At 39.1% G+C, this 115,343-nt stretch carries 78 protein-coding genes and 3 tRNA genes (1 of these 81 running past the window's edge); 32 read left to right on the plus strand and 49 right to left on the minus strand.

Translation table 11 applies throughout. The features are described 5' to 3' along the window. Positions 1–890: 890 nt before the first annotated feature. Together F580_RS0102500 and F580_RS26255 are read right to left on the minus strand one after the other, a co-directional pair. Positions 891–2,555 carry an alpha-L-fucosidase gene (locus F580_RS0102500; protein WP_019026119.1) on the minus strand — a complete coding sequence of 555 codons (1,665 nt, stop codon included), beginning with the start codon at positions 2,553–2,555 and terminating at the stop codon, positions 891–893. Positions 2,556–3,226: 671 nt separating this feature from the next. Continuing rightward, positions 3,227–3,364, minus strand: coding sequence for a hypothetical protein (locus tag F580_RS26255; protein WP_019026120.1), 138 nt, complete (start codon positions 3,362–3,364; stop codon positions 3,227–3,229). 617 nt (positions 3,365–3,981) lie between these two features. Here F580_RS26255 and F580_RS0102510 point away from each other — a divergent pair. From F580_RS0102510 to F580_RS0102525, 4 genes are all read left to right on the plus strand, one after another. Then, positions 3,982–5,577, plus strand: coding sequence for a sulfatase family protein (locus F580_RS0102510; protein WP_019026121.1), 1,596 nt, complete (start codon positions 3,982–3,984; stop codon positions 5,575–5,577). Positions 5,578–5,737: 160 nt separating this feature from the next. Beyond that, the gene (locus tag F580_RS0102515; RefSeq protein WP_019026122.1) at positions 5,738–6,076 is read left to right on the plus strand and encodes a hypothetical protein; all 339 of its coding nucleotides are present in this window, start codon (positions 5,738–5,740) and stop codon (positions 6,074–6,076) included. 337 nt (positions 6,077–6,413) lie between these two features. Further along, the gene (locus F580_RS0102520) at positions 6,414–7,319 is read left to right on the plus strand and encodes a GntR family transcriptional regulator (protein WP_019026123.1); all 906 of its coding nucleotides are present in this window, start codon (positions 6,414–6,416) and stop codon (positions 7,317–7,319) included. Positions 7,320–7,566: 247 nt separating this feature from the next. Beyond that, positions 7,567–9,768: a multiheme c-type cytochrome gene (locus tag F580_RS0102525; RefSeq protein WP_026301203.1), complete on the plus strand. Its 2,202-nt coding sequence runs from the start codon at positions 7,567–7,569 to the stop codon at positions 9,766–9,768. 214 nt (positions 9,769–9,982) lie between these two features. Here the strand turns inward: F580_RS0102525 and F580_RS27265 are convergent, their stop codons facing one another. Beyond that, complete coding sequence (locus F580_RS27265) at positions 9,983–10,123, minus strand: hypothetical protein (RefSeq protein ID WP_425393307.1); 141 nt, start codon at positions 10,121–10,123, stop codon at positions 9,983–9,985. A 335-nt stretch (positions 10,124–10,458) separates the two neighbouring features. Between F580_RS27265 and F580_RS0102535 the strand changes: the two genes are divergently transcribed. Both F580_RS0102535 and fbaA read left to right on the plus strand, forming a co-directional pair. Continuing rightward, entirely contained in the window at positions 10,459–11,478 is a 1,020-nt protein-coding gene (locus F580_RS0102535) for an aldo/keto reductase (protein WP_019026126.1), read from the plus strand. A gap of 276 nt (positions 11,479–11,754) precedes the next feature. Further along, positions 11,755–12,828: a class II fructose-bisphosphate aldolase gene (fbaA, locus tag F580_RS0102540; protein WP_019026127.1), complete on the plus strand. Its 1,074-nt coding sequence runs from the start codon at positions 11,755–11,757 to the stop codon at positions 12,826–12,828. A gap of 267 nt (positions 12,829–13,095) precedes the next feature. Here fbaA and F580_RS0102545 read toward each other — a convergent pair whose 3' ends face one another. From F580_RS0102545 to F580_RS0102575, 7 genes are all read right to left on the minus strand, one after another. After that, on the minus strand, positions 13,096–14,097 hold the full coding sequence (locus F580_RS0102545; RefSeq protein WP_019026128.1) for a glucokinase: 1,002 nt from the start codon (positions 14,095–14,097) through the stop codon (positions 13,096–13,098). A 53-nt stretch (positions 14,098–14,150) separates the two neighbouring features. Further along, a complete protein-coding gene (locus F580_RS0102550) occupies positions 14,151–15,152 on the minus strand; it encodes a LacI family DNA-binding transcriptional regulator (protein WP_019026129.1) in 1,002 nt (333 codons plus the stop codon). A gap of 78 nt (positions 15,153–15,230) precedes the next feature. After that, the gene (locus tag F580_RS0102555) at positions 15,231–16,559 is read right to left on the minus strand and encodes a glycoside-pentoside-hexuronide (GPH):cation symporter (protein ID WP_019026130.1); all 1,329 of its coding nucleotides are present in this window, start codon (positions 16,557–16,559) and stop codon (positions 15,231–15,233) included. An 89-nt stretch (positions 16,560–16,648) separates the two neighbouring features. Next, entirely contained in the window at positions 16,649–18,184 is a 1,536-nt protein-coding gene (locus tag F580_RS0102560; protein ID WP_019026131.1) for an MFS transporter, read from the minus strand. A gap of 81 nt (positions 18,185–18,265) precedes the next feature. Further along, the gene (locus F580_RS0102565; RefSeq protein ID WP_019026132.1) at positions 18,266–19,597 is read right to left on the minus strand and encodes a GH1 family beta-glucosidase; all 1,332 of its coding nucleotides are present in this window, start codon (positions 19,595–19,597) and stop codon (positions 18,266–18,268) included. A 392-nt stretch (positions 19,598–19,989) separates the two neighbouring features. Further along, the gene (locus F580_RS0102570) at positions 19,990–22,068 is read right to left on the minus strand and encodes a methyl-accepting chemotaxis protein (protein WP_083926931.1); all 2,079 of its coding nucleotides are present in this window, start codon (positions 22,066–22,068) and stop codon (positions 19,990–19,992) included. Positions 22,069–22,100: 32 nt separating this feature from the next. Continuing rightward, positions 22,101–23,354: a substrate-binding protein gene (locus F580_RS0102575; RefSeq protein WP_019026134.1), complete on the minus strand. Its 1,254-nt coding sequence runs from the start codon at positions 23,352–23,354 to the stop codon at positions 22,101–22,103. Positions 23,355–23,738: 384 nt separating this feature from the next. Between F580_RS0102575 and F580_RS0102580 the strand changes: the two genes are divergently transcribed. The 4 genes from F580_RS0102580 to F580_RS25325 are packed head-to-tail and all read left to right on the plus strand — an operon-like array spanning position 23,739 to position 28,653. Further along, positions 23,739–25,001 carry a sugar MFS transporter gene (locus F580_RS0102580; protein WP_019026135.1) on the plus strand — a complete coding sequence of 421 codons (1,263 nt, stop codon included), beginning with the start codon at positions 23,739–23,741 and terminating at the stop codon, positions 24,999–25,001. A 52-nt stretch (positions 25,002–25,053) separates the two neighbouring features. Further along, positions 25,054–27,687 (plus strand): glycoside hydrolase family 3 protein, encoded by a 2,634-nt coding sequence (locus F580_RS0102585; protein ID WP_019026136.1) that lies wholly within the window; start codon positions 25,054–25,056, stop codon positions 27,685–27,687. A gap of 21 nt (positions 27,688–27,708) precedes the next feature. After that, the gene (locus tag F580_RS23820) at positions 27,709–28,284 is read left to right on the plus strand and encodes a hypothetical protein (RefSeq protein ID WP_019026137.1); all 576 of its coding nucleotides are present in this window, start codon (positions 27,709–27,711) and stop codon (positions 28,282–28,284) included. Positions 28,285–28,296: 12 nt separating this feature from the next. After that, entirely contained in the window at positions 28,297–28,653 is a 357-nt protein-coding gene (locus F580_RS25325; protein ID WP_019026138.1) for a hypothetical protein, read from the plus strand. Positions 28,654–28,828: 175 nt separating this feature from the next. Here F580_RS25325 and F580_RS0102595 read toward each other — a convergent pair whose 3' ends face one another. The 3 genes from F580_RS0102595 to F580_RS0102605 all read right to left on the minus strand — a co-directional run bounded on the left by F580_RS0102595 (position 28,829) and on the right by F580_RS0102605 (position 31,315). Then, a complete protein-coding gene (locus F580_RS0102595; protein ID WP_019026139.1) occupies positions 28,829–29,125 on the minus strand; it encodes a type 1 periplasmic-binding domain-containing protein in 297 nt (98 codons plus the stop codon). A gap of 233 nt (positions 29,126–29,358) precedes the next feature. After that, positions 29,359–30,369, minus strand: a complete 1,011-nt coding sequence (locus tag F580_RS0102600; protein ID WP_019026140.1) for a LacI family DNA-binding transcriptional regulator — start codon at positions 30,367–30,369, stop codon at positions 29,359–29,361. 70 nt (positions 30,370–30,439) lie between these two features. Continuing rightward, on the minus strand, positions 30,440–31,315 hold the full coding sequence (locus F580_RS0102605) for an AraC family transcriptional regulator (protein WP_019026141.1): 876 nt from the start codon (positions 31,313–31,315) through the stop codon (positions 30,440–30,442). A gap of 112 nt (positions 31,316–31,427) precedes the next feature. Between F580_RS0102605 and F580_RS0102610 the strand changes: the two genes are divergently transcribed. Further along, entirely contained in the window at positions 31,428–32,795 is a 1,368-nt protein-coding gene (locus F580_RS0102610; RefSeq protein ID WP_019026142.1) for an MATE family efflux transporter, read from the plus strand. A 19-nt stretch (positions 32,796–32,814) separates the two neighbouring features. Here the strand turns inward: F580_RS0102610 and F580_RS0102615 are convergent, their stop codons facing one another. From F580_RS0102615 to F580_RS0102655, 8 genes are all read right to left on the minus strand, one after another. After that, positions 32,815–33,318, minus strand: coding sequence for a phosphatase domain-containing putative toxin (locus F580_RS0102615; RefSeq protein WP_026301204.1), 504 nt, complete (start codon positions 33,316–33,318; stop codon positions 32,815–32,817). A gap of 14 nt (positions 33,319–33,332) precedes the next feature. Next, positions 33,333–35,048, minus strand: coding sequence for a glycoside hydrolase family 30 protein (locus F580_RS0102620; protein ID WP_245560577.1), 1,716 nt, complete (start codon positions 35,046–35,048; stop codon positions 33,333–33,335). 309 nt (positions 35,049–35,357) lie between these two features. Then, positions 35,358–36,197, minus strand: coding sequence for a LytR/AlgR family response regulator transcription factor (locus F580_RS0102625; protein WP_019026145.1), 840 nt, complete (start codon positions 36,195–36,197; stop codon positions 35,358–35,360). Between the two features lie 27 nt (positions 36,198–36,224). Next, on the minus strand, positions 36,225–37,373 hold the full coding sequence (locus tag F580_RS23825) for a sensor histidine kinase (protein ID WP_019026146.1): 1,149 nt from the start codon (positions 37,371–37,373) through the stop codon (positions 36,225–36,227). 43 nt (positions 37,374–37,416) lie between these two features. Then, on the minus strand, positions 37,417–38,370 hold the full coding sequence (locus tag F580_RS0102635; protein ID WP_019026147.1) for a glycoside hydrolase family 17 protein: 954 nt from the start codon (positions 38,368–38,370) through the stop codon (positions 37,417–37,419). Then, positions 38,367–39,305, minus strand: a complete 939-nt coding sequence (locus F580_RS0102640; RefSeq protein ID WP_019026148.1) for a glycoside hydrolase family 17 protein — start codon at positions 39,303–39,305, stop codon at positions 38,367–38,369. The genes F580_RS0102635 and F580_RS0102640 overlap by 4 nt, the downstream gene beginning before the upstream one ends. 9 nt (positions 39,306–39,314) lie before the next feature. After that, on the minus strand, positions 39,315–42,773 hold the full coding sequence (locus F580_RS0102645) for a hypothetical protein (protein WP_019026149.1): 3,459 nt from the start codon (positions 42,771–42,773) through the stop codon (positions 39,315–39,317). Between the two features lie 237 nt (positions 42,774–43,010). Beyond that, a complete protein-coding gene (locus tag F580_RS0102655; protein WP_019026151.1) occupies positions 43,011–44,510 on the minus strand; it encodes an MFS transporter in 1,500 nt (499 codons plus the stop codon). Positions 44,511–45,135: 625 nt separating this feature from the next. Between F580_RS0102655 and F580_RS0102660 the strand changes: the two genes are divergently transcribed. Next, entirely contained in the window at positions 45,136–47,598 is a 2,463-nt protein-coding gene (locus tag F580_RS0102660) for a putative Ig domain-containing protein (protein WP_019026152.1), read from the plus strand. Between the two features lie 323 nt (positions 47,599–47,921). Continuing rightward, the gene (locus F580_RS0102665; protein WP_019026153.1) at positions 47,922–49,478 is read left to right on the plus strand and encodes a glycoside hydrolase family 16 protein; all 1,557 of its coding nucleotides are present in this window, start codon (positions 47,922–47,924) and stop codon (positions 49,476–49,478) included. Between the two features lie 91 nt (positions 49,479–49,569). Here the strand turns inward: F580_RS0102665 and F580_RS0102670 are convergent, their stop codons facing one another. The 5 genes from F580_RS0102670 to F580_RS0102690 form a co-directional block, all read right to left on the minus strand. Beyond that, positions 49,570–49,911 carry a hypothetical protein gene (locus tag F580_RS0102670; RefSeq protein WP_019026154.1) on the minus strand — a complete coding sequence of 114 codons (342 nt, stop codon included), beginning with the start codon at positions 49,909–49,911 and terminating at the stop codon, positions 49,570–49,572. Next, positions 49,892–51,640, minus strand: coding sequence for a glycoside hydrolase family 16 protein (locus F580_RS26795; protein WP_019026155.1), 1,749 nt, complete (start codon positions 51,638–51,640; stop codon positions 49,892–49,894). Before F580_RS26795 ends, F580_RS0102670 begins: the two co-directional genes overlap by 20 nt. 95 nt (positions 51,641–51,735) lie before the next feature. After that, entirely contained in the window at positions 51,736–55,032 is a 3,297-nt protein-coding gene (locus tag F580_RS25335; RefSeq protein WP_019026156.1) for a di-heme oxidoredictase family protein, read from the minus strand. Between the two features lie 155 nt (positions 55,033–55,187). Beyond that, on the minus strand, positions 55,188–56,738 hold the full coding sequence (locus tag F580_RS0102685; RefSeq protein WP_019026157.1) for a tryptophan halogenase family protein: 1,551 nt from the start codon (positions 56,736–56,738) through the stop codon (positions 55,188–55,190). A 231-nt stretch (positions 56,739–56,969) separates the two neighbouring features. Continuing rightward, positions 56,970–59,726 (minus strand): glycoside hydrolase family 16 protein, encoded by a 2,757-nt coding sequence (locus F580_RS0102690; RefSeq protein WP_019026158.1) that lies wholly within the window; start codon positions 59,724–59,726, stop codon positions 56,970–56,972. 556 nt (positions 59,727–60,282) lie between these two features. On the opposite strand from F580_RS0102690, the gene F580_RS0102695 reads away from it, so the two are divergent. Further along, on the plus strand, positions 60,283–63,321 hold the full coding sequence (locus F580_RS0102695) for a TonB-dependent receptor (protein ID WP_019026159.1): 3,039 nt from the start codon (positions 60,283–60,285) through the stop codon (positions 63,319–63,321). 49 nt (positions 63,322–63,370) lie between these two features. Here the strand turns inward: F580_RS0102695 and F580_RS0102700 are convergent, their stop codons facing one another. The 9 genes from F580_RS0102700 to F580_RS0102740 form a co-directional block, all read right to left on the minus strand. Then, entirely contained in the window at positions 63,371–63,586 is a 216-nt protein-coding gene (locus tag F580_RS0102700; protein WP_157442965.1) for a hypothetical protein, read from the minus strand. Between the two features lie 273 nt (positions 63,587–63,859). Beyond that, positions 63,860–65,056 (minus strand): sensor histidine kinase, encoded by a 1,197-nt coding sequence (locus F580_RS23840; protein ID WP_019026161.1) that lies wholly within the window; start codon positions 65,054–65,056, stop codon positions 63,860–63,862. Between the two features lie 231 nt (positions 65,057–65,287). Further along, the gene (locus tag F580_RS25340) at positions 65,288–65,842 is read right to left on the minus strand and encodes a hypothetical protein (protein ID WP_019026162.1); all 555 of its coding nucleotides are present in this window, start codon (positions 65,840–65,842) and stop codon (positions 65,288–65,290) included. Between the two features lie 123 nt (positions 65,843–65,965). Beyond that, positions 65,966–66,763, minus strand: coding sequence for a polysaccharide deacetylase family protein (locus tag F580_RS0102715; protein WP_019026163.1), 798 nt, complete (start codon positions 66,761–66,763; stop codon positions 65,966–65,968). 2 nt (positions 66,764–66,765) lie between these two features. Beyond that, entirely contained in the window at positions 66,766–68,244 is a 1,479-nt protein-coding gene (locus tag F580_RS0102720; RefSeq protein WP_019026164.1) for a tryptophan halogenase family protein, read from the minus strand. Positions 68,245–68,296: 52 nt separating this feature from the next. After that, complete coding sequence (locus tag F580_RS0102725; RefSeq protein ID WP_019026165.1) at positions 68,297–69,301, minus strand: cupin-like domain-containing protein; 1,005 nt, start codon at positions 69,299–69,301, stop codon at positions 68,297–68,299. 63 nt (positions 69,302–69,364) lie between these two features. Continuing rightward, a complete protein-coding gene (locus F580_RS0102730; protein ID WP_019026166.1) occupies positions 69,365–70,114 on the minus strand; it encodes a SapC family protein in 750 nt (249 codons plus the stop codon). Positions 70,115–70,195: 81 nt separating this feature from the next. Then, positions 70,196–71,752, minus strand: coding sequence for a tryptophan halogenase family protein (locus F580_RS0102735; RefSeq protein ID WP_019026167.1), 1,557 nt, complete (start codon positions 71,750–71,752; stop codon positions 70,196–70,198). A gap of 244 nt (positions 71,753–71,996) precedes the next feature. Next, complete coding sequence (locus F580_RS0102740; protein WP_019026168.1) at positions 71,997–75,023, minus strand: TonB-dependent receptor; 3,027 nt, start codon at positions 75,021–75,023, stop codon at positions 71,997–71,999. Positions 75,024–75,470: 447 nt separating this feature from the next. Here F580_RS0102740 and F580_RS23850 point away from each other — a divergent pair, with 447 nt between their 5' ends. The 9 genes from F580_RS23850 to F580_RS0102785 all read left to right on the plus strand — a co-directional run bounded on the left by F580_RS23850 (position 75,471) and on the right by F580_RS0102785 (position 88,293). Next, on the plus strand, positions 75,471–76,952 hold the full coding sequence (locus F580_RS23850) for an MFS transporter (RefSeq protein ID WP_019026169.1): 1,482 nt from the start codon (positions 75,471–75,473) through the stop codon (positions 76,950–76,952). Further along, positions 76,945–79,434, plus strand: a complete 2,490-nt coding sequence (locus F580_RS0102750; protein WP_019026170.1) for a GH36-type glycosyl hydrolase domain-containing protein — start codon at positions 76,945–76,947, stop codon at positions 79,432–79,434. Before F580_RS23850 ends, F580_RS0102750 begins: the two co-directional genes overlap by 8 nt. Continuing rightward, complete coding sequence (locus F580_RS0102755) at positions 79,427–80,008, plus strand: gluconokinase (protein ID WP_019026171.1); 582 nt, start codon at positions 79,427–79,429, stop codon at positions 80,006–80,008. The genes F580_RS0102750 and F580_RS0102755 overlap by 8 nt, the downstream gene beginning before the upstream one ends. A gap of 33 nt (positions 80,009–80,041) precedes the next feature. Continuing rightward, positions 80,042–80,842 carry a sugar-binding protein gene (locus F580_RS0102760; protein WP_019026172.1) on the plus strand — a complete coding sequence of 267 codons (801 nt, stop codon included), beginning with the start codon at positions 80,042–80,044 and terminating at the stop codon, positions 80,840–80,842. A 268-nt stretch (positions 80,843–81,110) separates the two neighbouring features. After that, positions 81,111–83,744, plus strand: a complete 2,634-nt coding sequence (locus tag F580_RS0102765; RefSeq protein ID WP_019026173.1) for a glycoside hydrolase family 3 C-terminal domain-containing protein — start codon at positions 81,111–81,113, stop codon at positions 83,742–83,744. A 10-nt stretch (positions 83,745–83,754) separates the two neighbouring features. After that, on the plus strand, positions 83,755–84,870 hold the full coding sequence (locus F580_RS0102770) for a glycoside hydrolase family 5 protein (protein ID WP_019026174.1): 1,116 nt from the start codon (positions 83,755–83,757) through the stop codon (positions 84,868–84,870). 280 nt (positions 84,871–85,150) lie between these two features. Then, positions 85,151–86,518 (plus strand): ADP-ribosylglycohydrolase family protein, encoded by a 1,368-nt coding sequence (locus F580_RS0102775; protein ID WP_019026175.1) that lies wholly within the window; start codon positions 85,151–85,153, stop codon positions 86,516–86,518. Between the two features lie 55 nt (positions 86,519–86,573). Then, on the plus strand, positions 86,574–87,542 hold the full coding sequence (locus F580_RS0102780; RefSeq protein ID WP_019026176.1) for a carboxylesterase family protein: 969 nt from the start codon (positions 86,574–86,576) through the stop codon (positions 87,540–87,542). Positions 87,543–87,558: 16 nt separating this feature from the next. Next, a complete protein-coding gene (locus tag F580_RS0102785; RefSeq protein WP_169338291.1) occupies positions 87,559–88,293 on the plus strand; it encodes an endonuclease/exonuclease/phosphatase family protein in 735 nt (244 codons plus the stop codon). Between the two features lie 154 nt (positions 88,294–88,447). On the opposite strand, the gene F580_RS0102790 is transcribed toward F580_RS0102785, so the two are convergent. Further along, positions 88,448–88,846, minus strand: coding sequence for a hypothetical protein (locus F580_RS0102790; RefSeq protein ID WP_019026178.1), 399 nt, complete (start codon positions 88,844–88,846; stop codon positions 88,448–88,450). 885 nt (positions 88,847–89,731) lie between these two features. Further along, complete coding sequence (locus tag F580_RS0102795; RefSeq protein ID WP_019026179.1) at positions 89,732–90,688, minus strand: alpha/beta hydrolase; 957 nt, start codon at positions 90,686–90,688, stop codon at positions 89,732–89,734. 313 nt (positions 90,689–91,001) lie between these two features. Between F580_RS0102795 and F580_RS0102800 the strand changes: the two genes are divergently transcribed. Next, a complete protein-coding gene (locus F580_RS0102800; protein WP_019026180.1) occupies positions 91,002–91,829 on the plus strand; it encodes a phytanoyl-CoA dioxygenase family protein in 828 nt (275 codons plus the stop codon). Between the two features lie 208 nt (positions 91,830–92,037). On the opposite strand, the gene F580_RS0102805 is transcribed toward F580_RS0102800, so the two are convergent. Then, the gene (locus F580_RS0102805; RefSeq protein WP_019026181.1) at positions 92,038–93,450 is read right to left on the minus strand and encodes an alanine/glycine:cation symporter family protein; all 1,413 of its coding nucleotides are present in this window, start codon (positions 93,448–93,450) and stop codon (positions 92,038–92,040) included. A gap of 779 nt (positions 93,451–94,229) precedes the next feature. Continuing rightward, positions 94,230–97,439 (minus strand): DUF3427 domain-containing protein, encoded by a 3,210-nt coding sequence (locus F580_RS0102810; protein ID WP_019026182.1) that lies wholly within the window; start codon positions 97,437–97,439, stop codon positions 94,230–94,232. 246 nt (positions 97,440–97,685) lie between these two features. Between F580_RS0102810 and F580_RS0102815 the strand changes: the two genes are divergently transcribed. The 3 genes from F580_RS0102815 (at position 97,686) to F580_RS0102825 (ending at position 101,853) form a co-directional block, all read left to right on the plus strand. Beyond that, a complete protein-coding gene (locus F580_RS0102815; RefSeq protein ID WP_019026183.1) occupies positions 97,686–99,107 on the plus strand; it encodes a DUF1800 domain-containing protein in 1,422 nt (473 codons plus the stop codon). Positions 99,108–99,109: 2 nt separating this feature from the next. Continuing rightward, positions 99,110–100,312, plus strand: coding sequence for a DUF1501 domain-containing protein (locus tag F580_RS0102820; RefSeq protein WP_019026184.1), 1,203 nt, complete (start codon positions 99,110–99,112; stop codon positions 100,310–100,312). Between the two features lie 188 nt (positions 100,313–100,500). Continuing rightward, on the plus strand, positions 100,501–101,853 hold the full coding sequence (locus tag F580_RS0102825; protein WP_019026185.1) for a DEAD/DEAH box helicase: 1,353 nt from the start codon (positions 100,501–100,503) through the stop codon (positions 101,851–101,853). A gap of 574 nt (positions 101,854–102,427) precedes the next feature. On the opposite strand, the gene F580_RS27080 is transcribed toward F580_RS0102825, so the two are convergent. The 4 genes from F580_RS27080 to F580_RS0102840 all read right to left on the minus strand — a co-directional run bounded on the left by F580_RS27080 (position 102,428) and on the right by F580_RS0102840 (position 107,967). Continuing rightward, positions 102,428–102,547: a putative transporter small subunit gene (locus F580_RS27080; RefSeq protein ID WP_281167204.1), complete on the minus strand. Its 120-nt coding sequence runs from the start codon at positions 102,545–102,547 to the stop codon at positions 102,428–102,430. A gap of 33 nt (positions 102,548–102,580) precedes the next feature. After that, positions 102,581–104,209: a sodium:solute symporter family protein gene (locus tag F580_RS0102830; protein WP_019026186.1), complete on the minus strand. Its 1,629-nt coding sequence runs from the start codon at positions 104,207–104,209 to the stop codon at positions 102,581–102,583. A 568-nt stretch (positions 104,210–104,777) separates the two neighbouring features. Next, positions 104,778–107,096 carry a methyl-accepting chemotaxis protein gene (locus tag F580_RS0102835; protein WP_019026187.1) on the minus strand — a complete coding sequence of 773 codons (2,319 nt, stop codon included), beginning with the start codon at positions 107,094–107,096 and terminating at the stop codon, positions 104,778–104,780. 172 nt (positions 107,097–107,268) lie between these two features. Beyond that, positions 107,269–107,967: a DUF3108 domain-containing protein gene (locus F580_RS0102840; protein ID WP_157442966.1), complete on the minus strand. Its 699-nt coding sequence runs from the start codon at positions 107,965–107,967 to the stop codon at positions 107,269–107,271. A gap of 744 nt (positions 107,968–108,711) precedes the next feature. Between F580_RS0102840 and F580_RS0102845 the strand changes: the two genes are divergently transcribed. After that, a complete protein-coding gene (locus F580_RS0102845; protein WP_019026189.1) occupies positions 108,712–109,635 on the plus strand; it encodes a universal stress protein in 924 nt (307 codons plus the stop codon). Positions 109,636–110,009: 374 nt separating this feature from the next. Continuing rightward, complete coding sequence (locus F580_RS26550; RefSeq protein ID WP_019026190.1) at positions 110,010–110,177, plus strand: hypothetical protein; 168 nt, start codon at positions 110,010–110,012, stop codon at positions 110,175–110,177. A gap of 112 nt (positions 110,178–110,289) precedes the next feature. Here the strand turns inward: F580_RS26550 and F580_RS26555 are convergent, their stop codons facing one another. Together F580_RS26555 and F580_RS0102860 are read right to left on the minus strand one after the other, a co-directional pair. After that, complete coding sequence (locus F580_RS26555) at positions 110,290–110,460, minus strand: hypothetical protein (RefSeq protein ID WP_019026191.1); 171 nt, start codon at positions 110,458–110,460, stop codon at positions 110,290–110,292. Between the two features lie 99 nt (positions 110,461–110,559). After that, positions 110,560–111,099, minus strand: coding sequence for a M48 metallopeptidase family protein (locus F580_RS0102860; protein WP_019026192.1), 540 nt, complete (start codon positions 111,097–111,099; stop codon positions 110,560–110,562). Between the two features lie 264 nt (positions 111,100–111,363). Here F580_RS0102860 and F580_RS0102865 point away from each other — a divergent pair, with 264 nt between their 5' ends. Then, entirely contained in the window at positions 111,364–111,624 is a 261-nt protein-coding gene (locus F580_RS0102865; RefSeq protein ID WP_019026193.1) for a DUF2999 family protein, read from the plus strand. Continuing rightward, complete coding sequence (locus F580_RS0102870) at positions 111,624–111,992, plus strand: HopJ type III effector protein (protein WP_019026194.1); 369 nt, start codon at positions 111,624–111,626, stop codon at positions 111,990–111,992. Before F580_RS0102865 ends, F580_RS0102870 begins: the two co-directional genes overlap by 1 nt. A gap of 126 nt (positions 111,993–112,118) precedes the next feature. Here F580_RS0102870 and F580_RS0102875 read toward each other — a convergent pair whose 3' ends face one another. The 4 genes from F580_RS0102875 to F580_RS0102890 form a co-directional block, all read right to left on the minus strand. Next, a complete protein-coding gene (locus tag F580_RS0102875) occupies positions 112,119–113,069 on the minus strand; it encodes a DUF808 domain-containing protein (RefSeq protein ID WP_019026195.1) in 951 nt (316 codons plus the stop codon). Between the two features lie 535 nt (positions 113,070–113,604). Next, positions 113,605–113,681 (minus strand) — tRNA-Met (locus F580_RS0102880). Between the two features lie 315 nt (positions 113,682–113,996). Then, a tRNA-Met gene (locus tag F580_RS0102885) sits at positions 113,997–114,073 on the minus strand. A gap of 85 nt (positions 114,074–114,158) precedes the next feature. Continuing rightward, positions 114,159–114,235, minus strand: a tRNA-Met gene (locus F580_RS0102890). Positions 114,236–114,536: 301 nt separating this feature from the next. Here F580_RS0102890 and rlmKL point away from each other — a divergent pair. Further along, on the plus strand, positions 114,537–115,343 hold the 5' end (the start) of the coding sequence (rlmKL, locus tag F580_RS0102895; protein WP_019026196.1) for a bifunctional 23S rRNA (guanine(2069)-N(7))-methyltransferase RlmK/23S rRNA (guanine(2445)-N(2))-methyltransferase RlmL. It continues 1,344 nt past the right edge of the window; only the first 807 of its 2,151 coding nucleotides appear in the window; its start codon is at positions 114,537–114,539; the stop codon falls past the right edge of the window.

Consider the following 115,343-nt stretch of genomic DNA (forward strand, 5'->3'; position numbering starts at 1 on the left):
AGTCAAACCAGCAGCCACAGCAGTCAAACCAGCAGCCGCAGCAGTCAAACCAGCAGCAATAACAAAAAACAGTAACACTAGCACTCGCTAGCGTAACGTGAAGCCCTCACTATGAGGGCTTTTTTTTATCCTGTTCCTTGCCAGCGACTGCGCAGACAATAAGTTGATATATAGCAAGACGACATCAATATGGGCTACTTAACTCTAAGGCCGATATCCCAGGCGATATAATCAGCGAAAGCCTGCGTTTTCACTGTAGCGGTAAAGGAGTTAAATGCGTGAAAGCCTATAGCTGGCACAGCAACAAGGTAACTTGGGGCAATAAACCAAAAAGTGACGGCTCATTGATCGATAGCAGGATATTATAGATTGCCATTGGACAGATTTCGATGTCTCAGACTTTGTCAAAAATTCTCCCTATGCTAGCTTTGCCCCTGAGAAAAAGTAATACAGCTGCCGAATCGTGACCGAATGTTTAGAGCAAGAAGCTAAGTCATTAATGATTAACTGGAATGCAGGTCATCGTTAATGGTCTAGTAACGTAGATTTATAGGTAGTTGTAGACGCTAGTCTACGCTTATATCACCGTCGATGACGGTTCTGCAGGAACTCATCATACTGATACTTGTCGGTTATTGATGGTTGGGACTGCAAAAAAGGTAAATCTGTGCAGCAGGGTGGCAAGGTGAATTTATATACCCAAACAACTTGAAGATACTGGATTTAGCAAGCTGCTTGGGTATATATAGATAAAATGTTTTATGCTGAATCTATGCTTTTATTGTGTTTTTATAAAACGATAGGTTGGTTGTCGCTTTTTCTAATCTATAGTAAAACGCCAAGATAGGGCTTGCTATCTTGGCGTTAAAAAGTACAACCATTCGAAATAATTAGTGAATTTTAAATGACATGCCGTGGCTAAATATCTTAGAGGGTTTTTGCTTAGGCAGCTTAATTTTTAAACCTGCCTTAGTGCGAGTGAATTCTACGTCACCGTAGCCCAGCATAGATACCTTATTAATGCCTTGTGGATAATATTCAGAATTAGCTTTTAGGCTTTCAATCAACAACTCCCCCGATTTAGGCCAAGTTAATGACATGGCATATAATTGTCCGTCTTTTTGGGTAAAACGAATTTCACCATCTTTAACGTTGTTATAAGTCCAAATCATCCGCATAACTTGCTTTTTCTTGCCACTCTCTTTTATTTTCCAAGTAGAGATAGGGCCTTCAGCGGGAATTGTCCAACGTCTAGTATCGTAAATAGCCTCACCATTAATATTTAACCATTGACCAATTTCACGGAAAATAGCTTCTTCTTTAGGATCTATTGCGCCAGAGGCCATCGGTGTTAATGATAACAAGTAAATACCGCCACGGGCTACCATGTCCATAAGTGCGTCGATATGGTAGTTGGCCTTAAGGTTGTAGTCTTTGTTGTTAACATAAGTCCATGGGTAACTAATCGCGCGATCAACTAAGAAGTAACCACCCACATCAGCTGGCATATCTCGGCCACCTTCATAAGTGGGAATACCGACATGTTCAGGGAAATTAAAGTTAGCACCGCCAGGTAATTTATTAGCAACGACAACTTCTTTACCTTCTGCTTTTGCATGCTCGTAATAGTAATCTAACGCATCAACCACTAAGTTTTCTGGCGAGTTGGCGTTGGTACGTCTGATACCGTCAAAAAAGAAAAAATCAGGGGAATATTTATCAACGACTTCAATGATTTTGTCGTGCCACTGCTGAGCAAAAACATCAATGGTGGTTGTTTTACTATGACGACCTGGGAAAAAATCTTCGTAAGCGGGATCGTAAATATCTAGTTTGCTTTTCTCTGTTGCGTTGAAGCTAGATTCATCCAGATCTTTGTAGACCATATCCCAGGTTCTGGCATGATGGAAACTTGCCGCTACTTTAAAATCCCTTTTACGTGCTTCGGTAACAAACTCACCATATAAATCACGCTTAGGCCCCATATTGCCGGCATTCCAACGACTGATTTTACTGTCCCACATTAAAAAACCATCGTGATGAACTAGACCTAAACCACCAAATTTTGCGCCAGAGTCAATCATCAAATCTAGCATATTTTTAGCGTTATAATCTTCTGCTTTAAACATATCAACAAATTTGCTGTAACCAAAATCTTCAGGCTTACCAAAATTGTCCAAATGATATTGATAGATGCCACGAGGATTACTCTTATCATACATATAACGATGATAAACGTTGGTGGCAAAGGCCGGCACTGAATAAACTCCCCAGTGTGTATAAATACCAAATTTGGCATCGATGATCCATTCAGGAATTTTATTGGAGCCAATTTTATTCCAAGCATCACGATATTCTACTACCGCTGTTTGGTAGGTAGGGCGAGTAAATTCACCTTGGTGTTTTTTTAGTAAGGCAGCTTCATTCTTACTCAATTGAGCAACATTAGTATCGGTATAAATATCCGAGGCACTATTTTTTGCATAAATGGCTTTTGTATAAATAGAGCCTGATAGGACTGCTAAGGATAATAGGCTTAAGGTAAACTTTTTCATGGTAGTATTCTCTGTTGCGTTTACTTGTGTTTATTGTTGTTGTGTTAGCAATAGTTGAGTTATAAAAGGATTGTACAATTTTAATCTCAACATCAATTCGATGGTCTTTATAGTTAATGTACATTAAGTGATTTAGTAAAACAAACTTTGAAGTGTAAAGCTTGATACGCAAAGGTAATGCTATTTGAGAATGTTCACTTAGTTAGTGCAATTGGTATAGGTACTTAATTTATTTGATGGCGTGGTTATTTAGTTACAGTGATTCGTGCAATGATCATTTCAGCAACGGAAATAAAAAGTCCTAAAAATAAAACTCGTAGGGTTTTTAATATGTTAGGTGAGCGTGATTTTATGATGATTTACTCAATTATTTACGGTAATAAAGTACGCCGGTGCTACTCTGTCTTTTCCTTCCTACTTACCGAAAATCCGGCTTTGCATGTCCGTTTCACATTTAAACAGAGCGTACAATACTTTCGCTAGTGTCACTTCTTTGGTGCGCATAGTAGAGCGACCTTTACTGGTGGGCCATACGCCTATTTTAAAAGAGTCTCTTGACGTCATCAAAGATGCGCGAGTGGTTGTGCATTTATTTTCAGTATGACTATTGGTCAGACCAATAGATTTACTCGCTAACTTGTGAATATTCTCCGTTTTTAAATGTGGATTGCCTAAAATCCATAGTTGTTACCTTGTTCATCTGTCATGATCACAATGACAGATGACCGTTGCTGCGCATTAACTTGGCCAATTAATAAGAGCATAAATACTATGTTCATCAGTAAAAAGGTTAGTGTACTTTTTCTCATATTACCGCCGGAAGTGAATGATATTTTTGATGGGGGAAACACGGATATGATGGTTGTTATTTAACAGACATGTTAAATGACTTAGCAAATTTCTAGGGTTGTGTTCCGAGAGCACATAGGGAATGGGTTTACGGTTATGTGGGTACCTCGCAACTATATAAGGTTATATGTCTGCAATGGTGAAGTGAGTCATGGGTATGCTAAACGATCGTTTTTATGTTACGGGTGATAATAGCTATATACTGATAACTGGTGGGTTTTATCGACAAACACCTTTAATAACCATAATGTAGTGTTCAACAAATTTTGTGAAAGCTATTATAGATATCGAATGATACAAATAGAGTTAAAGATACTAGGTGATTATTGACAAATTATTGTTGATACCAAACGGGGCACTTAAGCATTTAGTTTAATTAGATAGATAAATAAAATTTTATCAATACGGTTAACCCTAGGATTTTACCCAATGGCTAAGTTAAACCAAGCCTATCGAAATAGGTAAAGTAGTGTAAAGGTTATTGTTAAAATATATATACTATGTTTATTATAGTTAATACACATAGCGATAAGGGTGCAAAAGCACACTTCTCACAAATTTTGCTAGAGACACCAATATGCGCAGTACTTTTTCTAAATTAACCATGTTATTAGCCGTTTCATTAACATCTTCAACACTTTATGCCCAAAACTATGAACAGCCTAATATCATTCTGGTTGTTACGGATGACCAACACCGTATTGATTTTAACTACTTAAAAGAAGGGCGTGATGCAAGCGGTAAAGCATTAAACTTTACCCCAAATATCGATCGCTTATCTAGCGAAGGTATTATTTTCGATCAAATGTATGCAACAAGCACTGTATGTACACCAAGTCGCTTTTCAGTGTTAACCGGTAACTTAGCGAGTCGTGCAACTAACAGCAGATTTACTAAAGACCTTAAAAAATATCAACAAGCCAATGTTGCTTTTAATACTCATATAGAACCAAAAAATGACAATATTGCCAAAACATTAAGTCAAAATGGTTATTTTACCGGTGGTGTCGGAAAGAATCATGTGATTGAAAGCCACATCATTCACAGAATTAGCCGTCAAGCCGATGTCACAAAAGCTGAAGTTATCAAAAAGTTAATGGAAAATCAGCAGGCGCAAATAAAAGCCTATAAAGACATTGGTTTTGATTTTGCTGACAGAATTTATACCGGTAATGTGCCAGGTCAATATCCTAAAGCGTTAGAGGCACATAACCAAGACTGGATTACCGAAGGAGCAATGAACTTCCTAGATATTGCTAACACCAAAGATCAGCCGTTTTTTCTTTATTTCGCTACAACCCTAGAGCACGGTCCTCATAAACAAGGCAGTAAATATAAAGGTGATCCGCGCATGACCCCCGTTGGCTTGTTAGCTGATAAAGATATTCCAAAGGTACAACCATCGCGTGACAGTATCACCAAGAGAATTAAAGCACATGGTTTGGAAAAGCGTGCCACTGATGTTTTATGGTTAGACGATGCTGTTGGTGCACTAATTTCTAAGCTTGAAAAAACAAACAAGCTTGATAATACCATTATTTTTTACTTTAACGATCATGGCGTTGAAGGTGGTAAAGGAAGTATGTATCAAGGCGGTACATTAACGCCATCTTTTGTCTGGTTTGGCGACAAGTTTAAAGGCGGACGTCGTATCAGTGATATTGTCGCTAATATTGATATTGCACCGACTATTTATGATTTAGCAAAAGTAAAGAAAGCCCCTAAAACTGACGGGCAGACCATGGTGCCGCTTTATCAAGGTAATAACAGTCAGTGGCGTGACAGCTTAATTTCAGAAATAGGTGTTACTCGCTCTATTATTAAAGATGGTTGGAAGTATATTGCCTACAGAGTACCACAAGAAAAACTAGCTATGCCGATGTCTGAGCGTAAAAAATTAAAGCAATCTAAAGGTAAAAGTGCAAAAGATTTACCTTGGATGCACATGGGAGGAACACCAGGTGGCAGAGGACTAGAAGCACTCGTTGTCAAAACCTATGGGGCAGAAAATTACTTTGCAACGGACCAACTTTATCGTTATTTGGACGACCCAAAAGAAAAAAACAATGTCATTGATAACCCTGAAAATAAAAAGATAGTTGAGCAATTAAAGCTTCAACTTGCCCAAGAACTAAAAAATCGTCCCGGCAATTTTGCCGAATTTACAGAGTAACAAACGGATAATTTAATTTTATAGCAATGGACAGTTTGCAACTTGTATGCGAAGTGTCCATTCAAAATTAAATTTTCACAGTTATACCAAACGGATTAATTAGTCCGATTGGTATTAAACGTACTCAATTTAACTTTTAAACTTAAAATAGTAGGTAAAAATGAAAAACATAACAACGATATTTACAGCTTTATTATTGCTCACCCTAATGTTTACATCTTCGGTTTATGCGGCAGATAAAGCAGAAAAAAAAGCCAAGAAAAAAATGGCTAGTTACGCACAAGTTATTAAACTCAATGATGCAGAACACGAACAAGTTTACCAATTACTTTTAAATGAACAAACACTGTTAAAAGCAGCTAAAAAAGAGCACAAAGGTGATAAAAAATCATTTAAAGCTGCGATTAAGCCGGTGAAGGCTGAGACTGCAAGTGAAATTGAAGCGATCATTGGCAGTGAAAAAATGGAAGTCTATTTAGCAAGTCGAGTCAAAAAGTAAAACAGCTTTGATTCAGTCGCTCAGTTTAAATAACATTTGAGTCAACCTTTAAGGCTGTTATACCCATTCCAATAAGTTTTTTTCCACTTTGCGGGAGTTAAGAGCCCTAGAGGTCGGCATTGCTTGTAGATAAAGCTAAGTTTCATGGTTAAGTAATAAAATTAAACTAATGCATGAATATGTCTTGGACCAGAGTGTATTAATTACTATTAAGCTTTAGGCTTGTTTATTTACAAATAAAAACATCCATATTTGTAATAAAACAACTTAAATGATGTTAGTATTTATAAACGACAGTAATAAATGCTACTCAATCGTTTTATAATAAGGATATATAATGCAAAGTCACCTGATTCAAACAACAGCTAATAGCATATTGAAATCATTTTCTGAAGTTGAAAGTGTAAGTAATATAATATTAAAAGATAACACCTTAGCTAAAAAATTAAATGTTAGCCGTACTACTATTAGAACGGCTTTAAAAGAGCTGCAAACTAAAGGTGTTATTGCAATCAGTGACAATCATAAAACGGTATTACGCTCACCGGTTGACTCTGATTATTTTGATACCAGCAATAGTGTATCTTCCAAAGAAGAAATTATTGAAACATACTTTTTAGATTTAATTAATCACGGAAAATTATTACCAGGTGACAAGTTCTCTGAGCTAGAATTGGCTAAGTCATCGGGATGTAATACCATTACGGTGAGAGAGTTTCTCATTAAGTTTTCTCGTTTTGGTTTGATCGAGAAAAAGCCCAGAGCTAAATGGAAAATGATCAAGTTTGATGAACAATTCGCTTTAGAATTAGTACAATTTCGACGTATTCTAGAAATGAATTCCATTACGCAATTAATGGCGACACCTGCAGATGATGGGGTATGGGAAGAGTTATCGATATTACTAGATAAACATGTTGAAGTATTGTCTGACGTGGACAATCGATATACTGAACTGAGTGAGTTGGATCGTAAATTCCACTATATTATACAGCGCGCTTCAGGAAATCGATTTTTCATGCAATTTTTCGATGTAGTGTCTTTAATTTGTCATTACCATTATCAATGGAATAAAGGTGATGAGCTAGAACGAAATAAAGTGGCGATCGAAGAGCATATTGAAATAATTACTCAGTTACTCGCCCATAACACATCGGGTGTTTTGGCTGCGATGGAAACCCATCTAAATACTTCTAAGAGAACATTGCTACGTTCAGCACATGGCCTTGAAGAGACGGCTTAAACTTTTTCTCATAGCGCCTTTTTATAGTGGTTGGCTGTTTAATTAACAGTGGAATTGACCCTGTTTAAGGCGTTGTATTTAGTTTGAATCATGTTATTTAACGCCAACGCCCAATAATGTTTTCTTGGTTTTGTTAATTATTCTTCCTGCATTGGCGACACACCAATAATTGAAAAAATTCTTCTCCAGGTGTTATTGCACATGCTTTATTATTACAAAATCAACTAGTTTAAGGTAAGTATCAGTTTTGAAGTTTTTTTATTTATGTTGTCTTACTTTAGCTACTTTTCTAAGTCATTTTTCAGTGCAGAGTGCTGAAATTTCTGAACATTATTTTAAAAAGAGTCCATCTATATCCAACCAGCAATGTATTTCCTGTCATCAACAATCACATGAAACATGGCAAAAATCAGATCATGCTAAAGCAATGGCTATTGCCGACAAAAATTCGGTATTAGCCAACTTTAATAATGTAGATGTTGAACACTACGGCCAAAAAGCTCACTTTTTCATTAAAGATAATTTATACCAAGTCACCATCAATTATGATGAAAAACTAGATACCTACCCGATAAAATATACCTTTGGTCATTTTCCTCTACAGCAATACCTAGTAGAAACTGAAAAGGGCAGACTGCAAGTATTGCCCTTTGCTTGGGATAGTCGAACGAAAGCTGATGGTGGTCAGCGTTGGTATCATAACTATAGCCATGAAGAAATTCGTCCTGAAGATAGATTACATTGGCGTCAGCCACTGCAAAATTGGAATGGCATGTGTGCGGATTGTCATTCTGATGGCTTAGTTAGAAATTATAATAAAGAGACAAATACTTTTACCAGTCAATTCGATAACATCAATGTTGGCTGTTTATCTTGCCATGGTGATATGTCGGCACATGCCAAGACCAGTAAGCCTAATAAACGCAACATTGCTAACGACATTACCTCTCAAAAACACCCTACAGGGCAGTGGCTAAGAACAGTTACAGATAAAACGGCTAAATGGCAGGGCACAAAACGCGATAACAGCTTCATGGATGGCTGTTTTGCCTGTCACTCTTTACGTGCACCACTTACTGATGGAATTTCCGCAAACAAGCCGTTTTTAGATCAATTCACCCCACAATTACCTGCTGCTCCTAACTACCATGTAGACGGACAAATTAATGAAGAAGTATATGTTTATGGCTCTTTTTTACAGAGCAAAATGTATGGTAAAGGCGTTAACTGTTTAGATTGCCATGACAAACACACCATGAAATTAAAGGCAGAGGGCAATGGCTTATGTCTACAATGTCATGGTGGTGAAGTGTACAACCGAAAATCTCATCATCAACATCAAGAAACATCTACTGGCGCTCAGTGTGTTAATTGTCATATGCCAACCAACCGCTATATGGGAGTGGATGACAGGCGAGATCACAGTTTTAAAATCCCACGGCCTGACTTATCAGCTCAGTTTAATACTCCTAATGCTTGTACTCAGTGCCATGACGATAAAAGTAACCAATGGGCGAGTGACAATCTAGAAAAATGGCATGGTAAGCCAAAAGCGTTATTAAAGAGTAAGCAGTTTTTAATGACTTTAAACAGCGGCCAAGCCATTAATCTGGAAGATCACTTAAGTATTATTGCAGATACTAAGCTGGATGTAATTAGCCGAGCTAGTGCACTACAAATGCTTAATTTGACCACCCAAATGATCACGATTGAAATACTGAAGCCTTACTTAATTCACCAAGAAGATTTAATTCGACTTAGTGCTGCCAGTGCGGCGCTGTTATTAACACCAGAAGTAAGGATATTACACCTTAGCCCATTATTAACCGATAAATTAAAGGCCATTAGAGTCGTTGCCGCGAGAAGTTTAGTTACCAGTAAAGTTGCGGCAAAACATCAACAAGTATTTAATAATGCTTTTAGAGAGCTAATTATCAGCAATGAGTTAACGAGTTGGCGTGGAGAAGGAAGAGCTAATCAAGCGATATTGGCCTTAGAAAATGGTGAAGCCAAAAAAGCAGAAAAAGCGTTAAAAGCAGTGATAGACATTGAACCTTATTTTGATGTTGGTTACATAAACTTAGCCGATTTATATCGAACTCAGCAACGTCCAGCTCAAGTTGCCAGTGTCTTAGCAAAGGGTATGAAAAATTTGCCCAAAACAGGTGGGCTGAAATATGCTTATGCATTACATTTGGTTAGAACACAACAGCATGATAAAGCGCTCGGATTTTTTGAAAAGGCCACCTTACTTGAGCCAAGTTCAGAGCAGTATCTCTATGCTTATATTTTATCCCTTGATGGACAGGGTGAAACAGTTAATGCACTCAATAAATTACAGCAACTTATAACAAACTATTCAAATAATCAGCAGCTCAAAGAGTTGGGCTTGTATTTGGCACAAAAGACTCAAAATAGGCAAATGTACGATTGGTTTACCGGCTTATAAGGCGAGGTTTTAGCACGTGTATAGACACGGAAACAAAATCGGTGTCACTGCATATTATTAATACTCATATTGGGTTTAGGGTAGGTAAACAATGAATAAGACAAAACGAAAAGTCTTTAGCCACTTAGGAGTTGGTATTGAGATTTTAACCGCTATCAAAGTGACTATTTCAAATAACTTTAACATTGTTCAATTTCATTTATAGGGCCTAAGATCACCTCAATATCTTAACGGATATCATTGGGTTTACTTCATACATCAAACGTAACTTATTAGGCTTGGATTCAGTTTTGCTATCACTAATATAAGCAAAAATGTCAACAGGTGTTAGTACCCTGTGCACATCAACTACCATAGCGCGTAACTAACGCATATTAAAAGGTTTGGCTCTCGGGCTATACTTGCCAGCAATTTAATCATCAATAGAGTGCTGAATCGGCGCTTGCCAATCGCTTTAATTCGCCATATTAATAGCTAACTCATTACTGTTTCGTTTAATCGACAGCTTGTTAGTCGTGAATAATTTTCAATAGAAAATTATTTTGGTGGTTATTATAGATAAAGTACAAAACTGGTTGCTTGTTAATTTAAATGTATTTATGATATGAATATTGATGGGTTTTAGCAAAGCCAGTATTCATTGGTTTGCTAAAAGGCCAACTAAACAGGGCTTTATATAAGAGTGAAAATATGAGTAAGTTGACATCGGCATCAAAAACTATGCCTAAAATAATCTTCGGCACCAGTAGTTTAGGTAACCTTTTTGTTGAGTTAGACAGTGAAGTTAAACGACAATTAGTTCAAGCTGCTGTTGAGGCTAGCCCCGAAATTCCTTTATTCGACAGTGCAGGTAAATACGGAGCGGGTTTGGCATTGGAGTCGTTGGCTGCAGGGTTAAAAGCACTTAATGTTTCCCCTGATGCCGTTAGAATTAGTAATAAACTGGGTTGGAAACGCGTACCGCTGACAAGCGACGAACCAACTTTTGAACCTGGTGCTTGGATAAATCTCAAGCATGATGCAATCCAAGATATTTCTTATCAGGGCATTCTTGATTGTTATCAACAGGGTAATGACTTGCTTGGTGATTATGAAGCTAAAATAGTTTCAATTCATGACCCAGATGAATACCTTGCTGGTGCGAAAGATGAAATCGATTTGACAAAACGTAAACAAGATATCCTTGATGCATATAAAGCACTAATGGAATTGCGTGATGCTGGAAAGGTTGAATCTGTTGGTGTTGGCGCGAAGGATGTTAGCGTTATTGACTTTATTAGCGATCACATTCAATTAGATTGGGCTATGTTTGCTTGTTCAATAACGCCTTATACCCATAATGCATCAACATTAGCTTTATTGAAAAAACTAGGTAAGCAAGGTGTTAGCGTGATCAACTCTGCGGTATTCAACGCAGGTTTTTTGATTGGTAGTGATAATTTTGACTATAAAACTATTACCCGTGACAGTCATGAAGCCGAATTTGTTTGGCGTGATCAGTTCAATATCTTATGTGCTGAATTTAATGTTAAGCCTGCTGAAGTCTGTGTACAGTTTTCCTTCCTGTTTGATGAAATAGTCTCAGTAGCTTTAAACTCTAGCTCGCCAAAACGAGTAAAGGGAAATGTCTCTTTAGTTGAAGCAAAAATCCCCTACGCTTTCTGGCAAGCAATGAAAGATGCAGGTCTTATCTCAATTGAGCTTAGCTAATATAAGCTAAGTACAGCCAATCTTAATTGATAGCTTGGCTATGTTTTTTCATAGCCCAAGTTATGTGATAGGCACCGCCAATATATCTTCATGTCTCAACTAGCAGTTAAATAATTCAATCGTGTTTAAATAGATAAACACGCCAAGTAGTAGCTATAGTTAATTAGCATCTTTATAAAAATCACTTTTAAGTAATGTTTGTTGATTTTACGGTGTGTCTTCTATAGTCAATAACTATGGTGTTGTTAGGTCGTGATTTAAAAGGTCAGTATAACTATGTCAAAAGCTAATTTATTCAAATCAATCGCCAAGGGAGTCGTTACCGGTGGTGATATCCATCGCTTATATGCTATTGCTAAAGCCAACAAATGTGCATTCCCTGCAGTTAATGTTAGCAGTAGCTCCACATTAAATGCTGCATTATCGGCAGCTAAATCAGCTGGAATGCCAATTATTATTCAGTTCTCTAGCGGTGGTTCAGCTTCCTTTATTGGCAAAAGCTCAGGTTTATCTTCAATAGAAGCATCGATAGCGGGGGCCGTTGCTGGCGCTAAATATGTTCATCAAGTCGCTAAAATTTATGATGTGCAGGTAATACTTCATACCGATCATGCAAATAGAAAGCTGCTTCCTTGGATTGATGGCTTATTAGCAGAGGGTGAGAAGTTTTTTGCACAAACAGGGCAGCCTTTATTTAGCTCACACATGATAGATTTATCTGAAGAGTCAATTGAAGAGAATATAACTACCTGTAGTGAGTATCTAAAGCGCTTAAAAGTACTTGATATGTCATTGGAAATTGAACTAGGTTGTACAGGGGGTGAAGAAGATGGTGTTGATAACTCTCATCTTGATAACAGCGCATTATATACTCAACCTGAAGATGTTGCTTATGCTTATGAAACACTAAATCGAATCAGTCCGTATTTCACTATTGCCGCATCATTTGGCAACGTTCATGGTGTTTATCAACCGGGTAATGTTCATTTAACACCGATAATTTTGCAGCAGTCGCAGCAATTTGTTAGTGAAAAATATCAGCTAGCGGCCAATAGTCTTGATTTTGTTTTTCATGGGGGCTCTGGCTCTAGTGCTGAAGACATCAGTGAAGCTATCAGTTATGGTGTGGTAAAAATGAACATAGATACCGATACCCAATGGGCGTATTGGCAAGGTGTCAGTCGTTTTAATAAAAAATTTATTGGCTATCTACAAAGCCAAGTTGGTAACCCTGAGGGACAGGATAAACCCAATAAAAAATACTACGACCCTAGAAACTGGACCCAGGCTGCAGAAGCTTCTATGACTAATAGACTTCTTCAGGCTTACCAAGAGTTGCAGTGCATCTAAACTACGTAAAAGCAGAATACTTTTGTGAATAAAACTGTCCTGTTGGTCTCATGGGTATTTGTTTTAGAAAAATATGGCTTATTGTTCTAACGAATAGCTTAGTTATTCGATTAGTCAGCTCAAAGGTCATAACTTTTTTGTAAAATTAATGCAGTTATACTTCAGCATAAAAAAAGCTCAAGGATCTCTTGAGCTTTTTTGTTTCTTTATATAATTTACAAATCTATTTTTCAACAAATCTTTATTAATGAAGTGTTTATTAAAGCATTAACTCATCTGGTTAAGGTAAGCCGCAGCGCCGAGCAATCCAGGCTGGCTTTCGGTAATGATATAGGTCGGTGTGTTTTCATTTAAATGAGACATTCGACCTTTAGTTTCAAAGCGTGCTCTAAAGTCACTATTGTTCAGGTAATCGACAAACCTAGGCACGATACCGCCAGCGATATAAACGCCGCCAATTGAGCCTGTGGTCAATGCTAAATTACCGGCGAAACTCCCTAATATTTTACAAAACTGTGATAAAGCTTGTTGGCATACTTCGCAACTGCCAGCTAATGCTTGAGTGCTGATACCTTTAGCTGATAACTCAATTGATGGTTTAGCGAGTTCATCATTGGTAGCTTCTTGATTATTGATGGCCAACAAGGCTTGGTATATTTGCACTAAGCCATAGCCAGAAAGAAGCTGTTCATAAGAAATTCGTTTTTTAGTTTTTTTCAACTGCTGAAATATTTGTATATCAAGTTCATCTACCGGGGCAAAATCGATATGGCCACCTTCGCCACCAAGGCAGTGCCAGTGACCATTGATATTTTCTAAATTCGCCACACCAAGACCTGTTCCTGGTCCACATACAGCAATAGGTTTATTGGCTAATGCGGTCCCACCACCAATTTTTACTTTTTGCTGATCAGTTAATAAAGGGATTGCCATTGCTATGGCAGTGTAGTCATTTATCAGCGTTAAGCTGTTTAACTTCAGCTCTTCTTTAAGCTGTTTTTGCGAGAACTGCCAAGGTAAATTTGTCATTGATATTTCATCAGTATCAACGGGGCAGGCGATGGCTAAACACGCATTGACTTGAGCATTGAGTAATTTTTTTTCGGTTAGATATTGAGAAATAACATTACTTAAGTGAGGAAACTCTTGGCACTGATAGGTTTCAATTTCATAGAGTTTATTATGCTTATCCGTTATTGCTAACCGGATATTGGTGCCGCCAATATCCGCAACTAAATTGATTACTTGTCTATCTTGTGAGTCATTCATCTTTTTTGTTACTTCTCGTTCAATGGTGTTTTTCTACCGCATTAGCAACGGCACTACGTTTTGCAAATAACCGAATCTCTGGTAATTAGCGTCGGCTCAAATGAGTGGGTAATTGACATATTCTTTTGTTTATAAATGTTTTTCAATACTAACTTTGCCGCCATATGGCCCATTAAATTTACCGGGTTGTCTATGGTGGTCAATTTAGGATAGGTATGTCGTGCAAAAATAATATTATCAAAGCCTATTATTGATAGATCTTTAGGTAAGGAGAGCCCTTGCTCTCTGGCATAAGTTATTGCACCAGAAGCCATCTCATCATTGGCACAAATTAAAGCGCTAAAGTTCTGTTTACTTTCAAGGAAGTATTTCAAGCCGTCACTACCACCGGTTTCTTTAAAGTCACCTTCAAAATATAGCGTGTCATTAAAAGCTAGATTATGATCGGCAAGTGCTCGTTTATGACCCGTTAATCTGTCTTTTGAATCGGCTTTAAATTGAGGCCCAGCGAGATAGGCAATAGCTGAGTGGCCCTGTTCTAATACTGACTGGGTTGCTAAGTAACCACCTAATTCATTATCTAAGCTAATACAGTTGCCATTTAAACCTTCAACTAATCGACTCATGAAATAAACAGGCGTTTTTCCTTTACATAAATCAATAAGGTAAGCATCACTGACTGCCTCGACGTGTAAGATAATCGCATCACAATTTCTGCTGATCAGAAACTCAATGCCGTCCTTTTCTTTATCTTCTTCACTGTGGCCAGTAGTAATAATAACATGTTTTCCTGCTGCTCTTAATTCGGCTTCTATACCTGCCATCATCTGCCCAAAGAAAGCACCGTGCAGCTCAGACACTAAAATACCAACACTGTTGCTTCTATTAGACGCTAACGATTGCGCAATAGAATTAGGGCGATAGCCTAGCTCTGCCATTGCATCCAAAACTTTTTGGCGGGTTTTATCGCTAACTCGTGAGTTTTTATTTATCACCCGAGAAACGGTTGCTAAAGAGACACTCGCCAGTTTTGAAACTTCGTATATAGTCGCCATGTTATTCCTAAGTTGCGCAATTTTAGTGATAAATACTTTAAATTTTAACGGTTGAATTCTAACATATTTGTCAAGTCGTTAACTAGTCTCAGTTTTTAATTGTGCTTGAATTTTAACTACTTGCTGCTCTGTTAAGGTATATTTTCGCATTACCCAGGCAACAGCAAATGAGCCTAATGCCGGTAACACGGTAAAAGATAATAATATCCCCTGTTTAGTGGCTTCTGTTTGCACAACATCTGCCTGGTAGTTATAAAATGCTAATAACCAACCAGCGAGTGCACCGCCAATTGCTACGCCCATTTTAATGAAAAATATTACACCAGAGTAAACCATGCCAGTAATACGAAGACCGGTTTTTTTATGACCATAATCTATGGTGTCAGCCATTTTTGCCCATAACAAGGGGGTCGCCATATCTAAAAAGAATTTCCATGCGATAAAGGCAATATAGGCTAAAACAATTTGCTCTTCGCCAATGAAGAAACTAAATAAACAGATGGTTGCGGAGATGAGTTGTAGAGCGATATAAGCTTTGATTTTACAGACCCGTTTAGCCAGCGGTTGAGCAACGGCGCAACCAATCATACTGGCAATAACACCTAATGTTAGGAAGGAAGTAATCAAGTCTTCACGACCAAGAAAGTATTTCACATAATAAACGGCTAGGGTAAAGCGTAAAACTTGTCCGGTTAGCAAAAATAACGCGGCCATACATAAAATACGCCATTGATCATTCTTCCATAAAGATTGCATATTTTCTTTAAATGATGACGATTGATTTTCAGGTAAACTGACTCGCTCTTTAGTGCCTAAAAAGCATAACAAAAACAATATTAAGCCCAATGAACTCATTACTATCATGGTCATTTGATAGCCTTTGGCGCTATCACCATTGCCGAAAAACTCCACCATCGGCAACGTTAGCCCAGCAACAATAACGCCGCCTAACATACCAAAAACAAAGCGGTAAGATTGTACGGTAACTCGCTCTTTTGCATCGGCAGTTATGACAGCGCCTAGTGCACAATAAGGTATGTTAATGGCGGTATAGGCAATCATTAATAAGGTATAAGTGACAAAAGCATAAATTATTTTAGTATCGTCGGGTAAATCCGGCGTGGTAAAAGCCAATATGCTGATAATGGCAAAGGGAAAAGCAAGCCATAGTAGGTAGGGTCTAAACTGGCCCCATTTGGTTTTAGTATTGTCAGCAATGTTACCCATGATCGGATCTGTTATCGCGTCTATTAGCCGAACTACAAGAAACATGGTACCAACGGCTGCCGGTGATAGCCCCATAACATCAGTATAAAAAAGTAATAAAAACATCATTACCGTTTGAAAAATAATGTTACTGGCGGTATCGCCTAAACCATAGGCTATTTTTTCTTTTACACTAATCATTGATACAATACTCTCTTGTCTTTCGCTGTAACTATAAAGTTATTTATATAGTTAGCTATATTATTGGTAAATAAACAAATTAAACATTATTAAGCCGTTACTAAATCTGCTCGACGTTGTATTAATTCATTACCTATTTGTTGATTTTGTTGACAGCTTAATGGGTAAAATATCATTAATGCCGCACCAGCAAAAGCAAAGGCAGCGGGTATCCAACTCATCAGTAATTGCATGCCGGGTAAAGAAGCTTCAATAGTGGCCTTGTCCATACCGTCATAACCATAACTAGCAAGAACGACTAATACCAGTGCGCCAGCAAAACCACCGCCGGTTTTTTGTACAAAAGTTCCAGCCGAATAGATCAAACCCGTTGCCCGTCGACCATTTTTCCACTCAGAGTAATCCGCAGAGTCCCCTAACATGGTAAAGAATAACGTTGGCATCATGGCAGCAAAGAATTCAGCACTACAACCTAAGATGAAAATAGCAGTGATATTACCCTGAGGTACCCAATAGAAAGCGGCGGTTAACAAACCACTAAGCATGAGTGCGACAATAAACAACTTCCGCTTACCCAATTTTTTGGATAAATAACCAGTACATAAGGCGCCTAAAATAGACACCAGTAATAGTGCGATGAAGTACTTACCAATCATCAGTGTATCGCCCACTTGATATTTGAAATAATAAGCAATTGTGCCGTATTTGATGCCGTTAAACATCATGGTTAAAAAGCCAATACCTAAGAGTATCAACCAAGGTTTATTGGTCAGTAGGTCAACCATATCTCTTTGGCTGCCACTCATATCCTCAGGAGTATTGTTGATCAAACGTTTGATCAGTAGCCACATAGAAGTCATGATGATGACAAAGAATAAACCACTATATATATCGCGATAATAGAAAAATAAGCTCATGGCTAATAAAGGCAAAATGATAAAAGGTAAGTTCTTACTTAAATCAAATAGTTCTGTTTTCAAATTGCTCGATTCATCAACGACCGTTATTACCCGCTCTTTGGTGGTGGCAAAAGTTATCACCATTAGGGCAATTAAAATACCAGCAAACATATACATACTATATTGATAGCCTAAGGCATCATTGCCGTCACCAAAGTAGGCAACCAAGTCAGGTAAAAAGCCCATCACCAGTAAACCACCAGCAAAAGCCCCAGCAAAACGAAAGCCCGATAAACTAGTACGCTCTGTGTCACTAGCGGTCATTACACCCATTAAAGCGGAGTAGGGTACATTATTGACCGTATAGGCGAGGGTTAAACCTATATAGGTTACATAAGCGTAGATGAGTTTATTGCTATCAGATAAATCAGGGGTGGTGAAACATAACACCATAAACAAGGCTAAAAAGGGCGTTGACCATAAAATCCACGGGCGAAATTTTCCCCAACGGGTATTAGTGCGATCGGCAATCATGCCCATAATGATATCGGTAACGCCATCAGATAAACGTACCACTAAAAATAGCATGGCGGCAGCCGCAGCGGTTAAGCCAAAGGTGTCGGTATAAAACACCGCTAAGTAAGCTAAAGCGCCGCGCCACACTAGGTTAGCAGCTGCATCGCCTGTGGCGTAACCTACTTTTTCATAAAAGGGAATTTTAGTCATTGGGTCTTTATTTCCTTGAACGATATTATTTACTTAACTTAGTTAAATTAATTACTTAAATTATTTACTTAAGATGTTTACTTACCTATTGGTAATCAATGCTTTATAAGCAAGTCCACTGGCTTTAATGGTTCTTACTTGTGTATCGTAATCGACATAAACTATGCCAAAGCGTTTTAAGTAACCTTCTGCCCATTCAAAGTTATCCATCAAACTCCAGGCGAAATAGCCATGCACTTGTACGCCTTGTTCAATCGCATCATTCACTGCATTAAGGTGATTCTGATAATAATCAACCCTGTCTATATCGTTCACGACACCATCAATGATTTTATCAGCCATAGCTGCGCCATTTTCAGTGATATAAACTGGCGGTAAAGTGTACTTTTCATTTAGAGAAACGAGTAGCTCGGTAAACGCTTCCGGGTATATTTCCCAGCCAATATCGGTAAGTGGCTCAGGTGGATCAATTTGCAGGAAATGCTCATTTTCATCAGCGCGATAAATTGCTCGAGTATAAAAATTAACGCCTAAGAAGTCCATTGAATGAGCGATGATGGCCATATCACCCTCAAAGATATCAGGTTGATGCTCAGCAGGAAGTTGAGACATAATTACTGGATATTCACCGTCAAACAATGGCTTAATGTACCATTGATTAAAATAGTCATCAGCAAAGGTTGATGCTTTTACATCAGCTAATGATTCTGATTCAGGATAACAAGGGGTAAAGTTAAGTACGATACCATTTAAGCTATCAGGGCTATTTTTAGCTAATACTTGCATGGCTAAACCATGGGCAAGTAATAAATGGTGTGCAGCCTTTTTACCAAACTCTTTACCGACAATACCTGGAGCATGGATACCTGCTTCATAACCTAAAAAGGCACTGCAAAAAGGTTCGTTGAGCGTAGCATAGGAATAAACCCTATTGCTAAAAGCTTTTGAAATTAAGTCAGCGTAATCTCTAAATTTATAGGCAGTTTCACGATTTAACCAACCACCTTGATCTTCCAAATGTTGAGGTAAATCCCAATGATAAAGTGTGACAAAAGCTTTAATGTTTTTAGACTTTAAGGTATCTAAAATATTTAGATAATAAGTGACACCTTCATGGTTTAACTCACCGGACTCTGTTATCACTCGTGGCCATGAAATAGATAACCTATAGGCGTCAACACCTAATGAATCAATTAATTCAATGTCGTCTTGCCAACGGTTGAAATGATCACAAGCTACATCACCATTTGAGCCATCAACAATTTTATTTGGTGTATTACAAAACGTATCCCAAATACATGGAAGCCTTGATTCTCTACCGCCCTCAATTTGAAACGAAGCGGTGGCTACACCATAAACAAAATCTTTTGATAGCATTTTTGCTTGAGCGGGTAGAGTAAGTTTGACAGTCATTAGCGATTACCTATTTATAAAGCCAATTCAATTTGGCAGTTATCTTTATTTTTATAGAGGCGATTACAAAAGGCTTGATTAAAATATTTATATGTTCATCAATAGAGCCATGTAAGCGCTTACATTTAGGTTAGTGTTTTCTGTGCTTGAGGTCAACCTCTTTTAATTTGTTTAAGATGTTTGTTGATTTAACTATATGAAATATAGACTGATTAATGGTTTTCTTAGATAGGTTCAACGTAGGTTTATATTTTTTGGAAATAGTAACCTTGTTTGAATAATCAAGTTGACAATAAGTTTTTTTAAAACCCGCAAGTGTTAAAAGTTGTTATTTTTCAGTTGATTAATACTAATAGTAAAGCCTAGCTCGTTAATGTGGCTGTGCTTTAGTATTAATGAATATTTCTTTTAGTTGCAACGGTAAAACGGTCAACACTTTCACTATTTTCGTGCGCTATACTTGCGAGCCCTTGAACCGTTTCTTTAATTTCTTTGGCTGCCAAAAAGCTTGAATCACCTATGTCCTTTAACATAGAAACATTAGAGTTTAATTCGCCCAGGGTGGTACTTTGTTGCTCCATTGCCGCAGCAATGCGATGCAACATATCTTCGCTTTCAGTTACAGAGTCAGAAATTAAACTCATGTCTTGAGAAACTTGCTTCGAAATATTAACTCCTTCTTGGGAGTATTTTACTGCTTCTTCAACTAAACCGGCTATCTCATGAGCAGACTTAGCTGAGTTATTTGCTAGGTTTCTTACTTCATCGGCTACTACGGCAAAACCTCTGCCTTGCTCACCTGCTCGAGCTGCCTCTATTGCCGCATTTAGGGCTAATAAATTGGTTTGCTCGGCAATCTTATTGATTGCGGTAGTTATGTTGTCGATTTGAATGCTATTTGCTGATATCTTGTTGACCACCTCAATCATCTGAGACATTAAATCACGGCCGTGGTTAACCATAGTAACGGCATCAACAGCATTTTGACTGGCATTTTCAGTGTTGGTAGCGACTTCTGCAATTGACCGATTACTTTCATCTAACGCTTGAGCAACATGCTCTATTGACTCTTGTTGTCGAGATGAACCCTCAGAAACTACCTCACTTGCTTTGTCTGCTTTATCAATATTAGAAGTAATCATAGTGGTTGAAGCATGAATAGTTGCAATGGCTTGCTCTAGGGATGACATCGAAGAATTAATACTTTGCTTTAATCTATTTAAATCTCCCGTTGCATCGGCTTCAACTCTAACCGTAAGATCACCACTCGACACTTGCTCCATAACGTTGTTGATATCATTTATATTGCAGTGCAGGCTTTCCATTAACTGATTGAAAGCAATTGCTGTTTGACCAACTTCATCACCCGATTTAACATCACAGCGCAGGGAGAAATCTCCCTTAGCTTCAACTTCAGCAACTAATTGTTGCAAACAATCTAATGGGGCTATTAATCGACGAGCAACAAAGAACGATACTGCTGCGCCAACGACTAAAACAGCCGCAAGTAAGCTCCAAAGTAACTTTCTTACTTCCGACATTTTTGCTATTGAAAAAGCTTTTGAGTACATAACACTGACCAAAGCAATTTCTGTATTATTATTATTGCTTATGGGAAAAGTACTGGCGAAGTAACTGTTATTACTTAGTTCTACGTCATGCTTAATAACGGTAGAATTAGTGTTAGATAATTTTAAATTGACATCATTACTTAAGGCAGACAGAGCCTTTAAAGTACCTGAGCTGATTTTGTTCTCAACAAAAATATTTATTTGGGTTTTAGACAATTGAGATAACAATTTTACAAATGAATCGTCTAACTTAAAATGAGCAGACAAGGTACCTGATATCATAGCGCTATCGTATTCATCCATTACTGAAAATAATGAACTGATGGCCAATTGATTATCATAAATGTTAAAGAAACTGTTATTCTTTACAACAGTTTTGTTTTTGCTATGGCTATCAAAAGTGATGTTAGGTTTACTGTTAACGGCTTCTTGTCCATTGTTACTAACTAGCCAAGAGTCCATACCAATAAACCAGCCAGATTCGGATTTTTTCGCAAGATAATAAGCAATGACTTGGCCACTGTTAGCAGTTAGTACGACACGATCAAAGTTGTTTTTTTGTGCTACTGTGGCGAGTAACTTAGCAATTTCTCGCCCCATTTCAATATAAGCATCATCATAGCTAGCATTGGTGTTTTCCTCGCTTAATTCTGACAGCATAGCGAGATTCGATTTTAATACACTGATGTTTGCTAATGACGATATCACATTATTTTGGTTGTTCATCTTATCTTTCATTTTCTCTTGCACAACACCAACACCTACTTCTAATCTGCCTCTTGCTTCGTCGCTAAACCATTGCTCAGCTTTGTTACTGACGACTAGGGTGTTAACCAAAGCGGCAGCGACGGTTAACACCACTAAGGTCAGCACTATCTTCATCTTAATACTTAAGAGCATAATTTTACTCCGATCCAAAACGAAAATTACGGCTATTCTAGTTTAGTAGGCATGCCTGCCGCGATTCTTGCTTCATCCCATTCAGCCTTTGTTCGTGCAGCTTCTTCGCCATCCATCGAGCTGATAATTTCGAAAAAGTCAGATTTAAATTTATCTTTTAGTACCTCTGCTTGTGGTTTGCCTTTTACCGCATAGACGGTTTGAATATTTTGATGATCAAAAGCACGCCATACTTGTTTATCTTTTAATAAGGTGAAATTGTGACCTTCCAGTGCTTTGATCACTGCTGAAGTATCAAAAGTACCTGCTCGCTCAACAGCATCTTTATATTGATAAAGGATGGTATAAGCTGAAGCAGCTGACGTTGAAGGGTAACTATTGTATCTATTCGAAAATGCCTCAACAAATTTTATACCGCCCGCATAAGAGTTTTCATAAGGAACTTTCCATGACCAAGGTAAAGCTCCAACTACGCCCTCCATCACTTTAGGCCCCGCACTTTTTGCCATGCCCAGTGTTATATTTGGCACCACCACTGCCATCCTACGCTTCAACCCCATAGCTGTTGCTTGTGTTACTGCTCGAGCCATATCATTACCGAATAACACCAGAACTAAGACATCAGGTTTATTCGCTTTTGCTAACGTTAACGCTTTTTTAAAATCTTTATCAGAAGCACCGGGAAAGGGAGTTAACACACGTTTATGTTTTTTCTCATCATTGGTATGACTAAATTTTCTGATTGATGATTCTGTGGTCCAACCCCAAGTATAATCTGCAGTTATATAAAAAAACTTTTTACCAGAAAAATTATCATTAAGATACTTTGATAATACTTTTGCACCCATCCATGCGTTATAGCATTCTCTGAACATATGACTTTGACCAGCTTTACCCGTCGTAGCATTTGAATAGGTTAATGTACCAAAATATAGCTTGTCTCTTGATTTCGCTACCTTGCCACCTGCAATGGCTACTGCGCTCGATGAACCACCTAAAATCATCTGTGCGCCATCACTATCTATCATAGACTCAACATTTTCGGTTGATTTGTTTGCTTTGGAGGCGGTATCTTTTTTGACCAACGTTATGTTTTTACCTAAGATCCCACCTAATTTGTTTATCTCAATTATGGCCATTTCAGTGGCTTGTAGCTGAGCTTTTCCTTGAACACTATAAGGTCCGCTAGCTGGGTAGTTAAGACCTATAACAATATCATCAGCAGCAGTGACCGTATTCATCGTCAACAACATTAGACCAGTGCAAATGAGCATTAATTTTTTCATCAGACAATCCTCTACAGTTATTAAACATACTGCTCTACATAACTTATAAGCGTAGTAGAAATTAGTTGGATTGTATGTTATTTGTACAGTTAAGTGCATACACCTTTGGTATTTCAAATGGATAAAATTAAATTAGCTCGGCAAGTTATAGTAGCGGAACGAATATTGCTCCTTGTTAAAGCCTTTGTACAAAAATAACAACCGATTGGTATTGCGGACTAATTTGACGATGCACACTTAATATAGTGCTTACATATTTATTTAATTATTACTAAAGCTTTAAAAAACGCTTGAAAAATAGTGCCTACTAGCTTTTAATGTAAGCGCTTACATAAAAATAATTATCTACATTAATACTAATAGAACTATTCCTAAGGGGACATTATGGCTTCATTGTCAAACACTGGTATCTCACAACATATGGCAGATGAAACACAAAGCGCCGACTATCGCTTTGCACTAACATCATTAACGTCTTTATTTTTCATGTGGGGCTTTATCACTTGTTTAAATGATATTTTGATCCCGCACTTAAAAGGTGTATTTGATTTATCTTATAGTCAGGCGATGTTAGTTCAGTTCTGTTTCTTTGGTGCTTATTTTATTGTTTCACTGCCTGCTGGTGCAATAGTTAAAAAATTGGGTTACCAAAAGGGTATTGTCTTAGGTTTAATTATTGCAGCCATCGGTTGCTTATGTTTTTATCCCGCAGCAAGCATGCACAGCTATCCGGTTTTCTTAATGGCATTATTTATACTTGCCAGTGGTATTACCTTATTACAAGTATCCGCTAATCCTTATGTCAGTATGTTGGGTGATGCTAAAACGGCTTCATCTCGTTTAACAATGACACAAGCTTTTAATGCATTAGGTACTACTGTAGCGCCATTTTTTGGTGCCTTGTTAATTTTGAATGAAGCTGCTGATGCACTGTCGCCGCAAGCCTCAGCAGAAGCCGTGCAAATGCCTTATGTTTTTCTGGCCGCTATGTTATTAGTGCTAGCCGCGCTTTTTGCTTGGTTAAAGTTACCTAACTTATCTCCTGTTGAAGAAGAAAAATCTCATGATGAAGACAGTGGTAGTGCTTGGCAACATAGCCATTTAGTACTTGGCGCTCTTGGTATCTTCGTTTATGTAGGTGCTGAAGTCTCTATTGGTAGCTTTTTAGTAAGCTTCTTTGCCGATCCTAATATTGCTGGTTTAGAAGAATCGCAAGCGGCAAAATATATTGCCTATTATTGGGGCGGCGCTATGGTCGGTCGTTTTATCGGTGCAGCTGTTATGCAAAAAATTGCTGCGGGTAAAGTGTTATGTTTTAACGCAGCACTGGCCGTTATCTTGATTTTAGTTGCTGTTTTCTCATCTGGTACGCTTGCCATGGTGGCAATTTTACTGGTTGGTTTATGTAATTCAATCATGTTCCCAACCATTTTTAGTTTAGCCATTCAAGGCTTAGGTAAACATACCAGCCAAGCATCCGGTATTTTATGTTTAGCCATTGTTGGCGGCGCAATCATTCCGCTTTTTCAAGGGCTGTTAGCTGACAGTATTGGCGTTCAACCAGCATTTGCTTTACCTATATTGTGCTATTTCTTTATCGCTTATTACGGTCTATCGGGTAGTAAAATAAAAGAAATTGCCAAATAAGAGCTAGTTATCAAAACGCTATTAGCTATTAACCTGAATAAGAAGTAACACAATGATAAACAATAATTTTATTAATATTTGCTTAAAAAGCAAAGACTCTAAAAATCATAAACTTAAAGCCAGCTTACTCTGCTTGGCTATTTCGTCATTACTTGTTGGCTGTAACGGCAATAAGCAAGAGGCAGTTTCGATGATAAATTCCGAGGACACAGCTACATCACCGCAACAACCAAAGCCTTCAACCAATATAGATATTTGGCCAACACTTGATATTGAAGTAAAAGCCGATGCCGATATTGAAGCTAAAGTCGCATCGCTGTTAGCTACCATGAACCTTGAGCAAAAAGTGGCGCAAATGATCCAACCGGAAATACGAGATATCACTGTTGAAGATATGCGTAAATATGGTTTTGGCTCTTATTTAAATGGTGGCGGTGCTTTTCCAAATAACGATAAACATGCCACACCTATTGACTGGGTCAATTTAGCGGAAGCCATGTATCAAGCGTCAATCGACGATAGCTTAGACGGTAACAGAATCCCGACTATGTGGGGCACAGATGCGGTACACGGACATAACAATGTTATTGGTGCCACCTTGTTTCCTCATAATATTGGTTTAGGTGCGGCAAATAACCCTGAGCTGATTGAAAAGATTGCTGCGATCACGGCAACAGAAGTGATGGTAACCGGTATCGATTGGGTTTTTGCACCAACGGTCGCCGTGGTACGGGATGATCGCTGGGGTAGAACGTATGAAGGTTACTCTGAAGACCCTGAAATAGTGAGAGAATACTCTGCCGCTATAGTAAAGGGTTTGCAAGGTGCAGCAGATAAAGATTTTCTCGGCGATACCCGTGTTATCAGCACAATAAAACACTTTATCGGTGACGGTGGCACTGAAGGCGGTGACGACCAAGGCAATAATATCTCCTCAGAGCAGGAATTATTTGATGTTCATGGCCAAGGTTACATAGGTGGCTTAACGGCTGGCGCGCAATCGGTGATGGCATCCTTTAATAGCTGGCACGGCAGTAAGGTTCATGGCAATAAATACTTATTAACGGATGTGTTAAAAGGCAAAATGGGCTTTGATGGTTTTGTTGTTGGTGACTGGAATGGTCATGGACAAGTTAAAGGCTGTTCAAATGAGAGCTGTCCACAAGCAATAAATGCCGGCTTAGATATCTTTATGGTGCCAACAGATGCATGGAAGCCACTATATGAAAATACTATTGCCCAAGTAAAAAGTGGTGAAATTGCACAGTCACGCATTGATGATGCCGTGAGCAGAATTCTACGCGTTAAATTCAGAGCCGGTCTTTTTGATAAACCAAGCCCAGCAAATAGGGCTTTATCAGGAAAAACACACTTAATTGGTGCAATAGAGCACAGAGAAGTTGCCAAACAAGCGGTAAGAGAGTCACTAGTGTTATTGAAAAACAAGGGTAACTTATTACCTTTGTCTGCTAGTCAAAAAATACTGGTTGCTGGTGATGGCGCTGATAACATTGGCAAGCAATCAGGTGGTTGGACGATAACTTGGCAGGGCACTAATAATTTTAATGATGACTTTCCGGGTGGCAGCTCAATCTATTCAGGCATTGAGCAGCAAGTTATTTCTGCGGGTGGTCAGGTAGAACTTAATGTTGATGGTGATTTTGAGACTAAACCAGATGTCGCGATAGTTGTTTTTGGTGAGGAGCCGTACGCAGAAGGCGTTGGTGATATTGAAAATCTAGAATACCAACAAGGTGTAAAACAAGACTTAGCACTATTAAATAAATTAAAAGCACAAGGAATTCCCGTTGTTTCATTATTTATTAGTGGCCGTCCAATGTGGGTTAATGCAGAGCTTAATGCTTCAGATGCCTTTGTCGCGGTTTGGTTACCAGGCTCAGAAGGTGTTGCGGTTGCTGATGTGCTTTTCAATAAAGTCAGTGGTGCAGTTAACTATGATTTTACCGGAAAGTTATCTTATTCTTGGCCTTCATCGGCAAATCAAACTAGGGTAAACCGTTTTGATGAGCATTATCAGCCATTATTACCTTATGGTTTTGGTTTGAGTTATGGCGATGAAAATGTCTTGGCGGATAATTTACCAGTGAGTAACACCACAAATAAGATTGGCTTACAAGCCATTACTTTGTTTGAAAGTTCGGTGAAAGCGCCCTGGAAAATAGTTATCGCAGATACTGACTCGTCTAGTGTGATGACAAGTAGCATAATTGAAAATAAAGCGCTGTATTTACGTACCATTGATAGAGATGTTCAAGAAGATGCCAGAAGAGCACTATTTAACGGCACCCAATCTGGTCAGCTCGCTTTTACCAGTGTTCATGCCATTGATTTAACACCCTATAAAAAAGTAAACTCGACGCTTGAACTAACGGTGCGTTTACCTAAAGAGCAAGCTTTCTCTGAACAAGAGCAAGTTTACTTATCTATGGGCTGTGGTGAGCAATGCCAAGGCAAAGTCAGTATAAGTAAGGCGTTGTCAGCATTAAAAATTAACCAATGGCAGACGTTGGTTATTGACTTACAATGTTTTGAGAAAAGTGGCGCAGATCTGAGTAAAATTATTAGCCCATTTATTTTATCTACAGCGGCAAAGTTAGAAATCGACTTTACTGATGTTTATATTAAACCCAATAGTATTGATAAAATAAATGTATCTTGTGACTAATAGATAAGTTGAGGTTAAGTGATGCGTCGTATAACCACTATTTATAACATCTTGTTTTTAATGTGTTTTCATTTTTCGGTTAACAGTATTGTTCATGCAACGGACACTATTCTTTACCCTTGGTTTGATGAAGACAAATTCAAAGAAGATGAGTATTACCTCGCATTACTTAAACTTGCTCTAGAAAGCTCTAAAGACAAATTTGGCGAATATGAGCTTAAAAAAGCCATACAACCTATGTTTCAAAATAGAGCTATGTTAGAAATTAAATACAATCGTAATTTGAGTGTTATCTGGACAATGACATCACAACAACGCGAGCAAGAGTTAAACCCCATCAGAATCCCTATCTTAAGGGGGTTAGGCGGTCACCGTATTTTTTTAATAAAAGCGGGACAACAAGAAAAATTCTCTAAGATCAATAGTGCCAAACAACTCAAAAAACTCTTTGCAGGGCAGGGACATGATTGGCCTGACTCTTATATTTTATCTGATAATAATTACGGGCTAGTCACTGGTCCTGGCCATAAGACATTATTTAATATGTTACAGCATGGTCGCTTTGATTATATGCCGCGCGCATTGCATGAGCCATAGAATGAAGTGAAAATGTTTAAAGGTTTGCAGGTAGAGACTTCACTGGCGTTGCATTATCCATCGCCCTATTATTTTTTTGTTAGCAATGAAAATGTAAAACTTAAAAACCGTATAGAAATAGGCTTAATCAATGCAGAAAAAGATGGTAGTTTTCAACAATTATTTGAGAGTCACCGTGTGACCAAAAACATGTTACTTTCTGCTAAATTGGAGCGAAGAAAGATCTTTAAACTGAAAAATGCATTTCTTTCAAAAGAAACTCAAAGAATGGTCGAAAAAACAGCGTTATTTAATACTAGCTTTAATTCAAATATTAGTGATAGGTTAAATAACGACGCTAAAAAGAGACTGCCTGTTAGAGTAGAATAACGGTCAATTTAAGTTAGCTGAGTGGTTAAATAGCTGTACTCATTTCTTTAGGGTTAATTTAATCCTACTTTGATCCCTATTGCTTTAAGTGAGATAATACTTTTAAAAAATCAAACTGGTAGTGACTTAATTTGGTTTGATGGCTCAAGGTAAAATGCTGGAAACTAACCTTTCTCTAATCGGGATTATTAAGTAATACTTGATAGTCAGCAATATTGTCTCTGTCGATTAACTGTAACTGGTAAGAGGGGGCATTAGAGCCAATGGTAAAGGCTGCTTTACCCTTGTTATGATCATATATTTTAACCATTGCCCAAGCGACTTGCATAAAGTGGCCACCGACACTGGCGGTATAGCGATTCCCTTTGATTGCCTGTAAGGCTTCTACCGTCCAGTCAAAGCCACCAATAAATATGTTTTGATTGATGGTTTTCCCTTGCTCATTGGCAATGTCAGCGACACCCAATGCCATTACATCAGCTGCAGACCAGACTATCGTAATATCTTGATAGCGTCTTAATAAACCAATAAACCAATAAACATATCACCAGCAATTTTTCTTTCCCAACGAGCGTTTACTATTTGAGCAAGGGCGAAGTCAGTATCATGGTCTAATTCTTCAATTAGACCAGCATTACGCTCTCTAGAATGGCTGCTTATATCCCCAGAAATTTCGACAACATTTAATTAATTGAGCAGGATGTTTTACGTCTTTTCTACATACACCTGAGTGGATTCTCGTAATACCAACTCGGTATCAAATTGATTTTGAATGACAATGTCTTTCTGGTTATATCTATTTTTCAAGACCCATAGCACAGCCATGCGGGCCATTTTGTTAATCGGATTTTCAATGGTCGATAATTGCGGGAATAAATATGCTGAGAAATAGACATTATCAAAGCCGATAATAGAACAGTCTTGTGGAACTCTTACATTGTTTTCACGGGCAACTCGCATCGCTGCAGACGCCATTTCATCATTAGCGCATACTAGGGCGGTAAAAGGCTTTTTATTTTTAAGTAAACTCAACATGCCTTCTCTGCCGCCAATAGTGGTGTAATCAGCTTCGAAAGTTAACGCTTCATCAAAATCTATGCCTGAGTCAGTAAACGCTTTTTTGTAACCGTTAAATCTATCAATGGCATCAATCTTCCATAAAGGACCAGAAATATAAGCGATATTGCTATGGCCGTTTTCTAATAAGTATTTAGTTGCTTGGTAACTGCCTAAAAGGTTACTAATGAATATACAGTTATCTGATATTTCAGCAATATAACGATTAATGATCACCACTTTAGTTGAGCCTTTACTTAATTTAATAAGATACTCATCTGAGATAAAATCAACACATAAGATTAAGGCATCACAATTTCGGTCTATCAGAAATTGAATCGCATCTAATTCTTTTTTCTCATCGCAGCCACCGGAAACGATAACCGCATGTTTGTTGGCATTGCTTAGTTCACTTTCAACGCCTGAAAGAATATCACTGTAAAAAGGTCCACTAATTTCAGCAACTAAAACACCAATACTATTAGAGCAATTAGAAGCTAAAGAGCGGGCGGTGAAGTTGGGTCGATAATCAAGTTCTGCCATTGCTGCCATGACTTTGGCTTTAGTTTTTTCACTGACATGTTCATGATTATTCATCACCCGTGATACGGATGATAATGAAACACCGGCGAGCTCTGATACTTGATAAATTGTTGGCATTTTAACGGTTAACTTGAAGTGATGATTGCAGCCACTCTATCATGAAATTGGTAGCGCTTTCAAAACATTGTCATTCAACTTTATTCCGCCAGCGTCCAGGGCTTATTTGATAGTGCAGCTTAAATCGATGAGCAAAACTCGTACTGTCGGCATAACCTATGGTGTCGGCAATTTGGTCTAAATTGTAATGAGTATATTGCAGTAAGTAACATGCATATCCTAATCGCGCATGGGTCAAATATTTCATCGGTGTCATACCGGTTTCTTTTCTACATAACCGATAAAATTGTGGCTCTGAGATGTACATTTTTTTCGCAAGTGTTTGAACTGTCCAAGGTAATTGCAACTGTTTGACCACGCTTTGCATTAGTGCATGGAATCTGACTTGTTGTTCAGTTCGATTGGCATTTTTATTTAATGTTTGCTCAATCTGAAAGAGTAATACTTCCACTAACCGTAATACTATATTGGTGTTTAATTCTTCATTGTTATGATTGAATTCTTTTAGTAATGCCATGGTTTGGTAAAGCTTGCCCGCATTAGCATTGCTGAAAACAGCCGGCTCTAATTGATGAATAAATTGATATTGTTGGCAGTCGTGTAATAATAACCAAGACATATCCCAATATTCACCATCAAGTTCGTATAAAAAAGCAGTGCCGGCAGGTAATAAAACAATACTGTTGGCTGTTAACTTATACTCTTTGTTATCTAAGGTTATTTTACCTTGACCTGAACGGGTTACTAGCAAGTAATGAACATTAATTCGCTTTTGTTGTTTATTGCCAAGTTGCTCACCTTGGCCGGTTTTTCCTATTTGATATTTTGTTCGTAACGTTGAGATGCCAGCACAAGCTATATAGTCTTGGGCTTTACCTGGGAAGTCTTTAAAATTAAAAAAAAACTCTTGGCAGTCTGGATGAATATTTAAGATATCTTGATTCATAGTTTTATTTTGATGATAGTTTTAGACATGATAGATGATATTTCTACTTATGTTCATCATGTCACATTATTATAAAATAGTCAGAGTTTACATTTGGCAATAGCGCATAACCATGGCAATAGATAATCGAGTTTCGTTAAAGCAATGTATTAAACTTGCTTGGCCCATTTCCTTGCAAAGTATTTTAGTCACCATGTTGGGTATGACTGACATTATGATGGTGGCACATTTGGGTGATGGTGCCATTGCTTCGGTTGGTTTAGCTAATCGAATACAATTTGTGGTACTCATTATAATGTCTGGTTTGGCAACAGGCGTGGGTATTTTGGCCGCTCAATATTACGGTGCGGGAATCATAGCCAAGATCAGAAAAATTATTGTCATGACCCTGATTATTGCGGTGTTGGCCTTAATTCCCATTTTGATTCTTAATTACTTTTTTGCCGCTGATATTATTCAGTTAGCAACAAATGATGTTGAGGTGATTAATACCGGCGAGCGTTATCTTTGGCTGACCATGCCAAGTTTGCTGTTTGTTGCTGTTATTATGATTTTTGAAAATGCCTTACGCGCCATCGGGCAAGTTAAATTACCAATGCTACTAGGTATAAGCGCTATATTTTGCAATATAGGCTTAAACTATTGGTTGATAAATGGTGGTTTTGGCATTGACGCTATGGGCGTATCTGGGGCAGCTTGGGCGACAACAATTGCCCGTTGTCTTCATGCCTTCTTGTTAGTGACTATCTTGATAAAGTTACGCCATCAGATATTCCCCTTTAGTATAGCTTTGTCATCGTTAAAAAATAGCGGTGACTGGTCTCGTTTATTGCTTTTGGTATGGCCTTTGATGGTCAGTTTTGGCGTGTGGTCATTAGGAACTTTTATCTATCAATTGATTTATGGCCGAATAGGTACACAAGAGCTTGCGGTGATGAGTTTGTTAGCACCAATTGAAGGTTTATTGATTGCTTTCTTTTTTGGTTTTGCCAGTGCCTGTTCGATACATGTCGGTCAGAGCTTAGGCCGAAATGATTTTAGCCAAGCTTGGTCGATGGCAAAAAATTATGCCATTAGTGCTCCTATAGTCACTTTTTTTCTTGCCGTGTTAATCATTCAATTTGAGTCAGTACTATTTAAGCCTTATGAAAATTTATCAACAGATACCTTGATGCTTGCGGGGGATATTTTTATATTGATTGCTTTTGGCAGCTGTCTTAAAGTGTTTAATATGACAGTCGCGATGGGAATATTACGCGCGGGTGGTGATAATAAACATTGTATGTTAATTGATATCACCGGTATGTGGATATTAAGTATTCCACTAACTTTTTTAGCGGCATTTTATTTTAACCTACCAGTGTTTTGGGTCGTTGTTGTTGCTTATTCAGAAGAAGTTTGTAAAGCTTTTATGTTTGTTAGTCGCATGAAAAGCAAACGTTGGCTACGTAATTTAACCGCCGATAACCATGGCGGCTAAAGCTATTACCTTAACTAACCTAAAGTGCAGCAGTTACTTTCGAGTTTAAATAGTCTAATTGGGCTGAATTTATCAACGATTTTGGTCTGATTTTTTGCACTTGGCTTATAATTTCTTCATAAGAGTAGCCTAAGTCAAGCAATATTAGCGCAATAACCAAGCCTGTTCGGCCGGTACCACCTTTGCAATGTACCGCAATAGTGCCTTGATTATTTAATACGGATAATATCTCAGCTTTATGCTTCAACCAGTTACTTTCAAATACTGCTGTTGGCGCCTCGTCGTCAATGATCGGTAATTGAAGCCAGCTTATTTTGTGCTGTTCACAGATATCAGGTAATTTAGTTAGCTGATTTTTTGACATTTCTTGGTCAAACATTAAAGTCAATAATACAGACGTGCCTGCTTGTTTTAACTGTGTTATTGAGTCTGCTAAATTTGCGCCTTTGCTGCCAGGGCAAGGGGTAAATATTAGCTGGGCGCCATTTTCTAGCGGTAATATATCAAAAGGGTGTGTATTCATTGCTAGTCTCGACATTAAATTTTAACTCTAACGGTTTGCAGCGCATTAGCTGCGATGGTTATTTCAGTATATTGACTGCCAATCTGTAAAGCGTATTTTATTGGCTTTTTAGTGGTATTTAATAATTGCACACTCACTAGCTTGTCATCGTTAATCGATGCACTGACATGTAAGTCATCATTTTCAAGGCGGTCTAATTGTCTATCGACTTGTATGGCATTATCACCTGGACGTATGGTTTTACTAAATTGCGCCAATATATAATAAATGGGAGTGTAATAAATTTCGCCAGTCTCGGTATCAATCATAATAGGTGCGCCGCAAAAATTACCAACATGATTAGGGCCGCCATGACTATCCAAAACAATATTCCAGTCAATCCATCCTTCAACCCAATGATCTAAACTGACAATAATATTTCTAGCATAACGATGCACGGGAGTATAAATAGGGTGGTCTTGCGTCTCTGGTGCCCATGTTGCCGTATAAGCCCAGTCAGTAGCATTAGCATTCCACCAAAAATCATCGTTATTAAACCAATTTTCTTCTTTAAAACGAATAGGATCCAATATGCCTTCCGGGGCATCTTTACCTAGATCATCTATGGTGCCCTCCGTGTGGATAATGGAAAAGTTGGGGTATTTATCATGAACTCTATCAAATACATCTTCATTAACCTTAAAGGTGCTTTCATACCAATGTACTGCTGCGCCATCAACAAACTCGGCAACTTCTTTATCAGCAAAAATCACATCGGCCCAATGCTCAAGACCATCTCTGTTTTGATCATAAACAAGTAATTTCACCTCTTGGTGCTTGCTATGCTTTAATTTAGGACCTAAGTGACTCTTAATAAATGCACTTTGACTTTCAGCAGTAAAATGCATACTTTCCCATTGACCATTATTGCCGTGCGGTTCGTTAACCGGTGTTAGTCCCCAAATATTAACCCCAGCGGCTTGATAAGCATCAAGGTATTTAATGATGTAATCAGCATAGGTACCTAGGTATTCTGGCTTCAGTGCACCACCCGTACCTTGATAATTATTCTCTGGTGTGCCAGTAATATACCAATCTTCGATATCTTTCATCCAAGGTGGTGCTGTCCAAGCCGAAGCTATAATTCTTAAATCTTTATCAGTTTGTTTATTCTTAATGGCTAGGGCTTCTTTGATCATTGGTAATAAATCAAAGCGGCTATTTTTAATACCTGGGTAGTCAAGGGGACTGAAACCGTCTTGATCAACCCCAATGTCAAAGTGAGTTAACTCAGTATCATCTTTAACATCGGCATATGAATACTTTCCGGTAACTGAAAAATCAGTTGCGCCAATAGGCGTTCGAGCCAATGAAAAGTTAGCGCCTTTTTCACTGTATATATTTTCCATAACCACAAGTCTTTCTTTATCGGTTAGATGCGCTAACACAAAGGCTGATGACTCCGTAAAGGAGGTACCAATACCAATGAGTTTTTGTTTGACAATATCAGGTCTGATAATAATCACAGTACCGCTTGCTTTGCCGTTTTGAAATACTACGTTTTGTTGACTGGTAATCTTATCTCCAGCTTCACTGGTCAAAAGAATTTTGCTGGTAGCCGTAATAGCATAATTTATGTCAGTATCGGGATATATCACTTGTTCGCCTTGATGTGGATAACTACAACTGACTAATGCAAGGGTGGACAAAGCAAAGAGTAAATTAGTATTTTTAAAATTTTTTATGCTCACTTTTACCTCAAATGTTTTTATCATACGTAGATATTGAATGACCGTTTAAAGTTCGGAAAATAAGCGATCTCCATTTACAATGAGCATCACTATCTAACAATCAATTTCTCAAAACAAATCGAATGAGGCAAAGCGGACTTGGCTTGCGGCAGGTTGGAATGATTGAAAGAAGAGATGAAATAAGGCGTTAATTACATGAATATATTTGACAAAAACCAGCTAACAAATACTGAATTATTTATAGGTAGATGTTGATAGCTAGCGTTGCAAAATGGCAGGCGTATGCTTGCTATGTCTGAACAATACGGCTTAGTTATTCATTAAATAACTTTTAATTGTTTTACAGTAATTGCGACTTACCTTTATCTGATCAAATTCACCTAGTTGAAGAAAGTACTCACCCTTAGTATGGGGAATAACTTTTTTAATGTAGTTGAGATTAACAATAGTAGATCTGTGTACTCGTTTAAAAATGGTAGGATCTAATTCGTTTAATAAGGTTTTTAACGGACAGCGTTTTATATGGGTTACGCCCTTTACATGCAAGCAGGTATAATCACCTGCGGCATCAATCCATTCGATTTCAGACTGTTTTAATAGTGTCATACCATCTCGATCTTTAATCACTATCTTGTGCTCTAAATCGCCAATGCTGTACGGACTGCTGTGGGTATCTCCGGTCACTGTTTGTGAGCCATGGTTATTTATTGTTGCTATTGCACCAATAATCTTGGATTTTTGCTCCATTATATTTTGTGCAGCTGACTTATTTTCAAAACGCGAAACAGCTCTACTTACTGCTCTTTGAATATGCTCTTCATCAATAGGTTTGAGAATATAGTCCACCGCATGAACATCAAAGGCCTCAAGCGCATATTGCTCATAGGCGGTAGCAAATATTATTAGCGGTAATATATCTGCTTGAAGTTTTTCAATAACGCCAAAACCGTCAATACCCGGCATCTGTATATCGAGAAAAACGAGGTCTGGAGAATAATCATGAATGGCTTTAATGGCTTCTCGACCATTTTTACATTCTGCAATGATTTCAATATTTTTTTGTTTATTGAGCTTTGAGCGTAATAGCTGCAAAGCTAAAGGTTCATCATCAACGATGATGGTCTTTAGTCTTTTATTCGAAATTGTCATCTTAGCTATATCCCCTAAATAATGTTGTCAGTTTGAGCTAATATTCGTTTGGTACTGACACGGAATATCGATAATGGTTTTTAGTGCGCCTGAATGATTCAAGCTCATTTTAAATACGTAGTTATTATCATAAATAAGCTTTAATCTATTATTGATATTATGCAAACCTACACCGGTAAAATTGCCAGAAGTTAGCTTATCAATATCTATGTTTTCAGCTGAGCCAGTATCAGTTAATTCAATGATAAGTCTGTCATTAGTAACATTTGCGCTGACTTTAATTGCACCGCCATCTTCATTTTTTGCAATGACATGTTTCATTGAGTTTTCTATGATAGGTTGCAACAATAAACTGGGTATTTGAGCGTTGTTTGCTTGCTCTGCAATTGAGAAATTGAATTCAAGACGCTCACCAAAGCGGGTTTTTTCGATATCTAAAAACAAGTTTAGCATGATGATTTCTTTTGCTAAAGTCGTGCTAGTATCTGGATCCCCTTCAAGTGAGTAGCGTAAAAAATGGCTTAATTTTATCGTTACTTGTTGTGCTTTTTTATGTTCTTCACCTTCAATCAAAGCATTAATAGCATTGAGGGTATTGTACAGAAAGTGCGGATTGAGTTGATAACGTAGCATTTTCATTTGGGCATCTTTGGCCACTGACTGGGCTTTAATTCTTTTAAGTTGCTCTTTTTGCGCTTCAGCTTCGGCGCTTACTGTGGCACTGTGTTCAAATTGCAATAATTTGTAATACATAGTTAAGTAAAACAAACCTATCCAACAAAGAAAAATAAAAATACTACCAAAGTACCAGCCACCAAGATCGGCCCAGATATCTTTTTCATCTGTCATATACATGAAGGCATTCATTCTTAGTATGGTCCAAACAAACGAGACTAGCAGCACTGAAATTATGCTGCTAATAATTCGAACTTTAATAGAATATTGCCAGATTTTTACCAGCAACCAATACAAGGGTAAAGAAAGCAGTAGGCCGATAAAGGCTTGAAATAACATGTGGTTAATGTGAGACCAATCATCTGGTCCGTACCAGAGTGTTAGAGTAAATAGGCTGATAAAACAAATAAATAGCCAAAAAACCAGCTGAGTAAGGCAAAATTGATAAAGAGGTTTATCAAATATAGCTTTAAGTTTTACTTGGGTGGTATTATCAAACACTGTTTATTCTCAAATTATTACCTTGGAGCTTTCATATTATTACTTAAGCTACCTCAGTGCACAGACTATCTTTAATTTTGTTAACTTTATTATATAACTCTTTCATCACTAGCTTTGGCGTGCGGTCGACGTTGAAAAGTCCCCAATGTTTCTCTGGCTCTTGTGGATGAGATGAGCCTTTCCAAGGTTCGTCAAAGGCTTCAAAAACATAGGTTAGAATGTTTTCTTGGTCAGTCCATGCCAGCAGTTGTTGATAATAAGCAGCTTGTAATTCTTCTGAAGCATTCCACGTTTCTATACCTCTGCCATTAGATGCTGTAGTCCAGCCCGCTTCAGTTATTACAACGGGGGTATTGGGGTAGTGATGGGCAACCGAGTAGTAGTTCTGCTTAGTATATTCAATGGCATCAGCCATGGTTTTATATTCCCAAGCAGGGTAAGTATGAATAGAAATAAAGTCTAATTCGGCTACCAATGCTTCGAGTTTATTAGTCCAAGGCACATAGTTTTCACAAAAGGTGACCGGTTGCTCTATATTACTTTTAATCAAGCGCACGTAGTCAATAAGGTTTGATACAGGCACCATATGGTCAGTCCAATCAACACTGGCTTCATTGCCAACGGAGACGGAGTTAATTATTTGCGGATACTTTTTAGTTAATATAATCAGTTTATTAATTTGCTCAATATTTGCCTGACGATTTTCACTTAAAGTTTTTTCGCTAAATTCTGCTCCCCAAGGACAGTTAGGGTTAGACATTTCAGCCGCCATATCTACCCCTAACATAATTTTAAAATCTAGCGCTTCATTGTTAATCACTTTCAGTACAATTTCAGCATGTGGTCCACAATCATATAACCTAAGAAAGCGCCAGTTTTCAGCCAAAATAAGTAAGTCTTCTTTTATCTCTTCATAACTTGGGTAAATAGCTTCTCTGGGATTTTGACCTTCACGATAGCCTGAATAACAAATAGCATTGCCATGTTCTAACTTCATTGGTTTAATTCCTGTTCTTTAATATCTGTTTGTTGCTTGTTAGCGATCGTACCATATTTTAACTGACCGTCTTTATTCCACAGGCCCCAGTAGGCACCTACATCTCCTTCATCTTTGACTTTCCATGTTTCATCAAAAGATGAAAAATAAAAAATGTCTATGTTGTCTTCTTCTGCCCATAGATAAGTATTGATAAAATATTTCATTGCATTGTCATACGAGGGCACGGCACCGCGTTCTGCCGTACCAATATTCGGCCAACCTGTTTCAGTAATAATAACTTTTTTGCCCTTTGCCGCTTTAAGTACACGACGATACATGTCTTTCATATAGAGCAGGGAGTAATCAGCAGGGCAGCCTTCCCAGAATGGATAACAGTTAGCTAATATGACATCACAAAGTTCAGCAACACGGGGGTGATCTTCAAATTCATAATAGGCATCTACATAACCTACTTCGACATTAGGTACTGCCGCTTTAACTCGCGTTATGTAATCAAGCAATTGCTCTTCGGTTAAATCTTCGCGCAGCAATACTTCGTTACCCACGGCGAGAATATCGGCATAACCATCTTTTGCCAGTTTGATGGCATTTTCAATTTCTATTTCATTGTTTTCAAGGTCATCGTCTAACCAGACGCCGACCATTGTTTTCAAACCATAGGATTTAGCTATTTTTGGTATAAGCTCATTGCCTTCGGTACATGAAAAGGAGCGAATCCAATTGATGTTGGCCTTAATGATTTGCAGGCGTTGATGTATTTGGCTTTCACTAATCTGAGAGCCAGGGCCTTGGCCTTCCAGGTAAGGGCTAAAAGCTATACCATGTATTTTTTGCGCTAAAATATCGCTGGCAATTGTTTGCAGTGCTGTTTTATTCAATTGCTCAAAACAGACACCAGCCAAAGACATGTATTTATTGTATTTTTTAGACATAATTAACCTCTATTCGCTAAATAATTGCTTATTTGTTAACGTTAAAGTTAACTGTTTAATTTCACCGCTACGTAAAAATAGTTCATGGCTACCTAATGCTGGCACTATTAAGTTTGTCTGTACTTGTTTCGAGCCGTCATGGAAAAGAATCTCTAACTGTGATGGTGCATTATCATCAAGTCGATAAACAATAGGTACTTGGCACCACGTAAATGCTAAACAGCCCTTTGCCAGCTTAAGCTCTTGCCATTGGTCATGGACATCGAGGTAGCGAAACTTCTTTTCTTTTGATAAAAATTCGCATGCTCTTAGCAAGTCTGGTTGAAAATGCACTTCACCCTTAATAACTCTTAGTCCTAGCTCACCAAAGCGAGAAAGTACTTCTTCTTTTACTTGTCCTGTCATGCCAGGTTGCTGAGCGCCAGCATGTTTTGGGGTATGAGAGTAAGGATCACAGGGGAAAGCGCCGTATTCGCTTGGCGTTTTATTAAAACCTATGCCCGCACGAATTTTATAATAATGTTGGCCAAGTTCATTGATTGTCTCTGCATCAGCACCTTGGTCAATGGCGCTGAAAAAGCTTTCTTCAACAACCAACATGAGTTTAGAAACCATGTGCCAATAAATGCAGCCAAGTCCTTCAAAACCAAACATACCGCCAGATCGGCCGGTAAATGCTTTATGGTTAAATACTTGTTCGTAAATAGCCAATAATTGCGGGCGAGGGTCAGGCACTTGAGTATATTGCTCTGATAAGTCATCTAGTTGCTTAATTAAAAACGATGCGTTGGTGATCTCGGCATTAAAACGAAAGCTATTATCATCATCACGAATAATTATTCGCTGGTCATTATTTTTCAGCATGGCTTGCAATATAGAGCAAGACTCGACCAATTTTGCATCAATTATATTTTTCTCGAGAAAACTTGGTAGTTCTCTATCAGGGTAGAGCATGTAGGTGTTTTGGTCTTCACGATAGATATCACTTTTTGAGAGCGCTTCCAGCGTTGATACTGTTTCTTGGGCAGTAAAAAAACCAGAACTTAGTGCAGCGACTTGACCTTCAAGCATAGGGTACAAATTATCAATTTCGAGACTATCTTCTTTTAGCTCAAGTAAATTATAAGCATGGTATAAACCATCTTCGCGCTGATTTGCCTTGATTGAGTGATCAATGGCAGTTAACGCATCGGCGAGCATATTTTTGATATGGCTAATTGGCGAATCAGTTTTACCACTAAACCCTTCTTGTTGGTAAACTTTTCGACGATAATTACAAGCAGCCTTGCCAAGGGCAGTTAAGCTCTGATATCTAAGTTTTGCCGTTAATTTTTCATCGCTTGCTCTATCTATAAGTAATGATGATAAATCGGCTAAAGCAGCGGCTGTTTCATTTAGCCATTGATGAACCTCATTAGATAGCGAGACCGTTGCTGTTTCATTAACTATTAATTGCTGGAAGAAACAAAGGTAACGACGAACATAATACAAGGTCACCATAGAGAGACCTTGGCCAACCAAGGCGTTATTGGCATCATTCCATTCAGGTCGTTGGGTATTGAGCCAAATGCCACCATCGACAACAAAGTTGCCAAATTTACACAAGAGTGTTACCAGTAATTTTTCTAGTAGGTTTACATGGTAAACCTCATTATTAGCCGTTAGTACTAGTTTTCCATCCGCACCTAAGGTGATTACCCTAAGCTCAATTTTATCGGCTAATTCATTATCATAAATAACCGTGTTTTTGGCATTATCCAACATGTCATCAAAAGACTTAATTTTATAAGGCACATTGGCATAACTGAAAATAGAGTGGTGCAAAAGCTCATTCAATCGTTGCGGATGAAACTTACTGGACATCTCTAACATCTTTTGTAAATAAATTATTTGATGATCACCCCAGTAACCAATGTAACTCCACGGGTTGTCGGGCTCTTCTATTTCCCAATCAATGCCTTCTTTGGTTATTCGGTAAGGATTGTAGCCGTCCATTGTTGAAGCATTAACAAACTTGGCAATAATGTTTTCAATAAATTCAGGGTAGCTAAACGTTAATGCTTCCCAATTTTGAAAAATATCTCGCCAGTTACCTTGATAAGAAAGCAGACGATTATTATTTTCATCAACTAGTTTAATAGCAAATTGATTCCAAGGTCGGCTAGGATCACCATGGCGGCGACCAAAAGAGATGGGTAGATATTCATAACAAAGACGCTCAAGTTGGGCGTCGTCTTGTTGTTTAATAAGTGTTTTTAAGGCAGTGAAATCCTGTAACTTAGGCAGTGACATTAAGAACTTTTGATGTTTTTTATAGACGGCGTTATTGAAATGCTCAATGTTTTTTGCAAAATCATTAGCATCTATTTTATATTGCTGATCAAAAGTGCCACCACGCAGTATATTGAACAGCACATTGGCATAATGATGTACGGAGACATTTTCTTCATTGGTTGCTTGGAAGGCATCGCCACTGGCCATGATCCGAGCAAGTTCATCAGAGCCCTTGTCAATAGACTTAGTGATCGTTTTAAGTACCTTTTTAGGCTCTGATAGTTGATTTTTCAAGGCAACCGCTTGTTTTTGACTCTGTTCAATATTAGCGACTATATGCCAAGTTTCCCCAGCATTAGCGCCAAGCTCTACTCTGCTATTAACCAGGTAAGCACCGCGGATACCTCTTTTATGATCTTCTTGGCTGAGTGATTTACCTAAGACAAAATTTTCAAGTTGTTCACCTGATAGTAATATGTTTGGTTTTTCTAAGCCCAAGCAAAAAACAGTATTGGTTTTTAATGACTCACAAGGCTCGGCTCTGTCAGTAATGCCAGAATATAGGGTGAAAAATGCTAGTCCGGTTTTTTCATCAACTTCATTCCACTTGTAGGCATCCACTAAGTTACTTGAGTTGGTTTGGGTGAAAATTGGCGTACCTGCGGGCAATATATTTTGCAAGCCATCAACCAAATCAACGGTAATGGCTTGTGATGATAAATTTATTAATTCACACTGGCGAACAAAGCCATATTTTTCACAGGTTAACCAGGTATAACGAAAAGCTATTTCAAGGTCTTCATTTATTTCTTCAAAGCACAGTTTATTGCCGAGGATATTTTTATATAAATTACACTTAACAGAATAGTTTTTATCTTCAGCTCGGTTAAAAGGTTCCCATAAGTATGTTTTTGAATTTTTTTGTACCCGCAAAAGCGTTTTACAACCGGTGTGCGGCGTACTTTCGTGCAATTTATCAACAGTAATATACGGAAACAGAGCTGTTTCTGGTGAAACCCTACCCGCAGTTAAGCCACCTGTTGAAGAGACAAATAACCAGTGATCACTGTTAGAGATAAGGCTGATAAAAAATGGCGCCATCTTGTTGGTATTGTTAATTGCATAAAAACGTTCATTACTTAAGGTAATAAATTCGCCAGTCACTTGATTTTGGTCTGATAAACATTTATTCATTTTATTCTTCAATACTTATTTTTGGAAGCGCTTCCAGTTGAAGCGATAAAAAAAGCAAATTAAAATTTGCCGTATAGTTAACCTGCATACTTTTTAACATAGTCAAAACTAGAAATCTATGGTTATTTACCTAGGACTAGTGATAAATAACAAATAGAAAGGGCTGGTTCCCTTTCTACTTGTTTGTTTTTATTTGGATTTTCATTAGGATTTTTATTTATCCATTCTTGTCCAATTTTATGCGTTAGCCAACTCGCTTTCACTTGACATAGGCTTGTCATCTTGAGTTATTGACTTGCCACGCCTAGCTTCAAGCTTCTTGCGCACTTCAAGCGCCATACTTTCAGTAATGGGATAAGTAGCAACCATCCAAATAGCAAGCACTGAACAAAGTACAGGCACTAGCACATCAGCTAAACGCATGTAGAACAAAGTATCGGCTGCTTGGGCTCCGCCGAGGGCAACATCAAAGCCTGTGGCATTAAGCAAGAAGCCCCCTGCAGCCATCGCAGCGGCCATACCGAGTTTAACAACCCACCAGAATATTGAGCCAAACATACCTTCGCGGCGTTCACCAGTTTCCAATTCATCAAGGTCACATACATCAGCAACCATAGAACCCATCAGCGTAAATAATCCGCCTAAACCAAACGCAAAAAATATTGGTGGAATGAGCACTAACTGTGGATTATCAGGGGTAAAACAAATCCATTTCAACGCATAACCGAAGATAGATATAGCGATGGTAATGAAAAAGGCTTTTTGTTTACCCCACATAGTTGACATTTTAGTGACAATAAAAATAGAGCAGGAGGTGGCAATAAATGACACAGTACCAGCCCAACCAACATACTCAGCACCTAAGGCCTGATCACCACCAAAAACATAATAAATAATGACATAACTTTGGAAGGCAGCAACCATCATAAAACCGTTAAATACGAGAAAGGTTGCCCCGCATAGTTTAAGAAATGGCTTAAATTTAATGGTAATCAAAAAGCCTTTAAAGAAATCAGTCACTGCAGCTTTCATGCCTTTGGGCTGTGGTGGGCTAGTGATAAGGTCTTTTGACGTTAGGATTGGCGTAAAACGTTCTGAGAGGAATATTGCCGGTAAAATACCAATAAAAATGGTAAAGAGACCAATGATAACGGCTAACCAACCGGCACCTTCAATCATATCGCTAAAAAGCGTTTCATTTTGCATAAACAATAAAAACCAGGGTGCTACTAGCCAGGCAAATTGACCCATAAAGTTTTGCACGGCCATAATGCGGGTACGCTCGTGGTAATCGGGTGTTAGCTCATAACCTAAAGCCACCCATGGCGTAGCAAAAATAGTGTAAGCAAGATAAAAAATGGTTGAGCCGATCAAGAAGAACCAAAAGTAAAAATTTTCACTCTGGTCTCTGGGCAATTGCCATAACATGGCAAAAACAATACCCGATACAATTGCACCAACAAATATATAGGGCCGACGTCGGCCCCATTTTGATTTAGTATGATCTGAAATATAGCCCATTAGTGGGTCGGTAAAGGCATCGATAAAACGCGGTAAAGCACCCAATAATCCTACCAGGGCAGGGTTCATGCCTAGTCCTAAGTTAAGCACAATTGCCATGGTGACCATGGCCGCACCGAGTAAATTATTGACAAAGGCGCCTAAGCCGTAAATTAATTTTTGCGCCAGTGATATTTTATCTTTTGCTGCAGTTTGCTGATGTGTATTTTCATTCATATTTTGCTTACCGTGAAAATTAATGCTGAAAGAGATAGAGGTCTTTTCAAACTATTGAGTGAAATGTAGCTAATTTGTTAAGAAATCACAGTAACTAATTGCCGATCTTAAACAATTGAAAAGCGGTGAGTTGGTCAAATATGAGCGATGAGAGGGTAAAAACATAACGCTAACTTGTTCTGGCTGAAATAAGCAGAATGATATAAAAATTAAATATTAGTAACTGGCGGCTAAGACTAAGATGGTTGAGCTCATTTATTACTTTAGCAACTAATGTTGTGTGGCAGGGCTAATAATTAGCAGGGTTTACTGTTATTTTTACTTTTTTATGATTTTAATTGATTCCATTTCATCCTTAATAACCACCCAACTCAGCGCATTTCTATTGCTAAAGTTTATTGGGAGTAATAGCTTATTTCTACTCTTGAAGAGGTGATTTATTCATCTTAGCTCAAGATATTTATAGCATATAACAACAAATAACAGCGCTAGCTTGCATAGCAAAAACTATGCAAACCCTTTCAGTTTCAACCTTCTGCTTAACGGACCTTTTAAATGAAAAGGTAAGTTAAACTGTATAATTGGAAGCGCTTCCAAAAGACGTGTTTACTAAGGATAACACCTGATGAATTTAAATAATAAAAGACAGTTTAGGAAAAACCTGATCATCATAGGCTTAGGACTTGCATTATCAGCATGTGGTAGTGAAAGCGCTGAAGAGATTATTGAAAATATTGAAGTCCCACAAAATTCAGCGCCTACTATTAGCAGCTCAGCGACTGTTACTGTCGAAGCTGGCAGTGAATACAGTTATAGCTTAGATGCAGCAGATACTGACGGTGATACCTTGACCTTATCAGCTTCAAGTTTACCTGCTTGGTTGTCTTTTGATGAGGCAACAGGGGTTTTAAGTGGTACACCATCTGATAGTGATGTTGGCGATCATGATATTACCCTTACCGTCAGTGATGGCACTGATGAAATCACCCAAACGTTTACTATTGCAGTTACTTTACCCGTCGTTACGCCACCCGTTAATAATGAACCAGTCATTACTAGCACGGCTGGTGAAGCAGTGGTAGAAGGTTCAGCATATAGCTATACCTTAACAGCCACCGATACTGATGATGATAGCCTTACCATGGCAGCGAAAACTAAACCTGATTGGTTATCTTTTGATGATGAAACTGGTGTGTTAATGGGTACTCCAGCAGCTAGCGATGTTGGTAACTATAATATTGTTCTTACTGTAACTGACGGTACTGACGAAGTGACTGACAGCTTTACTATTACTGTAAGTGCTTTGGTTGTTGACAATAATGCGCCAGTAGTTACTAGTACCGCTATTGTAGTCGCTGAAGCTGGCTCAGATTATAGTTATACCCTAATTGCAACCGATGCTGATGATGATAGCATTACTATGGAAGCAACCACCTTACCAGAGTGGTTATCTTTTGATGAAGACACAGGTATTTTATCTGGCATCCCAGCGGCTGGTAATATAGGTGACCATGCTGTTGTTATTACTGTTTCAGATAACACTATTGATGTGACTGATAGCTTTACTATTACCGTCTCAGACAATGCGTCGGTCGTAGGTGAAACTCCGCGTGATGCAAGTGAAGCGTCCTTTATCATTTCTGATGGTCTTAATGATTGGGAATCATGGATAGAAACTAATGGTTCTTCACAGGTTATTGTTGATGACAATGCAGCTTATGACAATGTTAATGAAGTGACTATTACGGCGAGCGGATTTGTTGCAGGCTATCGCCCTGTGGCAGACGTTGGCGTACCAATTGATATGAGTGCTTTCGTAAGTACAGGTACCTTTGAATTTGATCTTAAAGTGACCACAGCACCGGCAGGAACAGACGAATGGTTCCTTAAAATAGAAGGTGGTGCGGGTACTCTTAATGATTACAGTATCTTTAAAGATAACGGCGACCATAGTGCTATTGAACTGGACGTTTGGCAGCACTATAGCTTCAATTTAAGTGACTTAGCAGGTCTTGACCTTACTGCAATTAATAACGTCATGTTATTCCCTGCTTGGGGAAGTAATAGTGGTGCAGTTTACCAATTAGATAACTTTGCTTTTTACCCTAATGGCGCTCTAGAAAAAGAACAGAGTACCCCTGGTGAATCCGGCGACGGTGCAACAACAACTGTTGCTGCAGGTGTTGATTTTGAAGGCCCACAATTAACGTGGGAGTCATTTGATACTGATAAAGTTCAGTATGTTGCTAACCCTGTTACCACAGGAATAAATACTTCTGCTACCGTCGCTTTATTTGATGTTCTTCAAGATAATGGCGAGTGGATTGGCGCATTAACTCAAGGTATTACTAGTTTTGAGTTAGACACAACTAACTGTCTTGTTAAAATGGATGTTTACAAAGACACCATTAGTGAAGTTCATGTGAAATTTCAAAAAAATAATGGTGTTAATGGTGATGGTATCATGTGGGGTTCTCATGGCTCAGTTGGGGTAGCTAATACCGTAGTGAACCAATGGGAGACCTTAACTTTTGATACTTGTCATTGGGTTGGTCTACCTGAAACTGATAATATTGGTGCTTTGGCGATATTTCCTGATAAAACAGCTGGCAGAAGCCAAGATACTATGAACTACATTGACAACATCATGTTCACTGGCGGAGTCGTTGTTGAGCCACCAACAGGCGAGTTAGTGGTTGATGGTGGTTTCGATAGTGGTGCTGGAAGCTGGACTGGCGCTAACATTATTACCGAAGGTGACAACAACGTTTATTTCGCGTCGGTTGCTACAGCCGCTAATCCTTGGGACGTTAACTTAAGCCAAGTGATGACGCTTGTGCCAGGTCAAACTTATACGTTAACGTTTAGAGCAAAAGGAGACAGTCGTACGATTATTGCGGGTCTTGGTGAAAACCATGGTCCTTGGGCTGCTAAAACCGAGATATTAACGTTAACCGCAGATTGGACGACTTACACTTATACCTTTACGATTGATTTTGGTGATGATAATAGCCGAGTATTGTTTGATATGGGCGATCAAGTGGGTGATGTATACCTCGATGATATTAGTGTAACTGTCGTTGATTAAAGTGATACTAAATTAGAATCAGTACTTTAGATTAACTTGCTGACTTTAAATGCCTTTAAACATCTGTTTAAAGGCATTTTTTATGAAAGCTGGTAAGTGATGAACTGGGAATCTCGATGTCATAGATGGTAAACGGGTTATATTTTCCTTGCGCAGCTGGCAAACAGACAGGTTGAAAGTCGCCTTGGTATTCCCTTGGTAAGCGTCGGATAGTGCTAACCCTAGGGTTCTTATGAGTAAACATCAGTCTCACCCTCGCTCTCACCCTTAAACTAAATCGGCTAAATAGGGCTGCTCTACTCGGTAACATAAGCAGGAAATTTATGAAAAAGATAAATATTTTTAAGAATATAGCTGTTGGCCTCATTATTGTAATAATGAGTACTATCACCTTGTTTTTTATTGCTCAAGCAAAAGAATCAAATCATCCAGCAAGTAACAATAAATCATGGCAACTGGTGTGGTCAGACGAATTTGACGGCCATGATATTGATGGCAATAAATGGAGCCATGTGGTTGATTGTTATGGCGGCGGCAATAATGAGCAGCAATGTTATACCGACCGACAACAAAATTCTTTTGTCAAAGATGGTTTGCTCAACATTATTGCTCAACGTGAAGATTTTGTTGGCTCGGCCAACGCTGATGGCAGTATGAGCCGTACCACGACCTTACCCTATACCTCCTCAAAGTTACGCACCATGAATAAAGGCGACTGGCTATACGGTCGCTTCGAAATTCGGGCGAAATTGCCATACGGGCAGGGCACATGGCCAGCCATTTGGATGTTACCCACGGATTATGTTTATGGCGGCTGGGCTGCCTCGGGTGAAATAGATATTGTTGAGGCGGCAAATTTAAAAACGCCTTCAGGCGCAGTTGACGCTATTAAAAATGAATTAGAGTCACGTATTCATGGCACCTTGCATTTTGGTGAGGCTTGGCCAAACAATGTGCATTCAGGTACCGCTTATAAATTTGCAGCAACGATGAATCCAGCCGATTCGTTTCATACCTATGCCATTGAGTGGCAAGAGGGGGAAATTCGCTGGTACGTAGATGACATTCACTATGCAACACAAAGAAAGTCAGGTTGGTATAGTAAGTACTTACTAAATGATGAGTTAGTGGTTGGCGAAGGCAGTGCTCCTTATGATCAAAAATTTCACCTTATTTTAAATCTTGCCGTCGGTGGCGCTTGGGCGAGCGGTGCTAATAATAAGGGCATTGATGAAGCCGCTTATCCGCAAAAATTGCAAATCGATTATGTCCGCGTTTATCAATGCAATTTATCTGTTAACACAGGAGCAGGCTGCGAAACCATTGGCGAAAATGCTGAATTGGTTAAAGGCCATAAAATTATTACTCCTGATAAGACCTTGGCCCTTGGCGCCAATTTCGACTTATACCAATCAGCGCTAAATGAAGTATTAGTATTCAATCTCTATGATCCCGGTAACTCAATTAGTTACCATGAAGTAACCACTGAAAATGGTCGTGCACTTAGCATTAAGCAACAAGGTGATAACGGCAATATTGCTCTACAATATCCTGCTCATGCCGATTTAAGTCATTTATTTGAAAAAGGGCAATTAGTTTTTGATGTTAAAATAAAATCTCGTGAAACTAACAGTAAATTATTGGTGAAACTGGGTAGTGGTTGGCCTATGGTGAGTGATGTAGAATTACCTCACCATAAAATAGGCCAATGGCAACAAGTTCGCTTGAATATTGCAGAGCTTATAAATAGTGGTAATAGTAAGCACACTGATCCGTTGATGAAAGCGGTGATAAATAATATTCATAGTTTGTTTGTGGTTGAGCCGAAAGGGCCGATGGAATTGTTATTAAAGAATATCCGTTTTGAAAACAGACCATAGTTAGTATTTTATTTTACTAACAGGACACTAATACAGACTGGTGAATAACGGGGGTACATGCCCCCGTTCAACGGCGTCTTTTATCTCTGTCTCAATCAAGCCAAAGCTGCTTTATCTCAAAATAAACATCTCGAAATTCAGTGCTGTACCAATCACCAGAGGTTTTTAGTTTTACAAGACCAAACCATTCTTCAATATCATTTGGATCTTGGCTGTATGAATCTTGTAAACCAAACTTCCACCAGGCATCTAAATACTCATGAATAACAACACCAGTTATCGGCATTGAAGCGCTGTGAATATCATTTAAGTTTTGCAATAACCCATTTGTTTGATCTGCAACGGTATTGCCACCATAACCGTAATTGGGCGCACCCACTCGATAAGCATTTGGCGAGACACTTAAACCGGTTTCAGTGATTAACAGAGGCAACTTTGGATAACGCGGTTTTAGCCTGTCTAACACGGATAAATACTGATATTAGTAACAAGCATAAGAGGTTATATAGAGCACCGCCACTGCTTTTTTCTGGTTCATCTATTACATTATCTCCAGGGGTAACGACTTGGTTTTGTGCGATGCTAAACTGAATACTGCTTGAGGTTGACTGTGCTGGCAAACCATTGTCAGTTACCGTGACTTCAATTTTGTGGGAACTGCCTCCGATCATAGTTGCGGGGTCAAAACTTAGTCTTTCATTGGTAATGCTCGGGGAGGGGATGGCACCACCGATAAGCCAAGAGTAACTGAGGCTATCGTCAATATTGTCATCCAAGGCGACAGCGGTAATTTCAACCATGCCATCATTAAGCGCTATTTTTGAAACTGCAACATTGTTTTGTTTGATGGTTAACATTACTGTTGGCGCTATATTATCTTCATCGACAAGGCAACCAACCGTGTTAACTGCCTCGTTGGCAGCTGTATTTGGACATTGATCAATATCATCGCTAATACCGTCATTATCTTCATCTAGAGCAACTAAAGTACAACCAACATTATCAACAGCCTCGTCTGCTGGCGTATTTAGACATTGATCAATATCGTCAGTAATACCGTCGTTATCTGCATCTTCAAGGGAGGGCAGACAGTTAACCGTCGGATCATTTGGACATTGAACAGTGTCATCTATAGGGCAGCCAACACTATCAACTAGCTCGCCTTCAGGAGTATTGGCGCATTGATCGATATCATTGGCGATACCATCAATATCATCGTCAGCAAAGACAACTGGGGTACTTTCATTACATTGTTTGGCATCATTTTGATTGGTTGCAGTGCAATGAGCTAGGTAATCAACTTCCATAGTGGCTTTGCTGAGGTTAGCATCAATGTTGCCGCCTAAGTTGCCACCCATAGCTACATTTAGCAAAACAAACATCGGTTCTTTGTATTGGGGGCAGTTTGATACGTTATGTGAGGTAACTAAGGTATCGTCCATGTAAAAGGAAATGTTGTTTTCATCCCATTCAATGGCATAGTTATGCCAGTCAAGCACGTCACTAGCCCCCTTTGGATAAGCGAATCTGACTTCTTGTCCGCAACTCGCGCCACCGGTATTAAAAAAATTGGTGATATAAGTTGCTGGATTATTGGAGAACCATTCCCAAACGTCAATTTCACCTGCACCTGGATTTGGCCAGTGGATAGTGTCGTTATCATTTTTTTTAGGGCTTTCGGCAATACGGTTTTCTAACATCCAAAATGCTGGCCAAGTGCCACCCTCTAAATTATGAAAACGAAGTCGAGACTCGATACGACCGTATAGAAATTCTCGTTTGTCTTTGCCGTTAATTCTGCCTGAAGTCCAGCTTCTTGCTTGATTATTTAAGCCGGTACAATTAACTTGCTGCTTGCGAGCAATTATTTTTAAAGTACCGTCTGAGACATCAAAATTTTTATTCACTGAGCTATCATCATCGGTATAACATTGAACTTCGTTATTATAGTTGGCATCAATTTGCGCGGTCCAATTTTGCCAATTTACGCCAGTACCATCAAACTTATCAATAAAAGTAACTTCCCAACCAGCAAGTGCCGATGTCGACATCAGTAAACTCGATAAACAAAAGACTAATTTACTTTTTTTCTTGATGTTGTCTTTTATCGTAGCAATAAGTGTTTTGTCATTACTATTGCCTAACTTATTTATTTTATTCATATTAAATCTCATACATCTTAAATTTCATATTTCTTGAAAAACTGCTAATAGTGATAACTAATTATGTTTACTTATAGCTATCACTAAAAGCGTGTTTATAACGAGCGTAAAAAGCTTAATAGTGCCGATTTTTCTGAGTCAGAAAGTGCTTTATACAAGGTGGTAGAATTTTCTGATTCACCGCCATGCCATAAAATAGCTTCTTCTATGCTTCTAGCACGGCCATCATGTAAGTAAGCGTGATGTGGAGTACAAACTTCATTGCCTTCGCCACCAATAAAGTTTTCAACTCCACCAGTAACACACGCGGCTAAACCAAGGCCCCAAAGTGGTGTAGTACGCCATTCACTACCACTGGCTAAACCTTCACCTAAGTTATCAGCAAGGCCTTCGCCCATGTCGTGAAGTAACATATCAGAATACGGATGTATGGTTTGATTACGTACTTCTGCCAGAGGATGGAATTCACTGGTTTGGAAGGTTTTGGTATGACAGTCGACACAGCCAATTTCTTCAAATTTGGCACTACCAGCAAGTATTTGAGTATCTTCGACGCCCGCTTTCCATACACGCTGAGGACGTACACCTAAGGTAGAAATATAAGTGACCAAATCATTGAGGTTATCTTCAGGCATTATTGGCTTAGACCCTCCACAATTAGCTTGTTCAGCACCACAATCAAGGTTAGGTAATACCGAGGTACGAACACCAATATCGGTATTTAATGCACCAGCAACTTGATGACGAACACTTGAAGTAGCCGCTTTCCAACCAAAACGTCCTAGTCGGGTTAAGTCGCCATTTTCAGGATCAATCGTTTTGTTGGCCACACCTGATATGCCGTTATCATCAGCATCCTCTGGATCGGCTAGGGCGATTATATCTACTTCAGGAATTGCTTCCAGCAAACCTAAACCAACTAATCTTGGAGCGATTCGCGCCGAGAATGTTGCGGGCCTTGTACCACTAAATTGATAGTTAGGTCTACGTAAACCATTGCTTAATTCAATCCAAGCAGCAAGCGAGACATTTCCTTCACCACCACTACCATTTGGTTGTAAAACACGACCAATAGCTGGATCAGGGTTGCCATCAGCATCACCTACTTTAAATACCCAGCGATCTAGCAGTTCACCATTTTCAGCAACGGGAGCACCACCATTTCTTGCGTGACAATCTACACAACTCTCGTTGACATAACGCACACCTGACAAGCCGACGTTGTCATCAAAAACACCATTGTCAGCATCTTCATCATGCGTACCATCGACAAAAGACGAGTGGTGGACACGGCGACCTAAAAGGAACGTTTGAGCGTTGTCATAACCTAAATTAGTCGCCATTTGCATGAAATGATTATCAGGCTCATCGGTATATTGATAGTGTAAGCTTGTATTGCCACCTAACCAATATTGCTCAGGTATTTTTGCACTGTCTTCCGGGTATGGTCCAGAGATTTCTGTATACCATGGCACTATGCCTTCACCGACAATATAGAGGAAGGTTGTGCCGTAGTAGTTAGATTGGCCGCGCGGAAGACCCGGGGCACTAAATTGACTTACCTCAAATTCCATTTCATCGCCGATGCGAATTTCGCGACCTAGGCGAGTATTCTCATTACTGGTTTTTTGATAGTTGTAATAGGTGACACCATCTATCACCTCAGTACCCATAAATTGCATAATGCCATTACTGGCATATTGAGCAACAGTGGTAAATCCTTGGTACCACCAACGGTTTTCTGCTTCTCTATCACTTAAAGGGAATATAGTACGGACATTCATTTCAATGGTATCGCCACCTTTCGCCACGTAATCAATAATTTCGATATTGCTGGCACGGTTCTCGAAATAAAACTTAACGTAGTGATCGTAACTTTGAAATTGATCTTCTTTTGCGTGGCGAGTACGTGGACGATCACTAAAACGTGTGATCAAGGTGTCTTCAGTTTCCACCTGAGTATCTGGCTCTAATAGGGTAGATGCATTATATAACGCCGTTATATCACCTAAAACTCCATAAGGTACCAGCCACCAAACACCGTGTAGGCCTTCACCATTGCTATCACCCGCTTGAGTATCTCCTGCATAGAAATACAAAGGGCGGCCGTTATGGGCTGCTTGTAAGCTTCCATCGTTTCTCGTTATGGTGCTTAAGCCATTTACGCCAGAAGCTTCAACATCATCTACCAGTACAGGAGGCCATGATGTAACGCAACCTTCGTTACATACACTCGCTTCTGGAGTCGCTAAGTCATTATCAAATACATACAAGGTAAAACCCGGTTCAGCAGAGTCTGCGCCGCCAGTTAAACGTTCATTTGCATAAGAAACTTCCTGGTTGACCGAAATGATTTCACAGCCTAGAGCATTTACTAAAGTACCTTCAGGCGTGTCTGGGCAACTATCTAAGTCGTTGGCAATGCCATCGTTATCGTCATCAATAAGACTGACAATTTGCAGCCAGTTGATATTAAATGAGCCTGAGTTGACAACAAGACGTAAAGTATGGGAACTGGTAGCATCGGCGATGGCAAAAGAATTAACGTTATGGGTGACATATGTCTGCCAACCGCCGGTACTATTAACGCTATCACTGCCAATGGTATTACCATTTATTGATAGGGTATATTGACCACCACCGGACTGTGATGCTACTCGGGTATTAATTGTATAAGTACCTGCTTCTAGGGTAACCGCATACTCTAACCATTCACTCGCTTGGGTGTAACCAATATTATAACCACCGCCTTCATCGGTAGTAACTTCGATATCGACTGAATCATTTCGATAATTAGCACCGCCGTCATTGGCAGGGGTAGTATCAAAGTAGTTAATGTAATCTTCTGCTTGAATGGTTATATCAACCACTTGAACAATTATTTCACAGCCTTTTTGATCTACCGATTTACCTGCTGCTGTGTCAGGGCATTCATCAACATCATCAGCAACGCCATCGTTATCGGCATCTGCAATGATTGCACAACCAGTGTCATCTACTTCAGCGTATTGTGCTGTGTTAGGGCAGGCGTCAACATTATCAGCAATACCATCGTTATCGGTATCGCTATCTATAACGTCAATAATAATACAGCCAGTGCTATCAACTAATGCGTTAGCGACAGTGTTGGGACAACTATCAACACTATCAGAAATACCATCGTTATCGGCATCTTTATCTATAACGTCAATGATAATACAGCCAGTGTTATCAACTAATGCGTTAGCGACAGTGTTGGGACAACTATCAACACTATCAACAATGCCATCACCATCGAAGTCATTATTAATGACTTCGCCTTCACTTTCAGAATCGCCACAAGCACTTAGTGACGCCAGTAATAGTATGAGCAATATTTTTTTTGTCTGTGTATAAATGGGTAAATAGATCATCTTAGCTCTCATTTTATTTTTATATGTCGTTACTTTTTAGGAAGCGCTTCCAATTTTTTTGTTATAAATTAGTGTTGTTGTCGGTTAATGTCGTAATAAATATTTATTGTTATCGGGTTAATTAATTTAAATTAAGTTAAGGTAGCTTAAGATAACTAGCCTGTTTTCATTGGCGCTAAGCCATATTGTCGAATTTGAGCCAGTAATTGACGATGCTGAGGTAAGTGCTGTAAATATTTTGTCGTTACGGCTTGATTGCGGGTGAAATTTTTCATTGCCAAAGCATTTTCTTCATTTGAAGACAAATGTTTGCTTTGGGTGTTAAAACCCATGCCGGCCAGAATGTACTGGTAACTGGCACTGCTGAATATTTCATTGCTGCGCTCTGAATCATGGTGCCAAGGATAATGATGTTGCCATAAAGCTAAAGACTCTTGTAATGACTCTGGAATTGATTCTGGCTGACGATTTTCAAGCCAAAACTCATTGTCAGTACGTTTACTTAACACATAGTGAAGTTTGAGAAAGTCTATTATGCGCGCCCAACGGTAAGTAAAAGCCTCATTAAATCGTTTGGCAATAATATCCATAGTGCTTCGTGTGGCAGGCAGTTGATCACAAAGCCATTCGGCGGATAACTCTACTTGCACCAAAGATGACGCTTCTAAAGGCTCTAAAAAACCGGCAGAAAGGCCAATAGCGATACAGTTTTTTTCCCAAGGGTGGGCTCGGTGACCGGCCTTAATTTTGATTTTTTTAATATCGACTTGGGCACTATCTTTCCCCAGGTAATTCATCAATTGAGCTTCAGCCTCTATTTCGCTAGTGTGGCGACTAGAATAAACATAACCTATGCCACGACGACTCTGTAGCCCTATATCCCAAATCCAACCTGCGGGCATTGCGGTCGATTGTGTGGTCGTTGCAATTGGACTTTGCTCATCTTGATAGGGCAGTTGAACCGCTAAGGCATGATCAACAAATAAGGTATCGTGTTGCTCAATAAAAGGCACTTTATAGTGTCCGCCCAGTAATATACTGGCAAAACCGCTGCAATCAATAAATAAGTCGCCACTAATATCGCCATTAACTTTAGTGGTAACTGAGGCTATATCACCATTTTGTGCTGAGTTAACCTTAATTACATCATCAACAAGGTGTTTTATCGAAAACTTTTTCAAGCAATGTTTTTGTAATAAAGTCGCAAACTTTGCTGCATTTAAATGGTAACCGTAATTTGCCACCGAGGCATATTCTGGGGTGGTAATTTGTTTTGGCGCTAAACCTTGTTCACATAACTTTTGTTGAAAACTTACCGCATTTGAAAAGCTAAGGCTTTGACCTACGGCTTGCCAGTGCGGCAATAAATTGCAGTTAGCGAAATCTTGTGGCAGTTCAAAGGGGTGGTAAAAAGAGTCAGATTTTTCGCCGGTAAGCCAACCATTAAATTTTGAACCTTGCTTAAAGGTCGCATCACATTCGATAATAAATTCAGCTTCTGATATGCCAATGCTTTTTAGAGTGTTGCGCATTGAAGGCCAGGTGCCTTCGCCAACTCCAACAGGTTTTACTGACGCCGACTCAATGAGTGTTATGGAAATATTTGCTTGCGGCTGACTTTGATGTTTGGCGGCTAATCGACTTGCCACCATCCAGCCTGCAGTACCACCACCGACAATAACGATGTTTTTTATCTGATTTTCCATATAAGAGCCTATTTATTATCAATGCATTGGCTTAAATACAAAGTAATGTGTTTTTTATTAAAAAATCATTACTTTGTATTCGTTTGGGAAAAAATTCGGTTTAAGACGTTTGAATGAAATATGACTTAAACCGAATGTTTGGTTTTTCTATTCTATTCTGTTCTCTACTGTTATGTGATGCTTAGTGTCTGGGTAGCAAAAAAAATTTCGCTAGCTACCCTGACAAGCACTTTATTTTTCGCCAATACGCACGTTATCTACTTGATAAGTTGCACCATTGCCGGAACCCCAAGCAGGGAATATCATGAAGACATCAATACCGCTAGGATCGATACCAGCAGCAACAACATCCGCTAAGTCGAAGCTATAATGTTGCCATACACCAAGCTCTGGCGCGGCATGACCTTCATTATTCGTAGATAAAGCTAACTCAAGAGCTTGCCCTAGAGCGCCATTTTCAGTGCCACCGTTACTTTCAACTTTAATATTCCACACCACATCACCCGGGGAGGCAATTAATTTAAGGTCAAACTCGATAATCCCAGTGCTAGCAATAGTTGAGGCATCAAAAATACTACCATTGTCACGTCCCATGAAACCCTTAACCGTTGCCTGAGCACCGATACTGAATTCTACGACAGCGCCATATTCATCATCTGCTATAACGACTGCTGGTGTAGAGCCAGCGCAACAATCCCAAGCCGGCCAGGCTGGATTTATCGCGTTATTAAACATCATTAGCTCAACACCCGTGGTAGGGGGAACTTCAGGGCTTTCATTAGGATCACTAATTATCACATTATCAACGCGATAGACAGCACCAGAGCCCTTGCCCCACTCAGGAAAGATCATCAATAGATCAATGCCACTGGGATCAATTCCCGCCTCAACGAGATCAGCCATGTCAAAAGTATAATGTTGCCAAACATCGAGTTCTGGCGCGGTATGACCTTCGTTACTTGCTGAAAGACTTAATTCGACATCTTGACCTGGAGCGCCATTTTGAGTGCCGGTATTACTTTCAACTTTGAAACTCCAAGGCACATCACCCGGAGAGCTCATTAGTTTCAAGTCAAATTCGATTGTACCTGTACTAGCAATGAGAGAGCCATCAAAAATCTTGTCAACGTCACGGCCGGAGAAACCCATAACCGTATCGGTAGCACCTATGATGAATTCAATAACGTCACCATAGCCTGCTTCATCAGTAACAACAGCAGGTGTGGTACCACCACAGCAATCCCATGCCGGCCAAGCATTATTTTCAGCATCTTCAAAGGCAACAAGTTTAGGTAAACCCGTAGCAGGGCCATTAGCAGGTCTGCTGATAATGAAATTATCTACTCTAAATTTTGCCCCGTCACCTTGGCCCCATTCAGGGAAAATCATCATGACATCAATTCGACTAGGGTCTAAGTTAAGCGCTACTAGGTCTGTAATGTTAAAGGTGTAATGTTGCCAAGTATCCAACTCTGGCGTGATATGGGCTTCAACACTACTGGATAAACTTAAAATAGCTTCAGTACCTGCACCAGATGCTATACCTTCATCGCTCTCTATTTTAAAGTACCAAGGCACAACGGTTGCTGGAGCGGTAATCATTTTCAGATCAAATTCAATGGTACCGGTGGCAACATGGTTTGAGGCATTAAAGGCTTTACCGTCTTCTACACCATGAGCAGCGCGAGTAGTAAAACCAACAACAGTTTGACCGGTAATAACAAACTCCATTACCGCATCATAGTCTGGATCTTCATCAGTCGTCGCCATGGGTGATGATACGCCACTGTCATCCCATGCAGCCCAGCCATCAGCCATTTCATCAATAAACACATTTAATGGTGGAGCAGGAGCATTGGGGTCTAAAGGTGGCTCTGGTGGACTAGGAGCTTTACCTGGTACTAATGCACCATCAGGTCTGTCTTCACTGGCCTCTTCATCATAACCAGCACGAATAGTGGCACAGCCTTCACCAGTTAGTGGCGCAATATCACATTGATAAACTCGTACATAATCCACTAACATGGTATTGCCATCAATAAATGCAGAAGCATCAATACCGGTATTATTAACCGCTTCGGCCCATGAACCACCCACAGCAAAGTTTAAAATCATAAAGAAATTTTTGTCAAAAGGAGAATTGTCCCAAGCATTAGACTGTTCACCTGTGGCAATGTCGTAGTTATCAGGAGTGTACCAACCTCGATGAACAAGTTTAGGGTCCAAGTCACCAGTGAACTTTAATTTGGTTTCTGATTTACGCTGTGTTTGATAAAGGTACCCGTCTACATACCAACGTATTTCCCCTTCTTGCCATTCAATAGCATAAATATGAAAATCATCCGCTGGATTGGCATCATTTGGCAGTAAATAAGCTGCGCCTGAGTTTTGACTTTTTTCTGAGCCTACTGACTTGCCATAATGTAAGGTACCGTGAATATAAGCCTCTGACGCGCCATATTTAGGAGCTGCTTTTAGGTTAACTGCTTCAACAACATCGAGTTCGCCTGAACGTGGCCAGCCACCATAAGTGCTGTCTGTTGGCATCATCCAAAACGCTGGATGAGTGCCTTGGCCTGCAGGTAATTGTGCTCTTATTTCAAAGCGGCCATAAGTAAAGTCGCCTTTCATTCGAGTGTTCATTCGGGCTGAGGTGTAATCTTTCGATAAGGCTTCATCGGTATTGGGCAATACCACAATATTTAAGTTACCCTCACTAACAAAAGAGTTCTCAGCGCTGTCGGTGTAACATTGTTGTTCTTGGTTACCACCACCACTGCAATTAACTTCATGGGTCCATTTGCTGGAGTCTATCTCTGTACCATCAAATTCGTCTTGCCAAATCAAGCGCCAATCCGGTGATGGCAAGGTAGTGTCAACGGCGTTTTTATCGGTATATGTTTCTGAGCCATTGTCACCACATCCTACTAGTCCTACCAATAGTGCGATGGCAGACAGTTTAGATAAAGTGTTTCTCTTATCTTTCATTTAATTCATCCCCTACGTTTAGCATTTTTAAATATCGACATATTTATTGCCAATCATAAATCGTTGTTCTGCCTTTAAATAAGCGGTCTAATTCTATTTAAAGTCTTATTATTTTTTTAACCCATTCATTGGAAGCGCTTTCAATTTAATATGAAAGCGCTTCCAGTTCAAGCGGAAAAAACAATTATTTGTTGGTTATTTGCCAAGTGTTTGCTTGTTATTTGTACTTTATTGTCATTATTTAATTAATCAGTATTGGTTGTTTATTGCTTTGAATGCGTTATTCACGGGCTACTTAAGGTTTGAGTTGCAATATTTTTACACTAATCACTCTGTAGCGATCTATAAATCACCATTATGTTAAAAATAATTGCCAAAATAGATTGCTATTTTTTGTACAAACGGATACGTTTGATTACACATGGAAGCGCTTCCAATGTTTTATTTAACATTGGTCTAGGAAGCGCTTCATTTTTTTAACCCTAATGATGGAAGCGCTTCCAAGAAAGCTGAAATAAATTGAAAGCAAAATAAAAACTATATCTCTAGGGGATTTATGAAACATATAAGATTTAATAAAACTCGACTAGCATTATCAATGTCAATGATTCTTGGCACTGTTGCTACACTGCCAGCCTTAGCTGAAGAAGCTGAGACTAGCGCTGCTGTTGAAGTTGAGAAAAAATTAGAAGTGATTGAGGTCACGGGTATTCGTGGCAGTTTAGTAAAATCGATGGATATTAAACGCATGAACCATGGTGTGGTTGATGCAATTTCTGCAGAAGAAATGGGTAAGTTTCCAGATACTAACTTAGCCGAGTCTTTACAAAGAATTACCGGCGTGGCGATTAGTCGTACCAATGGTGAAGGTAGTCAAATTACCGTCCGTGGTTTTGGTCCGGACTTTAACTTAATCACCCTTAATGGTCGTCAAATGCCAGGTACCGGTAATACTCGCTCTTATAATCTAGAGAATGTATCGCCTAATGGTGTTAGCGAGCTTAGGGTAATGAAAACCTCAAGGGCCGAATTGCCAAGCGGTGGTTTAGGTGCGGTAGTTGATATTAAAACCGCTAGACCTTTTGATAACGCCGGTTTTAATTTTTCGGCAACGGGTAAAGCGTTAGCGGATACTTCGAACGAAGAAGGCAGTGATGTTACCCCTGAAATTTCTCTATTGATCAGTGATACTTTTGCCGACGATATGTTTGGTATTGGTTTAAATTATTCATACCAAGAAAGAGATTGGCAAGAACAACGTGCCGGTATTGGTGGTTGGAAAGCTGATTTAGGTTTTGGCAATGCCACGGGCGATAAAGCCATTGATAGACGGACGGGTGGTTGTGATGTTGTTAATGATACCTTACCAATGCAAATTAATGACCCAGCTTATACTGGTGAAGCACCTTTTCCACAAATAAATAATCCAGATAGAGTTGCCGGTTGTCATCACTATTCACCACAAGGTTTTGGTAATACAATCCGTGATGCTGAACGTGAAAGAACCAATGCGCAATTAACTTTGCAATTTGCGCCGACTGATAATTTTATTGCTACCCTTGATTATACTTATAATAAAACCTTAACAGCGACCAAAGAAATTAGTTTTGGTCAATGGTTTAATGCCGGTGCGGGTCTTAATTCTTATGAAATAGATGAGAATGGTACAGTTGTTAAATTTAATGAAGCAGGTGGTGATTATTCCCTTTTATCAAGAAAGAGTACTCAACTGGTTGAAGCTAAATCATTAGGTTTAAACCTTGATTGGCAGGCAAGTGATAGCTTAAGTTTTTCATTAGATTATCATGACTCAACCAATGTAAGTGATTCAGGGGCAGATAAAGGCAGTGGTTCAAACCCTTTCCTTATTTTTGGTTTAAACAATCTAGTCTCAAAAACCTATGATTTCACTTCAGGCGATATTCCACAGCAAACTAACCATTGGCCTGACAACTCACTTGAAGGTGATGTTAATGAAATAGATTTCACCTTTGGTCGTTTTGATACCGGTTATGGTGAGGCTGCCGTTGAGCAATTACAACTTCATGGTGAATGGATTAGTGATTTTGATGGCCCATTAGTTAATATTAAATTTGGTCTTGCTCGCACAGAACAAAAAATTGGCGGCTGGGGTGCGGGTGTTGATCAACAAGGTCCAAATGGCTATGCGGGTAATCAAGATGTTTTCCCTGCTAGCATGTTTACCTTAAAGCATACCGATGGATTCTTAGATGAATTTGATGGTGGTGGCAGCAATTTAACCACTAACTACTATTACGACTATGACTTTGATGAAGCGTTAACTCGGGTAACCAATTTCTTCGATTACATGGTTACTGATCCTTTGGGTGGAGTCACTCCGGGCAGAGATAGCGAAGGCACAGTATTAGAAGAAACTAACAGTGCCTATGTACAAGCGGCATTTACCTTTGAAGTTGTCGACATGTATGTTGATGTCAACCTTGGTCTGCGCTATGAAGAAACTGAAGTTACTAGTAGTGTGCAACAAACTGTTGAAGACCGAATTGTTTGGTTAAGTGTTACTGAGTGGGCTTTACAAAATAAACCAGGCGATCACAATTTATTAGATACTTATGGTGAATACAGTATGTTTTTACCAAGTCTCGATATCAAAGTGGAACTGGTTGAAGATGTTATTGCCCGCGCTTCTTTTGGTAAAACCATGTCAAGAGCGCCGCTTGGAAGTCTAGCAGGGGTAAGGTCGTTATCACCTAACCCAAAAATTGGTGCTAGAACGGGTAGTTCAGGCAATACTAATTTACAACCTTATAGTTCAGTGAATATCGATCTTTCCCTTGAATATTATTATGCCGAAGGTAGTTATATTTCATTAGGCTATTTTAAAAAGGATGTCGATGATTGGATTGAATCTTCTATAAGTTCAGTAACTGTGGCTGGGTTAAATGACCCGTATTTTGGTCCTAGAGCTGAACAAGCGCGAACGGAACTCGCTGCAGCGGGTATTGAAGCAACAGACCAAGCAATATTTGACCGTATTGTTGCTAATGGCGGTGCTACCTTAAATGAACAAACAGGTAGTTATAACATTATTCAAAATGGTGATGACCCGACACTTGAGTGGCAAGTAAATCAGCCCGTCAATGCTGGCAAACGTGCCGTTGATGGTTTTGAATTTGCTATTCAACATTTATTTGGTGAGTCTGGTTTTGGTGCTGCTTTCAATGCCACTCATGTTACCGGTGATGTAGAGTTTGATCCAACCAGCCATGAAGGACAAGCAGTGCTACCGGGTTTAAGTGATGCCGCTAACTTCCAGTTTTTCTATGAGAAATATGGTTTTTCAGCAAAACTTACCTATAACTGGCGTGACTCTTACCTTATTGGTGTCGGGCAAGATCAAGGCTCCGCAGAAGCTCCTCCACAGTTTTCTAAAGAATACTCAAGTGTTGATGCCAGTATTAACTATGACATTAATGAGCAATTCACCGTATTCATTGAAGGGGTTAACTTAACTAACTCTACTGAAGAAGTTTATGGCCGTTATGAAGAGCAATTTTTACGCGCTAGCCAATATGGCACTCGCTATGCAATTGGTGCTCGCTACAGTTTCTAATAGTAAGTAGTCTGTAGAAAAAAACCACTCAATTGATTTGAGTGGTTTTTTATTGGGCGTAACTTTTACCCCAGGTTTTAGAATAACTAGGTAACCTCAACTCAGGATAATGAAGTGTAAGCTCATTTTTCTTCTCTATATCCATTAATAAATCAAGAATATCAGTTACATCGATAGAGTGACTAAAACAATGTACCAAACCAAACCAAACCAAACCAAACCAAACCAAACCAAACTTTATGTTCACCTTTTTGATTATGTTCAATCGCAGTGCTCAGCTATTTAGCTAGATGAGACGGCTCTTTATATTGAATTGGCATACATTTAAGTGCGAAGAGGTATTGCAAATGAGTCTAAAGAGCTCAAGAATTTAGAGTGATTTACTGACCCATAAGCTATATTTTCTAGCGCCATACTAAAACTTTAGTCGCTAAAATTATCTACAATTCAATTAAAGTTACTTCTGTAATTTTGGTTTTTTATTTATGGCTTGGGCTTAACAGATAGAGCCTTTGGTGGACATTATTCATATCAGTAATTATCCAGAGGTGTTTCTCGTGTCAAAAGGAAATTTCAAAATAAACTGTGCGCCATTCTCTAAGTCACTAACACAATCAATAGTACCTTTTAATGACTGAGTCACCAGATTGAAAACAATATGCAGACCTAAACCACTACTGCCTTTTGCACGCCTAGTGGTGAAAAACGGTTCAAATATCTTGTCTTGGTCTTCTTCTTTTATGCCACTACCCGAGTCATTATAATTTAATAGCAGGAATTGCTCTGTCTTGGTAATTACAATATTAATATTTCTTTCGTTGGTATTTTCAAAGCCATGGATTATAGAGTTCATCACTAAATTAGTAATGATTTGTGTTAAAACGCCGGGGTCTCCCCAAAGCGTTATATCGTCAGCACAACTTAAAGATAAGGTGCATTGCTTCTTTTTTAATATCGATTGTAGACTAGTAAGTATATTATCAATATATTGTTTTACCTTATATAAACGGAGATTCTTGCTGGACTGATCAACAGCAACCAATTTGAAATTGTTGACCAAATCAGCTGAACGCTGCAAATTAACATTAATTAAATTGGTGCTAATCTTTGCTTTTTCGATGTATCGGCTGAATTCTGTACGGGATATCTGGTTGAGGATAAAGTGTTCGGCAAGTTTATCGGTGGTTTCCATTAAGTGTGAAACAGCGGTTATAGATATACCTAAGGGGGTATTAATTTCATGTGCTACGCCAGCGACTAAGCCTCCAAGAGAAGCCATTTTCTCAGATTCAATCAGTGATAGTTGTGCAAGGTTTAACTTATCTAGCGAGTCTTGCAATGCTAGGTTCTTTTTCTCTAACATTGCAGGGCTAGGCAAGCTAAGAAAAAAAGGTAAAACAAACCATATAACAATACCCGTGGCCACTGAGGCTAGCGCAGTTATTGCTTTAACAATTGCTGAAATACCATAGATTGGCTCCCATATAACAATGGCACTGACCAAATGAGAAGTACCACAAGCAAGAAAGATAACTGAACCAGCTAATATAAAGAACCAAGGATAAGGTAAGTCTTTACGCTTGTTGACAAAAATAACAACCGCGGCGGTAATAGAGAAATAGGCAAGAGCGGTTAATACATCCGAAATAACCGATGTCCAAAGTATATCGGCTTGCCATAAGTAACACATACCATGCGGCATAAAATCATTGTTGGTAAAAAACGAAGAAGTCATGGTAAAACCTATATCCTACTTAATTAGTTATGCCTTTAATTCATATTAGTAGATAAAAGGGAAAAATATTTTTTTGTGTGCTTGAGAAAGTGTACTAATGGAAAAATGCCATGTTCAGTGTACTAGGGCAATAGAATAGTAGCAGTACCGCTGCAAAGTTAGTAATTAGGGTTTGATTTTTAGATCATCCATGCTTGGATGATAGGACTATATAGGGAATATTCTCCTAAGTTAAACAGATGACTCTAAAGATAAGATGATTTTTTGCTCAATATCCATCAACAAATCAAGCAAGTCTGCCACACCGATAAAGTGACCAAAACAAGGTTTACCAAACAAGACGTTCTTTTCACCTTTTTGATGATGTTCAATCACAGCGCCTCGCCATTTAGCGGGATGAGCAGGCTCTTTATGGTTGAATTGGAAATTATTTAAGTGGGAGGAGGCATTTCGGATATGGCGAAAGAACTCAAAGACTTCAGAGCGGTCATTATACTGTTTTACCGACTCATAAGCCGTATTGGCTAACATCATACAACATGAAGCAATATGTTTACTTTTGTTGATTTCACCTTTGAGTGCTTGCTCCCTGAGTTGAAATGGCGCTAAGTGTTTTGCTTGAGAATAAGCGCCGGGGAATGAGATGAGTTGATTGGCTTTTTTGTATATCTCAACGTCGGGTTCAAAAATAACCGGGCAGCCACATAATGAGATTGAAAAACTTGAAACAAGATCATAAAAAAATAAATTTTGGTTAAATTCATGGGATTGAACTTCTGCTTTCATCTTTTATCCTGAAAAACTTACTTCTGTGAGTTGTTTTATGTGAGTTGTTTTATGTGAGTTGTTTTATGTGAGTTACTTACGTAGTTAACTAATAGCGATGTTAACAGATCACGTTGTTAAACATTACTCAATAGTGTCGACAATATGCAAGCTTATATTACGAAAGGTATCAACCCAGTAAAGTTTTTTGTTGTTTGCTAGGTAGTTGAGCAAGGTGGCATGAGCTTGCGAAGTGATACTTAAGTAGTCGCCGCCAATACCATGAAAAGTAAAGTTAACCATGGTGCCATGGCTTTTTGCCTCTTTAACTAAAGAAATTAATTGCTCTCCGGTGAGATTTTCCGCAGAGATAACGCCAACGCTTTTAATATCAATACTTTTCATGTTGGTTGGAATGCCTGCTACTTTACTTTTAACACCAATAAAAAGTGCTGCAATCGCATTCAGGTAATTCTCACCACTGGCTAAGGTGTCAGTACAGGGAAGGGTGAAAGTTCTTATGGTTTGATTATCGAGCTGTCTTAATATGTCGTTAGCTGTGGTCACTTCAGCAACGAGATCAGCTACCGTTTTATTGTCTAAATCATTATTAGGATCTACCCAATCTCTATTGGGCAAGGAGCCTCGACATGCATGATGAATAGTATGATTGCCTAACTCATGACCATGTTTCGCAATGGCTTGCCACTCTTGTTTTCTCGCTTTAAAAGCCGGGGAGGCAAGGGTTAAGTAAAAACTGCCCTTAAAACCATATTTATCAAGGGCAGGAATGGCGTTATCAAGCTGGCTGTGCAGCGCATCGTCATAAGACAAACTAACGGCAGCTAAGGCATTATCTGGCCAAGAGTATGGCTCCTCTGCTGACACAACCATAGCGGGCCAGCAAAGAGCGATTAAACCGCTAGTAAGGGCTAACTTCACTGTTATGCCTTACAAAACCTATCAATGAAAGCATCATGAGGCAGTAACTGCTTAACCGTGTTATCAATATTGGCTTTGATGTGGTCAAGAAAACGCTTTAATTCTTCATCACTCATATTATCGACAATAGGATGATAACTTTCTGGCAGTAAGCCTTGGCCAATCATTACTTGCATCCATGAGTCGTCAAAGAGCTCATTATTTTTTCTAAATACTCGGCCTGTTTCTTTGAACAACTTAAGTCGATGGGCTAAGGCATCAGGAATTGGCATATTACGACAGTGGCGCCAAAACTCAGTATCCTTTCGATTGGTGACACTATAATGCAAAATGATAAAGTCTCGGGTGGTGGCGGTATCAAACTTAGTTTGTAAGTTAAACTCATCAATATCACTTTGTACTATGCCATCTTGAGGAAACATTCTTAATAAACGTATGATAGATTGCTGAATAAGGTGGATACTGGTTGACTCTAACGGCTCTAAGAAACCACTAGATAAACCCACCGCAACACAGTTTTTATTCCAGTGCTTTCTACGTGTGCCAGTACGATATTTGATCACTCTTGGCTCGGTTATCTTTTCGCCGACTAAGTTTTTTTCCAATACGGCTAACGCTTGTTCATCAGAGACATATTTACTGCAATAGACCATGCCATTACCGACTCTATTTTGCAGTGGAATACGCCATTGCCAGCCAAAATCATGGGCAATTGAGCGAGTATAAGGTTTAGGTGCTTCTGTTGATTTTGTTTGCACGGCAATGGCCGAGTCACAAGGCAACCAGTGAGACCAGTCTTCAAAGCCGGTATGTAATGCCCCTTCAATCAACAACGCGCGCTGTCCGGTACAATCTAGGAATAAGTCGCCTTCGATGACCAAACCAGACTCAAGGGTAAGAGAACTAATATTACCAGACTCTTGGTCCATATTAACCTGGTTTATTTTTCCTTCAATGCGTTTAGTACCGTGCTCTTCACTCATTTTTCGCAAGAATTTACCATAACGTGTCGCGTCAATATGATAGGCGTAGTTAAGGCCGTTGTTCGGTAGATGAGTAAATTTTTCGTTTGATGCGGTCACTTTTTCTAAACAATAGTCACCAAAATCGGAAGCGATGCCTTTTTGTCTGCCTTTAGACCAAAAATGTTGAAAGCCAGCCGCCCAGCAATCTTTACCGGTAACACCAAAAGCGTGTAAATAATCTTCGTTAACATCACGCCAACCCTCAAAACTGATGCCTAATTTAAAGGTACCATGGGTTGCTTTTAGGAACTCTGCCTCATTAATATTGAGCAGTTGATGAAAGTATTGCAGCGTAGGGATGGTTGCTTCCCCCACACCGATAGTCGCTATGTCATCAGATTCAACCAGGGTGATATCTAAGTTTTTACCCAACAATTTTGAGATTGCCGCTGCAGCCATCCAACCAGCGGTTCCGCCACCAGCAATGACAACCTTTTGTATTTTATTTGTTTTCATTGGAATATTACCTTCTTCATAATATGTGCGGACAAAATTAGTGCTAGCCAAATTATCGGTTTAGCTTGTTAAGTAACATAGACCTAATCTGTCGAGATGATTTATCACTTTGTGGGTTTAGCACACCAAGCTGCTCTGTTGGAATATAAGATAAAGCATTTGCATCATCATTAAAAATATAATGCTGAAACATTTCAGACCAGGCCTTTTTTTGCTCTGCTGGCAAGCTTTTAATATTTAATAATGCATGCATCAATGCATCCATGGGTGCGCCCATCTGTGCGTTTGATGTTTGCCACCAGTAGTTTATTAACAGGTTGAATTTGCTTAATGCTTCAACATGATGCCACCACATACTCGGTAAAAATAACGCATCGCCAGGTGATAATTCAGCGACTAAACCATGCTCAATGGCATTTTTAAATTTTGGGAAACGCTCAAAGTCGGGTTGATGAAAATCGACTAAACTGATTGCTTGGCCAGCGGGTGTAAAATCGAGTGGCCCTATATATAAATTTGATAATTGCGCTGGTGGAAATAGGGTGAAACGTCTTTTTCCGGCAACACAACAGGCAATATTACTTGGCGTATCATGATGAGCAGCAATCCGACTTTCATTACCAAGCCAAAGACTCACTAAGGGAGTATGTTGAGTTAGCGCGGCTAAATCGTTATCTACTCGAAAGCCGGGTAATAATTTATCAACCTGGGTTGAGCCAACGTATAGTGAATCCGATTTAGCGCTATCTTGTGTGGCTAACAGTTGCGCTAAAACGTCATCAAACTGTGCGGCTTGTTTGGTGAAGTTAAAGCCTGAAAAGTCTTCATTATAAAACAAGCGACCGTTATGTTTATCATCACTTACCCCCATACCGACCGTCAACCCCTGATAATATTGCTTAAGGTATGTTGAAACTTGTTCAGCAGATTCATTGGCTGCTTGCACAATAGGCCAGCTATCAACGAGTCCTTTTAATATTATTGGCTCATTTGACGTCAGCACATCCGACGGAATGTTTGTCGGTGTGCAAGCCGTTATTTGTTTGACCTTAGCCATGTCGGTAAATATGTCAGTGATAATAATTGTCCCGGTAACTTTAACGCTTTATGTTCAGTGCTATTAAGCTGAAAGCTGCTCTTTGTCGCTAGCTGTGAGTGTATCCTTAAGCTTAATTAACGCGTTAATGTTTTCATGTGAAGCAATCACCATATAAATTAACTTAAGCAAACCTGATTTATTAAGTTTTTCTAGCTCATTTCCTTTGAGGTTCATCAGCTTATCTTCATTGATAGTATAAAAACCAGATAGGCGATTGTTTGAGCCATTGCTGAGTTGAATATCTAAGTTGAATGATTCAAATAAATCTAACTCAGTTAGGGTATCCATAAAAAGTTTTGTTGAGAGTTTACTTTCATGAATCGCTTTGAGTGTTGCACTGATCCTATTGATATATTCACTGTTTCCGCCTTGCGGCAAAAAGATATCAGTACCTTGCTCTTTGCTCACTCTTGGGTTGTCTAAATCAAGGTGAATAACCGTATTTTCTACGGTTTCACCATTTTCGACTCTTGATTGCTGACCAATTAAAAACGGCTCTCTCTCAATCATTAATGGGATATAACTAGCGTGCCATTGCTCATTTCTCAAAAAGAGGTTTTCGTTTTCTTCAAAACCCAAAAGGGCTAAAGCGGTATATGAATTACTGGCGGTATCTTTGTGAAAGAAAATTGGGTAATCGGCTTGTAGCTGCTTAAATTCAAAAGGATAAACAACGCTATACATAATGTTGTTACCGTACTTTTCAGATTTGTCGGTAATAATTTTTAGATCTTGATGATCAAGGTTATTTAATAATACGTGATTAGCCATGATAGCTCCGACTGTTAGTTAAAAAAAATTAAAAAATTAATGGAAATTGCTTACTAGCGAATTAGTTACTTAACTACTTGCTTAATTATTTACTTCATTATCAATAAGGTAATTAAGTAATTCTCTATTTTTTGGTAAACCCGCTAAATATTTTCGGCTGAGTTGTTGGTTTTCTTGCATGCATTTATTACTGATAGTTGCATTGTCATGTCGTCTCGTTGTCGCTCTCGCTTGGGTAGTAAACCCCATGCCATAAATAATATATTGATAACTTGCTGCGGGAAAAATCTCTTCTATCTCGGTAAAGTCGTTATAAGACGGCTCTTGATATTGCCATAACGTTAATAGTTGCTGTAAACGCTCTGGGATTGTCTCTGCAAGGCGATTATCAAGCCAGTATTTGTCATCACTGCGTTGGCTTAATACATAATGTAACTTCAAAAATTCAATGATTCGCTGCCAACGGTAATGAAAACGTTGATTAAAGCGATCTGCGGTAATGGCCATTATGCTGTGATTAGCAGGCAGCTCTTTGGCGATCATTTTTGCTGATAACTCAACTAAGGCTAGGGCAGATGCTTCAAGAGGCTCTAAAAATCCAGCCGCCATACCGACAGCCACACAATTCTTATGCCAAAATTTTTCTCTATGACCCGGGGTAAAGGTTAATTTTCTAAAAACAAGTTTGGCGAGTGCTTCTGTTGACAAGTCTTTAGCTAGGTAAGCCCGTAACGCTTTTTCTGCTGCTTCATCGGACAAATAATCGCTGGCATAGGTATAACCAACTCCGCGTCTGGTAGGTAAGCCTATATCCCAAATCCAACCGGCTTGTTGAGCTGTTGATAGTGTATGGGAAGAAATTTCAGCATCTTCAACAGCATAAGGGACTTGCACGGCGATTGCACTGTCGTTAAATAAGATGTCTTTTTTATTAATAAAGGGAATTTGGTAATGTTTGCTAATTAAAAGTGCCTGACTGCCTGAGCAGTCGATAAACAAGTCTGCTGAAATATCACCATGAACTCTTGTGCTGACACTCTCTATATTATTATCGATTGCACCATTAACGCGTTCGACATGATCAACGATATGTTCTACGCCCAAGTTTTCAATGCAGTGGCGTTGTAATAAAGCGGCAAACTTGGCTGCATTTAAGTGATAACCATAATTCGCTACGGCAGCAAATTCAGGGGTTTGTTTTTGTTTAGGTGCACAACCATGATCGCATAAGTGAGGTTGAACACTAACGGCATGGGCAAAAGGTGTTTGTTGGGCGGTTTGTTGCCAATAGCCGGAGATATTCGCTTGGCCAAATCCTTGCGGGGCAACAAAAGGGTGGTAATAAGAATCATTTTTTTGGCCATTAACCCAGCCAATGAATTGTGAACCCTGCTTGAAAGAAGCATCACAACAACGCAGAAACTCAACTTCTGAAATACCGATGATTTGAAGGGTATCGCGCATTGTTGGCCAAGTGCCTTCACCTACGCCAATAGGTTTGATATCTGGCGATTCAATTAATGTTAATTTAATGCCACGAGGTGAATTTGCCTGATGTTCGGCAGCAATAATGCCGGCACTTAACCATCCTGCGGTCCCACCACCAACGATAACGACACTTTTTACGGCTTTATTCATAATAATACTTCATTAATTATTGTGAAAATTTGACTGATATTGTCACTAATATAAATCAATTTACTAAAATCATATTACTTGTTTATTTGTCTTTCTTTAAGATATTATTTTCTCTTTCTATTGTCTAACTATTGATTAATTATTCTCTAACTCTGGTTTAACTATATTTTAATTATCGTGCGCTTAATAAGAAAATAAATAGCCGTTATAAATAACGGCTATTATTTTCGTTATAAATTATTAATTAAAACTTATAACGCATACCTATGTTGTAACGAGCACCCGTTTGCTGGATGTTTTTAGTCATTAGTACATGGCGACCATAAGTACGAGACGTCTCATCAGTAAGGTTAATTGCTTCAGCAAAAACCGTTAAGTTTTCAGTGAATTCATAACCTATGTTGGCATCCAATTGTCCATAGGCTTCAGTATAAACTGGGTTAGCACCCTGTCCATCATGAAGGCCTGACAAGAAGTCATCACGCCAGTTATAAGCGAAACGGACTTGGAAGCCTGCTTTATCATAGAAAGCAATAAAGTTAGCTGAATCACTTACACCAAGCAAAGGTGTTGCCGCATTTGCTTCAGAAGCGTTGTCATATTCAACGTCACTGTCAACTAAAGTAAAGTTAATAATAGTACCAAAACCAGACTCACCAAATAAATGCTGGAGAGCTACTTCGACACCATTAACCTTATTTGAACCTTGGTTTACCGGTTGAGAATATTCAACTTGAAGTTGATCATTTTCTGTCGGGTGACCAAATATTTGCGTAGCAGAGCCACCATCAACACCAGGTATTATGTATTGATCTGTAGGGTTGTTTGCTTCTATGTATGCGCGATGCAATGCATTATCTGCAATATTGTTACCGGTATTGGCGACAGCGTCATCATAACGAGCACCAGAAGCCGGATGAGTTACTACACCACCGTCTGCACGCACATAGTTTTCTGTCGTCATTTGCGAGCCTATGACGTTATCAACATCTTTTTGGAAGAAACCCACAGAGACATAACTTGCATCGCCGTAATAATACTCAAATGACAGGTCAAAGTTGGTTGATTCAACCGGTAATAAGCCGGTATTACCACGACTACCATCGGCAAAACCGTTAGTACGCACGTTGTTTACAGTTGCACCAGCAGTTAAGTTACCGTAGCCAGCACGTGTTAATGTTTGACTATAAGAAGCTCTTAATATTAAATCTTCAACCAGTTCGATGTCAAAATCGATGTTAGGTAAGAAGTAGTCGTAACTACCGGTATCTGAAAAGTAAACAGAATCTGAACCAAGGTTTTTGGCAAATTCATTATCTGAAACCCAAGATACTGAATTAATAGCAGGTAACAATGTTGTTGACTCTATTTCGGTATTTTCATAACGAAGACCAACAGTAATACCAACGGGCATGTCGCCAAATTCTAAAGCCATATTAGCTTGCACAAAAGCACTGGTGGTTGTTTCTTTGGTTAGGCGATCCGTGGTGTAGTTAGATGGAGCACACACTTGTTTACCACATGGCCATGCAAGAGGGTCATTGACATCACCATATAATGCACCAATAGAATCAGCCATAGTAACAAAATCCATGGCCCAAAAATCATTGGTCATGTTAGTTTTATCACCAGGCATTTGGTCAAAACGATCAATCATAGTGCTTTGACTGGCTAATAACATTGCATCATCAATATCTGCAGGAGTACCAGAACCACCCCAATTTGGACGTTCAGCATTTGCAAAGGCATTTCGGTTATCGACAACATTGTTGCCAATGCCAAAATCAATACTTTCTACAATACCGTTATCAAAAACATAGGTACCATCAAATTGTAATTGTTCGATCTCTGACATCATATAACTGTTTCTGAAACTGGTACCGGTATTGGTAACGCCTTCAGGTGTTAAACCTGTTATACCATCAGGGTAGACCACAGAAACAACAGGGAATGTTGATGAGAAATCAACTTTAGTTTCAGCACGAGACCAAGTCGCTACTTGAATGGTATTACTGTTACCGTAGATGCTATCTGGCTTAGCTTCAGCACTTGAACTGTGATAATCAAGGTTAAAAGAAAGGTTATCGTTAACCAGGTATTCCAAGTTAAGACCAATTGATTTGTTTTCGTTGACTTGAGCACTTTGCTCTACTTGGCTTACTAAATCAGAAGGTCCATCAACATCATGAATATATAAAGGCGCGGCAACATTGTCACCATTTGCATCGGTCCACTCTGAACCCATTGGTAAACCTGCATAATTGAGGCTCATCCAAACTGAAAATATATTTTGATTTAATTCTGACTCATTTTTTGAATAAGTATAATCAAGCGTAGCGGTAAGGTTTTCAACTGGGCGGTACTGAAGCGTTAACTGGCCATTAGTACGAGTACGTTCTACTTCACTAAAACCATATAAAACATTATGTGGTACCGCGTATGTTACACCTTCTCCAGGCACATTTATTTGAGTAGGACCATCACCAACCGAGCCCCAATCACCTTCTCCACCTGTTTGTGGGCGCCAACCATTGTCAATGCCTGCACGAGCTGAGCCACTTTGACGATTTTGATAACTACCGGTAATAGCAACACCGAAAGTATCATCGGCGAAGGTATTACTATACAAACCTGAGAATTCAGGTGTTATAGCATCACCGTCTTTACTTGAGGTATCATGAACACCCTTAATACCAAATGAGGCTTGTTGACCACCAACGTTTAATGGTTTTAACGTGCGAAGGTTGATAGTAGCACCAATACCACCTGTTGCTACCGAGGCTCTACCTGTTTTATAAACTTCAACAGCACTGATACCTTCCGATGCTAAGTTACCAAAGTCAAAAGAACGAGAGTCTGATGCGCTGGTATCGTTGATATTTGACGACGGCATTTGACGACCGTTTAAAGTAACTAAGTTATAGTCAGGGCCAAAACCACGAACCGTTACTTTACTACCTTCACCATTATCTCGGTCAATTGACACACCACTGATACGTTGTAGAGATTCTGCTAAGTTAGTATCTGGGAATTTACCCATGTCTTCCGCTGAAATAGCATCAACAACACCATGCGAATTACGCTTGATATCCATTGATTTAACTAAACTACCGCGAATACCGGTAACCGCTATGACTTCCAATTTATCTGAATCTTTTAAACTTGCTTCTTCTGCTGCTACTGCAGGTAGCGCTATGGCTCCAAGTATCAGTGATAAGCTTGTTGCAATTCTTGTTTTAGTAAATGTTTTAGTAAATGTTTTCTGAATCATGTTATATCCCCAGTTTAGTGGATCACTTTTATAATTATATGTATTGGTTAAGCGCTTACATTTCAGTACATAAAAATATAACAAACCACTGAAATATGACAAGCTGTAATTTCATGTGTCATGTAAGCGCTTACATGAAGGTAAGTTAATAATAAAAATAGGTCAATAAATATTTCAAACTAAATTAAAGTTTATACACTAAAAATACCGTTTGTATAGTGATTTACATTTTTATTACTTTGTATAAATTATTGTTTATAAAAAGCTTTCTGTTCATTATTTATATTTCAAATAAAATTCACGTTGAAAATAATACCAATGCGCGTATATTTGTAAGCGCTTACATTTGGTGTATTAGATGACATTAATTGTCATTGATGTATTGGGGATGCCATTAGCTAAATGTAATTGTTGATATAAATATTAATAATAAAAATGAGGCTGGTAATGATAAAAAATAAAAAACAACATCAACCAAGTTTAGCTATGAATTTAGCTCCCACGTCAAGCACTAACTCACGCCTAAGCCTAGGTGAAAAGGTGGGTTATGCCTGTGGTGATGTCGCCTCAAATTTTTATTGGCGCGTCTTTGATGTATTCCTCTTTATTTTCTATACCGATGTTTTTGGCCTGTCAGCGGCCGCGGTCGGCACTATGATGCTAGTAACACGGCTTATTGATGCCTTCTCTGATCCGTTAATGGGCGCAATCGCAGATAGAACCAAAACCCGCTTTGGTAAATTTAGACCTTATTTACTGTGGGGCATCATTCCTATGATTGCTGCTGGGGTACTGACTTTTACCGTACCGGATACCACTGATAGTAATAAGCTAATATGGGCTTACGGCACTTATATCTTTATGATGTTAGCTTACACCTTTATTAACGTGCCTTACGGAGCCTTACTTGGTGTTGTTACAGGCGATAGCCAACAGAGAACCACGTTAACCAGCTTTCGTTTTATCGGCGCATTTTCTGGTGGTAGTCTTGTTGCTTATATGACGCCTGAGTTGGTAAATTACTTAGGGCAGGGCGATGAAGCACTTGGTTGGCAGCTTACTATGCTTACTTATGGTTTAGTTGCCGCAGTACTATTTGTTATTACTTTTTTATCAACCACCGAGCGCATATCGCCACCCGCAGAGCAAAAAACACCGGTATTACAAGATTTAAAAGATTTGACGCAGAATTCTCCTTGGAAGATTCTTTTTGTCTTAGCACTTATCATCATGATGACTATCTCATTAAGAGGCAGTACCGGCACTTTCTATTTTAAATATTATGTTGAACGTCCTGATCTCATTGGCAGCTTTGCTATGGCTTATATGATTGCTTTAGCCATTGGTGCGGCGTCTACGCCATTACTTACCAAGTTTATTGATAAGCGCCGTTTGTTGATGATATTAATGACTATCGTTGCATCACTTTCATTGGTTTTTTATTTTGTGCCCAGTGATAACATCACCTTGATGTTTATTTTACAAATCATGATTGGCTTAGCACTGGGGCCAAAATCACCCTTAGTATTTTCTATGTATGCCGATACCGCTGATTTCTCACAGTGGCGAACAGGCAGACGAGCAACAGCAATGATATTCTCTGCCGCCGCCTTTGCACAAAAACTCGGCGGAGCTTTGGCGGGCGCTATGATTGGCTGGACGCTGGCTTCATTAGGTTATATTGCCAACCAAGTGCAAACGGGTACCTCTCAAGAAGGCATAGTGGTGTTAATGACTGTGGTCCCGGCAATATTTGCAGCCATTGCCGTGCCATTAATTTATTTTTACCCATTAGATGATAAGCAATTAAAAAAACTGCAAGATGAATTACAGCAACAACAAACGTCAGGAAATAAGGGGTTAGGCCAACAAGAACAAATTCTTACTGGTGATAAGACGGCGGGTACTATCGGAGCTGTTAATGCCTAACGTACCTTTAAGTGAGTCTTTAAATAAAGCTTTAAATGAGCCTTTAAGTGAACCGTTGAAGCTGTCTTTAAGTCAGCCTTTAAAGCCGCCATTGATTAGTATTGATAGTGCGGCAGATGGTTTGAATAAAGTAACCTTAACTAGCCCAACAAAGCTGCCAAATGCGAGCGGATTTTTATGGAATCGTGACATGGTAATGCAAGTAAACTGCCGTGGTTATGTTAATTCTTTATTTATGCAACCTGAGCCGGCTAAATACTCTTATGCGCCAAATATGGAAGCTAAAGGTTTTATTCAGCCAGAGCATAGTTATTTCAGCCACCATCCAGGCCGATTTTTTTACCTTAAAGATGAAGACAGTGGTGAAATAATTTCGCTACCTTATGAGCCGATGCGTGCTGAGCTTGATAAGTTTTCTTTTGAGTTAGGTCAAAGTGATATTAGCTGGTCTATTGAACACTGGGGTTTGCAGATAAGCATTACGGTAAATTTAACCAAAGACGATTTAGTAGAGTGTTGGTTTTTTTCGGTAACCAATTCAACCACTACTGTGAAAAATATTAGCCTCTATCCCTATTTCACCATAGGTTATATGTCGTGGATGAATCAGTCGGCAACATATAATGAAACCTTAAATGCGATTGTTGCTGACTCCGTAACGCCTTATCAAAAAGTGGCCGATTACTTTACTAATAAAGACCTAAAAGACAAAACCTTCTTTTTGAGCGATACCCGTCCTACGGCGTGGCACGCGAATCAAAAAAGCTTTGAAGGCGAAGGCGGCTTGCATCAACCCAGTGCACTTCAGGCCGAGTTATTAGACAATGTTGAAGCACGTTATGAAACACCGGTTGCCGTTATGCAGTTTCAACAAAAGTTATTGCCCAATGAGCGAAAAAGTTATCAATTCTTGTTTGGTCCGGCAAAAGATGAAGCTGAAATCGCGACAATTAAAGCAAAGTACCTGGGTCATCAACAACGAAGCCAGACACGAGACGCATACCGAGATTACCTTAATCAAGGCAAAGGCTGTTTAACGATTAACAGTGGTACTGGCACAGCAAGTAGAGGTTTTGATGATTTTTTCAATCACTGGCTGCCAAGGCAAATGTTTTATCATGGTGATGTTAATCGTTTAAGTACCGACCCTCAAACGCGTAATTATATCCAAGATAATATGGGCATGGCGTTTATTAATGCGCAACAAACACGTCAAGCTTATATCTTAGCGGTGTCTCAACAAACAATTAATGGTGCTATGCCTGAGGGAGTGTTGTTGCACGAAGATGCGAAACTTAAATATATTAATCAAGTACCCCATGCGGATCATGGTGTGTGGTTACCTATTTGTCTGTCGGTCTATTTGAACGAAACCAATGATGTCAGCCTACTCAGTGAAATGGTTGCTTTCGCTGACTCAGTAGAAGAACAAGCTTTTGCCGCTCATATAGAGCTAGCTCTGGATTACTTGATTAATGCTACCGATCATCGAAACTTAAGTTTTATTGAGCAAGGCGATTGGTGCGACCCAATGAATATGGTTGGTTACCAAGGCAAGGGCGTTTCTAGCTGGTTATCTTTAGCCACCGCTTATGCCTTAACAACCTGGTGTGATCTTTGTGATGAATACGGCATTGCTATACATCGACAAAAATATGATAACTACCGTTTAGCTGCTCAAGTTATTAATAGTGCCGTAAATGAACACCTATGGCATGGTCAGTGGTTTGCCCGCGGCATTACCGATGATGGCCGCGTATTTGGTACCAATGAAGATATCGAAGGTAAGATATTTCTTAACCCGCAAAGTTGGGCCATGCTCAGCGGCGCAGCAAATGAACATCAGCAAGCAGATATGATTGCCGCTATATCAAAACAGTTAACCACACCCCAAGGGGTGATGATGCTAGCGCCAAGTTATACAGCGATGGTGGAAGATATAGGTCGTATTACGCAAAAGCACCCTGGGGTTTCGGAAAATGGCTCTGTTTATAATCACGCAGCGATATTTTATATTTATGCGCTTTATCAAGCAGGGCAGAATAACTTAGCGTTTGAGTTATTGAGTAAAATGCTGCCATCGTTTGATAATGCGGAAGTGACCGGACAATTACCTGTTTATGTACCCAATTACTACCGAGGTGCTTTTCACCAATTTCCCAAACAAGCGGGCCGCTCCAGTCATTTATTTAATACCGGCACTGCTTCTTGGTTGTACCGCTGTTTAGTTGAAGAACTATGTGGCTTAAAAGGCTGTGCTAGCGGTTTAAAAATAGCGCCAAAAATGCCAACAAGTCTACAACATTTATCGGGTCAGCGACTCTTTAGGGGAGCGATGGTTAATTTCGAACTAGTGCAAGATAAAAACATTAGCCTCATGGAAATATTACTCGATAAACAGACGGTTACCGGCAATATTTTGACCAACTTACAGTCAGGGCAACACTATCAATTACAGGTAAGGGTTCCGTTATATGACTAACAAAGCTCAACAAGTTTTAGCTCAACACGTTTTAGAGAAAAAAGTGCCGCATTTATTTATAGTGATGGGCGTTAGCGGTACCGGTAAATCAAGTTTGGCTAAAACATTGGCTGATGAACACTCGTTGATTTTTGTTGATGCCGACGATTTTCATAGCGAGCAAGCCAAAAAGTATATGGCAGAAAACAAGCCGCTAACCGATGAGATGAGAGCGCCTTGGTTAGCCGCTATTTTAAAACATTTGAACAGCCTTTATCAGCAAGGTCAATCGGTAGCGCTTGCTTATTCTGGTTTGAAATCGGCACACCGTAACTTATTTAGAGACTTACCTTTTTATTGTCACTTTTTTTATCTGACAGCAAACAAGGAAGTTATTGCCAAGCGAATGGCTCAGCGGGAAAATCATTTCTTTTCACCTGCTTTACTTGCTAGCCAATTTGCAGCGATGCAGGCACCTTTGCTTAGTGAATCCGATGTTAGTCCGATAAATAGTGAGCGGCCATTTTTGTTAGTGGCCAATGAAATAAATAAACTCTCTCAATTAGTTACCAGAAAAGTAATGACCAAAAAGTAACTACCAAGAAAGTAATCACCAGGAAAGTAAACAATGTATAACTATATTAAAACCATCAGCACATTATTAATGCTAGTCGCACTTAATGCTACGGCACTCGAAGCGGTAAAATCACCAGAAAAAATTAATATTGATGGTATCGCCAATGACGCCAGTTGGCTGTTAGCCCAATGGCAGCCATTAGATAACCTCATTTTGGGGACACAACCGAGTGCTGAAGATTTTAGTGGTCGATTTAAAATAATGTGGGATGAAGAGCAGTTATATTTATTGGTAGAAATTACCGATGATATTTTATTTGATCAACACGCCGACCCGCGCCATTTCTATTGGGATGATGACTGCTTGGAAATATTTATCGATGAAGATGGCTCGGGTGGTAATCACCAGTTCAATTTTAATGCTTTTGCCTATCATGTCGCCCTTGATAATCAAGTGGTTGATTTCGGTAAAAAAAATACCGACGGCTCAGATAATGTTGTCTTGTTAAATGATCATATTAGTAGCTCATGGCGACGTAGTGAAAAAACACCCAATAAAGTTATTTGGGAACTGGCTGTTCGGGTTTATGACGATAGTTTTACTATGCCGGTGAAAAACACACTACCTGTGAAAAAGAGTACGCCAAGACAAAATGAAAACTCAAAGCCAGTTAACTTATTTGCCGGGAAAAAACTTGGCTTTATGTTGGCTTATTGTGATAACGATGGCAGTAAAGAGCGTGAACATTTTATCGGCTCAACAGATATTAAAGCGGTGAACGGCAATAAAAACTTAGGTTATATCACCGCGGATGTTTTTAGCCAGTTAACGCTAATAAAGGGCGCTAATTAAGGGGCGCTAATTAATAGCCGTGAATTAAGAGATGCTAATTAAGTGAACATCTCATTTTTTACGAACAACAGTTTTAGGAGCACAGATGACATCGACACTTATCTACTCCCTTACCACCCTTGGCACATTTTATAGGGTGGTGTTTTTTATTTAAAAGGCTATTTAAATGGTTATTAAAAGGCTAAGTGCTAAAAAATACCATTCATTATTTTACTTAGCTGATAGCAGCTCAATGTTTTGAAATATTATAAAAATATAAGGTTTACCCATGAAGACAGCATTAAAATACTTTAGCGTACCGTTTGTGGTATTTAGTCTATGCGCTTGTGAAGCGAGTATTAATGAACAACAAGCCGATAAATCAACACAGGCTGAGACAACAGAACTAAAGCAACTGGAGCTAAAGCACCTTGAGCAAAAAAAGCTAAGGCTAGCGCAAGTTGAGCAGAACGTTGAACTCCTCTTAAGTCAGATGACGTTAGCGGAAAAAATATCACGAGTACACGCCAGTGGTAAATTTCATGTTAGTGCTATAGAGCACCTTGGTATACCTGAGTTGTGGCTTTCTGATGGCCCTCATGGTGTCAGGCATCAAATCGAAAAATTTAGCTGGGATTCTGCTGGTTGGACAGATGATGACTCTACTTATTTACCCCATTTAACCTCAGTTGCAGCCAGCTGGGATTTAGAGATGGCGACCTTACATGGCAGCGTATTAGGCAATGAAGCCAGACATCGTAAAAAAGATATTATTTTAGGCCCTGGCGTGAATCTAGCGCGTTTACCTTTATATGGCCGTAACTTCGAGTACATGGGGGAAGACCCGTTTTTAGCGGCTAAGTTAGTGGTACCAGAGGTCATTGCTATTCAAAAAAATGATGTAGCAGCCAACGTAAAACATTACGCCTTAAATACCCAAGAGCTCAATCGCATTGGCGTGAATGCTAAGCCTGATGAACGTACCTTGAGAGAGGTGTATTTACCGGTGTTTGAAGCGGCGGTTAAAGAAGCAAATGTCTACAGTATTATGGGCGCTTATAACCAATATTACGGCACCAATGTAAATCAAAGTAAACATTTGGTGATGGATATTCTAAAAGGTGAGTGGGGCTTTGATGGCGTACTGCTTACTGATTGGAATGTCGATATTAATACTTATGATGCCGCCATGAACGGTCTTGATTTAGAGATGGGTACTAATGTTGAAAGTTATGATGATTACTTCCTAGCGCAACCGTTACTTAAGCAAATACAAGCAGGTAAGATCCCACAAGCCGTGCTCGACGATAAGGTCAGGCGGATATTACGTTTGCAGCACCGAATAGGCATGATGGATGAGAGTCGATTACCGGGTGAGCGTAATACTGATGAACATCGCCAAATAGCACGGAAAATTGCTAACCAAGGTGTGGTGTTATTAAAAAATGACCAGAACATCTTACCCCTTGCTAAGTCTTTAATTAAAAATATCTTAGTCATTGGCCCTAATGCGGATAAAAAACACGGCCAAGGGGGCGGCTCTTCAGAAGTAAAATCAGCTTATGAAATTACCCCCTTACAAGGCTTGAAAAATGCTTTAGGTGATGATGTCAATATTACCGTGATGCGCGCTCGTTCAAGTGTATTAGCGCCTATTGCTAGTGATTATGTTAACTCGCGCCATTGGACGGGAACACCCGCATGGAATATATCAACTTTTGCTGACCAAGCGAGAACAAAGCTAATAAGCGAGTCTTGGATTGTTGATGCCAAATACCAGTCTATCAATAAAGCTTCAACAGACAATTCACTAGAAAAGTCAGCACAAAAAGCAGCAACGGACTTCATTACCATGAAGGCTGATATTAAGCCGTTACAAACAGGTATTCATACCCTTAAAGTTAAAGCACTTGGTCAATTTGAACTCAGTGTTAATGGTCAAAAGCTGTTAACTCATCAAGGCATGAATAATGAAGTGCAGAGTCATGATATTGAACTGGTCGCAGGTGAGATTTATAAATTTGTTATTGATTACGATGGCAGTGATAGTTTTGTCTTAGGCTGGGATGCCCCGGGGAATTTATTCAGCGATGAGACCAGTTATTTAGCGGCGGCTAAACAAGCTGATGCTGTTATCTATTTCGGTGGTTTGAGTCATGGCGATGATAGAGAAGCTATTGATCGTGATGATATGAAACTGCCAAATGCTCAAGATGAAATCATTACTAAATTATTATCAGCTAACCCAAATACCGTTGTCTTTATGGTTGCAGGCTCTGCTGTTGAAATGCCATGGGCTGAAAAAGCTAAGGCTATTGTTTGGGGTTGGTATGGCGGTATGGAAGCAGGTAATGCCTTTGCCGATATTTTGTTTGGCGATGTTAACCCAAGCGGGAAAATGCCGATAACATTACCGGCTCGTCTTGAAGATACCGCGCCAATCGCGCTGAACGATTATAACGCCACAGAAAGCTTATACAGTGAAGGCGTTTTTATTGGCTATCGTTGGTTTGAACAACAAAATATAAAACCCACCTTTAGCTTTGGTCATGGTCTTTCATATACCCAGTTTGCGTTAACTGATATCCATTTATCAGCAAAAACAATCAGTGGTGAGCAAGGTATTACCGTAACTGCCATGGTAAAAAACACCGGTAAGGTCGCGGGCGCTGAAGTGGTGCAATTATATCTACATGACAAGGAAGCCAGTGTCGAAAGGCCGATAAAAGAGCTTAAAGGCTTTGCCAAAGTATTCTTAGCGCCAGGAGAAAGCAAAGCAGTGAGTATCTCATTGAATAAACGTGACCTATCTTTTTGGGACGTCAATACGAATGATTGGCTAGCTGAGACGGGTGAGTTTGAAGTCATGTTAGGTTCGTCATTGGACGATATTCGTTTAACAGCAGAATTTACTTACCAATAAAGGAAAACGGATGTTAACGAATACCGCAACATTGATTAAATTATTTAGCTTAAGTTTTGTGGTTTATCTACTGGCAAGTTGTGGCAGCTCATCTGAAGATAATTCAACCGTGATTGTTCAACAACCTTTACCCGTTGTTGAGCAAATTACTTTACCCATAACTACCCCTTATCGTTTAACCGATGAAATTAACCCTCAGCAAGCTATCGCTGAAATGGCGATAGGCATTAATTTAGGTAACACCTTTGATGCGCCTAATGAAGGTGATTGGGCCTTACACGCACAAGAGGCATTTATTATTGCTTTTAAGGACGCGGGTTTTAATCATGTTCGTATTCCGGTTACTTGGCATGAACACACTCAGTTAGAAGCGCCTTATGAAGTAGATAGTGTGTTTTTAACAAGAGTAGAAGAGGTTGTCGATTGGGCGTTAGCGCAAGGTCTCTATGTCACTCTTAATGCACATCATGAATCTTGGTTTAAAGAAAATTATCAAGATCAAAAAAATAAAAATCGTTTAGATAGTATCTGGATACAAATTGCCGCTCACTTTAAAGAAAAGCCGGCTAAGTTAATGTTTGAATTACTTAATGAGCCTAATGGTATGACTGTAGAAGAGGTAAACGAAGTGAACAAACGTTTACTTTCAATTATCCGAAATGAAAACCCTAACCGATTAGCTATTTTTTCTGGTCATGGCTTTACCCCAATTGATTCTTTATTAGAGACTGAAATTCCAGATGTTCAAGATAAATTCCTCATTGGCAATTTTCACAGTTACGACCCATGGGAATTTGCCGGGCAATGTCAGAAAAGTTGGGGCACTAATGAAGATAAGTCTAAACTTCGTCAAATTTATCAGCGAGCAAGTGATTGGGCAACGATTAATCAAATACCGGTTATGGTCAATGAGTTCGGTGTTGCAAAATTCGACTTTACTCAGCCTGAAAATATTTGTGACTTAGCAGAGCGTTTAGCCTATTTAAGCCACCATGTTAGCTTAGCTAAAGAATTTGGCATTGCAGCAACCTTTTGGGATGATGGAGGCTCATTTAGTACTTATGACCGCACCAATAATACTTGGGGACCAGAAAAAGATATTTTAGTTAACCTCAACTCTGAGTAATGAATGTTAATTATTATAAGTACTTATTTATCATCAATCACATAGCATAAAATATATGCTATGTGATTTTTTATTCGTCTCAATATTGATAGTTTTGGCGATAACAAGGCGGTATTACGTACCCAATAACTGGTTATTGGTAGGAGTACCAACGCTGATATCGCCTAAAATAGCTTATTGAGTAACTTTGCTTATCCAGAGTTGAGGTTAGTTGATGAGAATGATTAATTATTTTGCAGAAGCATCATCGTCAGATACTGTAATAAAGGTAATAATAAAGATGAACAAATTAATTTTATTGTTGGTGTTTTTACTTACTGCTTGTAGTCAAAGTACCGATAAACAAAACCTTGAAACTAACGCAACAAAGACTAGTGAGTCATATACAGTATCAAGAGCTGAATATTTGTCGAAATTACAAGGCTTTTGGTTAGGGCAAAGTATTGCCAACTGGACCGGGCTAGTGACTGAAATGGATAAAGTAGGTACGCCAGCAACCATGCCATTTTATACCGATGATGATTGGGGCAGTAAGGATTTACCCGCTATTTGGGGAGAAGGTGTGCCTCATAGTGATGTTATTGATTTTTTCTTTGTTGAAGAAGGACAGCCTTGGGGGGCTGATGATGATACCGATATTGAATATATGTATCAGTATCTACATGAGTTTCATCAAACTAGTTTATTGAGCGCAGAGCAAATCCGAACAGGTTGGTTAAAACACACTTATTCAGAAGAAGATGCGCCACTATTTAAAAAATTCCCGGACTCTACCGCGGTTCAAGAAAATTTTTTATGGGAGTCTAATCAACAAGCCAGAATATTAATGGCGCAGGGCATGTTGCCGCCAGCAACCAGTGAGCCGGAAAATAATGCTAAATACATGATGATTGACGCCCAACTTACTACGGAGATATTTGGTTTATTGGCTCCAGTAAGAGTCGACATTGCTTTAAAACTATCGCATTTGCCAATCAGGGTATCGGCAAAATATGATGCTCAGTGGATTTCACAATTTTATATCACTATGCATTCATTGGCTTCTAAAGTAGATAAGTCACTTTCCATGCATCAGCAGACAATATGGTTGGCTGAGCAGGCAAGACTGATATTACCTGAGCAATCAACGCCGGCGAAAATGTATGATTTTATTATAAATTCTTATCAGGTAAATCCTAATAAAAATGATTGGGAAAAAACCCGTGATGCCGTGTATCAGCGTTATCAAGTCAATAACTCAGACGGCTATGTTTATAATGACCCCTTTGAAGCGGGTATTAATTTTGCTGCCAGTTTAGTGAGTTTATTTTATGGCGAAGGAGATATCGTGCGCACCATTCAAGTCGGCACTTTGGCTGGCTGGGATTCAGATAATCCAACCGCGACTTGGGGCGGATTATTAGGCTTTATGATTGGTAAAGAGGGTGTAGCTCAAGCATTTAAGCAAGATAACCTGTCAGAAAGTTATTGGATCCATCGTACTCGCAGGAACTTCCCTGATCATACGCCTAATCAACTTGGCGAAGATACCTTTACTATGATGGCTCAACGAGCGATTAAGGTGATTGACCAAGTGGTTATTGAACAGATGCAGGGCCGAGTTGATGTTGAAAACAATGTTTGGTTAATTCCAGAAAATAGAAGTTAGCCTTGTTTTAACGCTAACGTAGTCAGTGATAAATTCTTTTTAAATTTGGGGTACGATGAAAAAAATAACACATTGCTTAATCGCGACTAGTTTCTTATTAATGGGCTGCTCTAATAATGTAGAGCAAGTTCCCTCGGAAAAAGCATCATTAACTCAACAGTCACAAGAGCAGCTATTACGAGAAGCTTACCAATCAAATGTCGATGAAAGTCAGCGCGAATATTTTGTTTATTTGCCACGAGGCTATCACTCTAAGCCTGAAAAAAAGTGGCCAGTAATGTTATTTTTGCACGGTAATGGCGAGCGAGGTAATGGCCAAGATGAATTAGACTTTGTCTTGATGCAGGGACCATTGTATGAAGCTTGGATACAGAAAAAAGACCTGCCGTTTATTATTATTTCACCACAACTGCACATGTTTGGTTTTGATAAAAAGGGCATTAGTTATATTGATAACCGCTCTAAAGATAATATCCCCAAAAGATTAGCGCAAGGCGTACCTGAGCGAAGTGCAGCCTTTCAAACATCAACTGATATTCAAAGAACGCCGTCATTAACTGATATGAGTGAAGTTGCACCGCTATTACCCCAAGGTTGGGAAAAAATTGAGACTGATTTGATTACAATGTTGGATACCGTTCAAAGTAAGTATCGAGTTAATGTAAATAAAACTTACTTGTCAGGTTTGAGTTATGGCGGTTTTGGCACCTGGTATATGGCAAGTAAATATCCACAACGATTTGCAGCGATAGCCCCGGTAGTTGGCTGGGGACATCCTAGTTTAATGGCACCTATTGCCGAGCATAAGTTACCTGTTTGGCTTTTTGCCGGCGGCAGAGATAATGCGGTAAATATTCAGTATTTTTATGCAGGACTAAACAGATTAGAAGAACTTGGCCATGATAATGTTCGTTTCACTGTGCATGAAGATAAAGGCCATGATGCTTGGACAAGAGTTTATTCAGGCGATGATCTATATCAGTGGTTATTAACACATGAAATAAGCAACCAAACCGACATTTAATAACATGGCAGTTTCTTTGAAAGGTACATTATTACTGGCAATTTTGTTTATTTCCCCAAGCCTATTTGCTAAAACAACAGATGAAGCAATCACTGTGATGTCGTTAAACATCTATGGTTGGAAAACTATGCCAAAACATAGTGATGATTACGCTAAGTTAATTAAGCGTAATCAGGTGGATGTGCTTGGTATTCAAGAAGGTGTAGAAGACTGGCAGCTTAAAGGAAACGCTATAAATAACAAATTGCCGACTAACTATCAGCGGGCGATTACTTTAAAAAAATCACTTGGACAATGTTGGCAGCATAAATTTCAAATTTTTATTAATCATTGCCAGGGTAATCGTTTTATCGAATCAGGTCGATTTGACTTAACTGATGGTCCAAACGCCACTAGAACAGGTGAGTACGCAGTGATAGAGAAACGAAATAAGCGCTATCTTATCGTCAATGTTCATTGGGATCATGAAAGTGTTGAAACTAGGGTAGCCAATGCTAAAGAAACATCTGCTCAGTTAAATAAAGTGAAGCAATACCCGAAGATATTACTGGGTGACTTTAATAGTCACTGTGAAAGTAAAGAGGTTTCATTAGTACAGTCGAATGCAGGCATGACCTTAATTAAAAATGCCGGCATTGATTGCCTTTTTGTTAAAAATCTTACCGGCAAGGCAAAGGAAATAGTTGCTTATCCTTCAGATCATCCTGCTATTGTTGCTAGCTTGGTATACCCAAGTAGCTCAGCTCAGTAACTCTCCCTAAAATATGAACTGTAAAATAACATTCTTCAAAGGGTATCTTGCTTAGAGGGCAGCCCGATAAATAACTATTACCTACACCGTTATTTATTTGCACCGTTGCTTATTGGCATAACTTACTCTTCTTATTCTACTATTGCGAAGAGGGCTAGGTGACATTAGTCTTAGCTAATTCCAGGTGCAGCCAAGTGATGGCATCTTGCCAGCCTAAATTTAAACCTGAAAAAGTCCTGAGGTTTAATTGATCAATGGTGCGTCTACTGGCAATATCTTTACTGGATTTTTTACCTTGTTCGGTATAATTCACTGCCGCAATAGCGACTATATTTTCGCTAGAACCCATGATGAATTGTGCGCCTAGGCTATAAGAGTAATGATTGATTTTATTGATTAAGACACCATAGTTACCGTTGAAGATACAGGCGAGAAAGTTATCATATTCTTCAACCATTTCTATGGATATTTCAACGCCTTCATCAATAATTATTTCGGCAATGCTGTCGCTGATAATGTTAATGTCAGCGAAACTTATTCTATGTTTACGCATACTGCTACCTCAACTCCGTTTGTTATTTCACTGCTGATTGTAAGCGCTTTCATATGTTTGTCTATTAAATGTTCAACAATTCGTTGGTTATTCGTTAGTTACTTGTTTTATAACAAGATAAACTAATTTAAAACTTATGTTGAAACACACTATTTTTTTGCTAAGGACGCTGCATGGATGTAGTGTCCTAGAGAATGCAATCGGTAAAGGAAGTACCTTATTAGAGAATGCAGACGTCACAAGGATGTGACTTATTAGCAAATCAGCGGCTGCGCCCCAACCATCTACTAGTAACATTTTTATCCGCAAGTCCACCAAACCTATTAACCGTCACTCCCGTAGGCGGGAATTTATTCGCGCTTGTGCCTTATGCCATGGGTGGCACTTATTAGACAATGTTGACGTCACATGGATGCCACTTATTAGCAAATCAGCGGCTTAATTTTATGTTACTTAGAAGATAATGCAGGACGCATATTATCCTGACGCACATCCTCCTGAATCTAGCAATGTTCGCGGCTAAAGCCAGCTCCTACAGGCACACACTGTAGGAGGGTGTTTACGCCCGAACGTTTGCTAAGTTAGAATGTGTAACGGAGACAATGGATCTTCGATCAGAGACTTCGAAGATGACGGTGTTTATACTTTTGTGCTTTGCTTATAAATCAACAACTTAATTTCATGTTACTTAGAAGATAATGCAGACGTGGCATGGATGCCACTTATTAGAGAATGCAGGATGCACATTCTCCTGAGCATATTATCCTGAGCACATTCTCCTGAGCACATTCGCCTGAATAACCAGTCTCTTCAAACAATGTCTTGCCTCTAAGCCTTTTAAACCTCGCTGAGTGGAAAGAAAGTTATTGGAATTGCTATAATATTTTAAAACTTAAAGGAATTAGATCGAGGGTCGAATGTCATGCCTTCGACCTTTTCACCTCTTTTTCCATTAAGCACTAAGTTAAAAAATGACTTAACCACAGGGTTTGTCTTTTTGTAAAATACACCATGGGTTTTGCCAACACCTTTACCGTCAGTAAAATCAAAATAAGCAACATTCTCTGCATTTAACTTGCTTGCAGTGCGTCCCAGTCTATCTTTTTGGAAGTTAAAATCAGACCATTTGAGTACGTAATCATTTTCATTGATGGTGACATAGACACGTTTGCCAGTTTCAATTAAATCAACCCATTTGGCATGATGTTTATTGTCTACATCGGCTTGGCACAACACGACATTCTCAAAAATAGCGGTTTCGTTTTCGTAAATTGAATCGATCACATAGTTTTGAAATAAGTAATTGCCTAAACTAAAAGTCATTAAGGTGAGTTTTATATCGCAGGCCTCTAATGCTTCACGATTAAATGGTTCTTTAAGGTAATGTCCTAATTTTTCTAGGGTTGAATCTAACGCCCCTATCGAAGCCCTAGCGGTCCTTTTTGCATGGCGGTATTCTCTGGTTTTAAAGCCGCCCGGGTTAGAGGGCCATGAAAAGGCGATAACCTCGACACCGTATAATTTTTCAATGTCATAAGCTTTTTCTAAGTTCTTTTTAAATGATTGGTTGAAGCCGTGCACAAAGAACACGCAATTTTTCTTGCTGGTGGTGAGTTGTTCTCGAATTAAGGCAAACTGTTTTTTTGAAGCAAGGTTGTTTTCAGTGATAGGGTGAGTTTCTTTAACCAGTTTAATTTGCCATTTCCCCGCTACTTTTTCTGCTGTAGCATATCTAACTTCGTTTGGTCCTTTGATATTTACTTTGTCACCGAACGCCTCATGATCTCCAACTCCATCTTTAAAGTTACGCGTGTTGATATTCCTATTGGTTATTATGTACATGGTTCAATCCTTTGTGGTGTATGCTAGAGAATAGTTAGTCATTGGCTATCACTTAGTAAACCTAGGTGAAAGTATGAAGATTTCAAGTTATGACTTAACTCAACGTCGTTCAAATTGACTTGCTTATTACAACGATTAACGTACCTTTCGCGCTAATACTGTATACTCCAGCGACTAAGTAGGTGTTGTTCTTGGTTTTACTATTTAAGCTAATAATAAAGCTTAAATAGTAAAGCTAATGATAACGCAGCAATGAAGTAACAGTGAAAATAGGGTTGAAGGTTAAAGTGGAGGCAGTAGCAAGGTAATGGTAATGGTAATTAGTTCAGGCCAATTGAATGGCAGAGAATTAAATGGCAGTGAATTGAATAGCCGCGAATTAAATGATGAATATCTCGATCAAGGTTACTTTGTTATTCGAGATTATTTTAATGCCGCAGAAATTGCATCACTTCGAGCAGTGGTGTTGAAGTTTCACCAGTTATGGAAAAAAGACAACCAAGCGTTCTATAAAGAAGTCGCCTTTAATTCTTCTTTAATTACCGGCAGTCAGTACTTAGGCAGCGAGGATAGAGTAAAACTTTTCAACTTTATTAGTTCACCAAAGATGATGAATGTCGTGGAGTCAGTGATAAAATCAAATCCTGCCTTTATGAATACCCAATTATTTTTCAACCCCATTAACCCCGAACTTAAAGACTTTTGGCATCGAGATTGTCAGTATGATCACGACGTTGACGTGCAAAAAGTCGTCATTCATGAGACCCAAGTTGTCCATCTGCGCGTGCCTTTATTTGATGAGTTGGGCATGGAGTTGGTGCCAGGCACCCATAAGCGTTGGGATAGTGAAGAAGAGTTTAATGTTCGCCAAGAAGAACAGGGCAGGTTGAGTAACGAAAGCCTCTCTACTGGTAAACAAATTAAATTAGCTGCAGGCGACTTACTGGTGTTCTCAGCGGATATGATCCACCGTGGTCTATATGGCATGGACCGATTAGCACTTGATGTCTTAGTGTTCGATTCGGCGGGTGACTTTGCTGATTATGTCGATCCCGATTGTTTACCAGATAGCGCAATGTTAGCGAAAATTGAAGACCCAAGATTATATATCAATACCATCAAGTTAAAAGCGAACGCCTAAGCTTCAATTTTTAAGGTCTCTGGAATAGCGATAAAGCGCGATATACTTTTGTAACGCTTAAAACTTAAAACTTAAAACTTAAAACCTAAAAGTAAAAGCCTAAAAGTAAAAAGCTACTATCACCTGCAGGTGATAGTAGCTTTAATTATCAAGTACCACTTTTAGGTACCTTTATCAGCTAGCGTTAGCAGATACTAGCGCTAACGAATTACTTCCAAATACCGTCTTCAGTCTTACCCGTTAACTCGGGAAAATCAGCAGCTACAAAGTTTGGCTCAATACCAGCCTTACACTGCGCTTTGTAGTGTTTAATAACCTTGATGGCAATATTTGATAGCAGTAACAGCGCAATTAGATTAACCAATGCCATCAGCCCCATAGACGCATCTGCAAGTGCCCAAACTATATCGATTTTGGCTACAGCGCCAAACATTACCATGGCAACAACACATGCGCGAAACAGCGGTAAAAAGGTGGTTTTGTTGTTGGATAGGAACAAAATATTGGTTTCTGCATAACTGTAATTTGCAATGATGGAGGTAAAGCAAAAAAGGATTATTGAACCGGCGATAAATGCACCGCCCCAAGCGCCCACGTGAAAGTCTAAGGCGGCAATCGTAATAGCAATACCATCGCCAGCACTTCCGGTATCACCAGCAAGCAAAATTATCGCCGCTGTTGCCGTACAAATTACTATGGTGTCGACAAATACACCAAACATTTGAATAAAGCCTTGTGACGCTGGATGATTTGGATTGGGTGTCGCACTGGCCGCTATATTGGCCGCGCTACCCATGCCTGCTTCATTAGAGAATAAACCACGGGCTATGCCCGCTTTCATTGCTTGTGCAATAGCAAAAGCGACAGCGCCACTTACCGCTTCTTGCCAACCAAAGGCACTTTTGATGATCAAGCTAAATACACCGGGTAACCTTTCAATATTCATCAGCACTACAATCAGGGCTACAGCCAAATAGGTTAAAGCCATAATAGGCACTAGAATCTCTGAGACTTTAGCGACTTTTTTGATACCGCCCATGATAACTAGACCACTAGCTATCGAAATGACAATGCCAACTACCGTCGCATCATAGTCAAACACCGCATTCATCGCACCGGTGATGGTATTGGCTTGCACCGCATTGAATACTAGACCAAAGGCAATGATTAACAGCACAGCAAATAACATGCCCATCCACTTTTGCCCTAAGCCTTTATGCATGTAATATGAGGGACCACCACGAAATTGTCCTTCTTCATCTCTTACTTTAAATACTTGAGCAAGTGTTGACTCAACCATTGAGGTTGCCATGCCTAAAAAGGCAATAAGCCACATCCAAAAAATGGCACCGGGGCCACCAGTGGTTAATGCTACGGCGACACCTGCCATATTACCTGCACCAACACGAGCTGCCATACTGGTACAAAATACTTGGAATGAAGATAATCCATCGTTAGCGCCATGACGGCTGATTTTCATTAAGCTTACCGCGTGACCAAGATGAGATACTTGAATAAAGCCCAAACGTACAGTGAAAAAGATACCGGCACCGACTAACCCATAGATAAGTACCGTATCCCATAGAAGAGAATTAATTAAATTGATAAGTGTTTCTAACATAGACTGCTCATATTTATGTGAATGATTAGGGGCTGTTGATCTTTCGAGATTACTTTTACAGCAACTTGTTTGGTATTTAGACAAGGCAGAGTATGTGACGTGTAGCTGGCTACTCGAACATACGATAACGTAGTATAAATTTCAAACAAGTGCTGCCCTTTAGGGTTCATTTAAAACAAATTTACTCATTGTTGCTCGCTTTTTTAATAGAATGACTATGATACAAAGCTCTCGTCGCGATTAAATCCGTTTTAAATTGAATAAATTTTAACCCTGAAAGATCAACAGCCCCTAGTGTGAATTAACTTAATGTACTTGGTATAATTCAGCTATTGCTTGATCTAGCTGATTAAAAGGCAAAATTTTTTGAACTCTACTCTATTGTGTATGCGTTTAGCTGTAACACTTTGTCGTTATAATTTCCCCCTCAGCTAATTTGCAGGGGAGTATCATTTTTATTGGGTTTGGACAGTGTTAATCTTAGTAGAAATAAAACGTTAGTGTTAAATCTTAAAGTCACTAGCGTTTTTCATTTGAGCGGGTATTAATTAAGAGGTATTGATGAACAAGTATTGATGACTCCATCCGTCACCTGATGATTTTAAAACCTGTTTACTGACTCTGTCAGATAAATCTATTACCGCGGTAATATCAGTGGTTTTGGCTATTGTTTTATACTCACTAGGTTATTGGATGAACGGAAATTATTAAGTATAGATTAGTGAGTATTGATCATTACTGTCGAAGGTTATTACTGTTAAGTATTTAATCAGAAGCTATCAACCAACAGCCAACTTAGCCGTCTCATGCCACAAATATGCTGGCATGGGATGTTTTAACTTCCAAGTGATATTCATTGGCTGACTGCCTTCATATTTCACAAAATCTACCGGACCAAAATTGACAAAACCCATGGTTCTGCCGTTTTCATCTTTGCCTTGTTCACGCACAAATAACAGGAAGGTTTTGTTAGTTTCTTGCTGCGTTATATATCCTAAACCTCGTCCAGAATTCGGCCTAGCGCTATTTTGCGTTTGCCAATGAAACAAGGTCGGGCTAATGGCGTAATCATGGTACATGGTGGTCGCTGAAAATTGCTTTTCACATTTATCTAAGGTGACAAAGAGCAACTCGGTATTAGCATCAGCAATATTTAATACACCTTCACGGCTCGATGATTTTTTAGCAAAAGTACTATCACCAAAGGCGACGAGAATATGCTCTTTCGGATAGCGAACATGCATTTTTAGTGGCGATGCATCTACTTTCGAGTTATTGACCGTTGGCATAGCAAACTCGCTCACTTCAAGTCGCTCAATAAGCATGGCAATAACTTCGGCTAACTCTGATAAGAGTGTTGTGTTTTTCAGCGCTAATAAGCTTGTCACCACGTTATCAAAGCCAGCTTGTTTACCTGTTTTGTCCCAAAAGTCGTAATGAGTCATTAAAGCAAAGAGTTGCTGGTAGTGTTTTGATTGCGTGTTGTTAGTCGTGGCCGAAAAAGAAAAGTTGTTATCGCAAAGCGCTTTAATAAAACGTAAATAAGAAATAGATGAACAGTTGAGTAATCTATTATTAATGGCGCGATAATAAGCCGCATAAAGCGCTTTTACCTCTGCCGTAATTTCCTTGTTTTTGCTGGCGGCAAGTAATACCGACCAACCGCCAAGATTGCCACATTTAACCTTGTATATATCTTCTAGGCTGAGGTTAGGGTTGAGCTGTAAAAAGTTAGTTAGCGTTAAGGGTAAATTGGTATTATGAGGAAAGTTATTAATTAAGCTCAGCAATTTGTTTTTGTTTAAAGTTGCTTGGCTAATGTTCTTTAAGATCATTGCTTGAGTTTTTTCTTGTAACTCAATGCGGCAACCCAAGGGCAGGTGAGGGAAGCCTTGTTTAACTTCTTTCGCTATCGCCTGATTGGTTTTGCCGACCAAAGCTCTAAATTTATGGGAAAAATCGTATTCAGGGCGTGAATTACCAACAAAATCTAAAATAGTACAACATTCTTTGTTATCCGTTAATCGTAAACCACGACCTAGTTGTTGCAGGAATATCGTCAAACTTTCAGTAGGTCGTAAAAACAGTAAGGTATCTAATTCGGGAATATCGACACCTTCATTAAATATATCGACCACGAACAATACATTGATTTGTTTTGATCTTAGCTGTTGTTGCAAAACTTCACGGTCTTTACTGTTATCACTGGTTAATACGCCACAGGCAATATTATGCAAGGTGAACTTTTGCGCCATAAATTTTGCGTGCTCTTTACTGACACAAAAGGCCAAAGCACGCATTTGTGAGATATCAGTAACAACTTCTTCAAGGCTTTGCAAAATACGTAAAACCCTTTGGTCATTATAGGTATAAAGGTGGGTTAATTCGGCAATATCATAACGGCCTTTAGACCACGAGATTTTAGTTAAGTCGGTATCATCATCTATGCCAAAATATTGAAAGGGCGAAAGGTGACGTTGATTAATGGCTTCCGGTAATCTTATTTCTGCGGCAATAACATTACAAAAATCACTGAGTATATCACTGCCATCATGCCGCTCTGGTGTAGCGGTTAAACCGAGCAATATTTTCGGACTAAAGTGCGCTAATACCGCGCGATAACTACTGGCTGAAATATGATGAACTTCATCAATAACTATATAATCAAAATAGTCTTCACTTAACGCTAACTTTTCCGTTTGACTGTTAAGTTGAGCGTTTAAACTTTGAATCGAGGCAAAGAGGTGCTGATATTTGTTTGGCTTGTGATTACCGACCCATAACTCGCCAAAAGCGCTATTTTTTAATACGCCACGATAAGCTGCTAGTGCTTGTTTTAGTATCTCTTCTCGGTGAGCAATAAACAAAAAATTGGCTTCGGGATTTTCATTATAGAAACGAGCAAAATCAAAAGCAGAAATAATGGTTTTACCTGTGCCCGTTGCTGCCACCACTAGGTTGCGATAACGCTTATGCAGATCCCGCTCAACCTGTAACTTGTCTAATATGGTTTGCTGGTGGGAATGCGGCTTGATATCAAAATAGAAACTAGGCATTGAGCTACTGAAACTGCCTTTTGCCTCTCGTAGGGCATTGTTTAATTTTTCTTTGCTTTGTGCTTTGCCATCAAAGTGTTCAAAGTCAGGTGACTGCCAATAGGTTTCAAAAGTGCTTAGCGATTTATTAATGATATGAGGGATTTCTTGCGAAGTGATTTTAAGGTTCCACTCTAAACCACTGGTTAAGGCTGAATGAGATAAATTAGATGAACCAATATAGCCAGTATGAAAACCGGTATTACGCATGAATAAATAGGATTTAGCGTGCAGGCGTTCACGGTTGGTGTTGTAGCTAAGTTTAACTTCGGTGTTGGGCAGTGAGGATAAAAACTCGACCGCTTTTGCATCGGTAGCGCCCATGTAAGAGGTAGTGATTATTTTTAGCTGCTTACCACTGCGAGTAAACGACTCTAACTCTTTTTTAAATATTCGAATACCAGTCCATTTTATAAAAGACACTAACCAATAGATTTTATCAGAAGATTGAATTTCTCTTTTTATCTCAGTCTCTAGCGAAACACCGACATTGCTACCACAGAACAATTCACTCTGCGTTAAGCCGGTTAATGGCATTATGGATTCAACATACTTTGGTAGGTCAGCTGCGATAGGGTTGGATTTATCAAAGAGTGCGGTAAGAATTTTACCCCTGCTATCAATTAAGTTTTCACTGATTAACTGTTTATCTTTAATATGTTTACTAAGCCACTGCACAATAGTATTTGCGAGGCTTATTTGGTCATGAATTCTAGATTCGCCGTGTGGCACTGAGTCCATAGCTATTTCAATCAGTCGGGTTAAGAAACGAGATAACCAAGTTGCTGCTTCGCCAGTCTCTAATAAGCGTTCACCAACATGAAAGGATTCACGATCTAGGTTTTGTTCAACTAATTGAGTTATTAGTTGTTCATAGATACCGGTAGTGTTCATGAAAATCCTTTTAATTTAATGCCTTATTAGTCCAGGGTATCTGAAAAAGGATAAAAGAGGAATGACAAATCCTAGTCATTACCTTAAAAGGTAAGGATATTGGTCACTTCATTTTCGTTGGAGAAGGAAGCTGCTTTATTAGTTCCTTAATAAGTAAAGATATGTAAATAGACTAGTAACTTGCCATTAGCTCACCCTATATTGAAAGGGTGTTATTCATTTTGTTGTAAGCAAGTTAGGTGAGTTATGTCTGAAAATTCAATGTCATCAGCTGATGTTAGTAATGTTAGTAATGTTAGTAAGGCTAATATTGCGGTTAATCGCTTTGGTTATGGCGCAAGGGCTAATGAACTTGAGTTGGCCAAATCAGATCCCAAACAATGGATTAAGTCGCAATTACAAGCTATTAGCTTTACCGATAATTTACCTGATTCAAATGAAATATTGGTTGAGTTTGCAAATTATCAGCAACAGAAGAAGCAGCAAAAAAAGCAGCAAAATAAACAGCTGACAAATCAGATGAGCATGGAAAATAACGATGCGTCATCCATACCCAAAGTGAGTAAGCTGTTTGCCCGTAAAGCTTTGCGTGATATGTCTGCTAATTCGTTGCAACAAGCCATTAATTCTGACCATAGCGTAAGCTGGCGTCTACTCGACTTCTTCTCTAATCATTTCAGCGTCACCGCTAACGGGCGATTAATGGTCGGCCTTGCCGCAACCCTTGAACGTGAAGCCATTGCACCGCATTTACTCGGTAACTTTAGTGATATGTTACTGGCGGTTGAGCAGCACCCCGCTATGTTGGTTTATCTAAATAATGAAAAATCATTTGGCCCTAACTCTCGGATGGCAAAAAAACATAAGAAAGGCTTAAATGAAAACCTAGCTCGAGAAATTATGGAGTTACATACTTTAGGTGTTGATGGCGGCTATAACCAACAAGATGTTGTTGAATTGGCTAAAGGCATTACCGGCTGGAGTGTAAAAAAACCGACAAAAGATAAAGGTGCCGGTTTTGTTTTTCGAGCTTATGGCCATGAACCCGGTACGCGAACATTATTGGGTAAGCGTTATGCCCCACAAGGCATGAATCAGGGCAAGAAAATGCTAGGTGATATTGCCAAACATCCAGCCACAGCAAAACATATTTGTTATAAGCTTGCGCACCATTTTGTTGAAGAAACGCCTTCAGCGTCATTGTTAAATAAAATGGAAACTACTTGGCACCGTACTGACGGCAATATCAAACAAGTGATGTTTAGTCTATTTGATGCCGATGAATCATGGCAGCCTAGCGCGCAGAAGTTTAAAACACCGAGAGAATTTGTTATCTCAACCTACCGCGGCCTTGCCCCAAAGAAGTTAAATTCAAAAGTTTTGCTGAATGTATTAACCAGCCTAGGCCAACAGCCTTTTAATGCAGGCTCTCCGGCAGGTTATAGTGATGAGGTCGATGATTGGTTAGGACCCAATGCGCTGATGGCGCGTATTGATTGGGCAACGATGATCTCAGGCTCGCGCGGCAGAATAAATTCAGAAAAAATAATGAAATTATCTTTAGGCAGTAGTGTTAGTGAGCTGACTTATAACGCAGTATTGCGAGCGGAAAGTCGACAAATGTCATTAACACTTTTATTAATGAGCCCTGAGTTTCAAAGGAGATAGCGATGAGTCATGTTAACAACAACACTGAAGCTGCCATATTATCGCGGCGTAAATTTATCAAAATGGCAGGCGCTGGTTTAGCGGTCCTCTCTTTTCCTATGAGCTCAACCTTTGCTTTTGGCGCGGATAAACAAAAAGCTAACCCTAAAATTGTTTGGTTATTATTACGTGGTGCTTTAGATTCAATGCATACCATAATACCGAGTTTTGACCCGCAATATAAAACCTTACGACCTAAACTCTCTGCTAGTTTTAAAGCGCCATTATTACCCTTACAACAAGGCTTTTTTTTACACCCGTCATTAAAAAATATGCATACTTGGTATCAAGAAAAATCATTGTTACCTATTGTTGCGGTATCGTCGGGGTATCAAAAACGTTCGCACTTTGATGGCCAAGATTTTTTAGAAAGTGGTAAAGGGCAGATTGACCATGACTCTGGTTGGTTGTCTCGTGCGATTGACGTTAAAAATAAACGCGCCCTTGCTATTTCTCGCGCAACACCGATTAGCTTGCGCGGCAGTAAAAACAGTACTAAGCAAGTGAGTACTTGGTATCCGTCAAAGTTTGACAGTGCCGAGCATGAAGTTTACAGCGAACTAGCTCAGTTATATCAACATGATGAAGCCTTAAAAGAAAACCTTGAAAATGGCTTAGAGGTACTCGGTTTAGTCGGCGCTAAAAATGCCAAGACTAAAAAGCGGCAAGGTAAGTTTATTGATTTAAGCAAAGCTTGTGCAAAGTTCATGGTGGGCGAGCAGGGTGTTGACTGTGCCATGTTAGAACTAGGTGGTTGGGATACGCATAATAATCAAAGTTTCCGCTTAAATAGACAACTATCTGAGCTAGACCAAGGTTTAGCTGCATTAAAGTCAGGTTTAGGGGACGAGTGGCAAAACACTGTGATTATTATAGGCACTGAGTTTGGTAGAACAGCCAAAGAAAATGGCACCGGTGGTACCGACCATGGCACCGGTAGTGCACTATTTCTAGCTGGCGGCGCGGTTAACGGCGGAAAAGTTCAAGGCAAATGGCCTGGCTTAAAAGCGGATGAATTATTTGAGCAACGCGATTTAATGCCTACCACGAATAGTTTTGGTTGGATCGGCAATATATTATCTCAACATTGGCAATTCACTGAGCAAGAGTTAAGGCAAGTATTCCCGCAGGTGAAAGCCTATAATGAAGCCTTAGTAAAAGCTTAGTTACTTTTTTAGTGTTTTTAATTATGTGCCGGTCATTGAATGAAATAAGCGCCGCTGTAATCGCTTTTTGGCGGTAGTTTATTCGTTTTTTGGGGCTAGTTTAATTGCTTACTTAATTCCATTGGTATTACAGGGTATAAATACGCTAAAATAGGGGTTATTACCTTAGCTTCGAGCCCTTTATCTTAATGAGCACTGACACACCTAAAGCCACAACACCTGCCAACGTTACCACCACTTTTGCCGAGTTGGGCCTTATTTCACCCATCTTAGCTCGATTAACTGAGCTGGAATACCTTCAGCCAACGCCTATTCAAGCCCAAGCTATTCCTAGCGTATTAGCCGGACGTGATTTAATTGGTGGGGCAAATACTGGCTCGGGTAAAACAGCAACGTTTGCGCTGCCTATGTTGCAGCAACTCTCAAAACAAAGTGTTGGCAAAGGCTCTACAAACAATAAAGGCACGATGAATAAAGGCAATTACGTTAGCGGACTGATCTTAGTTCCTACCCGAGAATTGGCCAAGCAAGTTGCCGACAGTATTAAATCTTATTCAGTGCATTTTAACGGCGCGATTAAAGCCATGGCTGTTTTTGGTGGTGTCTCGGTAAATAAGCAAATGCTAGCTTTACGTGGCGGCACCGATATTTTGGTAGCCACACCGGGTCGATTACTCGATTTGATTTCAAGTAATGCCATTAAGCTTGATTTGGTCAATACCTTAGTTCTTGATGAAGCCGACAGAATGTTAAGCCTAGGTTTTACTGAAGAGCTTTCACAGATAATGGCATTAATGCCAAAGAAAAAACAAACGCTATTATTTTCAGCAACTTTTCCTGAGCAAGTACAGACCTTAACCCAAGAGTTATTGAATAACCCTGTTGAAATACAATTGCAAAGTAAAGATGCGAGTACCTTGGTACAACGTGTCTTTACCGTTAACAAAGGCGAAAAAACAGCGGTATTAGCGCATTTAATTCATGAGCATCAATGGCGACAAGCATTGGTTTTCGTTAATGCTAAACACCACTGTGAGCATTTAGCTGAAAAGCTCGCTAAACGTGGTATAACCGCCGAAGTCTTTCATGGCGATAAAGGCCAGAGTGAACGTACTCGTGTGCTAGAAGGCTTTAAAGCAGGCACGATTGACGTCTTAATTGCCACCGATATTGCAGCCCGTGGTTTAGACATTGAAAAACTGCCGGTGGTAATTAACTTTAACTTACCAAGAAGTCCGTCAGACTACATGCACCGTATTGGCCGAAGTGGCCGTGCAGGAGAAGTGGGTTTAGCTATATCGCTTATTGATCATGAAGACTATCATCACTTTAAAGTGATCGAAAAGAAGAACAAAATCTGGCTTGAACGTGAGCAAGTAGCAGGTTTTGAAGTGGCGGAAATCGCCGAAGATTCAATTTTAGCCGCAGAGTTAGCTGAAAGTAAACCGATGGCCAAACCTGAAGGCACCGGTAAGAAAAAACGTAAAAAGAAAAAAACAGTTAATGAAGATATTTGGGCAGGCTATTCTAAACCTGAGTAATGCTCAATGAATTGATTGCACTATTTAAACGGTTTTGACGCTAATTAGCATTAGCGTCAAAACCGTTTTTTATTGTTCAGTATTGAGTACCCAGTGGCACCGTACCTTCACCACTTTACAAGGGCGTGATGGAAAAACAAACTAAGAGGTGCTTAATTTTTCTTCATGTTCTGCTTTGATAGTAATACGTAATTTGATATCAGTTAGCATGAGCCATCCTTATTTATAGAAGGCAGGTTGCCCTCTATCTATGTGTGCATAACACACCTTTTCAGGGTCGTTACACGTTTCACATGGACTAGGTGTGTTAACCCAATCATCTATTAAATCTTGTTCTTCTTACTTCTCGCTTCGTCATGAGTTATCGAGTAATAATCCGAGCACTCACAAGTACTCATAAGCACATTACTAAGTACAATAAGCAGCAGCTAAAGCATAAAAAAATCCGATATAGAGTAAATATCGGATTTTCTTATTTAAGTAGACTTGTTTAGACAGCAGTATTTAGAAGTCAGTGTTTAAACACTCTTCTTTAAACACTCTTCTTTAAACGCTAATCTTTAAACACTCTTTTTTATACAATACTGCGATCTTCGCGCTTGGCTTCAGCCATGTCTTTAAAGAACGCTCTAACTATGACGAACAGCACGACGGCTGAAATTACTGGCCATATCAAAATATATAGGGATAGCATAATGTTGTCTTCCTGGTTTGAATGTTAAATTTATTAGTCAAAATGTTGGATGCGTTCGTGAATCAGCGAAAAATCAAAGCGCTCTTTATTGGCTAAGCTAATCGCAGTACAGATCATAGTGCTTGCTCCATAGGCAATCAGAGAGCCAAGCAAAACAGTGTAATCACGTAAAAAGTTTTGGAAATAGTAAGCGCATATTAACCCGACAATGGTACCTATGAAAAGTGCCGCTTTACGATTTGAAAAACCATAACACATTAATCCAATAACTGTGCCGCCACCAACTGCGGCAATAACTTCCATGCTAGCAGCCCAAATTCCAACCAATGGTATCAATTCAAAACGTACCAAACAAAATAGTGTTAAGCCACCTAATACTGCGCTTAAAAAGGCTTTGTTAGTGACTCTGTCCCAATAACAGCTAGCGATAACAGGGAAAACAAGCGAGCCCCATAAAGCGCCAACAAAAACGAGCATTACTAGGATGTCGAGAGAGAAACTGGCAAGAATTAAACCCAGGATTGTGGCGATAACCATGGTTATACGACCTAAAAGTAGCATCTTCTTATTGTCGATTTTACCTTTGGCTAAGTTCTTTGCATAAATATCTGTCATCACAATGGCTGAAAGCGCTGAGAGATCTGAGTCGGCGGTTGAGGACAACGAGCCAATGACTAAGATAAACAGCATACCGATAGCAAAAGGCGGCAAGTAGGTTGAGGCGACTTGTGGAATCAGGTTATTCAAATCGCCATCATGTGGTGTCATGCCCATAAACAGTGCCATCATGCCGAGCATGCCTAAACCGATGACGATAGAACCATAGCCTAGTGTCGCGGTGATGAATGAAGATTTGATGAGGTCTTGGCGTACAGCAAAAATTCGCTGAGCAATGGTCTGGTTACCAATACCGTAGGCAAGTACGGCGACAAAAAATGGTGCGCCTTGTTCTAAAATGGCTTTGGTGGAGAAGAAATCGGCCTGTTCGGCGGTTAATATATTGAAGCCTTGTGATAGAGCATCAGAGCCGCCCATGCTGAAATAAATCCAAGGGATGAGTACAATCGCGACGACCATCATGGCGACAACTTGCGCGAAGTCGGTAAGAATAGAGGCTCTAAAGCCTGACCATAGCGTATAAGATAAAACACCGACACCGGCGATCAATACGCCCGTTTGGAAAGATAATGGCGTCAGTACTGACACCAAGGCGCCCGCAGCGGTGAAGTTAACCATTAGGCTGATAACACTGCCAACTAAGTTTGAAACCGCCAAAATAAGCTGACTAGAGGAGCCATGTCTTGCGTGCATAACCTCAGCTAAGGTGCGAGCTCTGGGAGCTAATTCGCGAAAGCGCTGACCGTAAGGGTAAATAAATAATATCATCAAGGCCCCCCAAAATCCGTAGTGCATTGCGCCGGACAAGCCATATTTGTAGCCTGAGCTTGCTGCGCCGTAAAAAGACGCCGCCCAAATCCACGTTGCCGTCATACTCGCCGCGGCGATGCCAAATCCTACGGCACCATTGGAAACCATGTAGCCATCGACACTATCCGATTTTTTTGCCGCTAAGGTTGAAAATAGAAAGGTAAGACCGTAAAAGCCAACTAATAGAAGTAGGGTAGTAGTGATTGAAAATTGATAAAATACCGGGTCTTGCATAGGTTTCCTTGGGGTTATGTTGAGCGTTATAGTTATAGTTACACGTATGGTTACACCGAGAATTTGAACGCTCGAGATAGGTGCATTGGTATAGCCAATTAATTACTTTATTTGATAGCAATTTACATTAGCCAGTTACGCCGCGCCGCATTATACATGATCTATAGATGAACTGCCGTATAAAAACCAGTGAGGTTTGTTAATAAGAAGGCTACCAAAGCAGTAAGCAGAGGGGCTTGTTTATGTTCACTTTGTTGAACCTTTTGCAGGTAAGGTTGGCAGTTATAGGCAAGGTTTTCTCAATTATGAATAGCCGCCTTGAAGAAATGCAGTAACTTAATATTGAACTCGCCAAAGGTAGTTATTAGTTACGGCAACATTGGCAGATAGCCCCTCAACCCCATAAACGTTACTACAAAATAAAAATGTAGTTAATATTGAACAGCTAAAACATATTGCTAACAAAGAGTTCTTCATATTTTATCTCCTGAAGCATTAATAGCTGTACTTGAGTATTTTAAGTACATTAAATCATAGGGTTATTTTATAGCCAGTGTGGTAAGTCTAGCTAGAAGCTAAATTCTCGCATTTTTTCTTCAAGGTTCCTGACCAGAGTACTGAGGTTTTTAACATCTTCTCTACTTAAATTAGCATTATCGGAAATATTATGAGAGTTATCAGCTATCTCGGTAACATTTTGGTTAATCTCGTTGACTACCATGCTTTGCTCTTCAGACGCGGTAGCAATTTGAATGTTCATATCACTTAATTGCTCAACCAGTGCCAATATGTCGGTGATGATGTGGCGGTTTTTCTGACAAGAGTCAATGCTATGATTAGCCATTTCACTGGAAGAGCTGACTATTTTTACCGTACTTTGTGTTTCTTGTTGTAAGGAGTTTATTTTCTCTCGAATGTCTTCAGTGGATTGTTGTGTGCGACTTGCCAATGTTCTTACTTCATCAGCAACAACGGCAAAGCCACGTCCTTGCTCGCCAGCTCTAGCTGCTTCGATGGCCGCATTTAGGGCTAATAAATTAGTTTGTTCTGCAATTGATTGGATAACATCTAAAACAGAGCCGATAGATACGCTTTCATCGGCGAGCTTTTCGATAGAGCTTGAAGCCGATGACATTTGTTTATTTAACTCATCCATATCATGTTCCAAATTTTCGGCAGAATTATTGCTCTCAATGCATTTGTCACTGGTTTCTTTCACTGTATTGGCAGCCTCTGCAGCATTACGAGCCACCTCTTTGATAGTCGCAAGTAACTGGTTAGTAGCCACTGCCATGCTATCAGCATTATCGGTCTGACTTTGAGTTTGACTTGTTGTCTCATCCATATTAATTAACATCTTTTCAGTCGATTCAAGCAGAGTTTCGGATAACTGTTCGACGCAGTGTAGAATATCTCTTATTTCGCTGATTAAATGATTAAAAGAATTAGCTAAACCAAGTAGTTCATCATTACCGTCGTATTCAACGCTATGACTTAGGTCTTTGTTTTTGCTTATTTTATTTACTTGTCCAATAAAGCTATTGATAGGGTTAGATATACCGCGTCCAACCATAAAACCTGATATTAATGTCAGAGGGATCAATATCACCATAATGACGGAAATAATAAGCCAGATACTATTCAACATATCTTCTCTATCTTTCATTGCTTCAGCAACATCAATTTCACTTAATATTGCCCAATCAACACCTTCGATATTCAGCGGGGCAAAAGCTGATAAAACGTCTACGTTGCGGTAGTCTTTAATACGTTTAATGCCGCTTTGTCCTGATAATGCCGCATTGGCACTCTCGGTTGCTACTTCTTGTAAGCCGATGCCAGAGTCACTGGCAATTATTTTATCAAGGGTTGCTTTATTTGTGCCCACAGATTCTAGCGCACTGATATAGCCTTTTTTATCTTCAATAAGAAAACGACTTTGACTTCTAAGTAAGTTGTCATCACCAATAAGATAGGTTTCGCCTGATTCTCCCAAGCCTACTTTTTGCCATTTTTTGTCATAAGTCATCAAATTATTGATCTTAGCTATCGGCATTTGAAAAATTAAGATACCAATCTTTTCACCTGAATCTGAAAATATGGGAGAAGAGATAAAAGCCGCAGCGGCATGATATGAGGGGAAATAAGGTTTGAAATCGATTAAAAAACTAGTGTTTTTATCGGAGCTACTATTTGCTGCGTTAAACGCTTTAGCAAGGCCGGTATTTTTGTACGGACCTGATAACAGTGAGGTGGCAAAATCAAGCTCTTTAAAGACCGAGTAAATAACAAAACCGGTATCAGGCTCGACTAAAAATATATCGTAATAACCAAAAGCATTTAAGTATTGGTCTAAGTGTGCATGATATTTCTTATGTAACTGGCTGTAATTTGAGCCATCATCTGCGAATAATAAGCCATTTTTACTGCCTAACGGGTTAGGGTTAGCACTGATGTAAGCATGTTGTAATGATTTGGTGTTTTGGTTTAGCTGTTGATATTTTTCTATAGAACTTAATGAAGAGGAGGGGTTTTGGTTTTTGTATTCAGGATCAAACTCATTACGATAATAGCCTTTAATCTTATCGTTATCTCGCAGTGAGGTTTGACTATCGTAATTAAAGAAATGCTCAGGTAGTTGCTGCATCATATCGATAATCATGCCGTCATTGGAGTAAGTAATGACTTCTTTTTTTATGGTTTTAAAGTAATTTTCAATTTGGGTTTTTTGAATTTCTCGAATAGCAACGAGCTGGCTAAATGCTCTTTTCTCCATTGCCGTTGCTGCAATGCTGGTTGCTTGCCAACCAACTAAGCCACCCGCTGTTATGATACCAATGGCAGATAATACCACTGAAGCTAAAATAATTTTGTTGGATATTTTCATTGGAACCGCTCAATAAAAGCAAACCATATTATCTAGTTTAGTTCCTTTACTTATGGTTGTATCTTTTTTGAGCACATGTAAGCCGGCAGTTTATCTTGATAAGTATGTTTACTATGAAATTAAAAGCTAAGTAAGGTTATGAACTAATTCACCGGTAAGTTATTGACAAGGTTTACGGCTCACATTGCATACTAAAGTCAGTTAACCATACTACCGGCGAAAAAATCATATCAAGCTCTGCTTTTACTAGTTGAAAGTCATGATTTTTGGAAAACCATAAAACGATACTGTCGTGCTCGCCCACTTCAATGACCTTAATGGTTGCTAACTTGCCCCATTTTTTATGATCAATAACTTCCACACCCGCCACTTCAAATTGATAAGTATCAACTCGATTACTTGCTTGGCGGGAAAGCATAAATTTCTTTTTGTCTTGCAGCAAATTGAGCCGAATTTGTGCTCCTAAAGTATCAATACCATATAAAGGATAATCTTTATTTTCATCTTTCTGGGGATAGTGGGTTACCTCATCATCTAGGGTAACTGTTGAGGATAGGCCATTGTTCGACATTTTAGCGGTCATTGTTCTATTTTTAAGTCCGCTCAGCTTTTGTGAGAAACCAGGGGTTAAAAAATGCTTGTGCTGCTTTGAGTATTGCAGGGTGGTTTTTTGATTGTAGGTCGAGTCTAGCCAAAAGAAGCTTACTTCAGCCTTTGATGTGATTGCGGCCTGAGGCACTGTTGAGATTTTATCCCATTTGATGGTGCGGTGTAAATAACCGACTTTTCCCCCAAAGAAATGAACATCATATTCAAAGGTCTTTTGACACTGATGTAAGTTTTTCAGTTCGGACGCCGTTAAGTTGTTCATTTCACTGGCTTGTGATGGAAGGTTTACGCAAAAAAAACAACCACTAAAAATACTTAACAGGATTAATGGCGTTTTGATTAGTTTGGTTAGTAAGGGCAATTCATTCACGGTTTTTTAGTGCTCTGCTGGATATAAGAAGGCTTGATGAAATTTATTATTCGCTAGCCGTTGGCGTTAGTATATTAAAAAAGGATTTAAAAAACTGTATTTGTTTATTACATAACGATTAACAGATGAAGTAGCTACTAATGGCATTTACTAAAGGTAAATGAAGAGCAGATAAAACTGTTCTAGTGAGTTAATGGGCGCCATTAGCAAGTAAAATATCGTCAATGATTGCTGGGGGTTATCTCGAGCAGGTACTGGGTCAATTGATAACGGCGATACATTGCTAAATGTCGTTCATTCAACTAATTTTTAACTAAGGGTATAAGAAATATTGTTTACTAAGTAACCTGAATTCTGGATAAGCAGCACTTGCTCAATATTCCCCTTTATCCGATTCTCAGCGTTAAAACGTCGATAAATAACCCGTTATTCATAAACGTTTTTCCTTGATAATCGAATAAATTGAAACATTGATAGAGTATATCGCTACTTAACCTTGTAAATTTTGTTCTTAACAACCGTAAGTTGTTGTTTTTACTTAAACATCAAACACTCATTATCCAGAGTTCAGGTTAAGTAAATAGGGATATTTAATGTGGCACTTGCAGTTATAGGCTTGATACTTAGGAGGAAAGGATGAGGTTAATTAAAGAGATTTTAGTGGTGATGGACGATAGTAGTGATCATCAGCCCGCTTTAGTGCAAGCGATTAAAATAGCCAAGCAGACCTCTGCCACTATTGAATTATTTCTAGTCGCTTATACTCGTGGGCTTGTTAGTCACTGGAACTTTAATCAAACGCAATTATTGGCTTTACAAAAAGAGTACGTGGCGACTAAGTTACGTTGGTTAGAAACCTACTTAGCTGAAATAACGGCTTTAGGACTCGAGGTTAGGCTTGATGCTGTTTGGCATCCTGATATAAGTTGCGCCGTGGTGGCTAAAGTAGAAAGTGACAATGTCTGTTTGGTGGTTAAGTCAACCAAGCAATACTCAACGATTAACAAGGTTTTTTTCACACCGAGTGACTGGCAACTGCTTGAGCATTGTCCAGTACCACTATTACTCACTAAGAGCTTGAACGACTCTTCTTATCATAAGATTATTGCTGCTGTTGATCCTAAAAAGACTCACGATAAGCCAGAGAAATTAGACAATAAAATTTTAGCCGCAGCTATAGCCATGGGTGAGTTATTTGATAGTCATGTGCATGTTTGTCATTGTTATCAACCGATTGGAATAGAGTTGTGGCAAGGTATGAGTTCAGTGGGCATGGACCATAGCTTAAATAACGGTGATTTTACTGACTACACTGATGCGATTAAGCAACACCATCAAAGTTTGTTTGATGAATTGCTAGCTAATTATTCCTTTGATAAAAAATCTAGTCACCTTATTGCTGGCTCACCAGAATTTGAATTGCCTGTGCTTGTTAAAGATTATCAAGTAGATGTGTTGGTGATGGGCATGAGCAATAATGGTAAGTTTATTGGCAATACCGTGGAAAAAATACTCGATAATGTTGACTGTGATGTCTTATCTATTAGGTGTTCAGATTAGTTATGCCGATAAGAATGTAAGCCTTGATAACGGATAAGTATTTTGTTGGATAATAGTGTTAAGTAACAGCTTTGTTACATAAGTGGTCGTTATTATTAAAATAAATGTTTACTTATTCAACAAAGGTGAGTATATTGTCGTCGTTACTTAGCATTCCTCGGTTAAGTAACGTAAATCCTCAGTGATTTTTCGTGTTTTGTCTTTCCCTTTCACAGTCAGCCAACACCATAATAAAAAGTTATTACAACAAAGCTTTTTGCTGCATGAGATCCCGAGTAATTCTCGGTGGGTTCATCGTATTATTATCATTTTTATGTATATGCAGCTATAGGCTTTTTAATATTGCGTTATTACGCAATTAAAGGAGTTATATTATGTCTTATACTTTTCAAGGTAAGATTTACGCTATTGAAGCACCGGTAAAGTCTATTTCAATCAACAAATTAAATGTTGTTGTTAAAGATCAAGCTGGTTCGCAATTGTTTAAATTTACCAAAGTGAATGAGTCTAAAGATTTTTTAGCTATGCTATATCAAGCGTAACTAACAAAAGATCAGAGCCGTTAGCTCAGCTAATGGTTACTATAAAAAGCCAGAATATCCTTAATAAGGTATTCTGGCTTTTTTGCGTTTAGCGATATGTACCCTATGCTCGCTAGTCAATTTTATTAATGGTAACTTCCAAATACTTACTATTTCCTGCGTACCATTTTTGTACGTAAATAGAGCCTAAAATTGGCGGCATGCCGTCTTTGGGTATTTCTTTATAGCGAACGCTATTCTTGTTTTGTTTTTCTAATTCAAACTTAATCTTAGTTTCAGACATAATTAAGGGCTTTATAATGTTGATAATAGTTCGGTAATTTATAGAAAGTTACCTGAGCAAGCAAGTGGCAATATGTTTCTTAGATAAAGCGCCCTTAGCTTAAGAATAAATACGGCCTAACAACTCCACTTGCGTTAAGTAAATACGTAGGTCTAATTCTAATTGATAGTAATCAGGCAACATACTCTGGCAAAGTTTATAAAACGCTTTGTTATGTTCTTTTTCTTTTAAGTGAGCTAACTCATGCACAACTATCATGGCGAGAAATGCTTCTGGAGCTTTTTTAAATAAGCTACCCACTCTAATTTCATGTTTACTTTTTAACTTATTGCCTTGTACACGAGATACATAGGTGTGCAGGCCTAAGGCATTATTAATAATATGAATTTTGTCATCATATTTTATCTGGCTCAAAGGAGCTGATTTCTTCAAATACTGGTTTTTTAACGACATAACATAAGAGCGTAGCGCTTTGTCGCTCGTTATTTGATGTGTTGTTGGATATTTTGATAATAAATAGGCAGCTAATTTTTTTTGTTCAAGCATTTGCTGAACTTGTGATTGTACCTTCTCGGAGTAGGCCGACAGGTACTTAAGTTTTGGTTGCTCGAATTCTAGTGATTTTAATTTTGCTGGCATAAAGTAGTAATAGCACGATAGTTAATTAAGGGGGTAAGCGTTACGGTTTTGATATCATCGTATTCGGTGAATGGCTATCAATCTCGGTATTATACTTTTTATTTACTGAGCTGTGTAGTTTACTACACTCATAGCGATGGTAAAAAACTGACAAAATAAGTGAATAAAATTAACAGTAGTAACTTTTAGTGTATTTGAGGCTTTAACAATGGCCGATTTTTGTTAAAATAACTTTATTATTTAATGTAACTTGAGAAAAAATTAATGAACCCGATTATTCAAATTTTAAAAGACCTAAATATCAGTGATGAAAAAATTGGAGAACTTTTTCAAGCGCTTACTGAAAACCCAATGATGGCAATGGCATTCATTGCACAACTTGGCATTCCGCCTGAAAAGCTGCAAGCGATTATGAGTTTAGTAATGGCCGATCCTGGCCTTATTGAGCAGGCAGTGAATGAATTAGGCTTAGACTTTTCTAAAGTAGAGGAAGCTAAAGCAAAGTTAAAAGCCGGAAATGTCTAGTGAATACGGTTGAAAAAAATAGTAATTTGGCTGAGTTAATTAGTCAGCTAGAGGCAAAACCCGAAAATGTAAATTTTGAACAAGTGATGCAAGTTATTGCTCAAAGCTACAACTACACACCGGCACGTTTCAGTAATGGTGATTTAGTTAATGAAGCGGGCACCAATGAAGGCTCTTGTAAAATATTTTATTTTGCCAAGCTTAATAAGTTAACCGAGCAGCAAACCTTGGCTTGTTTTGGTAAATTTTATCATCATGATGTGCTAAAAAATCCGCAAGGCAATGATCACGGCAATATCCGTAACTTTATGCAAAAGGGCTGGAGTCAGGTTGAGTTTAACTCGGTTGCTTTAACCTCACGAGCTTAACTTGCCGGTATTTAAATGGTCGGCTTAAAATGATCAACTTCAAAGCATTAGCCAAGGTGCATTATTTATGCACTTTGGCTAAACGCTTATTAACTAATAGTCTGCTCATCTGTAACTAGACTTCTTCTAGTTACTCTTTTGTTTAACGACTTTCATTACCGCTAAAGAAAAAAATACCAATACAGCACCTAAAATAAAGCCAACGCATAAGTCGATTAGCAACGGGGTAATTGCCACCAACAGCCCTGAAAATAGTGGCAGCTTACTAGCAAAGAATATCGCTGATTCAATGAGGTGATGAAAAGCGGGAACACCATGGGTTATCAATGAACCCCCAACGAGCCACATAGCGATTGTTCCAGCAAAGGCTAATAACTTCATGAGTTTAGGTGCAAATGCAATCATAAAGTGTCCCAAAGCACGTTTGGCTTTTCCCCAGAGGTTCATTGATTTATCTTTAATCAATAAAAAGCCGCCATCATCAATTTTGACAATACCGGCAACTAAGCCGTAAACACCTATGGTCATCAAAATGGCGATAAAAACTAACACGGCAATTTGAGTAGTAATTGGCTTGTCTGCCACAGTGCCCAAAGCAATAATGATTATTTCTGCAGAAAGAATAAAATCAGTCCGAATAGCGCCTTTGATTTTATCTTTTTCATAAAGGGTAATGTCGATGTTTTCATCTTGAAGGGCAGCAACACGCTTTTCATGTTGCTCTATGTGTTCATCTTTATGGCTGAATTTATGCCAAACCTTCTCAAAGCCCTCATAACATAAATAGGCACCGCCTAGCATTAATAAAGGCATAATTACGATAGGTAAAAAATAACTAAGCATCAGGGCAATAGGAACTATAATCGCTTTATTAAGCATAGAGCCTTTAAATACCGCCCAAACAACGGGCAACTCTCTATCGGCTTTTAAACCACCAGAAAGCTGCTCGGCATTAACGGCTAAGTCATCACCTAAAACCCCGGCCGTCTTTTTAGCCGCCACCTTAGATAAAACAGCAACATCATCGAGTAGCATAGCAATATCATCTAATAAGGTTAGTAAACTTGCACCTGCCATAAAAATCCTTGTTTATTCTTTAGGTAAAGTAATCGAGTAAATTATTGGTATAAATCAATCGTGCTAATGGCAACACTATATTTACCTTAACGTTTTTATTCAATAAGAAAGATAAAATGACAATGACTAAATGGAGTAGAAGATAATTGTTAAAAAAAGGGGAGTGAGGGTTTATATCGGTAACAGGCAGACGAGCTTATGCTTGGAGTATAAAACTAAGGGAATATGGGAATTGGTTGCGGGAGCCAGATTTGGTAAGACAATGACGACTTTCGGCTATATTTCTTATTAGGAAAGGTAATAGCCCGACGAGCTTATGCTTGGAGATTTTAAAAATTAGGGGGGAGTTTAAATTTTAACTAAGGAATACTCTTTATACTTAAGTGAAGTTGGTTGCGGGAGCCAGATTTGGTAAGACAATGACGACTTTCGGCTATTTATAAGTGATAGCCCGACGAGCTTATGCTTGGAGATTTTAAAAATTAGGGGGAGTTTAAATTTTAACTAAGGAATACTCTTTATACTTAAGTGAAGTTGGTTGCGGGAGCCAGATTTGAACTGACGACCTTCGGGTTATGAGCCCGACGAGCTACCAGACTGCTCCATCCCGCGTCCGAATGGTTTAAGTGGTTAACTTAAACAAGCCAAGTTGTTTTAATTCAAACTTAAGAATTTACTCTTTATACTTGAGTAAAGTTGGTTGCGATAGCCAGATTTGATAACAAACTTGACGACCTTCGGCTATCTATAGTGAATAGCCCGACGAGGTTGAACTTTTAGACTGCTCCATCCCGCGTCCGAATGGTTTAAGTGGTGAACTTAAACAAGCCGATAATTGTTTTAATTCTATTATCAGAGAATTGGTTGTTGGAGCCCTTATCTTATGAAGAGGGAACTGACGACCTGCTTTTTATACTTAAGCGAAGTTGGTTGCGGGAGCCAGATTTGAACTGACGACCTTCGGGTTATGAGCCCGACGAGCTACCAGACTGCTCCATCCCGCGTCCGAATGGTTTAAGTGGTTAACTTAAACAAGCCAAGTTGTTTTAATTCAAACTTAAGAATTTACTCTTTATACTTGAGTAAAGTTGGTTGCGGGAGCCAGATTTGAACTGACGACCTTCGGGTTATGAGCCCGACGAGCTACCAGACTGCTCCATCCCGCGTCCGAATGGTTTAAACTTCACTATTACTAGTAATATTTAAACAAGCCACAATATTTTACTTCTTATTGCGAGAAGTTTCTTTCAAAAAGGTTACTCCTTGAAAGCGAGGCGTATATTAAGGATAGCGCATCGATAAAGCAAGCGCTTTTATAAAAATAATTCTGTTCGCTTGAATGTTGCTCGTTACGGGTGAAAAGCAGGCAGTTTCGGGTAGTTAAAGTTAACTTTTGTTTATGTAGCTGGTGTTTGCGTATATAATCGCGCCCATAGATTACTCTGCTGCTTACTCCGGAAATTCACCATGAAAGAATCCATGCACCAATTTTTAGCTTTAACCTCTCCAGGTATTGAAGTTTTACTGTTCGATGAAATAAAAAACCTCGGCGCAGACCGTGTTGTACAAAAACCAGAAGGCGTTTATTTTCAAGCTTCTTTAGCGTTAGGCTATAAGATTTCGCTTTGGACTCGTCTTGCTACGCGTATCATGCTTAAATTAGGTGAGGGTGAAGCGAAAGATAAAGACGAATTGTTTAAAGCAGCAAGCTCAATTAATTGGCCTGATATTTTTAATTCAACAACAACCTTTGCCATAGACTTTGTTGGCTACAGTGAAGAAATCCGTAATAGCCAGTTTGGTGGCTTAACGATTAAAGATGCGATAGTTGATCAGTTTAGAGAGCAAGGTTATGAACGTCCTAATGTCGATAAAAAATCGCCACAAATTAGTTTTCAAGCGCGTTTACTAAGAGACCACATCCACATATTTCTTGATTTCTCTGGTCGAGGTTTATTCCAACGTGGTTATCGCGAGCACAGTGGTGCTGCACCGTTAAAAGAAAATTTAGCTGCCGCGCTTATAATACGTTCGGGTTGGTTAAACGATACCACTAAGCCATTGGTTGACCCTATGTGTGGCTCAGGCACCATTTTAATTGAAGCTGTTTCGATGGCAGCCAAACAAGCACCGGCCCTTAATCGGGCATCATGGGGTTTTGAATCTTGGCTAACCCATGATAATGACATCTGGGAAGAGCAGTTAGCGAGAGCCATAGAAAGTTCTGAACAATCCCTAGCTACGCTTAAAGGCGTTAAAGTATTTGGCGTTGAT

The organism is Colwellia piezophila ATCC BAA-637, from assembly GCF_000378625.1.
Lineage (GTDB): Bacteria > Pseudomonadota > Gammaproteobacteria > Enterobacterales > Alteromonadaceae > Colwellia > Colwellia piezophila.

Bases quoted from the DNA above. Each gene is read 5' to 3' on its own strand.
- F580_RS0102500 (WP_019026119.1), bottom strand. From the start codon at position 2,555: ATGAAAAAGTTTACCTTAAGCCTATTATCCTTAGCAGTCCTATCAGGC.
- F580_RS26255 (WP_019026120.1), bottom strand. From the start codon at position 3,364: ATGAGAAAAAGTACACTAACCTTTTTACTGATGAACATAGTATTTATG.
- F580_RS0102510 (WP_019026121.1), top strand. From the start codon at position 3,982: ATGCGCAGTACTTTTTCTAAATTAACCATGTTATTAGCCGTTTCATTA.
- F580_RS0102515 (WP_019026122.1), top strand. From the start codon at position 5,738: ATGAAAAACATAACAACGATATTTACAGCTTTATTATTGCTCACCCTA.
- F580_RS0102520 (WP_019026123.1), top strand. From the start codon at position 6,414: ATGCAAAGTCACCTGATTCAAACAACAGCTAATAGCATATTGAAATCA.
- F580_RS27265 (WP_425393307.1), bottom strand. From the start codon at position 10,123: ATGGTAGTTGATGTGCACAGGGTACTAACACCTGTTGACATTTTTGCT.
- F580_RS0102535 (WP_019026126.1), top strand. From the start codon at position 10,459: ATGAGTAAGTTGACATCGGCATCAAAAACTATGCCTAAAATAATCTTC.
- fbaA (WP_019026127.1), top strand. From the start codon at position 11,755: ATGTCAAAAGCTAATTTATTCAAATCAATCGCCAAGGGAGTCGTTACC.
- F580_RS0102545 (WP_019026128.1), bottom strand. From the start codon at position 14,097: ATGAATGACTCACAAGATAGACAAGTAATCAATTTAGTTGCGGATATT.
- F580_RS0102550 (WP_019026129.1), bottom strand. From the start codon at position 15,152: ATGGCGACTATATACGAAGTTTCAAAACTGGCGAGTGTCTCTTTAGCA.
- F580_RS0102555 (WP_019026130.1), bottom strand. From the start codon at position 16,559: ATGATTAGTGTAAAAGAAAAAATAGCCTATGGTTTAGGCGATACCGCC.
- F580_RS0102560 (WP_019026131.1), bottom strand. From the start codon at position 18,184: ATGACTAAAATTCCCTTTTATGAAAAAGTAGGTTACGCCACAGGCGAT.
- F580_RS0102565 (WP_019026132.1), bottom strand. From the start codon at position 19,597: ATGACTGTCAAACTTACTCTACCCGCTCAAGCAAAAATGCTATCAAAA.
- F580_RS0102570 (WP_083926931.1), bottom strand. From the start codon at position 22,068: ATGCTCTTAAGTATTAAGATGAAGATAGTGCTGACCTTAGTGGTGTTA.
- F580_RS0102575 (WP_019026134.1), bottom strand. From the start codon at position 23,354: ATGAAAAAATTAATGCTCATTTGCACTGGTCTAATGTTGTTGACGATG.
- F580_RS0102580 (WP_019026135.1), top strand. From the start codon at position 23,739: ATGGCTTCATTGTCAAACACTGGTATCTCACAACATATGGCAGATGAA.
- F580_RS0102585 (WP_019026136.1), top strand. From the start codon at position 25,054: ATGATAAACAATAATTTTATTAATATTTGCTTAAAAAGCAAAGACTCT.
- F580_RS23820 (WP_019026137.1), top strand. From the start codon at position 27,709: ATGCGTCGTATAACCACTATTTATAACATCTTGTTTTTAATGTGTTTT.
- F580_RS25325 (WP_019026138.1), top strand. From the start codon at position 28,297: ATGTTTAAAGGTTTGCAGGTAGAGACTTCACTGGCGTTGCATTATCCA.
- F580_RS0102595 (WP_019026139.1), bottom strand. From the start codon at position 29,125: ATGGCATTGGGTGTCGCTGACATTGCCAATGAGCAAGGGAAAACCATC.
- F580_RS0102600 (WP_019026140.1), bottom strand. From the start codon at position 30,369: ATGCCAACAATTTATCAAGTATCAGAGCTCGCCGGTGTTTCATTATCA.
- F580_RS0102605 (WP_019026141.1), bottom strand. From the start codon at position 31,315: ATGAATCAAGATATCTTAAATATTCATCCAGACTGCCAAGAGTTTTTT.
- F580_RS0102610 (WP_019026142.1), top strand. From the start codon at position 31,428: ATGGCAATAGATAATCGAGTTTCGTTAAAGCAATGTATTAAACTTGCT.
- F580_RS0102615 (WP_026301204.1), bottom strand. From the start codon at position 33,318: ATGAATACACACCCTTTTGATATATTACCGCTAGAAAATGGCGCCCAG.
- F580_RS0102625 (WP_019026145.1), bottom strand. From the start codon at position 36,197: ATGACAATTTCGAATAAAAGACTAAAGACCATCATCGTTGATGATGAA.
- F580_RS0102635 (WP_019026147.1), bottom strand. From the start codon at position 38,370: ATGAAGTTAGAACATGGCAATGCTATTTGTTATTCAGGCTATCGTGAA.
- F580_RS0102640 (WP_019026148.1), bottom strand. From the start codon at position 39,305: ATGTCTAAAAAATACAATAAATACATGTCTTTGGCTGGTGTCTGTTTT.
- F580_RS0102645 (WP_019026149.1), bottom strand. From the start codon at position 42,773: ATGAATAAATGTTTATCAGACCAAAATCAAGTGACTGGCGAATTTATT.
- F580_RS0102655 (WP_019026151.1), bottom strand. From the start codon at position 44,510: ATGAATGAAAATACACATCAGCAAACTGCAGCAAAAGATAAAATATCA.
- F580_RS0102660 (WP_019026152.1), top strand. From the start codon at position 45,136: ATGAATTTAAATAATAAAAGACAGTTTAGGAAAAACCTGATCATCATA.
- F580_RS0102665 (WP_019026153.1), top strand. From the start codon at position 47,922: ATGAAAAAGATAAATATTTTTAAGAATATAGCTGTTGGCCTCATTATT.
- F580_RS26795 (WP_019026155.1), bottom strand. From the start codon at position 51,640: ATGAATAAAATAAATAAGTTAGGCAATAGTAATGACAAAACACTTATT.
- F580_RS25335 (WP_019026156.1), bottom strand. From the start codon at position 55,032: ATGATCTATTTACCCATTTATACACAGACAAAAAAAATATTGCTCATA.
- F580_RS0102685 (WP_019026157.1), bottom strand. From the start codon at position 56,738: ATGGAAAATCAGATAAAAAACATCGTTATTGTCGGTGGTGGTACTGCA.
- F580_RS0102690 (WP_019026158.1), bottom strand. From the start codon at position 59,726: ATGAAAGATAAGAGAAACACTTTATCTAAACTGTCTGCCATCGCACTA.
- F580_RS0102695 (WP_019026159.1), top strand. From the start codon at position 60,283: ATGAAACATATAAGATTTAATAAAACTCGACTAGCATTATCAATGTCA.
- F580_RS23840 (WP_019026161.1), bottom strand. From the start codon at position 65,056: ATGACTTCTTCGTTTTTTACCAACAATGATTTTATGCCGCATGGTATG.
- F580_RS25340 (WP_019026162.1), bottom strand. From the start codon at position 65,842: ATGAAAGCAGAAGTTCAATCCCATGAATTTAACCAAAATTTATTTTTT.
- F580_RS0102720 (WP_019026164.1), bottom strand. From the start codon at position 68,244: ATGAAAACAAATAAAATACAAAAGGTTGTCATTGCTGGTGGCGGAACC.
- F580_RS0102725 (WP_019026165.1), bottom strand. From the start codon at position 69,301: ATGGCTAAGGTCAAACAAATAACGGCTTGCACACCGACAAACATTCCG.
- F580_RS0102730 (WP_019026166.1), bottom strand. From the start codon at position 70,114: ATGGCTAATCACGTATTATTAAATAACCTTGATCATCAAGATCTAAAA.
- F580_RS0102735 (WP_019026167.1), bottom strand. From the start codon at position 71,752: ATGAATAAAGCCGTAAAAAGTGTCGTTATCGTTGGTGGTGGGACCGCA.
- F580_RS0102740 (WP_019026168.1), bottom strand. From the start codon at position 75,023: ATGATTCAGAAAACATTTACTAAAACATTTACTAAAACAAGAATTGCA.
- F580_RS23850 (WP_019026169.1), top strand. From the start codon at position 75,471: ATGATAAAAAATAAAAAACAACATCAACCAAGTTTAGCTATGAATTTA.
- F580_RS0102750 (WP_019026170.1), top strand. From the start codon at position 76,945: ATGCCTAACGTACCTTTAAGTGAGTCTTTAAATAAAGCTTTAAATGAG.
- F580_RS0102755 (WP_019026171.1), top strand. From the start codon at position 79,427: ATGACTAACAAAGCTCAACAAGTTTTAGCTCAACACGTTTTAGAGAAA.
- F580_RS0102760 (WP_019026172.1), top strand. From the start codon at position 80,042: ATGTATAACTATATTAAAACCATCAGCACATTATTAATGCTAGTCGCA.
- F580_RS0102765 (WP_019026173.1), top strand. From the start codon at position 81,111: ATGAAGACAGCATTAAAATACTTTAGCGTACCGTTTGTGGTATTTAGT.
- F580_RS0102770 (WP_019026174.1), top strand. From the start codon at position 83,755: ATGTTAACGAATACCGCAACATTGATTAAATTATTTAGCTTAAGTTTT.
- F580_RS0102775 (WP_019026175.1), top strand. From the start codon at position 85,151: ATGAACAAATTAATTTTATTGTTGGTGTTTTTACTTACTGCTTGTAGT.
- F580_RS0102780 (WP_019026176.1), top strand. From the start codon at position 86,574: ATGAAAAAAATAACACATTGCTTAATCGCGACTAGTTTCTTATTAATG.
- F580_RS0102790 (WP_019026178.1), bottom strand. From the start codon at position 88,846: ATGCGTAAACATAGAATAAGTTTCGCTGACATTAACATTATCAGCGAC.
- F580_RS0102795 (WP_019026179.1), bottom strand. From the start codon at position 90,688: ATGTACATAATAACCAATAGGAATATCAACACGCGTAACTTTAAAGAT.
- F580_RS0102800 (WP_019026180.1), top strand. From the start codon at position 91,002: ATGGTAATTAGTTCAGGCCAATTGAATGGCAGAGAATTAAATGGCAGT.
- F580_RS0102805 (WP_019026181.1), bottom strand. From the start codon at position 93,450: ATGTTAGAAACACTTATCAATTTAATTAATTCTCTTCTATGGGATACG.
- F580_RS0102810 (WP_019026182.1), bottom strand. From the start codon at position 97,439: ATGAACACTACCGGTATCTATGAACAACTAATAACTCAATTAGTTGAA.
- F580_RS0102815 (WP_019026183.1), top strand. From the start codon at position 97,686: ATGTCTGAAAATTCAATGTCATCAGCTGATGTTAGTAATGTTAGTAAT.
- F580_RS0102820 (WP_019026184.1), top strand. From the start codon at position 99,110: ATGAGTCATGTTAACAACAACACTGAAGCTGCCATATTATCGCGGCGT.
- F580_RS0102825 (WP_019026185.1), top strand. From the start codon at position 100,501: ATGAGCACTGACACACCTAAAGCCACAACACCTGCCAACGTTACCACC.
- F580_RS27080 (WP_281167204.1), bottom strand. From the start codon at position 102,547: ATGCTATCCCTATATATTTTGATATGGCCAGTAATTTCAGCCGTCGTG.
- F580_RS0102830 (WP_019026186.1), bottom strand. From the start codon at position 104,209: ATGCAAGACCCGGTATTTTATCAATTTTCAATCACTACTACCCTACTT.
- F580_RS0102835 (WP_019026187.1), bottom strand. From the start codon at position 107,096: ATGAAAATATCCAACAAAATTATTTTAGCTTCAGTGGTATTATCTGCC.
- F580_RS0102840 (WP_157442966.1), bottom strand. From the start codon at position 107,967: ATGAACAACTTAACGGCGTCCGAACTGAAAAACTTACATCAGTGTCAA.
- F580_RS0102845 (WP_019026189.1), top strand. From the start codon at position 108,712: ATGAGGTTAATTAAAGAGATTTTAGTGGTGATGGACGATAGTAGTGAT.
- F580_RS26550 (WP_019026190.1), top strand. From the start codon at position 110,010: ATGTCTTATACTTTTCAAGGTAAGATTTACGCTATTGAAGCACCGGTA.
- F580_RS26555 (WP_019026191.1), bottom strand. From the start codon at position 110,460: ATGTCTGAAACTAAGATTAAGTTTGAATTAGAAAAACAAAACAAGAAT.
- F580_RS0102860 (WP_019026192.1), bottom strand. From the start codon at position 111,099: ATGCCAGCAAAATTAAAATCACTAGAATTCGAGCAACCAAAACTTAAG.
- F580_RS0102865 (WP_019026193.1), top strand. From the start codon at position 111,364: ATGAACCCGATTATTCAAATTTTAAAAGACCTAAATATCAGTGATGAA.
- F580_RS0102875 (WP_019026195.1), bottom strand. From the start codon at position 113,069: ATGGCAGGTGCAAGTTTACTAACCTTATTAGATGATATTGCTATGCTA.